This window comes from Paenibacillus sp. GM2, from assembly GCF_900069005.2.
Classification (GTDB): domain Bacteria; phylum Bacillota; class Bacilli; order Paenibacillales; family Paenibacillaceae; genus Fontibacillus.
On sequence record NZ_LN831279.1, the window covers coordinates 1,015,134 to 1,130,476 of the forward strand.

At 48.8% G+C, this 115,343-nt stretch carries 97 protein-coding genes and 1 pseudogene (2 of these 98 cut by a window edge); 64 read left to right on the top strand and 34 right to left on the bottom strand.

Annotated features, from left to right (window positions below):
* Positions 1 to 570, bottom strand: the 5' end (the start) of a protein-coding gene (locus BN1360_RS14420; RefSeq protein ID WP_068780553.1) for a spore germination protein. 876 nt of this gene lie to the left of the window's left edge; the window shows 570 of its 1,446 coding nt (coding positions 1–570); its start codon is at positions 568 to 570; its stop codon lies off the left edge, out of view.
* A gap of 258 nt (positions 571 to 828) precedes the next feature.
* On the opposite strand from BN1360_RS14420, the gene BN1360_RS14425 reads away from it, so the two are divergent.
* From BN1360_RS14425 to BN1360_RS14460, 10 genes are all read left to right on the top strand, one after another.
* Positions 829 to 1,959, top strand: coding sequence for an NAD(P)/FAD-dependent oxidoreductase (locus tag BN1360_RS14425; RefSeq protein WP_068780554.1), 1,131 nt, complete (start codon positions 829 to 831; stop codon positions 1,957 to 1,959).
* On the top strand, positions 1,953 to 3,617 hold the full coding sequence (locus tag BN1360_RS14430; RefSeq protein WP_069188349.1) for a nucleoside recognition domain-containing protein: 1,665 nt from the start codon (positions 1,953 to 1,955) through the stop codon (positions 3,615 to 3,617). Before BN1360_RS14425 ends, BN1360_RS14430 begins: the two co-directional genes overlap by 7 nt.
* A gap of 114 nt (positions 3,618 to 3,731) precedes the next feature.
* On the top strand, positions 3,732 to 4,754 hold the full coding sequence (locus BN1360_RS14435) for an ABC transporter substrate-binding protein (protein WP_068780555.1): 1,023 nt from the start codon (positions 3,732 to 3,734) through the stop codon (positions 4,752 to 4,754).
* Positions 4,744 to 5,259 (top strand): FecCD family ABC transporter permease, encoded by a 516-nt coding sequence (locus BN1360_RS26420; RefSeq protein WP_420707902.1) that lies wholly within the window; start codon positions 4,744 to 4,746, stop codon positions 5,257 to 5,259. The genes BN1360_RS14435 and BN1360_RS26420 overlap by 11 nt, the downstream gene beginning before the upstream one ends.
* A 41-nt stretch (positions 5,260 to 5,300) precedes the next feature.
* A complete protein-coding gene (locus BN1360_RS26425) occupies positions 5,301 to 5,606 on the top strand; it encodes a FecCD family ABC transporter permease (RefSeq protein WP_420707903.1) in 306 nt (101 codons plus the stop codon).
* On the top strand, positions 5,603 to 6,418 hold the full coding sequence (locus tag BN1360_RS14445) for an ABC transporter ATP-binding protein (RefSeq protein WP_068780556.1): 816 nt from the start codon (positions 5,603 to 5,605) through the stop codon (positions 6,416 to 6,418). The genes BN1360_RS26425 and BN1360_RS14445 overlap by 4 nt, the downstream gene beginning before the upstream one ends.
* Positions 6,419 to 6,443: 25 nt before the next feature.
* Positions 6,444 to 7,382 (top strand): magnesium chelatase ATPase subunit I, encoded by a 939-nt coding sequence (locus tag BN1360_RS14450; RefSeq protein ID WP_068780557.1) that lies wholly within the window; start codon positions 6,444 to 6,446, stop codon positions 7,380 to 7,382.
* Positions 7,372 to 8,370, top strand: coding sequence for an AAA family ATPase (locus BN1360_RS14455; RefSeq protein ID WP_068780558.1), 999 nt, complete (start codon positions 7,372 to 7,374; stop codon positions 8,368 to 8,370). Before BN1360_RS14450 ends, BN1360_RS14455 begins: the two co-directional genes overlap by 11 nt.
* Positions 8,371 to 8,835: 465 nt before the next feature.
* Positions 8,836 to 9,468 (top strand): hypothetical protein, encoded by a 633-nt coding sequence (locus BN1360_RS26485; protein ID WP_476445255.1) that lies wholly within the window; start codon positions 8,836 to 8,838, stop codon positions 9,466 to 9,468.
* A gap of 20 nt (positions 9,469 to 9,488) precedes the next feature.
* Positions 9,489 to 12,614, top strand: a complete 3,126-nt coding sequence (locus BN1360_RS14460; RefSeq protein WP_229521129.1) for a cobaltochelatase subunit CobN — start codon at positions 9,489 to 9,491, stop codon at positions 12,612 to 12,614.
* A 114-nt stretch (positions 12,615 to 12,728) separates the two neighbouring features.
* On the opposite strand, the gene BN1360_RS14465 is transcribed toward BN1360_RS14460, so the two are convergent.
* A complete protein-coding gene (locus BN1360_RS14465; RefSeq protein WP_068780561.1) occupies positions 12,729 to 13,691 on the bottom strand; it encodes a TIGR03943 family putative permease subunit in 963 nt (320 codons plus the stop codon).
* Positions 13,692 to 13,706: 15 nt separating this feature from the next.
* Positions 13,707 to 14,717 (bottom strand): permease, encoded by a 1,011-nt coding sequence (locus BN1360_RS14470; RefSeq protein ID WP_068780562.1) that lies wholly within the window; start codon positions 14,715 to 14,717, stop codon positions 13,707 to 13,709.
* A 276-nt stretch (positions 14,718 to 14,993) separates the two neighbouring features.
* Here BN1360_RS14470 and BN1360_RS14475 point away from each other — a divergent pair, with 276 nt between their 5' ends.
* The 5 genes from BN1360_RS14475 (at position 14,994) to BN1360_RS14495 (ending at position 20,274) form a co-directional block, all read left to right on the top strand.
* Positions 14,994 to 15,488: a Fur family transcriptional regulator gene (locus tag BN1360_RS14475; RefSeq protein ID WP_068780563.1), complete on the top strand. Its 495-nt coding sequence runs from the start codon at positions 14,994 to 14,996 to the stop codon at positions 15,486 to 15,488.
* 78 nt (positions 15,489 to 15,566) lie between these two features.
* Positions 15,567 to 15,977, top strand: a complete 411-nt coding sequence (locus BN1360_RS14480; protein WP_068780564.1) for a NusG domain II-containing protein — start codon at positions 15,567 to 15,569, stop codon at positions 15,975 to 15,977.
* A gap of 2,083 nt (positions 15,978 to 18,060) precedes the next feature.
* Positions 18,061 to 18,738: a DNA-binding protein gene (locus BN1360_RS14485; RefSeq protein WP_068780565.1), complete on the top strand. Its 678-nt coding sequence runs from the start codon at positions 18,061 to 18,063 to the stop codon at positions 18,736 to 18,738.
* A 97-nt stretch (positions 18,739 to 18,835) separates the two neighbouring features.
* Positions 18,836 to 19,636, top strand: a complete 801-nt coding sequence (locus tag BN1360_RS14490; protein ID WP_068780692.1) for a patatin-like phospholipase family protein — start codon at positions 18,836 to 18,838, stop codon at positions 19,634 to 19,636.
* Between the two features lie 68 nt (positions 19,637 to 19,704).
* Entirely contained in the window at positions 19,705 to 20,274 is a 570-nt protein-coding gene (locus tag BN1360_RS14495) for a putative ABC transporter permease (protein ID WP_068780566.1), read from the top strand.
* Positions 20,275 to 20,314: 40 nt separating this feature from the next.
* On the opposite strand, the gene BN1360_RS14500 is transcribed toward BN1360_RS14495, so the two are convergent.
* Positions 20,315 to 20,455: a hypothetical protein gene (locus BN1360_RS14500; protein ID WP_195714269.1), complete on the bottom strand. Its 141-nt coding sequence runs from the start codon at positions 20,453 to 20,455 to the stop codon at positions 20,315 to 20,317.
* 169 nt (positions 20,456 to 20,624) lie between these two features.
* On the opposite strand from BN1360_RS14500, the gene BN1360_RS14505 reads away from it, so the two are divergent.
* Positions 20,625 to 21,527, top strand: a complete 903-nt coding sequence (locus BN1360_RS14505) for a COX15/CtaA family protein (protein WP_476445256.1) — start codon at positions 20,625 to 20,627, stop codon at positions 21,525 to 21,527.
* A gap of 73 nt (positions 21,528 to 21,600) precedes the next feature.
* Here BN1360_RS14505 and pdxR read toward each other — a convergent pair.
* A pseudogene (gene pdxR, locus BN1360_RS14510) lies at positions 21,601 to 23,037 on the bottom strand (MocR-like pyridoxine biosynthesis transcription factor PdxR).
* A gap of 865 nt (positions 23,038 to 23,902) precedes the next feature.
* A complete protein-coding gene (csaA, locus tag BN1360_RS14515) occupies positions 23,903 to 24,232 on the bottom strand; it encodes a chaperone CsaA (protein WP_068780568.1) in 330 nt (109 codons plus the stop codon).
* A 571-nt stretch (positions 24,233 to 24,803) separates the two neighbouring features.
* Here csaA and BN1360_RS14520 point away from each other — a divergent pair.
* Together BN1360_RS14520 and BN1360_RS14525 are read left to right on the top strand one after the other, a co-directional pair.
* Entirely contained in the window at positions 24,804 to 25,754 is a 951-nt protein-coding gene (locus tag BN1360_RS14520) for a carbon-nitrogen hydrolase family protein (RefSeq protein WP_068780569.1), read from the top strand.
* 42 nt (positions 25,755 to 25,796) lie between these two features.
* Complete coding sequence (locus tag BN1360_RS14525) at positions 25,797 to 26,369, top strand: HDIG domain-containing metalloprotein (RefSeq protein ID WP_068780570.1); 573 nt, start codon at positions 25,797 to 25,799, stop codon at positions 26,367 to 26,369.
* 273 nt (positions 26,370 to 26,642) lie between these two features.
* Here BN1360_RS14525 and BN1360_RS14530 read toward each other — a convergent pair whose 3' ends face one another.
* A complete protein-coding gene (locus BN1360_RS14530) occupies positions 26,643 to 27,374 on the bottom strand; it encodes a class I SAM-dependent methyltransferase (RefSeq protein WP_068780693.1) in 732 nt (243 codons plus the stop codon).
* 224 nt (positions 27,375 to 27,598) lie between these two features.
* Between BN1360_RS14530 and BN1360_RS14535 the strand changes: the two genes are divergently transcribed.
* Both BN1360_RS14535 and BN1360_RS14540 read left to right on the top strand, forming a co-directional pair.
* The gene (locus BN1360_RS14535) at positions 27,599 to 28,141 is read left to right on the top strand and encodes a helix-turn-helix domain-containing protein (RefSeq protein ID WP_068780571.1); all 543 of its coding nucleotides are present in this window, start codon (positions 27,599 to 27,601) and stop codon (positions 28,139 to 28,141) included.
* A 13-nt stretch (positions 28,142 to 28,154) separates the two neighbouring features.
* Positions 28,155 to 28,514 (top strand): PH domain-containing protein, encoded by a 360-nt coding sequence (locus BN1360_RS14540; RefSeq protein WP_148466580.1) that lies wholly within the window; start codon positions 28,155 to 28,157, stop codon positions 28,512 to 28,514.
* Positions 28,515 to 28,621: 107 nt separating this feature from the next.
* Here BN1360_RS14540 and BN1360_RS14545 read toward each other — a convergent pair whose 3' ends face one another.
* From BN1360_RS14545 to BN1360_RS26230, 4 genes are all read right to left on the bottom strand, one after another.
* Positions 28,622 to 29,284: an aminotransferase-like domain-containing protein gene (locus BN1360_RS14545; protein ID WP_068780573.1), complete on the bottom strand. Its 663-nt coding sequence runs from the start codon at positions 29,282 to 29,284 to the stop codon at positions 28,622 to 28,624.
* Between the two features lie 181 nt (positions 29,285 to 29,465).
* Entirely contained in the window at positions 29,466 to 30,242 is a 777-nt protein-coding gene (locus BN1360_RS14550; protein WP_068780574.1) for an SDR family NAD(P)-dependent oxidoreductase, read from the bottom strand.
* A complete protein-coding gene (locus tag BN1360_RS14555) occupies positions 30,235 to 30,672 on the bottom strand; it encodes a MerR family transcriptional regulator (protein WP_068780575.1) in 438 nt (145 codons plus the stop codon). Before BN1360_RS14555 ends, BN1360_RS14550 begins: the two co-directional genes overlap by 8 nt.
* A 306-nt stretch (positions 30,673 to 30,978) precedes the next feature.
* Positions 30,979 to 31,110: a hypothetical protein gene (locus BN1360_RS26230; RefSeq protein WP_267490887.1), complete on the bottom strand. Its 132-nt coding sequence runs from the start codon at positions 31,108 to 31,110 to the stop codon at positions 30,979 to 30,981.
* 692 nt (positions 31,111 to 31,802) lie between these two features.
* Between BN1360_RS26230 and BN1360_RS14560 the strand changes: the two genes are divergently transcribed.
* On the top strand, positions 31,803 to 32,528 hold the full coding sequence (locus tag BN1360_RS14560) for a ThuA domain-containing protein (protein WP_068780576.1): 726 nt from the start codon (positions 31,803 to 31,805) through the stop codon (positions 32,526 to 32,528).
* 160 nt (positions 32,529 to 32,688) lie between these two features.
* Positions 32,689 to 33,558 (top strand): AraC family transcriptional regulator, encoded by an 870-nt coding sequence (locus BN1360_RS14565; protein ID WP_068780577.1) that lies wholly within the window; start codon positions 32,689 to 32,691, stop codon positions 33,556 to 33,558.
* A gap of 1,856 nt (positions 33,559 to 35,414) precedes the next feature.
* Here BN1360_RS14565 and BN1360_RS14570 read toward each other — a convergent pair.
* Entirely contained in the window at positions 35,415 to 37,604 is a 2,190-nt protein-coding gene (locus BN1360_RS14570) for a GH92 family glycosyl hydrolase (RefSeq protein WP_068780578.1), read from the bottom strand.
* A gap of 35 nt (positions 37,605 to 37,639) precedes the next feature.
* The gene (locus BN1360_RS14575; RefSeq protein ID WP_068780579.1) at positions 37,640 to 38,731 is read right to left on the bottom strand and encodes a GntR family transcriptional regulator; all 1,092 of its coding nucleotides are present in this window, start codon (positions 38,729 to 38,731) and stop codon (positions 37,640 to 37,642) included.
* Between the two features lie 300 nt (positions 38,732 to 39,031).
* Here BN1360_RS14575 and BN1360_RS14580 point away from each other — a divergent pair, with 300 nt between their 5' ends.
* The 5 genes from BN1360_RS14580 (at position 39,032) to BN1360_RS14600 (ending at position 45,779) form a co-directional block, all read left to right on the top strand.
* Positions 39,032 to 40,321, top strand: coding sequence for a glycoside hydrolase family 125 protein (locus BN1360_RS14580; protein WP_068780580.1), 1,290 nt, complete (start codon positions 39,032 to 39,034; stop codon positions 40,319 to 40,321).
* A gap of 153 nt (positions 40,322 to 40,474) precedes the next feature.
* A complete protein-coding gene (locus BN1360_RS14585; protein ID WP_068780581.1) occupies positions 40,475 to 43,159 on the top strand; it encodes an alpha-mannosidase in 2,685 nt (894 codons plus the stop codon).
* Between the two features lie 163 nt (positions 43,160 to 43,322).
* Positions 43,323 to 44,198, top strand: a complete 876-nt coding sequence (locus BN1360_RS14590; protein WP_068780582.1) for an ROK family protein — start codon at positions 43,323 to 43,325, stop codon at positions 44,196 to 44,198.
* 168 nt (positions 44,199 to 44,366) lie between these two features.
* Complete coding sequence (locus tag BN1360_RS14595) at positions 44,367 to 44,885, top strand: putative ABC transporter permease (protein ID WP_068780583.1); 519 nt, start codon at positions 44,367 to 44,369, stop codon at positions 44,883 to 44,885.
* Between the two features lie 27 nt (positions 44,886 to 44,912).
* Entirely contained in the window at positions 44,913 to 45,779 is an 867-nt protein-coding gene (locus BN1360_RS14600; RefSeq protein WP_068780584.1) for a divergent polysaccharide deacetylase family protein, read from the top strand.
* Here the strand turns inward: BN1360_RS14600 and BN1360_RS14605 are convergent.
* Positions 45,766 to 46,455 carry an N-acetylmuramoyl-L-alanine amidase family protein gene (locus BN1360_RS14605; RefSeq protein WP_068780585.1) on the bottom strand — a complete coding sequence of 230 codons (690 nt, stop codon included), beginning with the start codon at positions 46,453 to 46,455 and terminating at the stop codon, positions 45,766 to 45,768. The two genes, BN1360_RS14600 and BN1360_RS14605, sit on opposite strands and share 14 nt — an antisense overlap.
* A 558-nt stretch (positions 46,456 to 47,013) precedes the next feature.
* Between BN1360_RS14605 and BN1360_RS14610 the strand changes: the two genes are divergently transcribed.
* Positions 47,014 to 47,256 (top strand): YqzE family protein, encoded by a 243-nt coding sequence (locus BN1360_RS14610; protein WP_068780586.1) that lies wholly within the window; start codon positions 47,014 to 47,016, stop codon positions 47,254 to 47,256.
* Between the two features lie 100 nt (positions 47,257 to 47,356).
* Here the strand turns inward: BN1360_RS14610 and BN1360_RS14615 are convergent, their stop codons facing one another.
* The 3 genes from BN1360_RS14615 to BN1360_RS14625 form a co-directional block, all read right to left on the bottom strand.
* Complete coding sequence (locus BN1360_RS14615) at positions 47,357 to 48,364, bottom strand: hypothetical protein (RefSeq protein WP_068780587.1); 1,008 nt, start codon at positions 48,362 to 48,364, stop codon at positions 47,357 to 47,359.
* Positions 48,365 to 48,523: 159 nt separating this feature from the next.
* On the bottom strand, positions 48,524 to 49,531 hold the full coding sequence (locus BN1360_RS14620) for a YqhG family protein (protein ID WP_068780588.1): 1,008 nt from the start codon (positions 49,529 to 49,531) through the stop codon (positions 48,524 to 48,526).
* A gap of 7 nt (positions 49,532 to 49,538) precedes the next feature.
* Positions 49,539 to 51,302: a DEAD/DEAH box helicase gene (locus BN1360_RS14625; RefSeq protein WP_068780589.1), complete on the bottom strand. Its 1,764-nt coding sequence runs from the start codon at positions 51,300 to 51,302 to the stop codon at positions 49,539 to 49,541.
* Positions 51,303 to 51,802: 500 nt separating this feature from the next.
* Here BN1360_RS14625 and BN1360_RS14630 point away from each other — a divergent pair, with 500 nt between their 5' ends.
* The 4 genes from BN1360_RS14630 (at position 51,803) to BN1360_RS14645 (ending at position 57,856) form a co-directional block, all read left to right on the top strand.
* Positions 51,803 to 54,397 carry an adenosylcobalamin-dependent ribonucleoside-diphosphate reductase gene (locus BN1360_RS14630; protein ID WP_068780590.1) on the top strand — a complete coding sequence of 865 codons (2,595 nt, stop codon included), beginning with the start codon at positions 51,803 to 51,805 and terminating at the stop codon, positions 54,395 to 54,397.
* A gap of 258 nt (positions 54,398 to 54,655) precedes the next feature.
* On the top strand, positions 54,656 to 56,035 hold the full coding sequence (locus BN1360_RS14635) for an ABC transporter substrate-binding protein (protein WP_195714317.1): 1,380 nt from the start codon (positions 54,656 to 54,658) through the stop codon (positions 56,033 to 56,035).
* Positions 56,036 to 56,119: 84 nt separating this feature from the next.
* Complete coding sequence (locus tag BN1360_RS14640) at positions 56,120 to 57,010, top strand: carbohydrate ABC transporter permease (RefSeq protein WP_068780592.1); 891 nt, start codon at positions 56,120 to 56,122, stop codon at positions 57,008 to 57,010.
* 12 nt (positions 57,011 to 57,022) lie between these two features.
* The gene (locus BN1360_RS14645; RefSeq protein ID WP_068780593.1) at positions 57,023 to 57,856 is read left to right on the top strand and encodes a carbohydrate ABC transporter permease; all 834 of its coding nucleotides are present in this window, start codon (positions 57,023 to 57,025) and stop codon (positions 57,854 to 57,856) included.
* A gap of 219 nt (positions 57,857 to 58,075) precedes the next feature.
* Here BN1360_RS14645 and BN1360_RS14650 read toward each other — a convergent pair whose 3' ends face one another.
* Positions 58,076 to 59,512, bottom strand: coding sequence for an MDR family MFS transporter (locus BN1360_RS14650; protein WP_068780594.1), 1,437 nt, complete (start codon positions 59,510 to 59,512; stop codon positions 58,076 to 58,078).
* Positions 59,513 to 59,649: 137 nt separating this feature from the next.
* On the opposite strand from BN1360_RS14650, the gene BN1360_RS14655 reads away from it, so the two are divergent.
* The 9 genes from BN1360_RS14655 (at position 59,650) to BN1360_RS14695 (ending at position 68,301) form a co-directional block, all read left to right on the top strand.
* Positions 59,650 to 60,249, top strand: coding sequence for a TetR/AcrR family transcriptional regulator (locus BN1360_RS14655; protein WP_068780595.1), 600 nt, complete (start codon positions 59,650 to 59,652; stop codon positions 60,247 to 60,249).
* Positions 60,250 to 60,683: 434 nt separating this feature from the next.
* Positions 60,684 to 61,109, top strand: a complete 426-nt coding sequence (locus tag BN1360_RS14660) for a DMT family transporter (protein ID WP_068780596.1) — start codon at positions 60,684 to 60,686, stop codon at positions 61,107 to 61,109.
* A 26-nt stretch (positions 61,110 to 61,135) separates the two neighbouring features.
* Positions 61,136 to 61,837: a Crp/Fnr family transcriptional regulator gene (locus tag BN1360_RS14665; protein ID WP_068780597.1), complete on the top strand. Its 702-nt coding sequence runs from the start codon at positions 61,136 to 61,138 to the stop codon at positions 61,835 to 61,837.
* Between the two features lie 12 nt (positions 61,838 to 61,849).
* Positions 61,850 to 62,329 carry a DMT family transporter gene (locus tag BN1360_RS14670; protein WP_068780598.1) on the top strand — a complete coding sequence of 160 codons (480 nt, stop codon included), beginning with the start codon at positions 61,850 to 61,852 and terminating at the stop codon, positions 62,327 to 62,329.
* 53 nt (positions 62,330 to 62,382) lie between these two features.
* Entirely contained in the window at positions 62,383 to 63,084 is a 702-nt protein-coding gene (locus BN1360_RS14675; RefSeq protein WP_068780599.1) for a YjjG family noncanonical pyrimidine nucleotidase, read from the top strand.
* A 210-nt stretch (positions 63,085 to 63,294) separates the two neighbouring features.
* Positions 63,295 to 63,924 (top strand): TetR/AcrR family transcriptional regulator, encoded by a 630-nt coding sequence (locus tag BN1360_RS14680; protein WP_068780600.1) that lies wholly within the window; start codon positions 63,295 to 63,297, stop codon positions 63,922 to 63,924.
* 12 nt (positions 63,925 to 63,936) lie between these two features.
* Positions 63,937 to 65,229 carry an MFS transporter gene (locus BN1360_RS14685; protein ID WP_068780601.1) on the top strand — a complete coding sequence of 431 codons (1,293 nt, stop codon included), beginning with the start codon at positions 63,937 to 63,939 and terminating at the stop codon, positions 65,227 to 65,229.
* Entirely contained in the window at positions 65,220 to 67,538 is a 2,319-nt protein-coding gene (locus BN1360_RS14690) for an ABC transporter permease (protein ID WP_068780602.1), read from the top strand. Before BN1360_RS14685 ends, BN1360_RS14690 begins: the two co-directional genes overlap by 10 nt.
* A gap of 4 nt (positions 67,539 to 67,542) precedes the next feature.
* Positions 67,543 to 68,301 carry an ABC transporter ATP-binding protein gene (locus BN1360_RS14695; protein WP_068780603.1) on the top strand — a complete coding sequence of 253 codons (759 nt, stop codon included), beginning with the start codon at positions 67,543 to 67,545 and terminating at the stop codon, positions 68,299 to 68,301.
* Positions 68,302 to 68,561: 260 nt separating this feature from the next.
* On the opposite strand, the gene BN1360_RS14700 is transcribed toward BN1360_RS14695, so the two are convergent.
* The 4 genes from BN1360_RS14700 to BN1360_RS14715 form a co-directional block, all read right to left on the bottom strand.
* Positions 68,562 to 69,590, bottom strand: a complete 1,029-nt coding sequence (locus BN1360_RS14700; RefSeq protein WP_068780604.1) for a Gfo/Idh/MocA family protein — start codon at positions 69,588 to 69,590, stop codon at positions 68,562 to 68,564.
* The gene (locus BN1360_RS14705; RefSeq protein ID WP_068780605.1) at positions 69,591 to 70,352 is read right to left on the bottom strand and encodes a sugar phosphate isomerase/epimerase family protein; all 762 of its coding nucleotides are present in this window, start codon (positions 70,350 to 70,352) and stop codon (positions 69,591 to 69,593) included.
* A 15-nt stretch (positions 70,353 to 70,367) separates the two neighbouring features.
* On the bottom strand, positions 70,368 to 71,531 hold the full coding sequence (locus tag BN1360_RS14710; protein WP_068780606.1) for a Gfo/Idh/MocA family protein: 1,164 nt from the start codon (positions 71,529 to 71,531) through the stop codon (positions 70,368 to 70,370).
* A 64-nt stretch (positions 71,532 to 71,595) separates the two neighbouring features.
* On the bottom strand, positions 71,596 to 72,453 hold the full coding sequence (locus BN1360_RS14715; RefSeq protein ID WP_068780607.1) for a sugar phosphate isomerase/epimerase family protein: 858 nt from the start codon (positions 72,451 to 72,453) through the stop codon (positions 71,596 to 71,598).
* 127 nt (positions 72,454 to 72,580) lie between these two features.
* On the opposite strand from BN1360_RS14715, the gene BN1360_RS14720 reads away from it, so the two are divergent.
* Positions 72,581 to 73,420, top strand: coding sequence for an AraC family transcriptional regulator (locus BN1360_RS14720; RefSeq protein WP_229521013.1), 840 nt, complete (start codon positions 72,581 to 72,583; stop codon positions 73,418 to 73,420).
* 92 nt (positions 73,421 to 73,512) lie between these two features.
* Entirely contained in the window at positions 73,513 to 74,529 is a 1,017-nt protein-coding gene (locus BN1360_RS14725; RefSeq protein ID WP_068780609.1) for a S66 family peptidase, read from the top strand.
* Positions 74,530 to 74,772: 243 nt separating this feature from the next.
* Here BN1360_RS14725 and BN1360_RS14730 read toward each other — a convergent pair whose 3' ends face one another.
* Positions 74,773 to 75,408, bottom strand: a complete 636-nt coding sequence (locus BN1360_RS14730) for a nitroreductase family protein (RefSeq protein WP_068780610.1) — start codon at positions 75,406 to 75,408, stop codon at positions 74,773 to 74,775.
* Positions 75,409 to 75,617: 209 nt separating this feature from the next.
* Between BN1360_RS14730 and BN1360_RS14735 the strand changes: the two genes are divergently transcribed.
* The 8 genes from BN1360_RS14735 to BN1360_RS14770 all read left to right on the top strand — a co-directional run bounded on the left by BN1360_RS14735 (position 75,618) and on the right by BN1360_RS14770 (position 82,140).
* Positions 75,618 to 76,082, top strand: a complete 465-nt coding sequence (locus tag BN1360_RS14735) for a GNAT family N-acetyltransferase (protein WP_068780611.1) — start codon at positions 75,618 to 75,620, stop codon at positions 76,080 to 76,082.
* A gap of 21 nt (positions 76,083 to 76,103) precedes the next feature.
* A complete protein-coding gene (locus BN1360_RS14740) occupies positions 76,104 to 76,283 on the top strand; it encodes a hypothetical protein (protein WP_068780612.1) in 180 nt (59 codons plus the stop codon).
* Positions 76,284 to 76,477: 194 nt separating this feature from the next.
* Complete coding sequence (locus BN1360_RS14745) at positions 76,478 to 77,590, top strand: glycosyltransferase family 2 protein (RefSeq protein ID WP_324254270.1); 1,113 nt, start codon at positions 76,478 to 76,480, stop codon at positions 77,588 to 77,590.
* A gap of 166 nt (positions 77,591 to 77,756) precedes the next feature.
* Positions 77,757 to 79,673: a beta-N-acetylhexosaminidase gene (locus tag BN1360_RS14750; RefSeq protein WP_068780614.1), complete on the top strand. Its 1,917-nt coding sequence runs from the start codon at positions 77,757 to 77,759 to the stop codon at positions 79,671 to 79,673.
* Between the two features lie 208 nt (positions 79,674 to 79,881).
* Positions 79,882 to 80,037, top strand: coding sequence for a hypothetical protein (locus BN1360_RS14755; protein ID WP_157259351.1), 156 nt, complete (start codon positions 79,882 to 79,884; stop codon positions 80,035 to 80,037).
* Positions 80,027 to 80,818, top strand: coding sequence for a lipid II flippase Amj family protein (locus tag BN1360_RS14760; protein WP_068780615.1), 792 nt, complete (start codon positions 80,027 to 80,029; stop codon positions 80,816 to 80,818). The genes BN1360_RS14755 and BN1360_RS14760 overlap by 11 nt, the downstream gene beginning before the upstream one ends.
* Before the next feature lie 105 nt (positions 80,819 to 80,923).
* Positions 80,924 to 81,574, top strand: a complete 651-nt coding sequence (locus BN1360_RS14765) for an HAD family hydrolase (protein ID WP_068780616.1) — start codon at positions 80,924 to 80,926, stop codon at positions 81,572 to 81,574.
* A gap of 29 nt (positions 81,575 to 81,603) precedes the next feature.
* Complete coding sequence (locus BN1360_RS14770) at positions 81,604 to 82,140, top strand: GNAT family N-acetyltransferase (protein ID WP_068780617.1); 537 nt, start codon at positions 81,604 to 81,606, stop codon at positions 82,138 to 82,140.
* A 188-nt stretch (positions 82,141 to 82,328) separates the two neighbouring features.
* Here BN1360_RS14770 and BN1360_RS14775 read toward each other — a convergent pair whose 3' ends face one another.
* Both BN1360_RS14775 and BN1360_RS14780 read right to left on the bottom strand, forming a co-directional pair.
* Positions 82,329 to 82,565, bottom strand: coding sequence for a cysteine-rich CWC family protein (locus BN1360_RS14775; protein WP_218652994.1), 237 nt, complete (start codon positions 82,563 to 82,565; stop codon positions 82,329 to 82,331).
* 1 nt (position 82,566) lies between these two features.
* Positions 82,567 to 83,493 carry a helix-turn-helix domain-containing protein gene (locus tag BN1360_RS14780; RefSeq protein WP_068780618.1) on the bottom strand — a complete coding sequence of 309 codons (927 nt, stop codon included), beginning with the start codon at positions 83,491 to 83,493 and terminating at the stop codon, positions 82,567 to 82,569.
* A 171-nt stretch (positions 83,494 to 83,664) separates the two neighbouring features.
* Between BN1360_RS14780 and BN1360_RS14785 the strand changes: the two genes are divergently transcribed.
* The 7 genes from BN1360_RS14785 (at position 83,665) to BN1360_RS14815 (ending at position 93,427) form a co-directional block, all read left to right on the top strand.
* Entirely contained in the window at positions 83,665 to 85,443 is a 1,779-nt protein-coding gene (locus BN1360_RS14785) for an ABC transporter ATP-binding protein (protein WP_068780619.1), read from the top strand.
* 82 nt (positions 85,444 to 85,525) lie between these two features.
* Positions 85,526 to 86,755 carry a DUF4349 domain-containing protein gene (locus tag BN1360_RS14790; protein WP_068780620.1) on the top strand — a complete coding sequence of 410 codons (1,230 nt, stop codon included), beginning with the start codon at positions 85,526 to 85,528 and terminating at the stop codon, positions 86,753 to 86,755.
* A 417-nt stretch (positions 86,756 to 87,172) separates the two neighbouring features.
* Entirely contained in the window at positions 87,173 to 87,817 is a 645-nt protein-coding gene (locus tag BN1360_RS14795) for a class D sortase (protein ID WP_068780621.1), read from the top strand.
* Between the two features lie 185 nt (positions 87,818 to 88,002).
* Positions 88,003 to 89,139 (top strand): response regulator, encoded by a 1,137-nt coding sequence (locus BN1360_RS14800; protein WP_068780622.1) that lies wholly within the window; start codon positions 88,003 to 88,005, stop codon positions 89,137 to 89,139.
* Between the two features lie 173 nt (positions 89,140 to 89,312).
* Positions 89,313 to 89,888, top strand: coding sequence for a hypothetical protein (locus BN1360_RS14805; protein ID WP_068780623.1), 576 nt, complete (start codon positions 89,313 to 89,315; stop codon positions 89,886 to 89,888).
* Positions 89,889 to 90,396: 508 nt separating this feature from the next.
* Positions 90,397 to 91,059, top strand: coding sequence for a GGDEF domain-containing protein (locus BN1360_RS14810; protein WP_068780624.1), 663 nt, complete (start codon positions 90,397 to 90,399; stop codon positions 91,057 to 91,059).
* Between the two features lie 184 nt (positions 91,060 to 91,243).
* Positions 91,244 to 93,427 (top strand): alpha-galactosidase, encoded by a 2,184-nt coding sequence (locus BN1360_RS14815; RefSeq protein WP_068780625.1) that lies wholly within the window; start codon positions 91,244 to 91,246, stop codon positions 93,425 to 93,427.
* 52 nt (positions 93,428 to 93,479) lie between these two features.
* On the opposite strand, the gene BN1360_RS14820 is transcribed toward BN1360_RS14815, so the two are convergent.
* Positions 93,480 to 94,730 (bottom strand): methyl-accepting chemotaxis protein, encoded by a 1,251-nt coding sequence (locus BN1360_RS14820; protein ID WP_068780626.1) that lies wholly within the window; start codon positions 94,728 to 94,730, stop codon positions 93,480 to 93,482.
* Positions 94,731 to 95,133: 403 nt separating this feature from the next.
* Between BN1360_RS14820 and BN1360_RS14825 the strand changes: the two genes are divergently transcribed.
* On the top strand, positions 95,134 to 96,645 hold the full coding sequence (locus BN1360_RS14825; RefSeq protein ID WP_068780627.1) for a DHA2 family efflux MFS transporter permease subunit: 1,512 nt from the start codon (positions 95,134 to 95,136) through the stop codon (positions 96,643 to 96,645).
* A gap of 63 nt (positions 96,646 to 96,708) precedes the next feature.
* Here the strand turns inward: BN1360_RS14825 and BN1360_RS14830 are convergent, their stop codons facing one another.
* The 5 genes from BN1360_RS14830 to BN1360_RS14850 all read right to left on the bottom strand — a co-directional run bounded on the left by BN1360_RS14830 (position 96,709) and on the right by BN1360_RS14850 (position 107,231).
* The gene (locus tag BN1360_RS14830) at positions 96,709 to 101,106 is read right to left on the bottom strand and encodes a family 10 glycosylhydrolase (RefSeq protein WP_068780628.1); all 4,398 of its coding nucleotides are present in this window, start codon (positions 101,104 to 101,106) and stop codon (positions 96,709 to 96,711) included.
* A 353-nt stretch (positions 101,107 to 101,459) separates the two neighbouring features.
* Positions 101,460 to 103,913 (bottom strand): glycoside hydrolase family 94 protein, encoded by a 2,454-nt coding sequence (locus BN1360_RS14835; protein WP_068780629.1) that lies wholly within the window; start codon positions 103,911 to 103,913, stop codon positions 101,460 to 101,462.
* Positions 103,914 to 104,046: 133 nt separating this feature from the next.
* On the bottom strand, positions 104,047 to 105,099 hold the full coding sequence (locus tag BN1360_RS14840) for a LacI family DNA-binding transcriptional regulator (RefSeq protein WP_068780630.1): 1,053 nt from the start codon (positions 105,097 to 105,099) through the stop codon (positions 104,047 to 104,049).
* A 142-nt stretch (positions 105,100 to 105,241) separates the two neighbouring features.
* Positions 105,242 to 106,135, bottom strand: a complete 894-nt coding sequence (locus BN1360_RS14845; protein WP_068780631.1) for a molecular chaperone DnaJ — start codon at positions 106,133 to 106,135, stop codon at positions 105,242 to 105,244.
* Positions 106,136 to 106,313: 178 nt separating this feature from the next.
* Complete coding sequence (locus BN1360_RS14850; protein WP_068780632.1) at positions 106,314 to 107,231, bottom strand: C40 family peptidase; 918 nt, start codon at positions 107,229 to 107,231, stop codon at positions 106,314 to 106,316.
* Positions 107,232 to 107,424: 193 nt separating this feature from the next.
* Here BN1360_RS14850 and BN1360_RS14855 point away from each other — a divergent pair, with 193 nt between their 5' ends.
* Entirely contained in the window at positions 107,425 to 108,426 is a 1,002-nt protein-coding gene (locus tag BN1360_RS14855) for an aldose 1-epimerase (RefSeq protein WP_068780694.1), read from the top strand.
* A 122-nt stretch (positions 108,427 to 108,548) separates the two neighbouring features.
* Here BN1360_RS14855 and BN1360_RS14860 read toward each other — a convergent pair whose 3' ends face one another.
* The gene (locus BN1360_RS14860; RefSeq protein WP_068780633.1) at positions 108,549 to 108,914 is read right to left on the bottom strand and encodes a LytTR family transcriptional regulator DNA-binding domain-containing protein; all 366 of its coding nucleotides are present in this window, start codon (positions 108,912 to 108,914) and stop codon (positions 108,549 to 108,551) included.
* Between the two features lie 270 nt (positions 108,915 to 109,184).
* Here BN1360_RS14860 and BN1360_RS14865 point away from each other — a divergent pair, with 270 nt between their 5' ends.
* Positions 109,185 to 110,258, top strand: coding sequence for a lactonase family protein (locus BN1360_RS14865; RefSeq protein ID WP_068780634.1), 1,074 nt, complete (start codon positions 109,185 to 109,187; stop codon positions 110,256 to 110,258).
* Positions 110,259 to 110,489: 231 nt separating this feature from the next.
* On the opposite strand, the gene BN1360_RS14870 is transcribed toward BN1360_RS14865, so the two are convergent.
* The gene (locus BN1360_RS14870) at positions 110,490 to 111,563 is read right to left on the bottom strand and encodes a bifunctional 3-deoxy-7-phosphoheptulonate synthase/chorismate mutase (RefSeq protein ID WP_068780635.1); all 1,074 of its coding nucleotides are present in this window, start codon (positions 111,561 to 111,563) and stop codon (positions 110,490 to 110,492) included.
* A gap of 543 nt (positions 111,564 to 112,106) precedes the next feature.
* Between BN1360_RS14870 and BN1360_RS14875 the strand changes: the two genes are divergently transcribed.
* Positions 112,107 to 113,174, top strand: coding sequence for an AI-2E family transporter (locus BN1360_RS14875; protein WP_068780636.1), 1,068 nt, complete (start codon positions 112,107 to 112,109; stop codon positions 113,172 to 113,174).
* Between the two features lie 79 nt (positions 113,175 to 113,253).
* Here BN1360_RS14875 and BN1360_RS14880 read toward each other — a convergent pair whose 3' ends face one another.
* Positions 113,254 to 113,763, bottom strand: a complete 510-nt coding sequence (locus BN1360_RS14880) for a hypothetical protein (RefSeq protein WP_068780637.1) — start codon at positions 113,761 to 113,763, stop codon at positions 113,254 to 113,256.
* Between the two features lie 194 nt (positions 113,764 to 113,957).
* On the opposite strand from BN1360_RS14880, the gene BN1360_RS14885 reads away from it, so the two are divergent.
* Both BN1360_RS14885 and BN1360_RS14890 read left to right on the top strand, forming a co-directional pair.
* The gene (locus BN1360_RS14885) at positions 113,958 to 114,989 is read left to right on the top strand and encodes an FUSC family protein (RefSeq protein WP_068780638.1); all 1,032 of its coding nucleotides are present in this window, start codon (positions 113,958 to 113,960) and stop codon (positions 114,987 to 114,989) included.
* Between the two features lie 175 nt (positions 114,990 to 115,164).
* Positions 115,165 to 115,343: the start of a hypothetical protein gene (locus BN1360_RS14890; RefSeq protein ID WP_068780639.1), read on the top strand. 772 nt of this gene lie beyond the right edge of the window; 179 of the gene's 951 nt are visible here — the first part of the coding sequence; its start codon is at positions 115,165 to 115,167; its stop codon lies off the right edge, out of view.

Sequence of the window (115,343 nt, forward strand, 5' to 3'; positions counted from 1 at the left end):
TTCGATATCCTCTACCATTTCCTTGTCTGCCAAGCCTTCAATATAAATTACGCAAGTTGTGGATTTGGTAAATTTTCCAATCATCATTTTTTTTACCTTGAGTGCGGGATGTTTCAGTTTGTGGCGCAGCAGGGACAAATTGCTATCGATATCCTCGATAAACGCTTCTTGGGGACCTACGATCACCATCTCGTGCTGCGATTCTGTAACCGATCTTTTCTTATATTGAGTCACTTCAAAACAATAAAAAACGGGATGGCCTTCAATGCAGAGCACCGCTTGACCAAGTACGATACATTCCACCGCTTCTTCCGGGGTGGACACCTGAGTATAAGGGACAGGGACGGCGGTCCCGGCGGACAGTTCGGCTTTGAAATCCGCCCAGGTTGCTCCAGGTTGCGCTCCTCCTTGCAGTGAGGGGACGATATATTCCTGAATCGCAAGACTGTCTGTGATAGAGGAAATATAGATTAAAGTCCCGTGCCGTCCGTATATCCATTGCGGTTTATAGACGATGTCTGCGCAGTCGGACAGCAGCTTGGTAATGGTATGCAGTTGGTTGTCGTCCATATCCAGCTCCTAAATAAGTTTGATATTTATAGCTTAGGATGCAAAAAAAAGCAGAAAATATGCCCCTTTTTCATAGTTGTGTTTTATTTTAAAAGATCGACAAAGGATTTGAGATTTCCTGTTGACAAGGAAAAGAAGAGATTATTATACTACCTATATCGTAATTTTTACGATTAAGCAGATTTTATGCTGGGCGTTTAGAAGAAAAGTTATCGCTATTAATAGTAAAAATTACGATTTTAAAACAGGGAGGTGCTGATGTTGGAAATACTCGATTGCATCATTATTGGCGGAGGAGCCGCGGGAATCGGTTTGGGCAGTCTGCTGCAAGAACTGAAGCTGGAACATTTCCGTATTCTTGAAAGGAGCGACATTGGCGCTTCCTTTCGCATGTGGCCCAAAGAGATGCGAATGATCACCCCATCCTTTACGGGCAACGCCTATGGCATGCTGGATTTAAACTCTATTACGCTGGATACCTCGCCAGCCTATACGCTGGGAACGGAGCACCCTTCGGGAGAGGAGTATGCGGATTACTTGCAGGCGGTAGCCGAGTATAAGGAGCTGCCTGTTCAAACCGGGGTAGATGTGACAGGCATACATGCTCAACCGGACGGGGGCTTTGAGCTTGATACATCAGCAGGCATTCTGCGCAGCAAATTTGTGATCTGGGCCGCTGGAGAGTTCCAGTATCCGCGATTGGACAGCTTTCCCGGCGCGGAATACGGCATTCATAACAGTCTGGTCGCAGAGTGGAAAGAGATCGCAGGCGAGGAGCATATCGTGATCGGAGGTTATGAGAGCGGGGCTGACGCTGCAATCCATCTGGCAGGATTAGGTAGGAAGGTCACGATTATCGGGCGCAATATCCGCTGGGTGGAAAAAGGCAGCAGCGATCCGAGTATGGAAATATCGCCTTTTACCAAGGACCGTCTGAGGAATGTAGCGGATGGTCGGGTGGAATTGTTGGATGGGTATGAGGCTCAGCGGATTGAACCGGCTGATGGCGGGGGGTATCACGTGTATTGTGAAGATGCTTCGGGCAGCCTCCATATCCTTAAGACAAGTTCTGCTCCTATTCTGGCTACCGGCTTTCGAGGCAGTCTGGAGCTTATCGGGCCTTTATTTGATCGGGACGATCATGGTTCAGCGCTGCTTAACAAATTTGATGAGTCCGTGCGGACGCCAGGGCTTTTCGTGTCCGGGCCAAGCGTAAGCCACGAGCATTTGGTATTTTGCTTTATTTATAAATTCAGACAGCGCTTTGGTGTCGTGGCCGGAGAGATCGCCAGACGGTTGGGACTGGATACGGCTGTGCTGGAGAAATATCGCAAACAGGGGATGTTGTTGAGCGACCTGAGCTGCTGCGAAGAGGATTGCCAATGCTGACAAAAGCGGAAGTCGGACGGCAAAGCGTAGTTATGATCGGCTTTGAGTCCTCCGGCAAGTCAGCTCTTTTCCGTGGACTAACGGGGCAGGAGACAGGGGAGGAAGCCAATTTTCGCGGCTCCACTGTGATAACGCGCCGAGGAGCTGTGACAGCTTCTATAGATTTGGACGATGTTCCCGGCATCCGGGCGGGCGATGATAGCGACACCACAACTATAGCTCTAAAAGCCGCCGCGGATGCGGATATTGTAATGCTGGTCGTCAGAGCCACGCATGTGGCAAAGGAGCTTCCGCTGCTGCTGCGATCGGTAAATACGGACGGCAAGCGGGCGACACTGGTGCTAACCTTCGCCGACAAGCTTCCGGCGGGACTGTCCGAGCTTCAGCAATATTTCTCTGACTGGCTGGGCATTCCCGTCTACTTGCTGAACGCCCGCAGATTGATGCTGGAGGACAGGACAGCGTTGATCCGGCTTTTAAAGGGAGCGGGTCCAATCCGCTCCGGAGCCGCCCATTTAATGCCTTCCCACTTTCCTGTCGTGCAGCCGCAGGCTACCTGGTTTGAGCATCCGCTCTGGGGGCGCCCTTTGTCGCTTGCGCTCACACTTTTGCTGTTTGCGGTACCGGTGTGGTTGGCCTATCTGTTCTCAGCCTGGATACAGCCCGTCGTTGATCAGAATGTGCTTGATCCGATCAAGCAGGGGCTTAGCGGCTGGCCTTTCCTGCTTCGTTCTTTCTTTATAGGCGATTATGGATTGTTGACCCTCGGCTGCTATTCCTTTCTGTGGGCGTTTCCGGTCGTTCTGCTGCTGGGCCTTAGCGTGGCATTGGCGGAAGAGAGCGGCGTCAAGGACCGAATTACCGATTCCCTGGACGGCTGGCTACGCGTTATCGGGTTAAGCGGCCGCGATTTGATCCCCGTGCTGTCGGGATTTGGCTGCAATGTTGTTGCGGTCTTCCAAAGCCGGGCCTGCAGCGCTTGCACCCGAAAATCCTGTATATCGCTGATCACTTTTGGTTCCGCCTGCAGCTATCAGATCGGCGCTTCCTTGTCCGTGTTCGGCTCGGCTGGGCATCCTTGGCTGTTTTTGCCCTACATAGCAGCACTTGGGCTTGTTGGAGCGCTGCATACCCGGATTTGGAACCGGAAGCCAGGACATATCTCCGCCCCGTCCTACGAAGCTAAAAGCTTCCTGCAAAAACCGGGAGTTCGCGCTGTACAATGGCGGCTTCGCACGGTAATCAAGCAGTTCTTGCTCCAGGCTATGCCCATTTTTCTTATCATTTGTGTGATCGCTGCCGCTTTGCAATGGGCCGGGGTGATGACCTGGTTTTCGGCTCTAGCGGAGCCTGTTCTCAGATTGTTTCATCTCCCGCCCGATGCCGCGAGCGGCATTGTTTTTTCCGTAATACGTAAAGACGGATTACTGGTGTTAAACCAGGGAGAAGGGGAACTGTTGCGTTCTATGCCTGCCAATCAGGTTTTTCTGTTGGTCTATCTCGCTTCTACACTAACAGCCTGCCTGGTTACCTTGTGGACGGTGAAAAAGGAAATGGGCTGGCCCTTTGCCGCCAAGCTGGCCGGGAAGCAAGCAGCAACCTCGCTGGTATCTTCGGGAATGATCATGCTTATTGGGGAAGCAGTAATGCTGAAGTAAAGCGCAGCAGGAACCAGGGCAAGAACAGACAACGGAAGTTCATTAGAGATAAAACAAACATTATTCTGTGCTTAAATAGTAAAAATTACGCTTTTAATTGGGAGGAAGAGATCTATGTATCCATTCAAGCATTTTACACTTACCCTATTGGCAGCTCTACTGCTGATATTGGCCGCCGGCTGCGGGAAGCCGCCAGCAGCTGACAATGCGGTGGAATCATCGGAAGCTGGCTCTGCGGCTCCAGCCGTTCAGTTATCTGAGCCTGCAGATGCCCCTTTTCTAACGTTTACGGACGATGCCGGCCGTGAGGTAGAGCTTCCAGCACAGCCGCAAAGAATTGTTGTATTGTCCCCGCAGCTTCTCGATTTATGGTATGCGGTAGATGGTACAGCGATCGCCCGGGCTACTTCAACGGGAGGAAGCGTGCCGGACAAAGCCAAGGAAATTGAGGATGTTGGAGGCATGACAACGGTCAACACAGAAAAACTGCTGTCTCTCAAGCCCGATCTGGTGCTCGGGTCGACCTCGTTTCATAGCGAACTGGCAGGCATTTTGGAAGAAAGCAAGGTTCCGTTCGCTCTTTTTACACTCAGTACCTACACGGATTTGAAGGAGAAGGCGCAATTGTTCGGCAAGCTGGCTGGTACAGAAGCAAAAGCCGCTGAGGCGTTATCCACGCTGGAGAGCCAAATCACCAACTTGACGGCAAAAGCGCCTGCTGATCAGGCTCCCACTTTTATTATGCTAAACGTTACGCCAAGCAGTATTTCCGTGCAGCGTGAGCACACCGTAGGGTTGGAAGTAGCTGAGATGCTGCATATGAAGAATGTAGCGGCTACACTGGAAGCTTCGCAAAAAAGTCCATCGACGGCACCGTTCAGTCTGGAGAAAATCGTGGAGCTGGATCCGGATTATGTCTTTATCTTGATCCACGGGGCTCGCGAGGACGGAGAGAAGAAGATCGAGTCGGATCTGGCAGGACAACCGGCTTGGGCTTCGTTGCGTGCGATCAAGGAAAAGCGGATGGCGATTTTGCCTTCCGATCTGCTGCTGTCGAATCCGGGCTTCCGATTGAACGAGTCGGTTGAATATTTGGCCAAACTTGTATATCCCGATGCTTATACCGATGGCAACTAATCTTAAACGCGAACCGGCTCGCAAAGGTGTTCTTGTCCTCGCTGTTTTGGCGGTTGCAGCACTTGCAGGGATTTCGCTCAGCATTGGCACCGGAGCCGTCTCGATTTCACTGGGGGATATTTGGCGGTATCTGTTTCACGGCTTCGATGGTCCTATGAGGGAAGTGATCTGGAATATTCGCCTGCCTCGCACATTGGTTGCAGCGCTGGTGGGCGTAAATCTTGCCTTATCCGGGGCGATTCTGCAGGGAGTCATGCGCAATCCGCTGGCTGATCCGCATATCATCGGGGTCTCCTCGGGAGCCGGATTGCTTGGCATCATCATTCTAATTTTGTTTCCGCAGGCCTGGTCGCTGCTGACGCCGGCAGCCTTTATCGGTGCTGCAGGGGCGGCGGCAATCATTTATTTATTGGCCTGGAAGCAGGGCGTTCAGCCGGTACGCATCATTCTCGCGGGAGTGGCGGTCTCCGCTTTTTTTTGCTCCNCTCCGGCTCGGTATACCTGAACCTGCTTGCGCTGGGGGATTCGAATGCACGCGGCCTGGGAATGAGAGTGGAGGCCGCCCGGCTGCTGCTGACAGTTATCGCTACGCTGCTGGCGGCCAGTGCGGTCAGCGTTGTTGGCCTGCTTGGCTTTGTCGGCCTGATCGTGCCACACTCCGCCCGGCTGCTGATCGGCAGCGATTACCGATTGCTGCTGCCCGCTTCCGCTCTGCTCGGCGCAGCCGTTGTCACCGTCTGCGATACGTTGGCTCGTCTGATGTTCGCGCCGATTGAGCTTCCGGTTGGCATTATCCTGGGGGCTCTTGGTGCGCCGTTTTTTCTGTATTTGTTAAGGAGGGAGAGAGAATGACAGCATTGCAGCTGGATAATATAGCTGTCCTATACAATAACCGCTCCGTGATTGAGCGTCTGAACTGGAGCGCTGACGAAGGCAAAATCTATAGCATTATCGGTCCGAACGGCTGCGGCAAGAGCACCTTGCTTAAGGTGATTGCCGGGCAGCTAAAGCCGGCCGGGGGTTCAGTCCTGCTTGACGGCGAGCCCATCGGCAGCTATACGAGGCGTCGTCTTGCCAGATATCTGTCCATGCTGCAGCAAAGCCAGGATAAACCGCCGGACATGACGGTGCGCACTCTGGTTGGCTATGGGCGATTCCCCCACAAGCCGGCCTGGGCAGGCATGAGCAAGGAGGATGAGGACATCGTTGATTGGGCTTTGACGCAGACCGGAACTTTGCAGTTTGCGGATCGCAAGCTGTCCGCCTTGTCCGGCGGAGAGCGGCAACGGGTCTGGATCGCCTTGGCGCTGGCGCAGCAGCCGCGCCTTCTGCTGCTTGACGAGCCGACAACCTATCTGGATGTCAGCCATCAATGGGAGATCATGGACCTCATATCCGATATAAACCGCAAGTACGGCATGACGATCCTGATGGTGCTGCACGATATGAATCATGCCGCTACCTATTCCCACGAGATTATGGTGATGGACAAAGGACAGGTGTATGCCAGCGGCTCCCCCGCGGACACGATTACTGAGCGAACGCTCGGCGAGGTGTTCGGCGTGAGGGGGCGCATCGAGCCCAACGCTGTAGACGCGCGACTGACCTGTCTTGTGACAGGCCTTCTCGCGGACAGCGGAGCGGACGGGACAGAGATGAAATAGATATCAGAATGGGAGAGAAAAGAAAATGAATGTAAAACCGGATATATTTCCGTTTACGGCGATCGTCGGACAAGAGGAGATGAAGAAGGGGCTGCTGCTGAACCTCGTGGATCCGCGGCTCGGCGGGGTGCTGATCCGGGGAGAGAAGGGCACGGCGAAATCAACGGCGGTCCGCGCTCTGGCTGATCTGATGCCCGGGCTTCAGGTTGTGAACCTGCCGGTTAGCGCCACCGAGGACCGCGTCGTTGGCACCCTCGATATCGAGCATGCGATCCGCGCAGGGGAGAAGCGCTTCGAACCGGGGCTGCTGGCCGCGGCGCATGGAAATATTTTGTATGTGGATGAAATTAATTTACTGGATGATGCGATCGTGGATGCGCTGCTGGATGCGGCCGCTATGGGAATTAACACGGTTGAACGGGAGGGAGTGTCGCATTCGCACCCTGCCCGCTTTATTCTGATCGGAACGATGAATCCGGAGGAAGGGGAGCTTCGCCCGCAACTGCTGGACCGGTTTGCGCTCTCACTGGAGGTGTCCGGTGAACGGGAAATTGTGGAGCGGATGGAGGTCATCCAGCGCCGTCTCGCCTTTGATGCGAATCCCGAGGCATTCCGTGAGCGCTATGGGCAGGAGCAGTCGCGATTATGCCAACAAATCTTGCACGCTCGCGAGCAGCTGGCGCAAATCGAGCCCTCCGCGCAGCTGCTGGAATGGACAGCCAAGGTCGGAATCCGCCTGGAGGTCGACGGTCACCGGGCGGATATTACGCTGATGAAGACGGCGATGGCGCTCGCCGCTTTGGCGGGAAGAATCCGCGTTCTGCCGGCGGATATGGTCGAGGCGGCGATGCTGGTCATGCCGCATCGGATGCGGAGAAGACCGTTTGAAGACGGAGGAGCCGGGACGGGGAACATTCAGGAATTGCTCGGTGATCTGCTGCAGGAGGTGGCTGATGTACTCTGAAGCTGCGGTTTATCCTTTTTGCGCCGTGGTAGGTCAGGAGCGCGCCAAAAAAGCGTTATTGCTGCATGCTGCGAATCCGTTGCTAAAGGGGGTTCTGCTGGCCGGTGAATCAGGAACGTCAAAGACGACGCTGATTCGCGGTCTTGCCGCTCTCCTTCAGGAGCGAAGGCGGATCAATATCCCGCTTCATGTCGATAATGAGCGGCTTTTTGGCGGCGTCGATACGGCAGCTGCCCTCCGCTATGGTATAAGAAAAATCTTACCCGGCTTGCTTGCTGGCGCCGATGGTCAGATAGTAATGGTGGATGATTTGAACCTGATGAGCGAAAGGACACTGCACGCCATTTTGGCAGTGGTTGAGCAGGCCGGTTATGAATATGAAAGGAAAGATGGGGAGGAAGCTTGCTGGCAATCCTCTTCCTTTATGTTGTTGGGGACGATGAACCCGGAGGAAGCCGGGCTGAAGCCCGGCCAGCTTGACCGCTTGGGGTTGTATGTTCGTGTCGAAACATCGCTTGATCCGGTTGAGCGGGCGGAAATTACGCGCCGCCGGCTGGCTTTCGAGCGGAACCCGAATGATTTCGCGCGCTCCTTTGAGCCGGCATCCGCGGCGCTGCAGGAGCAGCTCGTGCAGACGCGGCGGCGGCTGTCCTCCGTCAGCATCGCTAAGCCGATGCTGCGNAAAGGAAGCGGGCTCATTCCGGCCATGATCGTCATCACCGATGGCAAAGCGAACGCAGGCATGGCTCCAGGGCTTGACCTGTGGCCGGAAATCCGCCGCATTGGCCATCGTATTTCGGCGGGGGGAATACAGACCCTGGTCATCGATACGGAGCAGGGGTTCGTCCGGCTTGGTTACGCCAGCAAGCTGGCGGACTGCCTGCAGGCGCAATATTTCCGGCTGGATGAATTAGATGCCGGGCGGATCGAACGCGCCGTCAGAAATCTGGTACAGGAGCAGAACCGGGCCGTTCCTGGTTTATTTTAATGGATGCAGGGAGATGAGAGCTTGAAGATCATAGTATTGACGAATAGCGAGGCCTCGCAGGCCCATTTGTCGGTGGCGTACCGCATGTTGGATGAAGGGCAGCGAGCCCAGCTTCAGCTTGCTGTTGTCGACCCTGGTGAGAACGGGTCCGCCGCACCCTTGTCGGGTCTGCCAACACAGCTTGTATCGCTCGACCCCGACTTTGTCGTCTTTGACGCGCATGGTGTCCACAAGGAAATTGTGGATCAAATCAAAGAGGTCCTTTGTAAAGGAACGGCCCAATTGGTTCCGGTTGGCGGGGATGCCGCCCAAATTCGCTCCTTGCTGCGGCTTGGCCAATTGACTGCTGCACCTCTGGCAGGGCCGGGCGGGAACAGAGGGGTAACGTTGCCGGATGAGTTGAAACAGGATTATGACCGCTATGTCAAAATAACAGAATATTGGCGGGGAGGCGGGGCGCAGAATATGTTTGGCTTGCTTTGTCTTGTGGGGCGGGAATANCTTCTGGCAGAGCTGGCCCGTACTTTGGCTGCCTGGGAAGGTCGCTTGGAGGTTGATTCCGCACATTTACAAGAGGCGGCCGAATTTATTCTGCCGCATCGCATGCGCGCGGCTGATAGAACTGCGGAGGAAACGGCGGACAGAGAGCAACCGGGGAGACCTGAGCAGCCTTCGGAGTTAGCTGGGCAGGAGCCTGCTCAAACGTCACCTCAGGAACAGGAGAAGTATTCCGGACATGGACAAGATAGCGGGCAGCCGCTTGATGGGACATCGCTGGCGGCCGGCGGTGAGGAAGAGGCATCGCTCGCTCCGCAGCGACTGTCAGGCAGCAACACAGACACCTCTGCGTCTGAGGAAGATAGCAATACGGGTACCGCTGCGCGCGTTGTCGTTGAGGCGATAGGGCGGAACTTTGACGTTTGTCGCATCGCCTTTACTCCGCCACGTACCGGGTTCCAGGGCAAAGCGGGCAAACGCAATCCAGCCCAGGAGGGCGGGCGTACCGGGCGTTATGTCCATGCGGAGATACCGCGCGGGGCGATATCCGATCTGGCTCTGGATGCCACGCTGCGGGCNTGTGCCTGTTCGACCCCGTAAGGGGAACCCGCTTCTCCAGCCTGGCGGACTACCGGCAAAGCCGAGGATTCATGGGCCGGCAACCGGCGGTAGCCCTGCTGTTTCTCGGCAACGGCAACCCGCTGGACATCGCGGATTGCGTCGGGGAGCTTATGGACCGTATTGAAGAGTTTGCCGAGGTTTGGCCAATCGCCTTTCCTTCCGTCATGCATGTTTCGATGGAGCGTCTGCGTGAGCTTCTGGTCGGGGAAGACAAGACGGTGGATTTGATCATCAATCTGCTTCCTTTTCGACTGGGAATCGGCCCGGGTGGAGCGGGACCAGCATCCGGGACCGGGGATACGGTGGATATGCTCGATGCCTTGGGGGCCCCGATGCTGCATCCCTTTTTCCTCTCCGGCACAACGGAAGGCGAATGGAGAAAATCGGTCAGGGGGGTTAATCCTTCGCAGCTGATGGTTCAGGTTGTGCTGCCGGAGTTGGATGGAAGCATCGAGACGTTTCCGATCGCAGCTTTGCGCCGCGAAGGGGACGATCCGGTATTGGACGTTGCCCTGAACCGGCTAGTGCTCATTCCCGAACGGGTTAACAAGCTGGTTGGGCGTGTGGAACGCTGGCTTGAGCTGAGAAGAAAAGCAAACCACGAAAAAAAGCTGGCTCTGATTGGCTACAATTATCCGCCCGGAGAAGCCAATGTGTTCGGGGGAACTTTTCTCGATACCTTTGCCTCGCTATCCAGACTGCTTACCCGTCTGAAGAGAGAAGGATATCATGTCGCTGAGATGTCTGCGGAGGAACTGCGCTGCCGGTTCGTGGAAGGCGGGCTGGTCAATTCCGGAAAGTGGGCTGGCGAGGAGACGACGGACGGGATGATTCGTTACAACGATCCCGAGTTTGCGGCCAGAATGTCCGCCCGTTCCTGGGGCAAAGAGGCTGAAGCGCGTTGGGGACCTCCACCTGGTGAAATAATGACGGAGCAGGATGCTTTCCTGATTCCTGGCATCGTCAACGGCCATGTTTTTATCGGTTTGCAGCCTGCGCGCGGCATTCACGAGGATTCCGAGAAATCGGTCCACGATCGCTCGCTGCTCCCGACCCACCAATACACCGCATTTTATCAATGGATTCGTGAGGAATGGGAAGCGGACGCGGTTGTTCATATTGGGACCCACGGGACACTGGAATTTCAACAGGGCAAGGAATGCGGCATGTCCGGCGACTGTGTGCCGGATGATTTTATCGGCGAGCTTCCTCACCTTTATTATTATTACGTAGGCAATCCCTCGGAGGCGATGATCGCCAAGCGTCGCAGCCATGCGCTGCTGATCGGCTATCAGGCGCCGCCTTTTGCAGAGGCGGAGCTGTACGGAAGGTGGGCCGGTCTCGAATCGCTGCTGCATGAATACCGGGAGGCGCAGCAGCTTGATTCCAACCGCTGCGAGGATATTCTCTGCAAGCTGAAGGCCGCCGCCCGAGAACTGCATTTTGCGGCGGAGTCGCCGGAGGAAATGGAGGAGGAGCTGTACCGAATGCAGCGGTCGCTTATTCCGAGCGGACTGCATGTGCTTGGCGATGGTTACTCGCCCGAGGCTGCCGCAGCCTATATGCGGTTTGTGCTTCGTCATGAACGGGGAACAGTCCGTTCATTGCGGGGATTGCTGGCGGAACGGGAGGGTCTAAAGGTAGAGGAGCTTGCCGGAGAAGGGCTAACCGCTGAACTCCGAAGGCTGGACCGTGAGTCGGAAGAGCTGATTGCTGCCTATCTTGCTGGCGGAACGCTTCCGTCCTCCTGCAACAAGGAGGCAGCGGGGTGGCAGGATGCCTTGTCGCGTACGCTGGAATACGGGTATCATGCCTATACAAGCTCGATGAACAACGAGGAGATGGAAGGGTTGTTGAAGGCGTTGGAAGGCCGATATCTCCCGGCCAAGCTGGCCGGGGATGCGATGCGTTCCCCCGAGGTGCTGCCTTCCGGACGCAATCTGTATCAATTTGATCCACGGGCCGTTCCCAGTCTTAGCGCCGCGGAACGGGGAGCCCGCACCGCCGAGAATTCAATTCGCCAGTATTATGAACTCCATGGCGAATATCCGGGTACGACCGCCATCGTGTTATGGGGGCTGGAGACATCGCGGACGCAAGGGGAAACGATAGGGCAGATCCTTCATTATTTAGGCGTACGCGTCAGCAGCGGGATCGGAACGTTCCGGACGGGATACGATATCATCCCTTTATCCGAGTTGGGTCGCCCGCGTCTGAATATTGTCGTGCATATGACCGGATTGTTCCGGGATATGTTCCCGAATCTGCTGGATGATTTAAACCGGATTTTCCACCGGGTCTCTGAACTTGAGGAGCCTGAAGATATGAATCTGTTCAAAGCCCACACTCGGCATGCGGAAGCGCGGATGCTGACTGCCGGATATCAGCCGGGGCAGGCCCGGGATCTGGCGAATGCCCGGATATTTGGCCCGGCGCAAGGGCAGTACGGGACGAGCATGACCAAATTAATCGAGACGAAGCAATGGAGTCAGGAGGCCGAGCTTGGACAGGCATATGCGGACAGTCAGCAGCATGTGTATAGCCTGGAGGAGCGCGGCCGCGCCGAACCGGAGCTGTACCGAACTCATTTGCTTGCGGTCGATGTTGTGTCGCAAATCCGCAGCAGTCACGAGTGGGAGGTCACGGATTCCGATCATTATTATGAATATTTTGGCGGCTTGTCCAAGTCGGTGGAGATGGTGAAAGGAAGACCTGCGGAAATTCATATTACGGATACAACCGGAGAGCGCCCTCTGACCGAAGCGGCAGAATATGCGATTGCCCGGGGCGTGCGGACCCGGCTGACCAATCCGAAATGGATCGATGCGCTGCTTGAGCATCCTTATCACGGAGCCGAGCAAATTGCCAAGCGGTTTGAGTATGTATTGGGTTTGGCCGCGACCACCGGCAAGGTGGAGGCTTGGGTGTTCGATCAGATGCATGACGTATATATTGCAGATGAGGAGCGGAACCGGCAAATGCGGGATAATAACCGCTGGGCATATCACGCATTAATGGAAACGCTGCTGGAAAGCCATCAACGGGGGTATTGGCAACCGGACGAAGAACGCTTGGAACAACTACGGCAGAAGTACGTTGAACTGGAGGGGGATTTGGAGGCATAAATGAAGCGATAATGAGGGGCAGCGCCGTCAAGGCGCTGCGGCGTTCTACCCCACGATAGCGCCATTTCCGGATGGCGCTATTTAGTTTGGGAATAGGAGGGAAATGGTTCGTAATTACTGGTTGTATTTCTCATTTGCATGCAGTTTATCAAATTCGGCCACGGAATCAGGATTGGTAAAAATATAAGGGGAAACCGGCTGCTCAATCGTTTTGATCTGCCCGGCTTTTATTTGCAATGTCTCCTTGCCGTCAATTGTCGTGGCTTGAATGGTTCCCTTAATTTCGACCCAGGTATCTTTGGTGAACGTGGAGGCGTTGTCACTTTGAACAAGCACGCCAAATGGAATAGCATCGGCTGGACAACACATCATGAGAAAGCGGCTCAAGGCAAACGTATCCGGCTTCATGTCTTCCTCCCGATAAACAAAGCCTTGAAGGGTTATATTTTTATGCAGGAACGGCTGTTTATACATATCGATGGCACCGATGGTTTCCGAGAAAATCGAAGAATTCACTTCTATCACTGGTTGAAGGTACAACCGCTTGGCGAGCTCGGCGAACTCCGTGCTGTATTTATCCTTTGCTATGAATAACTCATCTAAAGTGCCTTGCACAGGGCTTGAGGCCCGGGGCGGCACGCCTGTGGGATTTTCAGCGATTGGGGAGGACAGCTTTACATCTGCCAACTTATCCCGAATGTCCGGATCAGGGGCGGAGTATATGATGCCTTTTTTGGCGGCCATATCGCTTCCAAGCGCCTGATCAGGCAGAAGCAATCCGAGTATTAGGGGAACCGCGAACAGCCCGTAGACATTCACATTTTTTAAAAAGCCCAATGGCAGGGGATGATCACAGTCGCATATTTTGTCCGAATTGCCTGTAACGGAATGCCATGCCATCCCGAATGCGATGAAGAGAAGAGGAACCGGACATAGCAGCAATAGCTTCTGCATGGAAGGGGCCAAGTAATAATGTAAGGAGTTCGTATCATTCAGATGTATGATATATAACGATAAAACGGCGAGTAAAAAGGCTCGGAAGAGATAATGGACCCGCAATCTTAAGGTGAGAACCATCCCTGTTCAACTCCTTCATACAAATTGCATCCGAATCAGAAAATCGACAGCTACAGAACCGATAAATATTAGAACAATCAGCAAAAGACTAAGCAAGATAACAAATTTGAGCTTGAAAGTAGCCAGCAGCATGAGCAAGCCTTTGAAATCCAGCATAGGTCCCAGTACTAGGAAGGAAACGAGTGGACCTACGGAAAAGGCATGTGTGAAGGCGGAGGCGACAAAAGCGTCGGAGGTGGAGCATAGCGATAATACAAAAGCAAACCCCATCATAAATAAATAGGAGGAAATAGAGCCATTTCCAAGAGCAAACAGTTCGGCACGGGGAACTAAAGACTGGATACAAGCTGTTACGAAAGCGCCCAGCACCAAATATTTGCTCATTTCTATCAATTCATTCCCGGCATGGACGAAGAAGCTTTCCCATGTTTTGGGATGCTGATGCAAGCCCGCGCTGCCCGATTCCAGCTGGAACCTTTGCAGAGATTGCTTTAACGGCTGTTTGGGGGACAGCATGTATACAATTAATCCTACCGATATCGACACAGCAAAAGCCAGTCCCATTCGGGCCAGGATCACTTCGGGATGTGAGCGAAACGCGACCATGGTTGCCACCAACACGACCGGATTCAGAATAGGGCCGCTGAGAATGAAAGTTACTGCGATGTATACCGGCATCCCTTTCAAGATCAATCTGCGAACGACGGGAATCATTCCACATTCGCAGATAGGCAATATGATTCCCAGCATGGAACCAAGGAGTACGCCGACTACCGGATTTTTCGGATTTAAGCGGCGAATCCACTCTTCCTTTATGACGATTTGAAGTAGAGACGAGAGCAGCACGCCCAAAATAATGAACGGCAGGGCCTCCAGAAAAACACCGATAAAGAGCGTCTTAATTTGCTGCAGCTGCGGGTGTGCGAGGAGGCTGACGTTGTTCTGGTACGAGACGGTCAGGACTGGTATAAGAAAGATGACGACAAAGAATAGGGGCATCATTTTATAGAAGTTTGAAACTTTCATTAAAAGCCTCCTGCGATAGAATGATATATATATTCATTTTATGCTTGGGTTTCTAGCAAATAACCTTTTATGCGAAATTAATCAGAAAATTTACGAATAAACCGGAACAGAGCATGTTGGCAGAATTCACAGTATATTCGCGATGTAAGGCCAGGGATGCTTAATCGATCATATGACAATGCCCCCCTTTCTTGATAAAATACAAGGACAGGTTTTTACGGATTCATTATCAATAGGCTCGTCGCTTTGTATAAAAGGGAAGGGAAAGTGCGGATTATGAAAGAAAGCCACTCAAAAGTAAAAGAGATGCTTGATACGATGGCACGGAACGGATGGAGGGTGACTGAACAGCGCAGAACGCTGGCGCAAATTTTTGCGGATTATGATGGTTACCTATCGCCGAAGGATGTATATAATCAAATGTCGGTCCGCTATCCGGGCATGAGTCTGGACACGGTATACCGCAATCTTCGAATTCTAAGCGAGATGGGGGTTTTGGAGCACTTTTATTTCATGGAGGGCGGCTTGAAGTTTAAAGGAAGCTGTACAGCTCATCACCATCATCATTTGATTTGCGTAAGTTGTGAAAAAACACTTCCTTTTGATTACTGCCCTATGGATCAAGGGCCCGGTCTGCCAGGGAACTATAAGGTGCTGCGCCATCGCTTTGAGGTTTATGGGATTTGCGAGGAATGCCAGACTCTTGGGGACGCAGAATCCTTAGAGCAGGGATCAGAGGATGCCGGTCAATCTAATCATGAAGCTCATTGACAAAGCGTCGATGGGCTTTTATGATGTATTTATTCGTAATTTTTACGTTTAAATACGAAGGAATGGAAGGATAGATGGATGCTGAAGCTCAGACGCGGCGATGTTCTGTTGATCGTGATTTTGTTAGTGCTGGGATCGGCATGGCTCCTGTTTCGCCAGGCTATGGAGAGCCAGCAATCGTATGATCCGGGCACACTTGTGGCCGAAATTAATGTGGATGGAGAGCACTATAAAAGCGTGCCTTTAGATAGCGCAGAGCAGAGCATCGATATACGGACAGAGTACGGTCACAATATTCTGAAGGTATTTGACCACGGAATCCAGATGATCTATGCGGATTGTCCGAAGAAGATTTCCATGCAGATGGGCTTTATTTCCCGTCCGAACGAAACGATCATTTGCGTGCCAAACCGGATTTATGTGGAGATCGTCCATACTGGCGGCGCACCTGCCCCTGCGGAGGACGGAATCGACGCATATGTTCGTTAGACGCCGCTGCCGTACCGGGGCGGTGGTGAGCTTTCGTTATCGTTAGTACCATGGGACATCCTTGACGATGTATGGGGTACGCGTGGAAAAGGGCGATTTACTTGGTCATACGCGTTGAACCGAGGCTACCTCCCAGCCACCTCCTACCTGATGTGTGGAGTGGAACGGATAGGCTGAGTAGGGTGAGGCGGGAGAGTAATGCGGAGTGGAATAGGTAAACCAAGTAGAGTGAGGCGGGAGCTAATGCGGAGTGGTATGGAGGACTGAGTAAAGTGGGTCGGGAGAGTAGTGTGGAGTGGGAACTAAGTAGAGGTGGGTCGGGAGAGTAGTGTAGAGTGGTTTGGAAGGCTGAGTAGAGATGGATCGGAAGAGTAATGTGGAGTGAAATGGGTAGGCCAAGTAGAGTGAGGCGGGAGCTAATGCAGAGTGGAATGGAAGACTGAGTAGAGTGGATCGGGAGAGTAATATGGAGTGAAATGGGTAGGCCAAGTAGGGTGAGGCGGGGAGTAATGCGGAGTGGAATAGGTAGACCAAGTAGAGTGAGGCTGGAGCTAATGCGGAGTAGTATGGAGGACTGAGTAAAGTGGATCGGGAGAGTAATGTGGAGTGGAAGGCCAAGTAGGGTAGATCGGGAACTAATGCAGAGTGGAATGGGAGACTGAGTAGAGGTGGATGGGAAGAGTAATGTGGAGTGGGGGGAAGACTAATACGAAAGCAAGCCCGAGAAGGTAAGAAGGTGTAAAATTGGCCAGCTGCCCTATTCCGGATTGTTGAACAGCCAGTTGACAAACCTATACAACCTTTAACGAAACACCGTATCGTTATTTCAACCCAAACGACCGAATTATAATTCTAACGAAACTCCATATCGTTATTTAAGAGAAAAGCAAGCTTTTGGCCTCGATTTGCCTTCAATAGCGATACCCTGTTTCGTTAAAAATTGAGAGAGCCCATTTTGGGTCGAATAGCGATACCCTGTTTCGTTAGAGTTGGCTTTGTTCATTTATCCAACTGTAAAGCCGTCAAATGGGCGCGACAGAGGTCATCTGAATGAGTCTAGATGACTTCTTTTTTTGTCTATTGGAGAGGCGGGTCGGGAGAGTAATGTGGATTGGAATGGAAGATTGAGTAGGGTGGATCGGGAGAGTAATGCAGAGTAGTTTGGAAGGCTGGGTAGAGGTGGGTCGGGAGAGTAGTGTAGAGTGGTTTGGAAGGCTGAGTAGAGGTGGATCGGAAGAGTAATGTAGAGTGGAGTGGAAGGCCAAGTAGGGTAGATCGGGAGCTAATGCAGAGTGGAATGGGAGACTGAGTAGAGTGGACCAAAAAGCTAAGATGGGAGCAAGCCCAAGAAGGTAATAAGGTGTAAAATTGGCCAGCTCCCCTATTCCTCCGGATTGTTGAACAGCCGGTTGACAAACCTATACAACTTTTAACGAAACACCGTATCGTTATTTCAACCCAAACGACCGAACAATAATTCTAACGAAACTCCATATCGTTATTTAGGAGAAAAGCAAGCTTTTGGCCTCGATTTGCCTTCAATAGCGATACCCTGTTTCGTTAGAAATCGAGAGAGTCCTTTTTGGGCCGAATAGCGATACCAGGTTTCGTTAGAGTTGGCTTTGTTCATTTATCCAACTGTAAAGCCGTCAAATGGGCGCGACAGAAGTTATCTGGATGAGTCTAGATGACTTCTTTTTTGTCTATTATAGAGGCTGGTCGTTAGAGTTATGTGGAGTGGTATAGAAGGCCAAGTAGAGTGAGCGGGAGCTAATGCAGAGTGGAATGGAAGACTGAGTAGAGTGGATCGGGAGAGTAATGTGGAGTGAAATGGGTAGGCCAAGTAGGGTGAGGCGGGGAGTAATGCGGAGTGGAATGGAGGACTGAGTAAAGTGGATCGGGAGAGTAATGCAGAGTGGACTGAAAGCCTGAGTAAAGCTCCGGCCGATATTTAACCATGACTTGCATAAGCTAGTTCCCAATGAAGTTGACGATCTATTTTTATCATGCTACCATATACACAAAAGACCCAAGAACGGAATCCAGTTCGTTCAATAACGCTCAAACCATCGAGGTGAACTTCATGCAGCTTACTAAACGTCGACTGCAATTTCTGGACAAATTAATTGAATTATATCAGCGCACAAGACTGCCTATTCATTATGAGACATTAGCGACCTCCTTAGGTGTGAGCAAATGGACCGCCTATGACATGATGAAGGAAATGGAGAAGCAGGGGTTCGTAAGCCGCAGCTATGAGGTGAACGCCAAGGAAACCGGGAGATCGCAGGTGGTATTCGCTCCTACCGAGCAGGCTAACGATCTATTTAAGCAGAGCCGGGAGGATAACTTCGATTCGTCCGATTGGGAGCATACGACAGCGCATATCCGGAAGCTGCTAGGCAGTGTCAAGGACAGCAATGCGAATGAGGTTATTCGCAAAGTCATGAGCGAAATCTCGTCCAAAGCGTCAAATCTGGAATTCTGCGGTTATATCCTTGGTCTGTTTTTGATCTATATCAAGAAACTTGGAACCAAGACAGAGCGTTTGGTCACTGGACTGGTCAGCAAGAGACTCCATAGCGAGAGCGGAATTCAACTGTTTGTCGGTACCGTTCTGGGAACGATTATTCAGACGATTAACGATGAAATGGGAAATGAACTGACGGAGCTGGTCTCCAAGTTTCTGGACACTTTGAACAGACTGTCCAACAACGAGCAGCGAATGCTGTCCGATTTGCTGCATGAAGCTTTAGCTTAAAGGCTTTAGCTTTTCGATAGTTTTTTGGTCTTTTGTGTATTTGGTGTAGTGAAGAATTATTTTAGATGAGTGAAGGAATTAAAGGTGGAGCGTGATGATTATGAAAACCGGCTTAGTATTGGGCGGAGGAGCCGTGCGGGGTCTGGCGCATATCGGTGTGCTAAAAGTATTCGAGAGGAACGGGATTAAAATCGATCGGATAGCGGGCACTAGCATGGGCGGTGTGATCGGCGGCTTGTATGCAGCCGGAGTGCCTGCCGAGGCGATTGAGGATAAGATTCTGAACACTCCGAAATATCGTCTGCTTGATATGGGAATTCGCCATCGCGGCCTGCTGGCGGGTAAAGCCGTTCATCAGGTCATTAATGAATTGCTGCAACAGCACAGCACGCAAGGAGTGCTTATCGAGCAACTCCCGATGGAGTTTAAAGCGATCGCGGTTGATCTGATGTGCGGACAGCAGGTTGTTCTGGATCATGGAGATTTGGGAACCGCTCTGAGGGCGACAACCGCATTTCCCGGCGTGTTTGCTCCGTTAATGGATGGCGACCGGATGCTTGTTGATGGCGGAGTGCTTAACAATTTGCCCGTGGAGGAAGCGCTGGATGATGGGGAAGCATGTTATATTATTGCCGTGGACGTCGCCAGAGAGCATGAGAAAAAACCGCCGCGCAATATGATCGAGGTAGTCTATCGCTCCTACGGCTTGATGGCAGCGGGGCGAAGGCATGTCAGTCTCAAACAGGCCGATTATGTGATCCGTCCGGAGGTAGGGTATTACGCGTCATTTGATTTTACCAAAGCGGAAGAATGCATTAAGGCGGGGGAAGAGGCTGCAGAAAGATGTCTGGCGGAAATCCGGCAGCGTATTGAACTTGAGCAGTCAAGGGTGGTTTAGGGGTCTGGCACCCTGTTTTTTGGTCTTTTGTGTATTCATTATTTATAGCGATCAAGGAGTGAAAACTCATGAGCAGCGCATTGGCACAAAGAATGGTACTGTTTGCGATTTACGCTTTCGCCGGCTGGCTTCTGGAAACATCCTATGCAAGCATTCGAGAGCGGCGTTTTGTAAATCGGGGCTTTTTGTGCGGGCCCTTTTGCCCCATTTATGGCTTTGCAGCGTTATTGATCCTTGCCGTTACAGCACGGGCAGGGGCAAGGCTGGATGATCCTTGGGCACGCGGCCTGGCTATCATCTTGGTGTCCGCTCTGTTGGTCACCTGGCTGGAATATGCTACAGGTTGGCTACTGGACAGGGTTTTTCATCGAAAATGGTGGAATTACCAGGGCCGAAAAATGAATATCGGTGGTTACGTCTGTGTAGAATACTCCCTGCTTTGGGGAGCCTTGGCTTTTGTGCTGGCAGAGTTGATCCATCCGGCTATCCTGCAGCTGCTCACGCCTTTACCGGCCTGGTTCAATATTACAGCGGCCTGGATCATCCTGTTCTATTTCGCCATAGATACAGGCGTCTCAGTCAGTAAGGAATGGCAGCGCAAGCATTCAGCCGGTTTGCATAGGCTTAAACTGCGCTAGTTTAATAGGGAGCCGGAAGGCGTTATGAGGAGAGAATCCCTCAGCGCAGCTCGGCTCCTATTTTCTTACCTTCACTGCTAATATTCGTCAACGGGAGGCGCAGGCGGTGGGAGCGGATATGTCCGCGTTCAGCCAGCAGCCATTTCAGCGGGGCCGAATTCGGCTCCGAGAGCCAAGGCATAACAGATTGGATGGTATAGAAAGGTGGCAAATGGAGGGTTACGGACTTGCTTCGATTCGCTAAGATCGGGTTGACTCAGGGTTCGCTGTGAAGTTAGCTTCACAGGGCCATTCGAAAACAGCGAAAGAAGTGATAGAAGTGGCAAGCATGGATTTACGAAAATGGCCTGCTGAGCTGGGGGACGTTCATTGGAATGTTCCTTGTACTGCTTGCAGGGGCATTAGTAACGAAGACGGGCTCTGGACGAGGCTGTGGGAGCGATTGGCCATTATGTAATGGCAAATTTATTCCCGCTTATACGCTGGAGTCGATGATCGAATATTCGCATCGCATGGTAACGGGAGTAGTAGGTTTGCTCGTGCTCCTGACATTTATTTATACATGGCGTTATTTAAGGCATCCTGAAGCGTTACTGTATGCAGGCGGCACACTACTGTTCACGATTATCCAGGCCTTGATGGGGGCAGCAGCCGTTATATGGCCACAGCAACCGGCTGTTATGGCGCTTCATTTTGGAATTTCATTGTTAGCGGTCGCCTGCAGCATGCTGCTTGTGTTATGGAGCCATCGGATGAAGAGAATCGAGAAGCAGAGCTACGCACGGCAACTCCCTGCGATGGGTTATTTCATGGCTTGCGGAATCTGGCTATTTTGTTACGGTGTAGTGTATCTCGGGGCTTATATACGCCATAAGCAGGCTGGGGGAGGCTGCAAGGGCTGGCCGCTTTGCAATGGTCAACTGATCCCGGATTTATCCGGTTCGGCAGGACCCGTGTTTGCGCATCGGGCTGCTGCACTGATCCTGCTTCTGCTTATCATTGGATTCTATGCTCTTGTCCGTAGTGCCAGATGGAAAAAACAGGCTGCAATGGCTGGGCTTCGACCGGTTACGCTTTGGGCTCTTATTCTGGTCATTGCTCAAATCGGCAGCGGCGCCCTTCTTGGAGTAGCAGCAGGCCATCCGGATTTATTTCTGTTCGCGAGTCTTCTTCACAATGTACTGGCTACGATATTGTTCTGCATTTTATCGGACCAAGCGATCCTGTCCTATAAGTACCATAGCTCGACATAAAACAACCGCCAAGCTCAATCCATCCATTGAGTCTGGTGATTGTTTTATGCAAGCCTGCGGTGATTGCAACTGCTTAGTCTATCAGACTATGCAGCGCCTCGGCGAATTTAGCGATGCCGCTCTCGATCTCCTCCGTCTTTGCCCTGGCATATGTGAAGCGGACGAAGCCGGAATCCGAACCATAGACACCGCCGGGCACGAAGACGACGCCTCTTCGGATCGCTTCATCCAGCAGCTTGCCGTCAGGCACCTTGGGATGAAGCATGCACCATAAATGCAGGCCGCCTTGCGGAGTGACGAATGAGATCTGCTCGCCTAGCTCCCTTCGCAAAGACTCGATGAGCAGATCCCGCTTGAATTGGAGCTGGATTTGCAGACGATCCAGATGAGGCTGGAAAGCGTCCGATTTGATAAATTGAGCGGCAACCTGCTGCGGAATGACGCTCAAGCCGAAGTCCATCTGCTGTCTGGCATCGGCCAAGCGCTGCACGATCGAATTCGGGGCTACCATCCAGCCGATCCTTAGGCCGGAGGCGGCAATTTTGGAGAAAGAGCCGATGTAGAGAATGTTACCGTTGGCATCCATCGATTTGAGCGGGGCAGGGGCTGCTCCTTCAAAGGCTGTTAGGCTGAACGGATCATCCTCAACGATCGGAAGCCCGAGTTCACTGGCGACAGAGAACAATTGCTCACGACGTTCGCTGCTGATAACCGCCCCCGTCGGATTCTGAAAGTTCGGATTCAGAAACACCATTTTAATCCGATGCTTCTTGTATAACTCTTTTATGTCTTCGGGGTGGACGCCGTATTAGTCGACAGGCAGTCGGAACAGGCGGAGTCCGGCCGATTGGAACATCGGCAGCGAGTAGCAGTAGGACGGATCTTCAACCGCCACCGCGTCCCCGGGGGAGAGCAGGCATTGCGTAATCAGATATAGCGATTGCTGAGAACCCGAGGTTATCATGATCGACGATTCCGTAGTCTGGATTCCCCGGTACTTCTGCAAATGCTCGACCAGGGCTTGTCTTAGCGGTATATAGCCCTGCGGGTTGTCATAGCCCAGATATGTGGTGTAGTGATGCTCACGCATCAGGGCGGCAATTTCATCAAGCGGGGCTAAATCTGCAGCTAATTCACCGCTTGCAAAGTCGATCAGCGAAGGATCTTGACTAAGCGCATCCCTTATTTTGCGCAAAAAAGGCAGATTGGGCAGGAAGCTTCCGCCCTCAGCATATCGGTTCCAATTTGGCGTATGTTTTGGTGTGGCGCCCCATTTGGTCCGGCTTACCCGTGTTCCACTGCCCGTGCGGCTTTCGATGATCCCCATCGATCGCAGCTCGGCGAACGCAAGGATCACGGTGCTGCGATTTACACCGAGCTGCTCGGCCAGCTTTCGTTCCGACGGGAGCAGGCTGCCTGGGGGGAACTCGCTGTAGGCGATTCTCTTCTCCAGATGATCGGCAATTTGTTCATAGAGCGGTTTCTTGCTATGACGGTCGGGTTTCCACATGTTCATCACCTTCAGTTGTGAATCTGGCTTATTGTGACTTTTATCATACCACTGATCCTTAGGATTGCAGGGGCTGTTTTCATCACAACCTTGACAATTTTTTTGCGATCCATTGAACATGACGGGTTCTGACGTGATAAATTGATTGGGGCGCTCAGGCAATCCAGTCTGATCCCCCGCCTTAGACTTAGAACGTCGAAATGGTGGGAATAGATAAAGTCACTTCTAACGAAACCTGGTATCGCTATTGGGCCTCAAAAGGACTCTCGATTTCTAACGAAACAGGGTATCGTTACTGAAGGAAAATCGGGGCCTAAAGCTTGTTTCGTTTCTATATGACGGGTTTTACAGTTCGAGAGATGAACAAAGCCAACTCTAACGAAACCTAGTATCGCTATTGGGCCTCAAAAGGACTCTCGATTTCTAACGAAACAGGGTATCGTTATTGAAGGCAAATCGGGGCCTAAAGCTTGTTTTTCTCCCAAATAACGATATGAGGTTTCGTTAGAATAATAATTTGGTTATTTGGGTTGAAATAGCGATACGGTGTTTCGTTAAAAGTTGTATAGGCTAGTCAACAAGCTGTTCAACAGTTCGGAATAGGGGGCAGGCCGATTTTACACCTTTAGCCCTCAGGCTCGTTTCCGTATTAGGTTTCCAATCCGCTCTGCATTAGCTCTCAAGCCACACCACATAATCCAACCTACTTAGCCTATGAACAATTTCTACGTAAACCCGGTTTTTGATACGCAGATGAACATTTCGTTTGGCCGGGTAATAAAGCCCGTCTGGATGAAAATTTTGTTTGGACCCTCCGCATAGAGTATCTTCTCCAAAAAGGCTCGCCAATGAGGGGGAAATGTTCTTATGAAACAGGGGTTCCGTTTGGAACAGCGTGGTCAGGTTTGAGCAGGATCACATCGCCAGCCTCCGGAACGCCACCTATAACAAGCACCTCCGATTTAAATCCCGCGACCCTCCTTGGCGGGAAGTTGACGACAGCTGCGACTTGGCGGCCAATGATAGATTCAGGTGCATATCTCTTTGTAATTTGGGCGCTTGAGCTTTTGATGCCGAGCTCTCCAAAATCAATTTTCATTTTAATGGCTGGTTGGCGCGCTTCCGGGAAGGGCTCTGCTTCCACAATGGTACCGATTCGGATATCAAGTTTTAAAAAGTCTTCAATGGTGGCCATAAATAATCTCCTTCTGGTAAACGATTTGTCCTAAATAGAGGAGTTCAAAAAGTCTACTATTGATCTAAAGTGAGCCGAAGTGAGTCAAAGCAGCAGTTCAACTCGGGGCATCGAATCATGAATTCACACGGATCTAGCGAATGCTTACGAAGTCATGTTACCAGCAGAGCAGCACATGGTGATGACTTTTCCCACTTCAAGCAACTGCCTTCCGAGGTCTTTTTTTTCAAAAACGTGTAGTTCTGCCCCTCAACCCCTGGCTTCAACCAAGCAGAGCGTTTGAAAAAACGCACCTAGCAAAGCATAAGCTTCGATACTGAAACAGAACTTTTTGAACACATATTAAATAGGTTAGTAGTATCACTATAACATTTTGATCGAATAGACCAAATAAATAAGTGCTTTTCGATATATAAACAAATGGATGGCTGCACAAACATAAAAGTGGATGGTTACAATTTATGGTCTATTGGATGGTTTAATTTAGTCCACTCTCTTTTATGATAGGGTTCAGGGTTCGATAAGATACCTCCATGTATTGCCGGAATCGATCATAGAGAGGGATGATAAAGTGAGAAATCGGCAGGTGAAAGTAGCAGTCGTTCAAGCCGCCCCCATCTTGTTCAATAAGCAGTCGGCCTTGGACAAGATCGCTGTGGTGATGAAGGAAGCAGCTGAACAGGGAGCGGAGCTGATCGTCTTCCCTGAAGTGTTCCTGCCGGGATACCCGCGCGGTCTGAGCTTCGGAGCACGCGTCGGAAGCCGTACACCCGAGGGGCGAAAAGATTGGGAACGCTATTGGTCCAGCGCCATCGATGTTCCTGGTAATGAGACGAAGCAGATTGGGGATTTGGCCAGGGAATTGGGGGTTCATCTTGTTATCGGTGTTGTGGAGCGCGATCAGGAGTTCAGTACGGGCACTTTATTTAATACGATGATCTATATCGGGCCTGACGGGGAACTGCTGGGCAAGCATCGCAAGCTGGTTCCTACCGGCTCCGAACGGCTGCTATGGGGGCAAGGCGACGGCAGCACATTAACCGTGATCGATACCCCCTTTGGCAGGGTAGGTGGGTTGATCTGCTGGGAGAATTATATGCCGCTAGCCCGAACAGCGATGTATGCGCAGGGGATCGATATCTATGTAGCCCCGACGGCGGATGCACGGGATTCATGGCAGTCGACAATTCGCCATATTGCTTGCGAAGGCCGCTGCTTTGTCCTCTCCTGTAATCAGTTCGCAACCAGGGAATCCTACCCCGCGGACCTGGCCTGTTATCCGGATATCGAGCAGGATCCCGAAGTGCTTAGTAGAGGGGGGAGCGCAATTGTGGGACCGTTAGGGGAATATGTTGCGGAGCCGCTCTATAACCAGGAGGGCATGCTCGTGGCAACGCTGGATCTCTCCGAGGTCGTACAGAGCCGGTTTGACTTCGATCCGGTGGGGCATTATAGCCGTCCGGATGTTTTTCAGTTGATTGTGAATGAGACGAAGCAGGACATTGTACAGAGAAAACAATAGACAACTATAAATTTTTTATAGCATAAAAAGGGGTTGGAGAGATTGGAAAAAAGCTTGAGAGAACGGTTAGAGACCATTCTGCTAACGAATGAGGACGTAGCCTCAGCGGAAGAGGAATTGCTGTCGATCCTTCCAGAACTTATCGTCTGCAAAGATTGTGAGCAGCATATGCCGGCGCATCGACTGTCTGTGCTTCTTCATACTTACGAGGTAGTGGATGGAGTGAGGAAGGATCTTGCTCTGAAGCTAGCGGCATTATTCCATGATATCGGCAAGCCGTATACCAAGGTTACACGGGATGGAGTGGACAGCTTCAAGGGGCATGAAGAGATTAGCGTTATTCTGGGGGATTTCATCCTGCAGCGTCTGGACTTCGACGATACGATTCGGCGGGAGGTTGGTATGCTGGTCAAATACCATGATACTGAATTGTTCCCGATCCAGGAGAGCATAGACGATATTACCGGAAAAATAGGTATAGATCTGGTACTTCCGTTGCTGGAGCTGCAGCTCTCTGATCTGCTGGCCCATTCCGAGCAGAAGGTGAAGGCCCTCTTGCCGCAAAGAGAGGATACGCTGAAGTTTTTCTTGAGCAGTGTAGGCAGCAAGTTGTAGTGATCCACTTGGTTCTGTAGTTCTAACGAAACTCCATATCGTTATTTTCGCAAAAACAGCATTAAATTAAATCTAACGAAACACCATAACGTTATTTGTGTTCCATTTGATCAAAAAACCATGAAAGTGGCAAAATAACGATCCACCGTTTCGTTAAAATTCCCAACAGCACTTTTTGGTGCAAATAGCGATCTCCTGTTTCGTTAGAAAACGGGATCAAAGGTTAAGAAGGAAGCCCTGGTTCGGGCCTCCCTTTGTGTATAGTGCGGCAGCTTATTTCTCAGCCAAAATCATCAGGAACATCGGTCTGCGGAGTTCATCCTTCATATCGGGAATGCTGCTGAGCATTTCTTCGGATGGAACGGGTTCCTGGACCTCCCGCAACATAAACCCGGCATGAATCAAGTCGTTCATATAAGTCGAAACCGTTCGATGATATTTGATAACATCTTCATTAAGAAATGTAGTGTTCCGCAGCCCCTCAAATTGGTACCGATCCACGGGCCAATGAAGACGATTCCCGCGGTCATCGTAATACCAGTCCTGCTCGTTGCGAGAAGTGAAGATAGGATGTTCTACGGAAAACAAAAAAGAACCTCCCGGTTTGAGACAGGCATAAACTTTGCTGCAGAGTGCATCAAAAGACTGGATGTAGTGAAAAGCCAAAGAGCTAAGGACAACATCAAATTGCGAAGCGGAGAAGCGGATATCCTCTATAGGCATTTTCATATAAGAAATTGCAGGGTCATCCGTCATTTCATCGGCTTTTCGCAGCATTTTCGCAGATATATCTACTCCGGTCACAGAGCTTGCTTGTTGTTCGCGAGCATAACGGCAATGCCAACCGAAGCCGCAACCTAAGTCAAGCACCGTTTTATTTTGCAGCTCAGGCAGCATTTCTTTAAATACATGCCATTCGCCGGCCCCTTCAAGCCCTTTTTCGGAACGAAGCATTTTACCGTAAGCCGAAAAGAAATTTACGTCATCATATTTATTTTGTCTCATCATACATACATCTCCTATAAATTAAGATAGCCTCCTAAAACCGTAAACCAATCATCTCAGGAGGCTACCTATCTCCGTCTGACCATTTCTCTCACCCCAATGTACATAGGTTATGATCATTATTACATAAATGGCGGATGAACTAAAACTGTTCTATTTACGATTACGGAAAACAATGTTATTATCATTTTATAAAATGATAATGATTAATAAGGGGCATAGCGATGACTAAAAAGGCCGATGTACTGCTTCATCCCGTGCGTATGCGCATTGTACAACAATTGCTGTTAGGTAAACCGTTAACGATAGCCCAACTGACCGAAGCGCTTGGCGATGTTCCTCAGGCTACTTTATACCGGCATGTCAATCTTCTGCTCAAGGCGGAGTTAATCGAGATTGCTGACACGCAAAAGGTGAAGGGGACGGAGGAGCGTCTATTTTCAGTAAGAGAAGGTAACCTGAAGGTTCCCGAAGGGGAAATCGAATCGACCTCAATTGAGGATCACATTCGTTATTTTTCCGTATTTCACAGTAATTTGCTGCAGCTGGCTACCACGTATCTGGCGAATACGTCACCTGAGAAATACAAAGAAGAAGGGTTTGGATACTGGTCCACACCGATTCATGTGAGCGACGAAGAATTTATAGAGCTGGTTCAATCCGTTAACCAATGCCTTGAGAAGGTATTGGATAACAAGCCTTCGTCGGAGCGGAAGACACGTCTCTTTGCCGGCATGTTCATTCCGCAAAAATCCGAGCAATCATAAAGAGGAGGAGATCATGATGAGTGTGCAAGTTGTTTTGGGTGACCGTGAATTAATCGTAAATATTTCAGGTCTGGAAGTGGCAGCTATTTTGAAAAAAGAGATTAAAATCCCTTATGCTTCAATCGTGGATGTACAACCGGGCAGCTTCGAGTTCCCATGGACTGCGGTAAAAAGAACAGGGATTACGACAAATAATTATAAAGCCGGAAGCTTTGTGATCCAGAGGGAGAAATATTTTCTGGCCTATCATGATGCGCATAAAGTTGTTATTCTCAACCTCGACGGAGCTGAATTCGATAAAATCGTCTTGGGGAGCGAAGCTCCTGAACAGCTGGCGAACGATATTAGGTCACACTGCAGCCTACTTCAATAGACATTGGTTTGGCATAGGCCCGCTTAAATAGCACTGCAACATCCAAGGGGGAGCGTCTGAAGATGCATTGTAAAGAATACGGTGAATCGTTAGGCGCTTCCCTGCGGTTATTTTCCTTCCACAATCGCTTCATATAAAAGGTTCAGACCTGTCTCCAACTGTTCGAAGCTGGCGTATGCATAAGAAAGCCGGATATAGTTCCCCTTATCGAGGGAGATGATCCTCATTCCAGCAGACTGAAAAGGACGAACTGAATTCAAATAAGAAGGGGATTCTTGAAAAACGGTTGAGCCCGGCTCTAGCAAACCTAGTGAAATCAACTGCAGAGCCTGTAGCGCGCCCGACACGCTCATGATACTGTCTGGGGTGACTTGAATTCCTCTCTTGATGGCATATCGGCTGAGAGCATGACGAAGCTGTCTGCTCCCCTTTGGTTCGGAGTAACCGAGATCCCGGGAGGTAAGCGGGATGTTCTGCAAAGAGCGCTGTAAGGCGGCCGTTGGCAGCAGTTCCGGGGACTGCTCACCGGTTCCTAGCCGGATGATATCCTCCCGCTGCTCATATTCATTAATAAGCTGGATTGTCCGGAAATTCGGTTCATAAATGCTGCAGGAGATGTGCTTCTCCCAATCCGGATGATTGTTCTTGATTAGAACATTCCAGCTATTGTTCGATACATAGGTTCCATCGCCGACCCTTGCAGAGTTCCCCGCCGTACCCCATTCGATTTTAGCAACCCGAACCCCTAAAAATCGAATGGAGGAAGTCATATGACAACAATTAATTTGCCGGCAGCGCTTACCGCGGCGGTAATACGTTTTTTATGGCATAGCTATCCACCCACCGAATAACGGTTTTTTCTTTTCCGCATAAGCGGTGAGTGTTTTTGTCATATTTCATTATGGTGGACTTCAAGCCAAGTTGGCCCGAAGTCAGTTACAAACCATGTATCTAAGATTTCGTTAGCATTTTTTGTGTCAGTGAATTTAGAATGGTAGAGGGTGTTATTTTTGATGTAAACACCAGTAGTTTATTATACAAGCCCACAATTATAGAAGTGCGGCCTTTGAGCATAGCACGATAACCAATGTCCGCTACGGTCTCCGGTTCCATGACAAAAAGTGTAAACAGTAAAGTACTCTCCATCCCTGCTTTGGATGCAAAAGCGGTTTTGGTAGAGCCGGGGCAAAGCGTTGTGACTACAACGCCAGTTCCTTTGAGTTCTGCATTAATACCTTTTGACATTTGTAAAATATAGGCTTTAGTGGCTGCATATACAGCATCATTGGGACAAGCCATATAAGAGCCGGTTGAGCCTAAATTGATAATACGACCATATTTCTTTTCTACCATAGACGGTAAGAAAAACTTCATCAATTCAGTGGTACATATTGAATGAAGCTGAATCATAGCCACTTCCTTTTCAATGTCAGTTTCAAGAAATGTACCACACTCGTTAAAGCCCGCATTGTTTATTAATATCTCCACCACAAGCCTGCGCTGTGTAACCTCCGTATATACCCTTTTGGCTGCACCCCGTTCCGTAAGGTCAATGGCGATAGTATACACTACGACATCATATTCTTTGGATATCATCGTTTGCTGATTCAACAGTTTACTCTCATCTCGGGATACAAGAATAAGATTGTATTTTTCTTTTGCCAGTTTTTCGGCAAAGGCTTTGCCAATGCCACTGGTGGCACCTGTTACTACTGCATATTTAGTCATGCTTAATACCTCCCAAAACCTCCCTAAAATGGTTCCATTCTTCTGCATAATCAACACATTTTGCATTAGAATTATTAAGAGCTTCATCATAAAAGGCGATTTTTTTATCAATCAACCGTGCAAGCATTTGATATATGCTAATCTTTTCTTCGATATATTTTTGATGGTCTTTGAGTATTGCCCTACGCTCTGGAATAGAATTATTCTCTCCTTGCATAAGAAGAGATACATATTGTTTGATTTTGAATATGGGCATATCTGTGTCTCGCAAACAACGAATAAGGAATATCCATTCAACATCTGCCTCACTGTAAGAACGATAGCCAGAAGCATCTCTCTTAATTGGGGGCAGTAGACCTTCTTTTTCATAATATCGAAGGCCATCCTTTGAAAGCCCTAATTTTTTTGCCACTTCACCAGCAGAATACATCGTCACACCACCTTTCCTACTATTTAACATATCCCAATGGAGTGCACTCCATGTCAAGGCTTTTTTTGAAGATCATAAGAGTTTTGCTAAATCAGCAAGCAGGGCAAGTGTGCACACACTTGCACATTTTGAGGCTTTTCCCTTCCGGTCAAATCTCAAAATTGCTTGTTGGGGTAGCCACCCCAAACCCGGCCTAAGTTGCGTCATTTCGCTGTCGCTCATTCCTTATTTGACTTCGGGCCGACTTGGCTCGAAGTCCTAAAGTACAACCAACTTTGCAAAGTGGTCTAAGAGCCCTGAATACTGTTAAAGGGCCAACTTGCGGATAAAGGCACTCTGATTTTGACTGTTCACCTCTACCATACGTTCCCGTATGGCGGCTAATTCTTCATGTGTTACCATGATATGAAGCCGTAAATTCCGTTCTCTTTTCGGCATAATATTTGCCCTCCAATTCAAATATATCTGTTGTTCAATTTTCCTTTATTTCTTAGGACTATACATTGTCTGTTGGCTATCTATCTCGTTATTTTAGTGTTCGGTAGCTGCTTCCTTATGGACACTGCCCATTGGAACAGTAAATATTTGGAAGACAAAATTCAGGAATAATAGAACAAACCGTAGGAAGAAAACAGCCTGGTCGTTAGGTATGATAGACATATAAATGGAGTTCAAAAAGGTCGATTTTCAGCACCGAAGCTGAGACTTCCGATGTGCGTTTTTGCAGAACAGTTCTGTTGTTGGATGAAGCCAGGGTCTAGGGAGCGAAGCTACCCGTTTTCGAAGAAAACGACCTCGACAGGCAGTTGCTGGTAGAGGGTACGTGAGTACCTGAGATGTTACCGTAGGCAATATGCCTTCGAAAGCATCTGCTTAGGCCCGGTTGAATTTAAGGATCAATGCCGAGTTGCCGCCTGGTAAATCTTCGTGTTAGAGTATGGAATTTATTCGTTATCAGCGGGAGCTGATGAAATTCTATATCGCAAGAAAACGTACCTTAGGATCGCGGTCGCTAAGCCTTGAATAACTTCGATTGGCTTATTAACAGAAACGGGCTTTTTGAACAATCTCTCTAAACATATAAAAAGACATTCTGGGCTAAATGAGCAGGAAGCGGGAGGAATACGAATATGACAAGAGTAACGGTATGGAATGAATATCGTCATGAGCAGACGGACGCTAAGGTTCGCGAGGTATACCCGGAAGGAATTCACGGGCAACTGGCCAGCTTCTTGAAGGAAGCGGGTATGGACGTGAAGACAGCAATACTGGATGAGCCGGAGCACGGCCTGACGGAGGAAGTGCTTAACGATACTGACGTATTGATCTGGTGGGGACATGTCGCCCACCAAGAAGTAAGCGATGAGGTTGTAGAACGGGTGCATCGCCATGTCCTGCGCGGAATGGGACTTGTCGTACTGCATTCGGCGCATATGTCGAAAATCTTCATGAAGCTGATGGGTACGAGCTGCGACTTGAAATGGCGCGAGGCGAATGAGCGTGAGCGTCTGTGGGTTATGGATCCGAGCCATCCGATTGCGGAAGGCATTGGCGAATATATCGAGCTGGAGCAGGAAGAAATGTATGGTACTCATTTCGATGTGCCGGCGCCAGATGAGCTGATCTTTGTCGGCTGGTTTGAAGGCGGCAATGTATTCCCGAGCGGTTCGACTTATCGCCGCGGCAACGGGAAGATTTTCTACTTCCAGCCTGGCCATGAGACGTATCCGACGTATTACCACCCGGATATTCAGCAGGTCATCATTAACGGAGTCCGCTGGTGCGAACCTGTGAAGCGCGCTTATCCGGTCTACGGTCATTCCGAGGCGTTGGAGCAGGTAAGCAAGAAGAATTAGTGAGTGAGTAGTATCAAATCTCTATAACAAAAGAAAATGAAGGACGGGCCTCGTACGAATAACGGAGGCGCCGTCCTTTTTTGCGCAGGTTTACAACCTATATCAGATTGTCTAATATAGTCAGTGAGTACAAGACAACCGAAGACTACGAGGGATGAATGTGAGCATTTATTTGGAACTCCCGGAGTTGAATAAGGACTTTTCCTTCAGGAGCTTTGTTAACTCTGGGGCAGGGTTATGTTATCCACATTGGCACAAAGAAATAGAAATTATATATGTGACGAAGGGCAGCCTGGAGCTGGGAATTAACGATGTTCCGATCCGGATGCATGCTGGACAGATTCAGTTCATTGCCGGCGGGGACGTCCATTATTTTCTGGCTGCACCGGAGGGGGAACGGATCGTCATTCAATTTGATCTGAGCTTGTTCTATGATTCCTCCACCGATGCGGAGCGGAAGAAATCGATTAGCGATTCCTTTATGAAGATGGAGCATTCGAGCTGGAAATGGCCCGACCCTGTAATGGAGCGGATACGCGTCCTGGTGGAGGATATGCACGAGGAGAATATCTCGCGCCGGGAAGGCTATATGTATATGGTTAAGGCGCGGTTATTTGAGATGCTGCCGATGATTTTCAGGGATATCCCCCGTAATGAAATGGCCAAGTACGCCAGCAACGGAAATATCCGGTCCCGTGAGACACTGGAGCAGCTGGAGCGGGTCTTCTCCTATGTGGAGGAGCATTATCAGGAATCGGTGACGCTGAAGGAAGTGGCAGAATATATGGGCTTTGATCCGTTCTATTTCAGCAGGCTGTTCAAGAAAAATACCGGGAAGAATTTCATTACATTTCTGAATGAGTACCGCCTGAATAAGGCGAAATGGCTGCTTTTAACCGAGGAGGGATCGATGGCTGACGTCGCGGAAGCTTCGGGCTTCGGCAGTGTGAAGACGTTCCATCATCTATTCAAAGAGGCAACAGGGCTCTCACCGCTAAAATATAGGAAGACGCTCTCGGGCAAAGAGTAACCGTCGGTTGGTTATCAGGTTTCCTGTAGTCGTCCCCGTCCCTATGGTTATTATTGTTATGCGAAACCACGATTGGTGGCATATTGGGGGATGGTGCGGAGCGTTTGCGAGGCTAGCGGCCAATATTTTCGCTTGATTTGCTAGCTAACGAAACTGGGACACGTTATTTAGGAGGAAAAGAGGCTGCTGAAAATGTAACGAAACACCATACCGTTATTTGGGCGAAAAAGGGGTCAATCTGCGGGTTTGGCGGCAAATAGCGATACCACGTTTCGTTAGAGAATTATGAGGCGGTATTTTGGGCAAATAGCGATTGTCAGTTTCTTTAGAATTGGTTAAGACATATTGGAGACTTGGAGACGTGCGGGGCGTTTACGTGGTGCGGCTAGCGGCCAATATTTTCGCTTGATTTGCTAGCTAACGAAACTGGGACACGTTATTTACGAGGAAAAGAGGCTGCTGGAAATGTAACGAAACACCATATCGTTATTTGAGCGAAAAAGGGGTCAATCTGCGGGATTGGCGGTAAATAGCGATACCACGTTTCGTTAGAAAATTATGAGGCGGTATTTTGAGCAAATAGCGATTGTCAGTTTCGTTAGAATTAGTTAAGACATATTGGAGACGTGCGGGGGCATTTGCGTGGCGAGGCTAGCGGCCAATATTTTCGCTTGATTTGCTAGCTAACGAAACTGGGACACGTTATTTAGGCGAAAAAGAGGCTGCTGAAAATGTAACGAAACACCATACCGTTATTTGGGCGAAAAAGGGGTCAATCTGCGGGATTGGCGGCAAATAGCGATACCACGTTTCGTTAGAAAATTATGAGGCGGTATTTTGAGCAAATAGCGATTGTCAGTTTCGTTAGAATTGGTTAAGACATATTGGAGACTTGGAGACGTGCGGGGCGTTTACGTGGTGCGGCTAGCGGCCAATATTTTCGCTTGATTTTGCTAGCTAACGAAACTGGGACACGTTATTTACGAGGAAAAGATGCTGCTGGAAATGTAACGAAACACCATATCGTTATTTGAGCGAAAAAGGGGTCAAGCTGCGGGATTGGCGGCAAATAGCGATACCACGTTTCGTTAGAAAATTATGAGGCGGTATTTTGAGCAAATAACGATTGTCAGTTTCGTTAGAATTGGTTAAGACATATTGGAGACTTGGAGACGTGCGGGGCGTTTACGTGGTGCGGCTAGCGGCCAATATTTTCGCTTGATTTGCTAGCTAACGAAACTGGGACACGTTATTTAGGCGGAAAAGAGGCTGCTGGAAATGTAACGAAACACCATATCGTTATTTGAGCGAAAAAGGGGTCAATCTGCGGGATTGGAGGCAAATAGCGATACCACGTTTCGTTAGAGAACTTTCAGGCGGTATTTTGAGCAAATAACGATTGTCAGTTTCGTTAGAATTGGGATAGGTTGCTCTGGGACCTCACAGATGCTCAGAACCCCAGAAACCAGAACTTTGGGATCTTCGGAGTTCATATCTCAGAACCTCACAACTTCGGACTTTAGAGGCTCAGACCCAACGAACTCGTCGGGAGGGAGTTACGCAGATGCGCCCGAAGGCGGAAGAGCGCCGAAGAGCGCCGAAGAGCGCAGCAGGTAACGCCGCTGAACGCCAAAGGTAACGCTACAGAACGCAGCAGAACACCAGAAAACGCAGCAGAACACCAGAAAAGGCAACACAACGCAACACAACGCAGCAGAACGCAGCAGAACGCAACAAAACGCTGCCGAGCGTAGCAGAACGGCAGCGATTGCTCACAGATTGCCGCAGGTAACGCTGCAAAATCGCCTTAATAAAACAGGGACAGGCCGAGAGAAGCGGCCTGTCCCTGTGTGGTTTTATTTTGAGATCGAGAAAGGAAGCTCTTCCGGCTTGTAGTCGCGGTAAGTTGGAGCTAAGCCGAGACGGAAGTCGAGCGTCTTGCCTTCCATAATATCTTCGTGGGTAATAAATAGCTTGGTGTAATCCTGACCCGCCAGCTTGACGCCGGATACGAAGTTGGACTGCGGATTATTGTTATCCGTGCGGATTTGCATTTGCTTGCCGTTCGGCAGCTCAATCGTTACCTGATCGAATAATGGAATGCCAAGCACATACTCGTTGCTGCCAGGGGATACCGGATAGAAGCCCATGGAGCTGAATACATACCAGCCGGCCATACTGCCGTTATCCTCGTCGCCAGGATATCCATTAAAGCCGCTGTTGAACAGATTCGTTACGATCTGTTTGATTACAACCTGCGATGAGGCCGGCTGTCCGACATAGTTGAACAGATATGGAATGTGGAAGCTTGGCTGATTGGAGATTGCTACTTGCCCAAAATCGATAGCGGCCATTTCACTCATCTCGTGAATCTCGAAGCCGTAGCCGAGCACATCAAAATCCGGCGCTTTATTACATAGTTCTGTGAGCTTAGCGAAGAAGCGTTCTTTTGAGCCATAGGCATCGATTAGCCCTTGGAAATCCTGGAATACAGCGAAGCCGTTCTGCCAGGCGCTTCCCTCGGCATAGTCCCGTCCCCAGCTCGTGTCGTTGAAGTCGGGACGGAATTGTCCGTTCTGATCTTTGGCCCGCATAAAGCCGAGCTCGGAATCAAAGATATTGCGGTAATTCAGCGCGCTCTCGCGGTATTTGTCGGCGATATCCGACTTGCCCAGTATATCGGCGACACGGCTGATGCAATAATCGCTATAAGCGTAGTCCAGCGTATGGTTAACGCTCTCATGATAGTTGCTCGGAACATAACCGTATTTTATATAGTCCAGTGTGCCTTGGCGTCCGTAGCAAGTTTGCTCGCTCTGGGTCGTCGCCGCTTTCAGCATCGCTTCCAGCAGCTCAGGCATCATGTTCAATCCGATTCCCTTGGCTGCGGCATCTGCGATAACCGCGTCGATCAAGGTGCCCGGCATCAGTCCGCGCTCATCCGGGGACAACCATTTCGGCAGGAATCCGGCTTCCCGGTAAGAGTTCAGATAGCCTTCCAGCATCTCTTCATATTCCTGCGGCGCTAGGATGGAGTAGAGTGGATAGACGGTCTTATAAGTATCCCAGAAGCCGTTATTCGTATAGAGGACACCCTTCTTGACCGTTCTTGCTGTGGTATCATAATGAACCGGCTCCATATTGGCATCCAGCTCGTAAAACTTCTGCGGGAACAAGAACATGCGATACAGGCAAGTGTAGAAGGTGCGCAAATACTCTTCATTGGAGTGCGATACCTGAATTTTGCTCAAATATCGGTTCCAGGCCTGGGCGCTTTGCTCTTTCAACTCATCGATCGACAAATTCAGTTCTCGCTCCAGGTTAAAATTAGCTTGCTCACCGCTAATAAAAGAAGTCGCCAGCTTGACATTAAGGGAATCAGTCTCACAGTCCTTGAAGCGGATAACAAAATGACGGTCCTTACCGCTGACCGATGCTTCGCTATAGAGCTTGCCTTCTTCGTCGTAATAGCCGGAGGTGTCCGGATCGATCTTTTTATTGAAGCTCATCGTTACGTGCATGCGGAATTGATCGTCATGGCAGCCGGCAAAATTGCTGACATAGCCGTTGAGTCTGCGGTTAGCGGCATCCAAATGCCATTCGCTGATGTTCTTCACGTTCAGCACAAGCCCGGCCTGATGGCGAGAATGATACTGAATGCGCAGTGCAGCTCCGTAACATGTTGGAACCAGTTCGCTGGTAATGTTGTAGCGCTGTTGTTTCACCCTGACGTAGTTCGGCTTAAATACCGCTTCTTCCGGCCGGTATGAGCTCTGGCAGGTGAAGACGGTGCCCCTAATCTTATCATCTGCAATAGGTGTCATTAGAAAATGGGCGAAGTCCCCCATCCATGGACTTGGTTGGTGGGTGAGACGGAAGCCCTGGAAGACGCGGTCCAGCGGGTTAAAGAACCAGCTTCCCTCATCGTTAGTTTGAACCGCAAAGTGATTCATGCCGAACGGGACGGATGTATATGGAAGTGTGTTCCCATTCGAATAAGAGTGCTTGTTGTTGGTGCCTTGTCTGGTATCAATATAATGCAGCATATAGACACTCCTTCAAATTTGAATGATGTAGGCGTTTATAGATGCTTCACGGTCTGACGCCGGATCAGTTGAACCGGAACGATCACATTGTCCTGTGGCCGCTGCGGGTCTTCGAGCATCCCGATCAGATTCTTGGCAGCCATATAGCCCATTTGTGCAAAATCCTGAGAAATGGTCGTGAGCTTAGGTTCTACGAAGCTGGATAGATGAATATTGTCGAAGCCTACAATTGAGAAGTCATCCGGTATCGATAGCCCGGTATCCTTGGCGATTTGCATGATCTCAATTGCGATCAGGTCATTCTCCGCTACAATCCCGGTAATCCCGTTGTCCATAACCGCTTGAATGAACGCCCTGTAGTACTCCTTGCCGTCACCACCCTCATGGGATAAATAACGTTCTGTCAGATCGTTCACGCTATAATCGATCAGTCCGTTGTCGTAGAGCGCTTGCAAATAACCGAAGTAACGCTCCCGGATGGACGAAGACTTCTCGATTCGGGAAGGGGTGAGAAAGGCGATTCTTTTATGATTGTTCTCAATCAGGTGCTTGCAGGCTTGGTATCCGCCATCAAAATTGTCGGAGACAACGTAAGGGAACGAAATACCATCGATGATCTTATCCATCGTAACCAGCGGAAACTTCGACTGATAATATTGGTACAAAATGCCGAGATCCTCGCTGCTGCTCACCGGATAGATGATCAGACCTGAATGGTTGTTATGAAGCGCCGTCTCCAGCAGCCTGCGTTGTCCGATCACAGTGTTGGATTGAATATTTAACGTATAATCGGTCGTCGCTAAATATTCATTAATCCCTTTCTCATAATCACCAAGTCCCGGGTTATGGCTGAATGGCAGAATGAACAAAATCTCTTTGCCAATCCGGGGCAGAGGGCGGAGAGGAGGTAGATCAGCATGGACGAAGCTGCCTTTACCCTGTACCCGGTAGATCAAATTGGCATTTTCCAGCTCGGTCAATGCCCGCTTGGATGTAATCCGGCTCACTTTGAACTCTTTAGAGAGCTCCGCTTCGGTAGGGAGCTGGTCCCCGGGCTGAAGCTCTCCGGAAGCAATCCTTGCTTTCAATGTGTTGACGATATGTTGATATAGTGGAATCTGTTCCATATTTTTCTCCTCACTAAATTTGGTATATCATTTATTTGCTTGATATGTCAATTAGGAATATGTTAACGCTACAAAATTGAAGTTATTATGTAGAATATACGATAGAACAGGCTTTTCAGCAATACATAGGCTGATGTTATAGTAGTATAACCATTTTTAATGGCAATAAATAAGGGATGTACACGCTAGACAAATGATATGGTATATCATAAAATAAGAAATGAAGATGATTTGGTATATCAACCACTCGTATCAGGGATATGAAATGATGATTTGATAGAGACTAAGGAGGCCAATATTTTGGGATACAATGAAATTCCTGCATCGGTCAAAAGCTTTATGGATCAAATTACAGAGCTATGCGGCCAGGAGCATGCCCGTTGGGCCGAGAACTTTAACGCCTGCTTCGCCAATACGCTGTTGACGACGGTTAAGCGTCAGCCAGACGGTACGACCTTCCTATTGACCGGGGATATTCCGGCAATGTGGCTGCGCGACTCGACTGCCCAGGTACGACCATATCTTGTCATTGCCAAGCAGGATGCCGATCTTGGAGAGATGATCGCCGGCCTGGTCGAGCGTCAGCTCCAATATATTAACATGGACCCGTATGCCAATGCTTTTAATGAAGAAGGAAATAATGCCGGGCATCAGACAGACCATACAGCAATGACGCCGTGGATCTGGGAGCGCAAGTATGAGATCGACTCGCTTTGTTACCCGCTCCAGCTTAGCTATCTGCTATGGAAGTCAACCGGGCGTACAGCGCAGTTCAATGATACATTCCAACAAGCGGTACGCAACGTCCTAGAGGTATGGGAGACTGAGCAGGATCATAACCGCTCGCCATACACTTTTGTGCGTGATACAACTCGCCTTGAGGATACGCTTGTCAGAGACGGCAAGGGATCGCCAGTTGCCCCTACCGGCATGACCTGGTCCGGCTTCCGCCCGAGCGATGATGCTTGCCGTTACGGCTATCTCGTTCCATCCAACATGTTTGCAGTTGTTGTTCTCGATTATTTACGGGAAATTTACCAGGATATCCTGAAGGACAACTCCTTGATCGCACGGATCACCAAACTGCGTGAGGATATTGAACAAGGCTTGCAGAAGCATGCCAAGGTTTCCAATGCGAGCGGCGAGACGGTATACGCTTATGAAGTTGACGGTCTAGGAAATTATAGCATTATGGATGATTCGAATGTTCCGAATCTGTTGTCCGCTCCTTACTTGGGCTACTGCGACAGCAATGATCCTATGTATCTTTCTACACGCAAGACCTTGCTGAGTGCCGAGAATCCGTTCTTCTATGAAGGAAGTTATGCGAAGGGAATCGGCAGCTCGCATACGCCGGAGAATTACGTATGGCCTATCGCGCTGGCGATGGAAGGAATGACAACTGACGATAAGGCGGAGAAGGAGCGCATCCTCAATCTGCTGGTGGAGTGTGATGCCGGCACTAAGCTGATGCATGAAGGTTTTGATGTGAATGATCCGACGAAATATACGAGGGAATGGTTCTCTTGGGCGAATATGATGTTCTGCGAGTTGGTCATGGATTATTTCGACATCAGCATCAACAAATAAGAGGATAATGAATAAGCCCAACCTTCTCATATTGAGAATAGGACTTTTTGAACCTTGATTAGACTAAGGACTAGTTCAACTAAGAACTGGTTCAACTAAGAAGTAATTCTTGAACAAATATGAGGTTGTACAAACAAGGGAGACGATCAGAAGATGAAAAAAGTATACATTGTATCTCACAGCCACTGGGACCGTGAATGGTATTTGCCTTATGAGCAGCACCATATGCGCTTGATTCAGCTTGTGGATGATCTGCTGGAACTGTTCGAGACGGATCCGGAATTCAAGAGCTTCCATCTTGACGGTCAGACGATTATTCTCGACGACTATGTGCAGGTTCGTCCGGAGAAGAAGCCGCTGCTGGAGAAGTATATCCGTGAAGGACGCTTTAAAATCGGACCGTTCTATATTTTGCAGGATGACTTCCTGATCAGCAGCGAAGCTAACACGCGCAATATGCTGATCGGTTTTGAAGAGAGCAAGAAATGGGGCTCCCCAGTCAAGCTTGGTTATTTCCCGGATACGTTCGGAAATATGGGACAGACACCGCAAATTATGCGCGAGGCTGGACTGGATGTCGCAGCCTTCGGCCGCGGCGTGAAGCCGACAGGCTTCAACAATGTCGTGATCAATGATGAGAAATATGCCTCGCAATATTCTGAAATGTGGTGGGAAGGTCCGGACGGCTCGAAAATTCTCGGCCTCTTATTCGCTAACTGGTACAGCAACGGCAACGAGATTCCGGTAGACAAGGAAGAAGCCAAGCTGTTCTGGGACCGCAAGCTTGCGGATGCCTCACAATATGCTTCCACCGGTCATTTGCTGATGATGAATGGCTGTGACCATCAGCCTGTACAGAAGGATTTGTCTGCTGCGATTCGCGTTGCAAATGAGCTGTATCCGGAGATTGAGTTCGTTCATAGCAGCTTCGAGGAATATATCGCAGCGTTGAAAGCGGACTTGCCGCAAGAATTGAGCACCGTTTCCGGCGAGTTGACGAGCCAAGAGACCGATGGCTGGTATACGCTGGCTAATACGTCTTCGGCCCGTGTCTATCTGAAGCAGATGAACACCGAAGTAGAACGCCAGCTGGAAAATATCGCAGAGCCGCTGGCAACGATGGCTTATACCACTGCTGAGCAGTATCCGCATGACACTTTGCGTTATGCATGGAAGACGCTGATGCAGAACCATCCGCATGATAGCATCTGTGGCTGCAGCATCGATGAAGTTCACCAGGAGATGGTCACTCGCTTCCAAAAAGCGAAGGAAGTGGGCAAATTCGTAGCTGATGAAGCCGCTGAGGCGTTGATGGCTCAGATCGATACCAGCGCTTTCCCAGAAGGCTCGAAGCCTTTCGTTATTTTCAATACGGCGGGTTCAGCAAAGACGGACGTAGCAGAAGTAACGATCGAATGGACGAGAAAGCCGTTCTCACAAGGGAAGCCTTCCAATCTCTATTATGAGCTGAAGGAGACCAAGCTTCCGGAGCTTGCCGTTGTAAACGCCCAAGGCAAGACCGTTGCAGCTGAAATTATCGACGAAGGTGTTACTTTTGGCTATGATCTCCCTAAGGATAAATTCCGCCAGCCTTATATGGGACGTTATGTGAAGGTACGGATGTTTATGGAGCAAATGCCTGCTATGGCTTGGGAGTCCTTCGCGCTGGTAGAAGGTGCAGCCGCAGATTTGCAAGCGGACGAGGCTATCGTCAAGGAGCAAGGGCGTCTGCTGGAAAATGAATTCCTGAAGGTGATCATTCAAGAGGACGGTTCGTTGGATGTACAGAATAAAGAGACGGGCAAGGAATATACTGGTTTGATGGTATTTGAGAATGTTGGTGATATCGCCAATGAGTATATTTTCAAGCAGCCAGTCGGAGATCAAGCGATTCTCTCCTCGGGCAAAAAAGCAAAAATTACCGTTCAATCGGCAAATGCCTTCGCCGCAGAAGTGCTGGTCGAGCAGGAGCTGGAAATTCCAGTATCGGCCGATGAACGTTTGGAAGAAGAAATGAAAGCTGTAATCGAGTTCCGTGATCGCAAAGCTCAGCGCTCCAAAGAGACGGCTATTTTCAAAATTTCAACCAAGATCAAGTTGCAAAAAGGCAGCAAGCAATTGCAATTCGAGACTTCATATAACAACCAAATGAAGGATCACCGCCTGCGCGTCTTGTTCCCGACTGGAATCGAGGCGGCGTATCATGAAGCCGAGAGCATCTATGAAGTGGTACAGCGTCCTAACAAGGTAGATCGGGCTTGGGAAAATCCAACGAATCCGCAGCATCAGCATTCCTTCGTTAATATTCATAACGATGAGCACGGCGTTACAGTTGCGAACTTCGGACTAAATGAGTACGAAGTGTTGTCGGATCGAGGGACGATTGCAGTGACCCTGCTTCGCGCAGTAGGTGAGCTTGGCGACTGGGGTTACTTCCCGACACCTGAAGCACAATGCCTTGGCGAACATACCGTTAGATTTGCTGTTGCATTCCATGGCGATGAAGCGGATAAGCTGAGAACTTACCATGAAGCGATGAACTTCCAGGTTCCGTTCAGCGCTTACCAGACCACGAAGCATGTCGGACAATATGCCGCCGATCATCAATACATGAAGATCGAAGGCGACGCTTTCGCACTGACTGCATTCAAGCGCAAAGAGCATTCGGTCGAGATCGTAACGAGAGGCTTCAATATGACCGGTACCGAGCAGCCGCTTCGCCTGTCGATCGCCGAGCTTGCTCCACAGCGCTGCAATCTGCTGGAAGAGCCCGTTGATGTTAAGGTCACTGATCAGATCAAACCGGCTGAGATTGTAAGCTATAGCTGGAGCAAATAAGTAAATAAATACGGTTAGTTTCCGAGTATCATCTGAACAGGTTCCTTATTTGCCGTTACAGCGGCTAAGGAGCCTGTTTTGTTTAATATAAGCTATAATGGTATTTGCTAAAATACAAATATCTGAACATGCACAAGCCATGGATTAAGAACGGGGGAAAACCATGCGATTAGGATCTATTGAAGGTGGAGGAACGAAGTTTGTATGCGGAATCGGAAATGAGGAAGGGGAGATTGCAGAACGAATATCTTTTCCGACGACAACGCCTATGGAGACGCTGGACAAAGCGGTCGAGTTCTTCAAGGATAAAGGAATTCAAGCGCTTGGGTTTGGCAGCTTCGGCCCGGTTGATGTGAATAAACAGAGCGATACCTACGGCTCCGTGATGAAGACGCCCAAGCCGAATTGGGGCGGCTACCGAGTGGTGGACCATATTAAGCGCAGCTTGAACGTACCGGTCGGTTTTGATACGGATGTGAATGCCGCGGCGCTGGGAGAAGCCACCTGGGGAGCGGCCAGAGGATTGGATAGCTGTCTATATATTACCGTTGGCACCGGTATCGGAGCGGGAGCCGTCGCCGAAGGCAATCTGATTCATGGATTGATGCATCCTGAAATGGGCCATATTCTAATCAGACGCCATCCAGATGACCACTATGCAGGCCATTGTCCGTTTCATCGGGATTGTCTGGAAGGACTTGCGGCAGGTCCAGCGATTGAAGCAAGATGGGGCAGACAAGGTCATGAGCTCGATGAGAATCATTTGGCCTGGAAGATAGAGAGCTACTATCTTGCCCAAGCGCTAATGAACTATATCCTTATCCTCTCGCCGAAGAAGATTGTAATGGGCGGGGGCGTTATGGGCCAAGAGCAATTGTTTCCTTTGATTCGTGAGCAGCTAAGTCAGCTCCTAAATGGATATATACATCATTCCGCCCTGAGTTCCGGCATAGACGATTACATCGTTCCGCCGGGATTAGGCAGCAATGCAGGCCTGTGTGGTGGCTTGGCATTGGCCAAGCAGACCCTTGTAGAATAGAGCAGGATGGAGCAATAGCAAATATGAAAGGAAAATAACCCAGAAGCCCGGCAGAGATGCCGGGCTTTTTTGTCGAACGCATAAATGAGCGATGGACAGTCATAATAGGAAGGATAGCCCTGGGGCTGTCCCATTTCGGATAAGGACATCTTAGAAAGGCTGATTAATTTGGAGCTTAATGAGTGGCTGTTCTATTTCTTTGTATATTCTCTTTGCGGATTTCTGCTTGAGAATGTGTACAGCTGGTTCACGGCGGGAGTGTTCTGGAAGGAAGGTTTTCTAAAGGGGCCCTTTAAACCGATGTACGGATTTGCACCGTTATTTTTGCTAATGCTGTCCGAAGTTGTACAGAGCAAGCCGATCCTGTGGCTCGCCTGCCTGCTAATACCTACTGCCGTTGAATATGTCAGCGGTCTGCTGCTGCATAAGCTATTCGGCCGAAGATGGTGGGATTATTCAGACTATCACATTCAGCTGGACGGGTACATATGCCTGCGCTTCTCATTGTATTGGGGAGGGTTGTCATATGTTTTTCTACAGTTTATTCATCCGGTTGTACAGGGGATTTATGACGGAATGGCGGGGTTATGGACGATTGCCGGTCCAATTCTTCTGCTGTTATTCATGATCGATATGCTGTTGACTTATTGGGTCCGGCGCAAAGCCTGGAAGCAAGAGCTGATTTGACAAATTTTATTGTGGAGGCGCAGGAAAATGAAGTTCAACAAGGCAAGATGGAGTATCGTTATGGCTCTCACTTTGGTAGTGATGATGAGTTCTGTACCCGCAAGTTACGCATCCGGAATTGATGGGGAGTCAGGGAACGGAGTTGCTCCATCCGAATCGAAGACGAATACAGGTGCCGAGCAGAGGCTCGCGATCATTATCGATGACTTTGGCAACGATATGAAAGGAACGGAAGAGATCCTCAGTCTTCCGGTGAAGCTTACCGTAGCGGTTATGCCATTTCTTAGAACGAGTGAAAAAGATGCCCGCATGGCTCATGAGAAGGGACATGATGTGATCATTCATTTGCCGATGGAGCCGAAGCAAGGGAAGCCGGAGTGGCTGGGTCCAGGTGCGATTCTGTCCAATATGAGCGATGCGGAGGTTAGGGAGAAGGTGGAGGCGGCCATTAAAAATATCCCTTACGCTGTTGGAATCAATAATCATATGGGCTCCAAAATAACCGGTGACAAGCGGATTATGGGTGTCATTCTGGAGGTATGCAAGGAACATGGCCTCTTCTTCGTGGACAGCAAGACGAATTATCGTTCGATCGTAGGTGAAATATGTGATGAGAAAGGGCTGCCGCGGCTTCAAAATGACATTTTCCTCGATGATGTTCATTCGGTCAGCCATGTGACAGGACAGCTCAGGAAGGTACAAGAGCGGCTGCAACAGCAAAAACTATGTGTGACCATTGGTCATGTCGGGGTTGGCGGACTTATGACGGCAGAGGCGTTGAAGCGAACGATTCCGGAAATGAAGCAGCGGGGAATTCATTTTGTAGGTATGCTGGATGTGGCCCAGGCAAAAGAAAATCCCGGGAATCCGGGACTTGGGGTTACATTACCGTAAAATATTGAACTATACCGGCGTAAATCGCCTCGGCAATCTTTTGTTGACCGCGTTTGCTAGTAAGCATGGCGCGGTCTTCGTTATTGCTGATAAAACCCGTCTCTACAATGACTGCAGGCGAATCGACATGTCTTAGCAAATAGAAAGGTTCACCAACTTCAGGCAAGCGATGGCTGTCATACAGCGTATCAAGCGAATTCTGAATCGAAGTAGCCAGGAACGCGCTTCGACCGTCATTCTGATGAAGCACTAGCGGGCCGCGCCGCGCTTTGTTGCGTCCCCAATTGACATGCATGCTGACGACGATGGAAGCGGGCACCTCTTCACTAAGCTCCTTGCGTTGGGCCAGGTCCCGAATATGACGGGAACGGCTCTTCAACCAGCGGTTCTCATCACTCAGGGCATAGTCGCCTGTCCGGTTCAATATAGTGCGATACCCATGGCTTCGAAGAAGCATATACAATCTGCGGCTGATGTCAAGATTGATGTCCTTCTCAAGGATGTCTCCAAAGGAAGTCCCACCATCAATTCCGCCGTGTCCGACATCGATTAGGATCACCGGTTCGGGAAAGGCGTATTTTAAATTATCAACATCTGCCGAGACCGGGGTGCTGTCGGCCCATAAATTGAAGAGCATGAGAGCAGCAGCAAGCAGAACAGGTAGTTTTCTTCTCATGACCTCACCTTTCAGGATTTCCGTTTTTATCTTCCAGTCTGTGTTCAAAAAGTTTGTTTTTGCCCGAAGCTTATGCTTCCGTGAACCTCTCCTTGAAACGCTTCAGTTGGATGAAACTGCCATTCTGAGGTGTGGAGCTCCATGTTTTCGCAGAAAAAGACTTCGTAAACATATGCATGTAGCGAGTTCGTGGCACCTGAGAGGTTTCCGCAGGAAACATGACTTCGTAAGCATTCGTATAGAAAATCGACTGAATGCAAGCTTCGATACGAGCGTTTCTTGATTCATTTCGTGTTAGATATAGAATGGATTTGTTGTTATCTCGGCTGATGAAATTCTATATCCCAAGAAAACCTTCCTTTGGATTGGCGGTCAATCATTCTTGGATGACACCGATTGGTATTCTTAGCTAAAGCGGAATTTGAACTACCTCTTCATCTATATTGAGCGAAAATAAGCGAAAACATGCATCTCCCTCAGATTCGATTCCAAGTTTATTTGACTGGATTATGGAGCAAACTACGTTTAGATAGCTATAACCAAAAGGAGGTGGAATATATGTCCAGCAAGGGTGATGAGCTGGTGAAATACATTACGGAGCGGGTTGTTGATTATGTGGAGACACCAAGAGACGTCAGACGTGAACGTTCCCGAGGCAGGCAGAGCTGGTCGCAGACCTGGTTTGGAATGATCCCATTCTCAATCTCGCTCTGGGTACGGCAAATTCCGTTCCATCGGATACGCATCAAAAGCAAGGAATACCGCATCAAAGGAAGGGACCCATCTTCACGTAATGTGTAAATGATAAAAAGCGAAACAAGCTGCCGAATCAATCGGACAGCTTGTTTGTGTTTTGCCCCTCCCCTACCGGTCGAAAGTACGGCAGGGGAGAGGGGATCGGTCAGTAAGCTACGAATTTGCCTGCGTCAAGCATGGCCTCGAGGGCGATCCATCGGGGTGAGGATGTCGTTCCGCTCTGAACATAAATGGATGCCTCCGAGGATGAATAAGCATCAGCATCGGCTGAAGATGGCTGCCACAGCTGATATCCGGATACAGGCAACGGTACGGAATAAGTGCGGTCCCCGCTGGAGGAGACAAATATGAGACGTTTAGCGGCAGTAATAATCCGTTCAAATGATTGCGGGTTAATATCCAGAGCCTTGCTGGTCATCCACATGATATTATCATATGGATCAAACTGGACTGCGGTTTGTACGGTCTGGGGGGCTGGGATCAAATCTGAATTATGATGACTCCCGGCGGCGGAACCGGGAGGTGTATAATGGGCAGCCTGCTTGGCAAAGCTCTGCAGAGTCTCCGGTAAATCTTCACCATTCAGCGCATTTAGAAAATGGGAGAAACCTTCCTTGCTGCGAATTCCAATGCCCCACTCTGCAAGCGTAGGTCCAGCATAGAGCGGAACGATCTTGCGGTTGGTATTGGAGTCGAGCTTAATGCCGATATTGTCCAGACCCGATTGAAGTGCAGATGGCGAGAATAGGGAGTCTTCACCTGTTCCATATTCGATCAGCTTGTATTCGCCCCGGTCGGTCGCGGAGATGATCAAATAACCATTTGAAGTCGAGGGGCTTTCAGCAGATTTACTTTGTTCATCAGTACAAATGGTGACCAGCCAGCTGTGAGTCCCTGGTCCCAGCGGCTCGATGACCGTCTCGGCATTCTTCCAGTGGGCGAGCGGCTTTGTCGCTGAGAGACGAAGGATTGTATCTTCGGCAAATTGCGTGAGCCCAACAGGCGCCACCGTTTGAATAGAGGAAGTTTGATTTGGCGCGGCCAGCGTTCGCGCAATAAATACCTGGGCTTCAAATCCGGTCGGGAGGAGAAAGCCTGTACATAGCAATATTTTCAACACCAGTGAGATCGGTTTACGGAAATTTACATGCATCAGACGCGAGTCACCCCTGTCATTAATTTATATCGCTTGTCCCATTGTACAAAAGCTGTCGCAAAAAGAGTGTTGCAACCTGTCAGACGGGTATGAGACAGGTTGCTTCTTTTTTTGTGACCTTTTAGCGAGAAGCGTCAATTTCTGGCCCCGGCGTCATCAACGCGGCGAACGCAGGTGAAAGATGCCGTAGTTGATGACGGATGCGACAATTCTCGGCTCGTACTGCCAGCGGATTTCACTGCGCCTTGCTTCATATTGCCCGGCGATCTCTTGCTTGCGTTCTTCATCAGAATCGTTTAATAGAGGTTGATAATAGGCATCAATGAGCTCAAGCTCCTCCCTCAGCCTGATGGCCGCTGCATCTGCCCAGGACATATCATAGGTAGACAGCTTATCGCGAAGCCTCTGTTCGAGGGCATCCCTGCCCTCCGCAGGGGACAGCTCGGATGGCTCGATACTGACATTCTCAGGCAAGCGGGGAACTAGCTGTATGCCTGCCAGCCGGTTGGAGAACAGCTCATCAATTCGGCCGTTTAATAGAGAGATGCCGATAAAATGCATCTCCTCCCGCTTGATATCGCAGCAAAATTCCAGCTTGAAGCAAACTCCAAGCCACGGCTCATAAGAGGCCGGAAAGAGGGTCATACGCTGCCGTTGTCCGGGGTCCTCAAACAAATAGACACAGCGACCTCCTTGTCTGGCGGCCGTGAAGATTTGCTTGAGCCGTGGGCTGCCGAACGTGAGCACTTCCTTCTGAATTCGTCCGGGTCCCAGGATCGGAAGAGGACGGATGGGTCCGAAATAGCGGCCAAGTACGCTGTCATCCGCCGCTCCGGGTGCTTGCGGCTGCCCCGCAGTTTGCGTGGAGCCAAGCTGGGGCGCTCCTGAGCCAACGCCAGGCTTCGCGCTGCTTGTGTTATCGCTCCGCTCCTGCAGCGCCTCATACCCCTCGGCATCAAATACAAACGAGAAGCTCATCGTCTCCGGCTCCACGCCGGTACGCTCTACGAATCCCCAGTAGTAAGGGCGATTCGTCAGATCGCGATCCGCCTGCGGCGAAAGCTTGACGGTCACATGATACGGGGATTTCTCAAGGATTTGGCATTCTGTAGCGTCCAGATATGTCATGACATACTGTTGTATTTGATCTTGTGTCATCGTCATATGTCAATCATCCTCCAAGCAGCTGCTCAAAATTTCCATCCTGCTCCCGTTCAGAAATTTCACGGTCCAGTTCGGATTTGATCGTGTTCAGTGAGTTGCCGAGGGAATCCACACCCTTGGCAATCTCCTCATCGCTGCTCGATTCCAGCAAAATCTTGTAGATGCTCTTTTCGAGCGAGCCTTTTTTCTCGAACCGCTCAAGGATGACATCAAGCTGGCCAATGACCGATTCGAACAAATTGATTTTCTCATGCAGCAGGTTCACGATATGCTCTTCAATTGTGCCTTTGGTCGATAAATTGTATATATTCACATCGTTTTGCTGACCTAGCCGATGTACCCGTCCAATTCGCTGCTCGACCCGCATCGGATTCCAGGGCAGATCGAAGTTGATCATATTGTGGCAGAATTGCAGGTTGATCCCTTCTCCCCCAGCTTCGGTGGCGATCATCACCTGGGCCTTACCGCGGAACAGATCCATCATCCAGTCCTTTTTGCCCCGGTTCATACCGCCACGGTAAGGAACGCAGACAAGATTGCGCTCGCTGAAATATTTCAATAAATATTCCTGGGTCGCCCGATATTCCGTAAATACGATCACTTTCTCATTCATCTCACGGATCAGTTCCATCGTCTTCTCCGCTTTGCTGTTCGCTTGAATCGTCTTAATAATTCCGACCAGATCCCAGATATCGTCACGCAGTGGAGAATCCGGGGCCAGCTTCTTGGACAGATTGACCAGCGTGACGAAGACGGCATCGCGGCTGCTGCATACTTCCCTCTGCAGAGTAACCAGAGAGAACATACTGCCCATATCACCGCCTGCTGCCCGATATTGGTTCTTAATAAAGGAAGTTACGCCATTGTAGAGGTTCTTCTCCTCGGGAGAGAGCTCAACATGCACATTGCGCACGATTCTCTTCTTGAAGTCCAATTGGCCTTCACCGCGACGATTTCGGATCAATACTTTTGACAGCTCGCCCTTGAGGGCTTGCTCGTTCTTGGCAATGCGTTTGTCGAGAACAAAATTAGCCGCAAAATCGCTTTGCCCCCCAAGCTGACCTGGCTTAAGCAAGGTAATCAGGTTGAACAGTTCGCTCAAGTCGTTCTGGATCGGGGTTGCGGTCAGGAGCAGGCAGTATTTTTTGCGCAATTGCAGCATGAACTGATAGTTGGTTGATTTTTTGTTTTTTAGTTTATGCGCTTCATCGACAATGACCATATCATACTCATAATCAGTCAGAATTTTCTTGTGAGGGTCGCGCTTGGCCGTATCCATCGAAGCCACGACGATATCGTTATGCCAGGAATGCTCTTTCTTCTGGGCTACCGCAGAGATACCGAACTTCTGATTTAATTCTCTCACCCATTGCAGAACCAGCGAGGCTGGAACGAGAATGAGAACCTTCTTGACAAGTCCGCGAATGATATATTCTTTCAGAATCAGTCCAGCTTCGATCGTCTTGCCCAGCCCAACCTCATCGGCAAGAATAGCTCTGCCGCGCATCTCGAACATCACCTTCTGTGCCGTATCAATCTGATGGGGCAGCGGGTCAAATTGCTGAAGATGGCCGAGGCATAACATCTCTTCAAAACTGGTAACGAGCAGGGAAGCTTCGGCCTGGGTACCCAGATTGAACAATCTCCAATCATCCCAGGGGCCGCCTTTTTTCAATCTCATATCAAGATCTTCATACCAATTCCGTTCAAATTCGATGGGAACACCGGCTAACATAGGCTTCATGTCCGGATTTGGGGGATGAGGGTTCATTGATAATATAACCTCCCTTTTGTCTAACGACTCGTTGTCTAGTTGCTGTAGGTAGTATGGACGAAAAACAAAAAGGATATAACTTGGGCCCAAATAGATAGCAATTTGGAGCATTTAGAAGTTTGGACAGGAAGGGGTAGCTATAATAGTCTGAATTAAACTAATGATCGTTGTGACAACCATATGTAGTGTAGTATAATGGACTAAGCACACTACATATTGAGATTTGTACATATTATTGTAACAATTCCAGGTGTGCAAATGCATAACAGGAACCATGTTTGAAGGGTTCAATCTCGTAATTACTGCTTGATTCCGGTTATATTCCTGTCAGCGGCAGCTCCGCTAAGCGGTATTACTTTTTTGAGCTTGTTTTTTTGTGTTTTTGTTGAAATTTGCTAACACTATATCAGTTGTTATTATTTATGATTCGGATGGAATCGGACAAGAATCGGCTGAAAGGTGCAGAACAGTTTTGATAAATTAGGAGGGTGTTTTCTTTGAAAACGAAGCAAAATCAGCGCCTGGAAGGGCTAAGCGAGAAAATCTTCTTGGATAGGTACGCTTGGAAGAATCCTGATCCGAGCCATGCCAAGGTTGGAGACGTTGTTCTTGTCCTGACCAAGGATGACCCTAAATTCCCGACGAAGGAAGTTGGCGAAGTGATCGCTCGCGACGGCCAGTCGGTTACTGTCAAGACACGCAGCGGTGCGCTGGTAGAAGCAGATGTCGAGAAGCTGACGTTGAATATTGAGAAGACACCGGAAGAAATGTGGGATCGATTGGCTCATGCGATGGCTTCGGTGGAGGAAACGCCAGAGAAGCAAGCGGAGTGGTCGGATAAATTTCGTGGTATATTGGAAGATTGGAAGCTTGTTCCAGGCGGGCGGATTGCCGCAGGGGCAGGAGCCAGCGATGAGCTCACCTTGTTCAACTGCTACGTCATTCCTTCTGCGAAGGATAGCCGTGGCGGTATTATGGAGACTTTGAGTGAAATGACGGAGATTATGGCCCGCGGCGGCGGTGTCGGAATCAATCTCAGTTCGCTTCGTCCGCGTCGTGCGGTGGTTAAAGGCGTTAACGGTTCATCGAGCGGTGCGGTATCCTGGGGCGGATTGTTCAGCTATACGACAGGACTGATCGAGCAAGGGGGCAGCCGTCGCGGCGCTTTGATGCTTATGATCAACGACTGGCATCCGGATGTGCTTGATTTCATTACGGTTAAGCAGACAATGGGACAAGTCACGAACGCGAACCTGTCGGTATGCGTAAGCAACGCCTTTATGAAGGCTGTCAAAGAGGATTTGGATTGGGAATTGGTCTTCCCGGACACCACTGATGACGATTACACTGAAGTCTGGGATGGCGATCTTGATAAATGGAAAGCTGCCGGACGTAAAGTTGTCCATTACCGGACAGTGAAGGCTCGGAAAATCTGGCATACGATCATCGAATCGGCTTGGAAATCGGCTGAGCCTGGGGTTGTATTCATGGAATACTACAATCAAATGTCGAACAGCTGGTATTTTAACCCGATCATCTGCACGAACCCGTGCGGAGAGCAAGGTTTGCCTGGCTGGGGCGTATGCAATCTGTCGGCGATTAATTTGTCCAAATTTTATGATGAAGAGAACCATGAAGTGGATTGGGACGAACTGGCGGTTACGACGCGTTATTCTGTGCGTTTTCTGGATAATGTGATCACCAGGACGCCCTATCACTTTGAAGAAAATGAGCAGAATCAGAAGAAGGAACGCCGCGTAGGTTTGGGAACGATGGGACTGGCCGAGCTTATGATCAAGCTTCGTATCCGTTACGGCAGTCCGGAATCGCTGGAATTCCTTGATAAATTGTACGGTTTTATCGCCAAGGAAGCCTATCTTGCATCTGCCGAGATTGCTGCTGAGAAAGGATCTTTCCCTGCATTTGAAGCGGACAAATATTTGCAAAGCGGCTTTATGAAGGTGATGACGGAGGTATATCCGGAGGTGGAAGAGGCGATTCGTGAGCAAGGGGTTCGCAATGTAACCCTGATTACACAGGCTCCGACCGGAAGTACAGGTACGATGGTGGGTACATCGACAGGCATTGAACCTTATTTTGCTTTCAAATATTATCGTCAAAGCCGGCTTGGCTTCGACGAGCAATTTGTACCAATCGCTCAGGAATGGATGGATGCGCATCCGGGTGAAGAACTGCCCGATTATTACGTGACGGCGATGAGCTTGTCTGCAGAGGATCACATCCGCGTGCAAGCGGCGATCCAACGCTGGGTAGACAGCTCGATCTCCAAGACGGCGAACTGCCCGTCCGATTTCACAGTTGAAGATACGAAGCGTTTGTATGAGCTTGCCTTCGATCTCGGGTGCAAAGGGGTTACGATCTACCGCGATGGCAGCCGTGATGTGCAAGTTCTGCAGACCGAGAAGAAGGAAGACAAGGAGGCCAAGGCCACTGCTGTGAGTGAAGCTGCATCGACTGGCGGATCGGCAGAGGACAACAATCCTAGTATCGCTGTTGGTAAGAAAGCGGTGGAGGATAAGCAATATAAGAAACGTCCCCAAGTGCTTCGCGGTGCTACGTACAAGATCAACACGCCGTTTGGCATGGCCTACATTACGATTAACGATCTGAACGGAATTCCGGGCGAGATCTTCCTGAATGTCGGCAAGGCGGGTTCTGACGTATTCGCGATGGCCGAAGCGCTGGGCCGTGTCTGCTCCTTGTTCCTCCGTTATGGGGATCATGGGGAGAAGGTAGAATTGCTGATCAAGCATCTGAAGGGAATCGGCGGCTCCGGTGCGATCGGTTTCGGTCCGAACCGCGTTGAATCCATTGCTGACGCCGTTGCCAAGGCGTTGGAAATTCATGTGCAAAGCGACCATTTCGGCGGAGACCATGATCCGGCTCCGGTTGCTGCGACGTTAGCTCATCAGCATGACGAGCAGACCCAGGACCATAATCACGATAACGACCAACGGTATAATGCGCCAGCCGCCTCGCGCGACCTGTGCCCATCCTGCGGCTCGGCCTCGCTGATCAATATCGAGGGCTGCAAGACCTGCAGCAGCTGCGGATATAGCAAGTGCGGATAAGAAAAGTAAAACTAAAGCAAAAAGAAACCAGGCCTATTCTATTTGATAGGCCTGGTTTCTTTTTTATTTATCCAAAAGTGATTATACCCTGGTACAGAGCTACAGCGTTAGTTTGCAAAAAGAATCACTTACTGTTTGTCTGAATATTTGCGGAAGAAGCGAATAAGTTTATATGGAAACGCTTTCTATGGAGGAGGGATACAGATGGGGAAAGCAACTCGTAAATGGGGACTCCTATCACTAACGCTTTTGTTAGCGATGACGGTTGGCTGTTCCGGTTCAAGTCCGGGTTCAGGCACAACGTCAAATGACAAGGGCAATGCAGAGGCTCCGGTGAAGGAAGGCAGCGACAAAGGGACAACGGCGACTGCCAAGAAGACGATTACGATTACCTATCGCGACGATGGTATTGGTGAAAAAGGAGTTTTGTACCAATGGATTAAAGATGTGGCTTCAAGGTATCCAAATCAGGAGGTAGAGATCAAACCTACACCGATTCAGGCATCGGAAGGGGACTATTTTGCTAAAATCGCCCTGGCCCTCAAATCGAAAGATACGGCCCCGGATATCGTCACAGAGGATACGTTTATGCTGAATTCGGATGCTAGCGCGGGGTTCCTCGAACCGCTCGATGAGCGATTGAAAGGCTGGGAGGATTGGAGCAACGGTTCGTTTATCGAAGCTATGAAGAAGGGCGTTACCGCTAGCGATGGAAAAATATATGGTGTTCCTTACAATACGGATTCAAGGGGACTTTGGTATAACAAGGAGATCTTTAAGTCGGTGGGACTTCCAGAAGATTGGAACCCCAAAACATGGGAAGAAGTTCTGTCGGCTGCCAGAGTCATCAAAGAAAAAGCGGGCAGCGATGTCGTGCCTATCTGGATGAACATGGGGAAAGCGACGGGGGAAGCAACCTCGATGCAAACCTACGAAATGCTGCTGTATGGAACAGGGGAACGACTATATGATGAAGCAAGCGGTAAATGGATCGTGAAAAGTGAAGGAATCACCGAAGCGTTATCTTTTATTGAGACGATTATAAAGGAAAAGCTGGGACCGCCGCTATCCAAAGTATTGAACGGGCAGGCCGGCAATACAGCAACTCGGGAATACTTGCCAAAAGGCAAGCTTGGCATATTGTTGGACGGATCGTGGATTACAGGCAACTATCTGGATAATGGAGCGGCTCCGTGGCCGGAATACAAAGATGTCCTTGGATTTGCGCCGATGCCTACGAACAACGGGCAGGCTCCAGGTTCGATTACGCTCGCAGGAGGCTGGGCTCTGTCCATTCCAGCCAACGCACAGCATAAGGATGAAGCCTGGGACTTTATCCAATTTGCTCTAAATAAGGAGAACACTCAAAAGCTGGTTATAGCGTCCGGGAATATAACGGTGCGGGCTGATGTGGGCAAAGATGCTGAATATACGAAAATGCCATTTAACGAAATTGCAACGGAATATTTGAAAAACGCAGAATTCAGACCAGCCCAGGATAAATATCCGGAAGTGTCGACACAAATTCAAACGATGGTTGAATCGGTTGCCTCGGGTACTTCCGCTGCAGATGCTGCTCAAAAGTATACGCAAGACGTCACCCGAATTGTCGGTCAGGATCATATCCTGGAAAAATAAATAGCTCCGCATGCCTGCGCTTAGCTGTAATTTGCGAAGTGCGGGCATGTGGTGTCTCATTCATCCGAGAAAGGAGAAACATTCATGAGCGTCGTCTCTATCCCGTCCCGGACATTACGAAGAAAAAATTGGACATGGCTTTATTTTCTGCTGCCATCCATTGCGATAATGCTGCTGTTTTTTATCTATCCGATCCTGCTGACGTTTTTTTATTCTTTCACGAATCTGGCATTAACCGGAGAGGCAGCCAAAGAGCTGAAATTTGTTGGACTTGCTAATTACACCCGAATGTTTCATGACCCTACGGTCAGAATCAGTATTTGGAATACATTGGTTTTCTTGATCGGCTCTGCGGTGATTGGTCAGCAGGTGCTTGGTTTTCTAATCGCTTTGCTCATGAAACATAAAAATAAGACGTTTCGGCGTTTTATAGGTACGATTGTGTTGGCCGGGTGGGTTACGCCTGAAATTGTGTGCGCCCTTTGTTTGTATAGTTTTTTTGGCGATGAAGGGACACTGAATATGATTTTATCCCTTTTTGCTATTCCTCAGGTTACCTGGCTGTTTACCGTTCCGATGTTAGCTATTGTTTTGGGGAATATCTGGCATGGAACCGCCTTTTCTATGATTGTCTTTCAGGCGGCGCTTGATAATGTGCCAAGCGAGATCGAAGAGGCTGCGGTCGTGGACGGTGCATCGAAACTGCAAATATTATTTCGGATTACAATTCCTTATATCAAGCAGACGATCACCACCAATATGATGCTTGTTACGCTGCAGACGCTGGGCGTGTTTGGACTCATCTATGCTATGACAGGGGGCGGCCCGGGAACCAAAACGACGACATTGCCGATTTTTATGTACAACCAGGCTTTTGTGAATTATCAGCTTGGTTATGGCACGGCGATTTCACTCCTTCTACTGCTCCTGGGGATCGTGCTCAGTCTGTTCTATATCCGTTCGTTAAAAGAGTAAAGGGGACTTCGCATGAATACGATACAGCGCAAGCTTATATATCGCATCCTTCCGTATGCCATTTTATCGTTGATAGGGATTTGTTTTCTGCTGCCGCTTCTATGGGTGCTGGTGGCATCCGTTGATCTCAATGCGATGCAATCTCTAAAAATGCCCAAGCAGTTAACGATGATAAATTATGTAGATGTGCTTACCAGCCCTGAGAATCAACGTTCTTTTGTCATTGGTCTCTTGATGTCTTTGGGTCAAGCCGCTATCGTGGTTGTGCTGGCGCTATTGGCGGCTTATCCGTTGTCTCGTTACCAGCTGAAGTTTAAGAAGCCGTTTATGCTCACCATTCTCTTTATGACCTCGCTGCCTATTACGGCTGTGATGGTACCGGTGTATCAGCTGTTTCTGAGCCTCAAACTGTATGACAATGTTTTTGGGGTTGTGCTCTTTTATGTAGCTTCTTCTATGCCTTATGGCATCTGGATGACTAAAAATTTTATGGATTCCGTTCCCGAAGATTTGGAGGAAGCGGCGTGGGTAGATGGCGCATCCGTGTTCACTAGTATACGAAAAATCATCGCCCCCCTGATGGTGCCCGGGATTTGTACAGTAGCCATCTTTACGTTCTCTGGGAGCTGGGGCAATTTCTTCGTTCCATACATTTTGCTGCAAACTCCGGAGAATTTCCCTGCCTCCTTGAAACTGTACCAGTTTTTTGGCCAATACGGCATGGTCGATTACGGACGATTAGCTTCATTTTCTGTGCTTTACGCGATCCCGTCGATCGTGCTGTACATCCTTTCTCAGCGATTTATGTCCAAAGGGTTCAGCATGCAGGGGGGGACGAAGGGGTGAAGAATGGTTTAGCACAAAGTTGAACTTTACACCATCAAATAGACGATACCCAAATAGAAATGTTGGGCCTTTGTCCGGAACTCCATGGGCAGCGGCCTTTTTGTATTGCTTGCAATACATCATCTTTGAAACAGAATATAACCAGCCCTGCCGCTTTCTAGCTTCGTCTTTCTTATGTTCTGGGCGATTTCCAATTCAGGAAACCGCCCCAAAGTGTATCTAAGACTTATTGTTTATTGTTAGTATCTTCGCTTTCCTGGTCACCTTATTGGTTAAGAAGAGGGAAGGAATGAACATGACCAATGTCAAGGCACTGGAAACCAAAAAGGCAGCATGATAAGCGGACGTTAGATTAGAAAGACTGGGTTCCAAATGATTCATTTGCTGGGCTACAATGGTCGCTAATAATGCTGAACCAAACGCCCCGCCAATATTTTGGATAATACGCGTCGCAATACTGGCTTGAGGTATTTGATTTTTGGAAAGACCGGTATAAGAATCCGTCATGATTGGAATCGTGATTCCGCCCACACCCATTCCGCGAATAAATAGAACAACCGCCATGACCCCGTAGTTTGTGTTTTGTGTGAACCAAAGGAACGGTATTGTTCCAATCAAAGTAATGACGATCGCGATCATCACCACGATTTTTGCTCCAAATTTATCTATCATTTTTCCGATCACCGGCCTCGCCACCAGCATGCCCAGTCCCTGCGGAATGAGGGAAAGGCCTGTGAGAACTACGGAGTCATTTCTAATATTTTGGAAGAATAAAGGCAGAAGCAGCATAGCTCCGTTCGTTCCAATTCCGGCTAAGACCAATGAGATAATAGATGCAGAGAAGCTTCTATATTTAAACAGGTTTAAAGGAACCACGACCTTCTTCGGTTTTGAAAATGCGTAAATGACATAAACTACCGTCAAAATTACACCTATGATAATAAACGCAATGGCTTTCGCATTGCCGAATCCAGAGCCCGATGCTGCTTGGGTAATTCCATAAATATAGCTGACTGAAAGAGCACCTAACACGATGATGCCGAACCCATCAAGCTTGGCTTGTTTATTGGCAGCAGGAAAGCTGGGCAGCTTTTTATAAATAAAGTATAATGCAATCACTCCAAACGGAATGTTTACAAAGAAAATCCAGCGCCAAGAGAAATATTCGACAATGCCCCCACCGATGACTGGCCCTAATATAGGTCCAAGAATAATAGGCAAACCAACAATAGACATCAATTTCCCCATGTTTTCTTGTCCGGCTGCTTTAACTAGTAATGTGGTTAATAACGGGATAATCAGTCCGGCACTAAAACCTTGAATCAGACGGAAAGCAATTAGGCTTTCGATACTCCAGGAAATACCTGAAAGGATGGAGCTTATTAAAAATAGCAATTCAGCCGCTAAATAAATATGTTTTCCATCAAACCTGTTGATGAGCCATCCGGAAAAGGGAACGGCAATCGCTGTTGCCAGGACATAACCGGTAATGACCCATTGAATAGTATCAAGCGAGCTATGAAAGTCATAAGCAAATTGATTGACTGCAATGTTTACCATCGTTGTATCGAGCATGGGTGCAACGGCACCAAGAACAAGAATCAGCGCCATGCGGATCAGTTCTTTTGGCAGCTTCTCTTCCATTTTTGTTGTCATCCAGGTTTGCACACTCCTTCAAAATAAGATGCAATTTGTATCTTGCTTTAGGAGTATACACCCGAATTAAATAAAGTACAATATGTACCTTAAAATATGTTAAAATAATGGATAGTAATGAAGCGGGAGGATCTACCATGGTAAATGAACGAAGACGCGGCGAAGAGTTAGAAGAGGCCATTCTCGAGGCGGCCTACGAAATTATTCATAAATCAGGTTATGAAAGTATGACATTTCAAAATGTGGCAAAACAGGCGGAAACCAGTCGTACAGTTATCTATCGTCGTTATGAGACGCAGGTCGATCTGCTGCATGCTTTGGTAAGTTATAAATCCAGACAGGTGATTGGCGGAGATATGATTGATCTGGTCCGGGATCAAGGAAGTTTGCGTCAGGATTTATTAAGTGTTGTCGAAATTTATCAGCAATTTTTTGAAACCATAAGTTCAGAGGTTCTTAGTGCGACTTTATTGGTGTTAAGTCAGAAGAATGAGAGTGTCAGAGAATGGTTAAGAGGTGCGCGTAACAGCAATATGCAGGTCATGAAGAAGGTCGAAGGTTTTGCCAAAAAACGAGGAGAGATACAACATGATTTTACAACCATGCAAATGAGTTTGCCCTTTGATTTTTTACGGGTTGAAAATATAATTCGTGGTGGAGCTGTAACGAAGGAGTATCAGATCCAATTGGTCGATGAGGTCCTTTTACCGATTTTCTCGGGACAAGCCCAATTATAATAGAGGTTGTTCCAAGGTCCGTTTTTGAAGTATCCAGGCATCAAATTTTGAATTCAGCCGGGCCTAGGCAAATGGAATACCAAGTTATGTTTCTTGCGGACACATCTCAGGGCTCGTGCTTCAAAACAAGCTATGCCAAATGCCAAATACAGATGCCATATGCATATGCACATGCTTCCGTGGTTGTTTTCTATGAAAACGTGTAGCTCCATCCTCGACCCCTGGCTCTATCCTACTGGGTATTTTGGAAAAACGAACATCAGAAGCATAAGCTTCGGTGCTGCACACGGGAGTTTCTGTACATGTACTAATAAAGGGCTGGCGGTCAGTTTTTCTTTTTTGATCACTTGGGACATATGTCCTTCCCCGGATGCTCCAATCTGATTTTAAATAATAACATAGTGAATCGATAATTAGGGTTGGGGGAGCGAGAGATGGCAGGAATCATATTTGCATTGTTAGGCGGAGCGCTTATTACGCTGCAAGGCGTGGCGAACTCCCGGATCAGTCAAGATATCGGCACTTGGCAAGCGGCGACGATTACCCAGTTCACCGGATTTTTGCTGGCTTTTCTTCTTCTGCTTATCGTCCGGGACGGACTGTGGAGAAGGGTGAGGCAAGTGAAGCCGCTCTATTTGACTAGTGGAGCCTTGGCGGCAATCATCATTTCCGGCAATATCACGTCCATTCATCACATCGGCGTTACATTGACAATAGCCGTCGTATTGATTGCTCAGCTAGGTATAACCTTTATAATCGACAGCAGGGGATGGTTCGGGGTAGTGAAGCAAAAGATGAAGCTATCGCACTTCATAGGCATCGCGATGATGGTCGCCGGTGTGATCATCATGAAGATGTAATTTTGCAGTAGAGGGGAGGGCATGTGATGAAAGAGATTAAGGATCGTGAGCAACTGGCTCACTATATGCAGATACATCAGATTGCCTCGACATTTAACGCGAATATCATGCCGCATTTGACCCTTTACAGCTATGATCAGGGGGAACACATCTGCTCGCAGGGCGATCCTGCCGAGTACTTGTACGTTCTAGTAAAAGGGAAGGTGAAGGTTCATAACACCTCAGCGGAAGGAAAGGCGCTGATCATATCGTTCAAAACAGCGCTGGAGGTGATTGGGGATATTGAATATGTGCAAGGGATCGACTTTATGAATTCGGTCGAGGCTGTATCGTCTATTCATTTGATTGCTGTTCACAATCGCTGGCTGCATCAATACGGAGCCAATGACGCAGAGCTGCTTCGTTTTCTGCTCAAGATCATTACGACGAAGTTTTGCACGAAATCCGATTCATTAAACTTTAATCTGATGTATCCGGTGGAGGCGCGCTTGGCCAGTTATCTCTTATCCATGTCGTATGACGATTCAGATCCGCGATTTAATGGTCAGCTCAGTACGGTCAGCTTGCGGGATGTAGCCAACTTTCTCGGGACCAGCTATAGACACCTAAACCGGGTTATCCATAAATTTTGCGAAGAGGGCTTGGTTGAACGCAATCGCGGATTTATTTATGTGAAGGATCGGGAACGATTGCGTGCATTGGCAGGTCATAATATATATGAGACATGAGAGGAGAAGCTTATGATTGCAGGCTTGATATTGGCACTTCTTGCTGGCTCGCTTGTGGGGATTCAAAATGTATTTAACAGCAAAGTGAATGAGGGCGTGGGCATATGGACGACAACGGTGATCGTGCTTGCCATGGGATTTTTCGCTTCCTTCAGTATTGGCCTGGCTGTGGAAGGCAGGCAGTTGTTCGATTGGTCTAATATGAAGACGTGGTACTGGTTCAGCGGCATTATTGGGGTAGGTGTGGTTCTTTCGGTGGTACAGGGAGTGAAGCGGCTTGGTCCGACGTTTGCGATCTCGATCGTGATGGCGTCCCAGATCGGTATTGCTTTGTTGTTCGACTCACTGGGACTGCTTGGCTTGGATAAGGTTCTTTTTACGGGGAAACAAGCTATCGGGGTGCTGGTCATCGTTGGCGGCATTATCATATTTAAGACAGGTGACCGGCGCAGAGATAACCGCAATACGGTTCGGAGCCGGCGGGCTGCTTAAGAAGATATATAATAATAACCTAGGTAGAGAATTTGGGATTGGAGAGAATCATGATGAAGGCTTATCGGACATTATTATTTGACGTAGATGATACATTATTGGACTTTAAGGCAGCGGAAAGACTGGCATTGCGCTTATTATTCGAGGAACAGCAGATGGAGCTTACGGAAGAAATCGAAGCGCATTATGAACACGTGAATCAGGGGTTATGGAGGGCCTTTGAAGAGGGGCGTATCGATCGCCATGAAGTCGTAAACACTCGATTTGCTCTGCTATTGAAGGAGTATGGGCATGAAGTGGATGGCGTTCTGCTAGAGCAGCGATATCGCAGTTATCTGGAGCAGGGGCATCAGCTTATCGACGGGGCCCTGGAATTAATTTCGGCACTGCAAGGCGGGTATGACCTGCACATCGTGACGAACGGCGTGTCGAAGACACAGGATCGCCGGCTTCGTGATTCAGGTCTGCATCCGATGTTTACGAATATTTTTGTATCGGAGGATACGGGTTATCAGAAACCGATGAAAGAGTTCTTTGATTATGTGTTCGCCCGCATTCCTGATTTTAACCCGCAGCGGGCATTAATTATCGGAGATTCGTTAAGCTCGGATATTAAGGGCGGACAGCTGGCAGGTATGGATACATGCTGGTACAATCCCATAGGAAAAGAGAATAATACGGATATCGTTCCAACCTATGAAATTCGTACACTTCAGGAGTTATATCAGATATTAGGGATACAGAGAGCTAGATAAAATTACGAATACTTTTGTGAAAATAAAAGAGAGCGCGATAAGGAACGATTCCAATCGCGCTCTTTTTGCCGATCTGTTGGAGAGGCAGATCGAGTCAGGGCTTGGATAACTCATAGAGAAGTCACCTCTTTCCTCCACGCATAATTTGTGTTATTATATTACCGACAGACAGTCGGTCTACAAGCTTTTTTAATCAAGGAGGTGCAGCAAATGAGGGTCGTCAAAGATGCTGAAGAGCGCAGAAATGAAATTCTTGATGCAGCGGATGAGCTGTTTGCGCAGAAGGGCTTTGATGGCACAAGTACAAACGACATTCTCGAAAAGGTCGGGATTGCGCGGGGAACGCTGTATTATCATTTCAAGTCCAAGGAAGATATTATGGACGCGCTTATTGATCGATATAGTGTACGGCTATTGGGGACGGCGCAAGGAATTGCCGTGGACAGGGGCATCCCCGTTGTCGAGCGTATAATCCGTGTGATCATGGCACTGAATATCAGCGGTGATGAAAGCAGTCAGGAGATTATGGAGCATATTCATAAGCCACAGAACGCGCTGATGCATCACAAAATACAGAAGATGCTGATTAACGGTGTTACACCCATCCTGGCGGATATGATTCGTGAAGGCATCACGCTGGGACTGTTCAATACGCCGTTTCCGTATGAGTGCATGGAGATGGTCATGATTTATGCCAATACGATTTTTGATAAGGATATGGTTCCAATGACGAACGAGGAGCTCACTCAGCGGGCGCAGGCGCTCGTATATAACATTGAGAGGCTGCTGGGCGCTGAGAGCGGAAGCCTTGTGCAGGCCATGCAGATGTTCGGCAGCTAAATGGAGGCAGTGATGGATCATTCAAACAAGCTTTTTGGAAAATTTCTTATGCTGTGGTCAGGACAATTTATTTCTGCCATCGGCAACGGACTCACTTCGTTCGGGCTGGGAATATATGTGTTTCAGCTGACGGGAAAGGCCTCTGCAATGGGGCTGGTCACCTTGCTGGCGTTCATGCCCTCGCTGCTTCTAAGCGCCTTTGCCGGTGTGCTCGCCGATCGTTATGACCGCAGACTGCTGATGGTGTTAGGCGATAGTCTCTCTGCGATAGGCCTAGTGTTCATCTTGATATGCATGCTTCGTGGAGAAGTGTTGCTCTGGCAGATTTGCGTGGGGGTAACGATAAGCTCGGTATTCTCCTCGCTGCTTGATCCGGCTTATAAGGCTACAGTTACAGATTTGCTAACGAAGGAGCAGTACACGAAGGCAAGCGGCCTTGTCCAGATCGCGAGCACGTCCAAATTTTTGATCTCACCGATCATTGCCGGATACTTGCTTGTGATCTCGGACATTAAGCTGCTGCTGATCATCGATATTTGCACTTTTTTTGTTACGGTCACGACAACGCTTGTAGTTCGCAGCGGTCTTGCTGCCAAGACCTATGAGCAGGCGAATTCGTTCATTCGGGACTTTAAGGATGGTTGGAGCGCTATATCCGGGAATAGAGGGGTGCTTGTCCTAATCTTCATGACCACATTGCTGACCTTTTTGCTGGGAATCATTGAGACGCTTTCCATTCCGATGCTGTTGGCATTTTCGAACAGCTCTGTAATCGGAACGGTCGAGACTATCGTGGCTTCAGGCATGCTCGTAACGAGTGTGGTCATCGGGTTTCTTCCAATTAAGAAGGATTATGTGAAAATATTATCGTTCTCCATGTTCCTGGTAGGCATATTTATGGCTATGTTCGGATTGCGTGAAAACCTTATGCTGATATGTGTTGCGGGATTTCTCTTTTTTGCCATGATTCCATTTGCTAATGTAAGTATGGATTATCTGATCCGTACTAATATTGATAATTCCGCGCAAGGAAGGGCATGGGCGCTGATCGGTGTGATTACTCAGTTCGGTTATGTGGCCGCATATGCGCTTGCCGGACTGATGGCGGATTATCTATTCACTCCGTTATTAGTGGAAGGGGGAGCGCTTGCTGGCAGTGTTGGAAGGATTATAGGCACGGGCAGCGGCAGAGGAACAGGCTTCCTCATCATTGTGGCCGGAGTCGTGTTAAGTGTCGTTTCGATAGTTCTATATAACATGAAATCCGTAAGAAAGCTGGAACATAAGGGGGACTTATGTATTTAAGAATAGTCCGCAATGACATGTCGAAGAGCAGGCTGGTTACACTGACGACCACGATATTTATTGCCGCGGCGGCGATGCTCGTCTCACTGGCGGCAATTCTCATCGTCAATCTGACGGGGGCGCTGGATGCCATGATGACCCAGGCCAGAACTCCGCATTTTATGCAGATGCACTCCGGGGAGATCGATTCTGCCCGTTTGGAGTTATTTGCGAACCGGAATGAACATGTTGATCAATTTCAAGTGCTGGAATTTTTGAATATGGACGGCTCGCAATTTCGCTTCGGTGATCACTCGCTAACGGACAGTATTCAGGATAATGGCCTCAGCGTACAGAGCGAGAAGTTCGATTATCTGCTCGACCTTAACGGCAAAGTCATTAACGTATCCGACGGAGAGATTTATGTTCCCGTCACCTATATGAAGGAACAGACCATTAAGATGGGCGATAAGGCTGTTATAGGTGGCAAGGAATTTCAGGTTGCCGGTTTTCTGCGGGACTCCCAGATGAATTCCATGCTGGCCTCTTCCAAAAGATATTTAATCAGCAGGTCTGATTTTGAACAGCTAAAGGACCTGGGCAGTATCGAGTATTTGATTGAGTTCAGATTGAAGGATTTGGCGAAGCTGGGGGAATTCGAGACGGCATATGCCTCCGCAGGCTTGGAAGCGAATGGACCGGCGATTACATATCCGCTTTTTAAAATGATTAACGCCCTCTCCGACGGAATGATGATTGGTGTCATTCTTCTGGTGAGCATACTTGTCGTTGCTATAGCTTTAATGTGTATCCGCTTCACCTTGCTTGCCAAAATGGAGGACGACTACCGGGAAATCGGCGTGATGAAGGCGATAGGACTGCGTGTCTCGGACATTAAGAAAATCTATCTGGCAAAATATGCGGTCCTAGCGGCGGCAGGCAGTATAATCGGCTATGCTTTGTCCTTGATCTTCAAAGGCGTGCTGCTTGAGAACATCCGGCTATATATGGGGGAAAGTGAGAACTCTTCTGTTGCTGCCGCCTTAGGGATTTTTGGTGTATTACTCGTCTTCCTGGCAATTATCGGTTATGTTAATGGCGTACTCAGACGCTTCCGGAAGATCTCGGCAGCAGAAGCAATCCGCCAGGGGACTCCCCAGGACAAGGCGCCCGGTTCCAAGCATTTTCATTTAAGTGGGAACAAGCTGCTGAACACGAATATTTTTCTCGGGATCAAGGATGTTCTCGCCCGAAAAAAACTGTATACCACGATGCTTGTCGTACTGATCATATCCGTGTTCATCATGGTAGTTCCACAGAACTTGTACAACACAATTTCCTCCAAAAGCTTCATTCAATATATGGGGATTGGAAACTACGATATGCGCATCGACATTCAGCAGACGGATCATATGCCTGAGAGAGCCGCTGAAATGATAGGCGCGCTGCGCAATGACCGCGCTATCGCCAAGTATGCTGTGTTAGCCACAAAAACCTTCAAAGTAAAAAGGGAAGGCGGATCGGAGGAAAATATAAAAGTTGAGCTTGGGGATCATACGATCTTCCCCATTCAATATGCTCAGGGCAAAGCGCCTGCGGCTGATGATGAAATTGCTCTATCCGTTTTGAATGCGGATGAATTGGACAAGAAGCTGGGCGACCCGATCACGCTGGTGATAGAGGGACGGGAGAGGAGCCTTACGATCAGCGGAATCTACTCCGATATTACTAACGGCGGCAAAACCGCTAAAGCTGGCTTTGCGGATCAATCGGCCGGGGTCATGTGGTACGTTATCTGCGCAGAGTTATCGAACCCCTCGTTGATCGAAGAGACAACCTTACAATATGCAGACAGGTATAGCTATGCCAAGGTCTCAGATATTGATGCATTTGTTGCTCAAACCTTCGGGTCGACGATTGGCTCCGTCAAGAAGGCTTCCCATGCTTCAATTCTTGTTGCTCTGATTATTGTGGTATTGGTGGCTTTGCTATTTATGAAAATGCTTGTGGCAAAAGACAGATACACCATTGCTGTCATGAAAGTGTTCGGATATACAACTACGGATATCAGGACACAGTATCTTGCGCGTTCCGGATTCGTTCTGATCGTTGGAATTGTGCTTGGCACGCTGCTGGCCAATACCCTTGGAGGGGGGCTTGCGGGTGTGGCGATCTCTTCCTTTGGAGTGGCGAAATTTCAGTTTGCGATTTATCCGCTGTCTGCGTATCTGCTTAGCCCGCTGCTGTTGATCGGCTCGGTACTCATCGCCACAATGATCGGTACAGCGGGTGCGAGACGAATACAAATTTCCGAGAGTATAAAGGAGTAGGCAGATGAAGAAGATCATAGTTGGCGAATGTATCGTAAAATCCTTTGGTGAGGGCGAGGAGAAACGCAATGTTCTTGATGGTGTGTCCGTGGAAATTGCGGAGGGCGAGTTCGCTTCGGTTATGGGCCCCTCGGGTTCGGGAAAATCAACGTTGCTGTTCGCCCTAAGCGGAACGGACGGGATTGATAGCGGCAAGGTTATTTTCGATAACAAGGATTTAGCAGCGGCCTCCGAGAATGAACTCTCGGATTTGCGCAGGACAACGATGGGGTTTGTGTTCCAGCAGCCAACGATGCTGAAAAATCTGAATATGCTCGATAACATTATTCTTCCAGCGATGCGCGGTCATCGAAAAAGTACGGTAGAAATTGCGGAGCAGGCGCGTGCGCTTATGAAAAGGGTAGGTATCGCCGAGCTGGAAAAGCGCGACATCACACAGGTCTCGGGTGGCCAGCTCCAGCGTGCAGGGATCTGCCGCGCCCTGATCAATAGTCCGAGGATCATCTTTGGCGACGAACCCACGGGGGCGCTGAACTCAAAATCCGCACAGGAGATTATGGATCTTCTGGCCGAGATCAACGCGGAGGGAACTGCCGTAATGCTGGTTACTCATGATGTTATGGTTGCGGCGCGTACCGAACGCGTTATGTTTATGCGCGATGGCAAAATCGTCAGTGAGCTGAGGCTCCCCAAGTTGGACGGGACAGATATGGCGGATAGAGTCGAGAAGGTTACCGCGAAAATGCGGGAGATCGGGATATGATTTATGTTCGGTGAACTCATGACTCCTAAGAGGATGCAGGCGGCCGGATGAAATATTCCCCCAATCTCTGTTGCTCGTGGATTTCTCTGCTAACCTAATTCAAGAAGGAGAGAAGTCCCCCCACAAAGGCGACGCTCCGCTTCTCCAGAATTATGTCTCCCTCTTCCGCAATCTTCATTTTAGTTCAACTAATATAGTAGTAGAGTAAGCAATAAAAGGCTGACCTAAGTCTGTTGACTTTAAGGCAGCCTTTTATTGGATTAGAACAACTCGATCATTTCCCTTCGATCATTCCTGGATGAAGCATAGATGGCATCGAGAATGCCCATGGAGTAGGACGCATCCTGCAAGGTGGAGTAGCTTGCAGGAGGGCCGGCCAAACTCTGATAGAACTGATCGATCAGCCGGGCGTGACCGCTGCCCCAATATGCTTTGCCGACCATAGATTTGCTGCTATGCAGGTCATCCGCCAGTAACTGTTCCTCTCCGTGGCTCTTAAGGATGAGCTTATTATCGATATAGCGCAGTACACCATGCTCAAGATGTATCTCTAAGAAGAAGGGACTGTCTTCGGAATAGCCATTTGTGGCGTAAAACCATCCGCGTTTGCCATCCCTATAATAGAAGGTGGCTTCCGCCGTATCTTCCACTTCAATCACTTCCTGCAGCGCTCTGGTATCGATATGGCCTTTTACGGCCATGACTTCACCGCCGAGATAATATAGCAGGTCGAGCATATGCACCGCCTGATTAATCAACAGGCCGCCGCCTTCAGTGGCCCATTTGCCGCGCCAGTCGGCGGAACCGTAATATTCCGCTGTGCGCCTCCAGGTCAGAAAGCCTTTAATTCCTAACAGTTCGCCATAGGTTCTTTCATCGATCAGGCTCTTAGCCGCTTCAATACAAGGATTTAAGCGATTCTGCAAAATGGCGCAGCAGCTCACCCCAGCGGTGCGGACCGCATCGTTTACGACGCGAGCCTCCGGGACATTCATCGCGACCGGCTTCTCCAGCACGATCTGCTTGCCGTGCGAGGCAGCTTGCACGGCCATTTCGGCGTGCAAGTGATGAGGGGTGCAGATGTGGACACTATGCACGGCTTCATCGGCCAACACCTGAGCGTAGCTGGTAAAAACCCGGCAGCCGTAACGCTGGGCCAGCGCTTCAGCGCGCTCAGAAAGGATATCGCATATCCCATATAGATGAGCTGCGTCTGAATTTTTCACCGCTTCGGCATGGACCGGGCCAATAGCACCGCAGCCGATAATAACCGCATTGATCTGGCTCATTTATTCATACCCCAGCTTTCTCAGATGATCATAACTGATCTTCAAGCTGTCAAAGGCATCGGTTGGACCGTCATCACGCTCGATCAGATACCATTTCACTTCCGCTTCCTCACAAGCCTGCAGGATCTCCGGCCAGTCCAGATTGCCTTCCATGACTTCCGCCATAATCTGCTGGGAATCAATAATCGCCAAATCTTTCAGGTGGATGGCTTCGATTCGATTCTTCAGCTTGCGGATCCAATGGCTTGGATTGCCGCCGCCGACCTGTACCCAGTACGTATCAAGCGTGAACAGGAAGTGATCCGGATTCGTCTGCTCGATAAGAATATCCAGACCAAGCTGCCCATCATACTTCTGAAATTCAAAATGATGGTTGTGGTAACTGAATTTCAATCCGTTCTGCGCCAATTCATCGGCGATGGCCGAGAATTTCTTGGCGAAGGCATAATATCCATCCTTGCGCTGGTATTCCTTCGGCAGACCGCCCAATCCGGCCAAGCCACAGCCAAGCTTGTGGTGATCGCGGATCACGCCGTCAAGATCATCGATGAAGCGTTCATACGGAGTATGGGTGATGACAATCTGCAGCCCATGGCTGGCGGCGATCGCTGCTATCTCGTCGACAGACAGATGCCACATGGCCGATACCTGAACCGTCCGGTACCCCATCGCTTTGATCCTGCTCAAGGATCGGTCGAGCTCCTCGGGAGTAGCGGCGAAATTCCGGATCGTATACAGCTGTGCGCCTAATATTTTGGACATGGATCTGGCCTCCTCTTAATGTGAACCTTTAACATCGCTAACCTTCTGACTGACATTCTTCTGTATAGTAGAGTGATTAATCCGCTCTTGCAGCAATTCATAGAAATGATCGTGATCAAAGCTGTCTAGCAGGGCCCAGCTATCCGTCCAAGTGGAGTAATGAATGGCATTCGAGATCAACAGGCCGTAGATGCCTTCCTCGCCGGGAGCAAGCAGCTTTTCTCCATGCAAAATAGCGTTAGTAAAGTTCTTTAAAATTCCAATATGCTGCTCTCCTCCGTCTCCGGAAACCGGAATTTCCACATGCCAGCATTCGGGTGCCTGGAACGGTTCAGTATTGACGCGGTTATGCTCCCGCTCCGAGATCCGGTTGCGGTCGAAGCTGATCCGGTTATTCTCCACGACAATCCGGCCCATATCCCCGGAAACCTCCAGCCTGTTTGTTCCCGGGGCTTCGCCAGTAGAGGTGATGTATACTCCGCTTGCTCCGTTGGGGTATTCCAGATAGGCGGTAACATCATCCTCGACCTCGATATCGTAATATTTGCCGAAGCTGCAGAAGGAGCGAATGCGGCTTGGCATTCCCAGCATCCACTGCAACAGGTCTAGATTATGCGGGTTCTGGTTAATAAGCGTGCCGCCACCTTCCCCCTTCCAGGTGGAACGCCAGGAGCCCGAATCATGATATGCCTGCGGCCGATACCAGTTGGTAATGATCCAGACGACGCGCTTGAGCGATCCGAGTTCACCGCTTTGGATCAGCTCTCTGACTTTCTGATAGACAGGATTCGTGCGCTGATTGTACATGATGCCGAATACTTTGCCTGCTTCATCCGCGGCGGTATTCATCTCCAATACTTGCTTGGTGTACACGCCAGCCGGCTTCTCGACGAGCACATGCAGCCCGTTAGCAAACGCGAGGGCAGCGAGGGCGGGATGATTGTAGTGAGGAACCGCGATCAGCACCGCATCGATCAGACCGCTTTGATACATATCTGAAGCCTGCTCATACACGGCCACGCCCGGCAAATACTCATTGGCCCAAGCCCGCCGCTCCTGGCTTATGTCGCAGACCGCAGTCAGCACCATCCCCGGTACTTTATGATCCGCATGGATATGCAGGCTATGGGCCGTACCCATATTGCCGATCCCGATAATCCCTAAGCGAACGTTTTCCATTGGGTTATAACCTCCCTATTAGATACAGTAAATACAGGTTCAAAAGGATCGCTTTCCAGCAGTACTAGATACGATCTAATATTTGCAGCAGGGAAGAATGCGCCAGCCTGAAGCTATGCAATCCGCCAGTCTCAAGCGTATCCGGCAATGAGGCATGCTCCAGTTCATGCAACCCAGTGAAGCTGCCCAGATGAGGCTCCAGAGACAGGAAGCCGTTATATCCGTTCGCCTTTAAGTCCTGCAGTACTTCTTCAATTCGTCCAGCTCCCATGCCGGCGGGCACATTTCGTCCATCTTCGGCCAAGGCATCCTTAATATGCACATATTTGATATAGGGCTTCAGCATCTCATAGGCTGCCGGATAGGCTTCGCTGTTGCATTGCACGAAGTTGGCCGGGTCAAAGGCACAGGCAAAATGAGGAGAGCCAAACGTCTCCAGTAGATCAAGACAACGCTCCGGAATATCGCCGTAGATTTCTTTTTCGTTCTCGTGCAAGATCGTTAGTCCGCTGCCTTTGGCGGCATCCACAATGGCGCCCATACGCTCCATCACCTCATTCCGGTATACGGCTGCATCGCTGCCTTGCGGAATGTAAAAGCTGAATATGCGAACGAAGGGACTATTTAAAGTATGGGCGGTTTCAAAAATACGCTTGGCCATATCCAAATGGATGGCAAAGTCGTCTTGAAGCGTTATTTTGCCAATGGGAGAGCCGATAGAAGATACTTTGATCCCGTACTCATCAAGCCTGTTCTGAACCTCGCGGATCTCCGGCGGGGTCAGTGTGGAAATGTTCTTGCCATTTACGCCTCGTATCTCTATAAATCGAAGGTTAAGACTGCTAAGTCCTTTCAACTGGGTCATAAAGTTTTCGTCGATCTCATCTGCAAAACCTGTAAGAGTAAATTCGGATGCTGGCATGGGCAGATCACCTCTTTTTATATTGTTATCCCCTTGAATGTAGCATTAATATTGTCATAGTTCTTCGCTCAAATTGTTTGAAACTATGCCAATCTTGCTGTATGTTGAAATAGAGGTGAATGCTAGGGTGGAACATAGAACGGTAAATTTTCATTACAGGGCGGAGGATGATTCTTTTTGGTATCACCATGTCCGGGACGAGCAACCGAATCCGCTGCATTATAAGCCGCATTATGAGAAGGGCTATGAGATTTTCATGTTTATCAGCGGTTCGGGCAGCTTCACCATCGAAGGCAGTAAATATGAGCTGGAGCCTTATTCGCTCTTGATGATAAATTCCAATGAGCTTCATGTCGTCAACATTTCCGAGGATCAGCCATATGAGCGGGCGGTCCTTACACTGGATGGCAACTTTATGGCTCCGTTTATGTCCAGCGGGGTCGATCTGTTTCGGACGATTAAATACCGCAGGTTGGGTCAAGATAACCAGCTAAGCGCCAAAACGGTGAAGGAGAGCGGATTGCTCGAACTGTTCAATAAGCTTCAACGGGCGTTAGAGCAGGGGAGTGCCGAACATGAGGTTGTCGCCAAATGCATCATTGTGCAAATCGCCTCCCTGATTAATGATCTGGCCCGGAATGATCCGCCAAGCAGCAAACGCGGAGAGCCCAAGGTCGCGGCGGTACTCGAATATATCAACAAACATCTTGAAGAATCGCTTTCGCTGGACCATCTTGCTGAACAATTTTATATAACAAAATATTATTTATGCCATATTTTCAAAGAAACGACCGGTTATACGATTAATCAATATATTACTTATAAAAGGATTCTGAAAGCCGATGAACTGATGAGGCAGGGTTTCACCGCTACCCAGGCCTGCTTCGCTGCCGGCTTTACCAGCTATTCCAGCTTCTACAAATCGTACCGCAAGCTAACGGGCAGAACGCCGAGGAACGGGAAATAGGGGAAGTTCATAATAAGATTGTTCTAAGGCAATAAATTGATTTAGAATGGATGAATAATCAAAGTGAAGTTATAGTCGTGAGGTGAATGTTGATGATTAAATATCCATCTTTAACTTTGGGAGCTACGATTGGCGTGACAGCTCCTTCGTCAGGCGTTCCTGTAGAATTGCATGAATTACTCAGACAGGCCAGCAGCCGAATGGAAGCGAAGGGATATGCTGTAGTTTTTGGCGATACGGCCTGGACGCAGGATAAGGCGAAGTCGGCTCCGGCCCGGGTACGTGCTGATGAGCTTAACAAGATGATAGGCGATGCGCAAATCGATTTGATCATTCCACCCTGGGGTGGAGAGTTGTTAATCGAGATACTGGAGCTTATAAATTTCGAGCAGATTCAGAATAAATGGATTCTGGGCTATTCAGACATCAGCGTTCTGCTGCTGGCAGTGACTTTGACAACAGGAGTCGCTACTGCGCATGGAACGAATCTGGTTGATTTTCGCGGAGAGTACTCCGATGAGACAACAGCGATGTGGGAGACCGTCCTGAGGACGAAGCCGGGAGAAGAGGTGCTGCAGCATTCTTCACCGTATTATCAGAAGGAATGGAAGCATGATGCCCCTTCACCTTGTGTCTATCATTTGACGGAACCGACCTGCTGGAAGACGGTCTCCGGACAGAAGGTGAGGTTGGAAGGCAGACTGCTGGGCGGCTGTGTCGATGTGATCAGGCATCTGATCGGTACCCCGTTCGGGGACATCCGTCATTTCCAGGAATCTTACATCCATAATGAGCCAATACTCTGGTATTTGGAGAATTGCGAGCTGAATACGGCTGATCTGCGCAGATCATTGGTTCATATGAAGTTAGCGGGCTGGTTCGATCACTGTACCGGAATTATGTTTGGTCGCAGCGGTGCTAATCAGCCCATCGATCATTATACGGCCGAAAATTTATATCAGGAGCTTGCTGCTGAATTAGAGCTGCCGATTATTTATGATATGGACTTTGGCCATGTTCCGCCGCAGGTCACGCTGATTAACGGAGCCTATGCGGAAGTGGAGACGGAGAACGGGAAGGGAACCATCAAGCAAATTTTCAAGGCGTAGAAAGATAAATAGAAAGGATTCTATCTGAAGTGATTCAAGGATAGCAATGGTATCTATTAAAAAAAGCGGTGCAAGGCAGCCGTCGGGCCGTCTTTACACCGCTTTTCTACTATAAAGAAGTGTGTGTTCAAAAAGACCGGTTTTCAGCGTCGAAGTATATAACTACGAGAGCGCTTTTTCAAAACATTTCGCTGGATGATCTGGTTTTCTGATCCCAAGCGATTTATTGAATAACCACTACAATTATTGCCTGCCAAACTCGTTATAGCTCACAAACTCTCCCACTGGCTTGCGGTAGCCGCGCGGACGCTGGCTGGAAGGATCGGCCTTGCCGATCGTAATCATCATCGTAGGAATATAATTGTCGGGAATGTTCAGCAGCTCTTGCACCGCATCCGGATCAAAGCCGATCATCGGGCAAGTATCCCAGCCTCTATCTTTGGCCACGTACATGAACAACTGTGCCGACAGACTGGAATTGCGAATCGCCTCATCGCGCATAAATTGCTTTCCGCCGCCTTCATAGAAGCCAGTGACAGAGTCAATCTCCATGTCATACTCCTGTTTGCTAAGGACTCCCAGATTCAAAAAGCCTTCATTGATCCGGGCGACATCCTTATAAGCGTCCAAATTGCCCAGAACGAGAACCACCGCAGAAGCGGTAAGCACCTTGTATTGTTTATTGGCTGCAACGTACAGCTTCTCAATCATGTCACGGTCATTGACAACCACGTAATGCGCATGCTGTAGATTGAACGCAGATGGAGCCAATTTGACCAGCTTGAATATTTCTTCCAACTCTTCGACCGGGAGTTGAACCCCTTTAATAAACTTATTCGCCGAACGACGATTTTCAATAATTGAGACAAAGTCACCCATGAGTAGCACTCCTTATGTAAATAATAATGAACAAATGGATCATTTCTTTAATTCATAATATTATTATATGTTATTTGCTTACTTTTTGAAAGTGAAATTTCTATGAATAAGTATGATTATTTCTAATTTTGTTTTTGGCCCACGCGGGAAACATGATAAGATGAAAATAATGCTTCAGACAGGATTATTTTGGAATAGGGGATTGCAGAATGGAAATCGTATATAAACTGCTGGATTTGCAAGCCGGGCAAGAGGTTCCGTATGAGCTGCTGCTGCTCGCTGATCCTTCCAAGTCGCTGGTAGAGGAATACATAGCAAGGGGAAAATGCTATCTCGCTTATATCAATGATGAGCTGGTAGGTGAATTTGTGCTGATTCCAACACACCCGGGAACCCTGGAAATTGTGAATATTGCTGTTGCAGAGCAGCAGCAGGGACGTGGAATCGGTAAGAGGCTGGTACTTCAGGCCATCGAGGAAGCCCGGCGCTTAAAAGCGCGTTCTGTGGAAATAGGCACAGGTAATTCCAGTCTGCTTCAACTGAGGTTATATCAAAGATGCGGTTTTCGGATGACGGGGGTGGACCGCGATTTCTTCGTTAGACATTATGAGGAAGAGATCATAGAGGATGGGCTTCCCTGTCGTGATATGATCCGGCTTCGCCTGGATTTGTAGTGAACTTAAGGAGGGGACGCTATGAATCAGTTGATTGAATGCCCTTGGTGCCATCACGAGATTCAGATCGTCCGCGGACGTTGTCCTGAATGCCATAACCCAGGGGAAGAAAGCCGGGATGCTGGGATCGGTGCTGGATCTGCTATTCGGCAGGTAATGGTTGTGCAAGCCTGCGAACCGGAGTTTGAAAAGATGAAATAAAGCATAAAACGACCCAAAGGTCCTGCGATGGAGATGATCCATGCGGGACTTTTTGACTTGTTCGCAGCTGGCTGATCATTTCTCATTCCATGGGAATATGCTGGTTCCGATTCATACCGAGAAATCTCGACTCATATGTTGATACAAATTTCGGTATGGGGGTTCCGTTGCTAATGATGACTATAAGCTTATGTATGATCGTAAAAGATGAGGAAGACACCCTGGAAGCATGTTTATCGCCGCTCTGCCCCATCGTTGATGAGATTGTCATCGTGGATACAGGGTCAACGGATTGCACGAAGGAGGTTGCTGCCAGGTTCGGGGCTTGCATTTATGATTTCGAGTGGATCGATGACTTTGCCGCAGCGCGCAATTATGCCTTTGAACAGGCGACGAAGGAATATATGATGTGGCTGGATGCGGACGATGTCCTGGGGCCCGAGGACTGTGTGAAATTGCTAGAGCTGAAGGAAAGGACGGAATTTGCATATGACAGTGTGACGATGTCCTACCAATTGACTTTTGATGAAGCGGGGAAGGCGGTTTATTCCTTAAGGCGAAACCGTCTGGTCCGCCGAGCTTGCGGATTCAAATGGATCGGGGCTGTTCATGAGTATTTAGCGGTGTCGGGAAATATTTATCACAGCGATATTGCTGTCAAGCATAACAAGCGGAAGGAATATTCTGATCGTAATTTACGCATTTATATAAACCGGCGAGCGAAAGGGGAGCTGTTTACACCGCGGGATCAATATTATTTTGCAAATGAGCTGTACGATCATCAACGTTATTATGAGGCTGCTGTGCAATATGAGAAATTTTTGCAGGATGGGCTGGGTTGGATAGAAGACAGGATTGCGGCCTGCCATAAGCTGGAGGAATGCTACAGACAGCTTGGGGAGACGGAGAAATCGCTGGAAGCGCTGCTTCGGACCTTGCTGATCGATGCTCCACGTGCAGAGCTATGCTGTAAATTAGGCGCTTATTTTGTAGAGCAAGAGCGGTTTGACACGGCGATCTACTGGTACCGACAGGCGCTTTTAATCGGTTTGCCGCAGAACCCCATGGCTGTACAGGAAACGTATACTTCAACGCTGCTCCCGCATATTCAACTATGCTATTGCTACGACCGTCTCGGGGATCGAGTTAACGCCAAAATACATCATGAGGCTGCCAGGATGTACAATCCTGATCATCCCAGCGTTGTTTATAATGAGCGGTATTTCCGCGAGCTGGCCCAGGGACAGTTGTTGAATATGAATGACCGGCAGTCGGTTCGACCAGCTGACGAACCGTCGGATTCATAAGTTAACTATACGATTTCTAAGGACAGCACATTCCTAAATGATATACGGTTGAAGATGTGTTATTTCCTATCACAAAAATTGTTCCCCATCGGGAGCATTTTTCACATATAATAGGGCCAGAGCAATGAACGTAACGATAATATTACTAGTGTGGGAGGAATTATTCGTGAAACTTCATTTTGAAGGGGATATGGCTGACCTATTGCCAGGGATTGAAGCATTATCTCAGGAGCTTTCATTTACTTTGTCTGATGATGGAGGAAAAGTTCAAGTGGGGCCTTCGACAGCCGAAGATGTGCTTGAGGTTGGACTGGAGGAAGGGAATGCTTACATCCGCTACGGTCAGAAGCATCAGTTCTACCGCGGACTTGGCTTGCTGATTCAGCAGGGGCAAACGGGAAGACCCTTTCATATTAAGGAGAATCAACAATTTGGCACGATCGGTCCCATGTTTGATCTGTCGCGCAATGGTGTGCTTACGCTGGACAGCTTCAAATTTCTACTCCGCAAGATGGCGCTAATGGGCCTGAACACCGTGATGCTGTATATGGAGGATACTTACGAAATCTCCGGAGAGCCGTACTTCGGTTATATGCGCGGCCGCTATAGCGCAGCCGAGCTGAAGGAAATCGATGACTATGCGGATCAGTTCGGGATCGAGGCTTTCCCAAGCATTCAGACCTTAGCTCACTTGGAAGAGTTCCTGAAGTGGGAATCGGTAGCTGCCTACAAAGATACCAAGGGAGCTCTACTGGTGGGGGATGAGAAGGTAGACCGATTAGTAGAAAATATGCTGGAAAGCGTAAGCGCCCCTTTTAGAAGCAAACGAATCCACATTGGCATGGATGAAGCCGAAGAGCTTGGACGCGGTAAATATTTGGATCGGAATGGTTATGAGTCGCGGTTCGATATCATGATCGGTCATTTGGAGAAGATCTTGAAGGTAACCTCCCGACTAGGTCTGGAGCCGATGATGTGGAGTGATATGTTCCTGAAGCTGGCTTCCGAGGATGGCCGGGATTATTACAACTCCGAAGCGGGAATTCCGGAAGAAATGGCTAAGCGTATTCCGAAAAATGTGGAAATGGTGTATTGGGATTACTATCACACCGAGATGGAGGATTACGAGAAGCAGATTGCCAAGCATCGTCCGCTTGGATGCAATCTGGCATTTGCGGGGGCCGTCTGGGTGTTTAACACATTTGGCGTCAATTATGGCTTGTCCTTGCGCGCTACAGATTCTGCGCTGAAGGTATGCAAGCGGGAAGGCATTCGTGACATCTACGCCACGATGTGGGGGGATGACGGGAATGAGAGCAACCCGGTTGCTGCTTTGCTGGGTCTTCAGCTATATGCCGAGCATGCATATACAGAAGGCAGCCTGGCGTGGGAACAAGTGACGGAAAGGGTGAAATTCTGCACGGGGATCGAGGCGGAGGCCTTCCTCAAGTTCAAGGATTTGGACGAGGTTCCGGGCTCCGAGCCCAATAATGCGAGGCAGAGCAATCCATCGAAATTCCTGTTGTATCAGGACGTATTGCTGGGCTTGTTTGATAAACAGATCGAAGGACTGGAGCTTAACGAGCATTATGCGGCCCTGGAGCAGGCATTGCGTGAGATCCGTGACCCTAAGGCAGAGCTTGACTATATCTTTGAGGTGCCGGAGAAATTATCCGGCGTACTGAAACAGAAGAGCGAGATCGGCATTCAGCTCAAGCAGGCGTATGATTCAGGAAATACCGAGGTATTGCGGCATATCGCAGCCGAGGTGCTTCCGGCAATCTCCGCTTCCGTTCAGGAACTGCGCCGTGCTCATCGTAGACAGTGGATGCGCATCTTCAAGCCGTTTGGCTGGGAAGTAATCGATATTCGCTACGGTGGTGTGATCAGCCGACTCGATACCGCTTCCGAAAGGCTGCTTGACTATGTTGAAGGTCGTCTGGAGCGAATTGAGGAGCTGGAGCAAGAGCGTCTCATTTACAGCTTCAATAACCGTTTCAATCATATGGGCGTCGGCTGGTGCAGCTATTATTACCGGATGGCTTCTCCGAACGTATTTTTCCATGTATTGAATCCACTATAAACTACTTATTGCGGCTCCGCCTCGACCTTGAGGATGGGGCCGTTTCTATTTCCCCATGAACAGAGGGAATGAAGGGGAAATGGGGTTGTCTTTTTTAATAAATCCAACTATGATTATGGTTATATTTCCCATCAAAGAATACATATACTAGCTCGTTAATAACTATGAATACGAAAATACAATAGTAGATTAAAGGGGCTGACGCCGGATGAGCGAGGTCGTTAGAGGTTATTGTTATTATGATGAGTATGCTCTGCAGGAAGGGTTCGATGGGTGGGTCCGTGGTTCCCACAAAGTTTGGCAACAATATCGCATTGCGACAAAATATTATGTGATTGTGGCGGTAAAACGGTATGGCGATTAATTTAACGATTGTGTTCGTGCTGACGATGATTATCCATACGTCTGAGACGTTGTCCTACTCGATTCGCTATGCCGGGGTGAAATTGAATAAAATCGCGGTCGCGCTCTCGCTGACGGGCATGATTGTGCTGGTATCGAGAACGGCGAACATGATTCAGGCTCCGCTTACGGCTAAATTTATCGATTATGCGAGGGTGGATGCTTCCTTTGATGTATTGTGGTGTCTGCGGATTATTCTGTTCGCGGCTTCTGTCGGTACACTGGTCGCCTTATTTTTGTTCCCGACTTTTGTGAACGTCTTTGAGCGGATTATTGCCAAGTTTGAGGTCGTAGGATCGCTGCCCCGTTTAATCGCCAGCGTCACGATCGGACAGATCAAAAACTCCCGGCATTATTTGCAAAAGCCACGGTTCAGTTTTCGCCATTTTCGAATTTTAGGCATCCCGAAACGCTTCATGCTGCTAAATACTATCGTCACGGGAATATATACGGTGGGAGTATTGTCATCGCTCTACGCGGCTTATCTCTCGCCGACATTTAGTACGACGGCCTCTCAAGCTTCAGGAATCATCAACGGGGTAGCGACGATCATTTTGACCATTTTTATTGATCCGCAGCTTGGTTTAATCACTGATCGGGCCATTCATGATGAAGGCTCCAAGCACCAGCTTGGCAAAATATATGTTATGCTGATGTTATCCAGGTTTCTGGGGACATTATTGGCACAGCTATTTATTGTTCCGGCGGCCTATCTCATAGCTTGGCTAGTTCAAGTGATTTAATAGAATCCAGGCAGATCGAGAGAGAGTGGGCGATTAGTAAATATATTCGGGCATGATCAGAGCTGTATATAATGCGCTGGAAATCTAGCATCAGGAGGGAAAACGATGAGCAAGCAAGCCTTTATATTCGACATGGATGGAGTCATTATTGATAGCGAGCCGCTTCATTTTGCCGTAGATATAGAGACGGTGGAGCATTTTGGACATCCTCTTAGCAAGGAACAATTTGAGAAGTATGTGGGCATGACCAACCCTGAAATGTGGGCGGATATTAAGCGGGAATACGGAATTGCCCAGACTGTGGAAGCGCTGATCGAGTATCAGCTGGCACAGAAGATTCAGGCGATTCAAAATATGGATGCGGAGCCGATGGATGGAATCAGGCCGTTTATTGCTGAACTCAAGCGTCGCGGAATTGCGATTGGACTTGCCTCTTCCTCACCAAGAGTGTTTATCGAGGCCGTTCTATCCCGGTTTGAGATGCTAAATGATTTTGGCAGTATCGTAAGCGGTGAAGAGGTTCCTCAGGGCAAGCCGGCCCCCGACGTCTACCTGGAAGCAGCCAGGCAATTGGGAGTCGAACCCGAACGCTGCGTTGTCCTTGAGGATGCGAGACATGGGGTTACAGCGGCCAAAGCGGCGGGGATGAAGTGTATCGGCTTTTTGAATCCGAACTCCGGAGCACAGGATTTGTCACAGGCGGATCTAATTATTGATCGCGTTGGAGCAATTCAATTGGATGATTTTTTTACATAGTTTAGCTAGGAATAGGGAGGAAGTCTATTATGCCGCATCTTATTGGGGATCGTATTGTGTTAAGAGAATATCGGAAGGAAGATCTGCCCAGCATTCGTAATTGGGTGAATGATCCGGATATTACGGATACACTGAGTACGGTCTTTACCTTTCCGCAGTCCGAATATGATAGCGAGTCTTTTTTGAATATGATGATGGAAGGCAAATCCAACAGTATGCGAGGGTTCGTGATTGCGGATAAAGCTGCGCTCGACTATATTGGCCAGATTGATCTGATCAGAATCGATTGGCAGAACCGTTCTGCCTCGCTTGGTATCGTGATTGGCCGCAAGGATTTGCTAGGGCAAGGAATTGGCCGTGAAGCTATTCATTTGCTCAAGCAATTTGTATTCCAGTCCCTCAATTTGAATCGGCTAGAGCTGGAAGTATACGATTATAATGAGAGAGCTTATCGCTGCTACCGCAGCTGCGGCTTTCAGGAAGAAGGCAGGCTGCGGAAGAAAATATTTAAAAATGGCAGCTATCACGATGTCATTATGATGAGCGTATTGGCTGATGAGAATTAAGTTAACGTAATAAGACGGCCTAACAAAATCGAGTTGCGGATAGAAAAAATTCCTGCCCTATGGCAGGGATTTTTCTTTTGCAGGAATTCTCGCTATATAAAGCTAAACGCATTAAAAGCCTGCAGAAATGCAGGTTTTTCTGATCATATAAGCTTATCAGCCTATCGCTTCTATATCATACATACAGATTAATGCACACCGTGCTTGGCAATATACGTTCTGACGCAGTTTTCGCAGACACAGGCTTTGCGGCGGAACCGATCGGGAATCTGCTCAAGCAGTGGCTTGGGAACGGATAAATGATTGCACCAGCAGGTCGTATGTGGTTGTCCGGCAGCATAGGCGCAATGATTAGGCTGCCCGCATAACGGACAACGCAATGGGTTAATCTCCGCAATTTTGGGGTCGGAATGGTGTGAACTCAATTTAATGCACCTGCTCTTGTAAGTTGATAGGGACCAAATGATGACGCTCGTTCAGATTATTCTTGCGAAAAGTGCTGGGAGTACAGCCCGCCCAGGCTGTGAACTGCCGACTGAAGCTCTGGACGTTCTCATATCCGATTTTGTGGGCAATACGTTCGATCGAATCGTTGCTGGTCACAAGCATCTGCATCGCTTCCTGCTGCTTGAGCACCATCAAATATTCGCGCGGGGGAATTCCAAAGGCTTGCCTGAACAACCGATGGCAATGCCGCCTGCTCACCCCAAGCTTGCGCGATATCTCTTCAAGCCAGTCACTATTGGCATCCTTATCTGTCGTTACCCCTGCTGCAGCCTCCTCGTTATTTCGCAGAACGAGCGCTTGAATCTCCTTCGCTACCCGATTAGACAATTCCGCATCGAAGGACAGCGGTCCTATATCATGGGTTACGGAGAAATATCGCTGCATCTCGTCGAGAATGGTATAAACCTCACGCATCAAAGACATCTTAGCCCCGCTATGATGGAACAAGGTGTCGATAATACGCTCAACGGAAGACTTCACCTGCTGGTTCAACGGATGACCCGACGGATAGAAGCCCTGATTGTTGGCGCCGATGAGATGGAGAGTTTCGGTGTCCTCGATATGGATGTGCATGGTAAAGAACGATACTCTCTCCGACAGCCTGACCTGAAAATCATGCACCATCATAGGCGAGACAATGATAATATCTCCGGCCTGCTGGCTGAATTCGTTGCAGCCGAGAATCGTAGTCAAAGTGCCTTCCACGACGAGGAGTATCTCAAGCATAGTATGGTGAACATGCCGTCCGCAGACCCAGCCGTTCTCAACAGTTCTCGTATGAGGGGAGAATAAGCAGGCCTCCGAACGGCAATGGGGGAAATATATTTCCGGGTAATCGGGGGTCATGTTAGATCCACTCCTTGATGTCCGATTTAGTTAAACAATCCATAAAAAACAGACCGATCATGTTATAGAGATCAGGTAACAGGAGTTCTATACTAGTCACTGATGTTATCCCTGGTTTAAATGATCCGAATCCATCACTCACTATCATAATCTAAAAAGCAGGTGAATCCTATGGCAAGACCAGAGATTTCTCTGGATTATTCAAAAGTATTCGAAAATGAACAAGGAACTAAAATCAAACCGTTTAGTTTACTTGCGCGTCTATATCGTAATCATGTGGGGAAGGTCGCCTTATCGGCATTTTTCTATACAATTAAAAACTCCCCAACCTGGGTGCTGTCGATCGTCACAGCGAACATCATTAACATTGTAAGTTATCCTGAGCGTCATTCGATCCGTGAGTTCTGGATCAATATGATTCTGGTCATCATCGTTATTGCGCAAAATATCCCGACGCATACCCTTCATGTCAGTTATATCAGCAAGGCGGTTCGTCATGTGGAAGCAGGGCTGCGCAGTACGCTCGTTCGCAAAATGCAACAGCTATCTTTAAGCTATCATGGGGATATGAATGCGGGGAAGCTGCAGTCCAAAGTGCTGCGTGACGTTGAAGCGGTCGACTTCCTGTCTAGGCAAATGCTTATGACAATCATCCCGGCCGCGATCAATCTGGCGATTGTCGTTGTGCTCACGTTATATAACAGCTGGATCGTTGCTCTATTTTTCCTGCTTATGGGACCAACGGCGATTTATCTGGTTCGCTTCTTCAACACTAAAATGTCGCAGCGCAATCGCGAAGTCCGGAAGAACATCGAGGAGATGTCAGGAAAAGTATCCGAGACCGTCGAAATGATTCCGGTAACCCGGGCTCACGGGCTCGAAGAAGTGGAAATCCGCAAGGTAGACGCCGCGCTGGAGAATATCCGGGATCGTGGACATCGCCTGGACGTATTGGAAGCTTATTTCGGCTCCTCCAGCTGGGTTATTTTTCAATTGTTCCAGGTGGGCTGCTTGTTCTTTACAGCTTATCTCTCCTACCAGGGTTATATGGAGATCGGCGACATCGTAATGTACCAGAGCTTTTTCAATATGATGATCGGTTCGGTGACATCGATCCTTAACGTATATCCGAACCTGGTCAAGGGCTTCGAATCGCTTCATTCCGTCACCGAGGTCCTGTTGTCTGATGAGACGGAGGAGTACAAAGGGAAGGTTAAACCCGAAAAATTCAGCGGCGGCTACCAGTTCAAAGGAGTCAGCTTCAGCTATAAGGATTCGGACCGGCATGTGCTGGATAATTTCAGTCTGGATGTGAAGCCCGGGGAGACGATTGCCTTTGTCGGCGAATCAGGTTCAGGTAAATCTACCATTCTGAATTTAATTATCGGCTTCTACAAGCCGCAATCCGGCAGCATTCTAATCGATGGAATGCCGATGAATGAGCTCAGCATGTCGCGTTATCGCCAATCGCTAGCCATTGTACTCCAGAACAACATCCTGTTCTCCGGTACGATTCGGGAGAATATTACTTACGGTCTGCCTCATATTTCGGAAGAGAAATTACAGCGGGCGGTATGGATGGCTAATTTGCAGGATGTAATTGACAGTCTGCCGGAGGGCCTGGATACATCGGTTGGCGAGCATGGCGGCAGACTATCCGGTGGGCAAAGACAGAGAATCGCCATTGCCCGCGCGTTAGTTCGTGATCCGAAGATTATTATTCTTGATGAGGCTACTTCTGCGCTTGACAATGCTTCTGAACGACATGTTCAAAATGCGATGGAGCAGCTGATGCAAGGACGAACAACGTTTATCGTGGCCCACCGCCTCTCGACCGTCAAGAACGCCGATCGTATTATCGTGCTTAAGAAAGGCAAGATTGTCGAAACAGGCACTTACGAACAATTGCTGGATAGAAAAGGCGAGTTCTATAAGCTGAAAAATATGTAAAACTTATCATTCCTCTAGCCCCGGTTCATACATTGGACTGGGGCTTATTCTATTGAAGGGAACTTAAGCGGGCCAGGCATATTTGCGCAACATTCCATATTCTACCTCCGTCAAGATTGATAAGGTCGGCCTTCATGAAGCTGACAGAGAATTGGCCGGACCGAACTATATCAAAGAGCATGGGGGCATGATGATGAGCAAATGGAGGAATTGGAAAACGGCAGTCTTGCTTGTGCTAACGCTATTATTAAGCGGATGCGGAAGCGCCGGCGTTTCGCACAACGAGTCAAAGACGGGCAGTGATGCCGACTTCGCTGCAGCGGATAAGGCGACCGGCATGGACGCTGCCGCCACAGAGTCAGTCTCAAAGCATCAGAGCGGCGACCCGCAGTTTGCTCCGGATGGTTCTGGGAATCCAGGCAGCTCCGGGTTTCAAGGCGCAGATATGCGGGCGGGCATGAACAAGAAATTGATTTACACGGCGAATGTCGTCATGCAAGTAGATGACTATAGCAAGGCGCAATCGGAGATCCGCAATCAGGTTGCTTTGGCTGGCGGATATATCGTTGATTTTTCAGAGAATCGCTCTCTCGAAGAGCAGGGGGGAACTATTACGATCAAGGTTCCTTCCACGGGCTTCTCCTCCTTCTTGGAACAACTAGAGAAGCTGGAGCATACCTCTTTACAGCGCAGCATTCAAGGGCAGGATGTATCCGAGGAATACGTAGACCTGGAATCGCGCCTGAAGGTGAAGGAAGCGATGGAAGCCAGGTATCTCAAGTTCATTGATGAGGCAACGAAGACCAGCCAGCTTGTAGAGTATGTCAATGCACTTGAACGAATTCAGACTGAGATTGAACAGATTAAAGGGCGGATGCGGTATCTTGATAGCAATGTCTCTTTCTCCACCGTCGAAATCCGATTGTATCAGCCGGATGTAAAGGCCTTGCAAAATGCAGGTCAAGAGAGATCTCCCTTGCTGGAGAGAGCGGGCAAATCGCTGCAAGGCAGCATTCAAGTGGTTTCGGCCCTGTTCGAATGGCTGGTTGTTATTCTTGCAGGAGCGATTCCTGTCATTGTGATCGCCGGGATTATTTTTGCCATTGTATGGTTGTTGCAAAGAGCGATAAGAACTAGAGCGAGGCGCCACAGAAACTACGAGTATCAAGCGATTCCAGCTTCTGAAGAGAAGCAGGCCCATCACCCGGAAGCAGCGGAGTCTTTGACGGAAAGTCAACCATCTTCAGCTGCCGAAAAAAATGATTCTGTTACGCAAATCGCTGAGCCTGATGCAGATAAAGAGTCAAAGTAAATCTCTGTGTTGAGAATTTGTATAGCTGCTCTAAGTAATATTAGGATGTCGCCGCAAGATCAGCGTGGTACCGGAAGTAGTGCAGCTATTGAGAGCAAATAGTTGACGAGGTCGAAGGCGCTATTGCTAGAAAAAGGTTAGAACTAGGGACTCGGCAAGCGGACGCCGGAGCACTCATGCTGTGAACCAATCTGATGGGAGGACTGTAGGGTTCGTTGCTTCGTTAAGGCAGCTGGTTTTCAGCATTGGAATTTGGGGATCGCCTTAGGTGGAGTCAACGAAGCGAATCGTCCTGCTGATCCAGGCGAACACAGAGGCAATGGGATATTTGACCTCAGCGTTATACCTTTTCTTCTATTTACTCCCAAGGTAGATGAGAAGGTATAACCATTCCACCAACCAGATTCGAGCAGGGGGGTGAAGGGAATTCGCAAGCTATGGTGGTTGTGTATTGTGCTTGGCGTAATAGTGATTGCGGCGCCGAGGGTTATAGAGCGGTATGCCGACCGTGAACAGGAGCGCCTGCTGCAGGCCGCGGAGCAGCGGGAAGCCCGGCTCGATCCGGGTCTGATGGCCAGCTATGAACAGCTGTCAGGCTACTTACAGGAAGGAGCTGCATCAGAGGACGATGACTCGGAAGGCGGTGCGCTTTCCGTTCCTGATGAGGAAGGATTGCTTGGAATTATCGAGATTGCGTCAATCGATGTAAAGCTGCCGATTCTGGAAGGAGCGACAAAGGAGAATATGCGAGCTTCTGCCGTACATTTATCGGACACGGCTTCGCTCGGTTCATTCGGCAATGCTGCGATCGCAGCTCATCGCGCCAGGACAACCGGTCGTTTGTTCAACCGGCTTGATGAGGTTCAGCTTGGAGATAAGATCATCATTCATACCAGGGACCAGATATATACTTATGAGGTTATCAATATATTGGTTGTTGAACCAACCGATGTATCTGTATTAAGCAGCGATGGGAAAGACAGCCTATTAACTCTGATCACATGCACTCCGTTAAATGTATCAACCCATCGGCTTATCATACAAGCCAAATTAATATCATGAAGTGAACATGTTGCTGCGGGAAACGCCTAACCAGGCGTTTTTTTGTCTTTGTTGTGCAACTTTCAGACACATTTAGCGTTAATATGATGTAATTCATGCATCTCGATATAAGCGATTCCGCTTCATATGATATACTTTTTGATAGAATACCGTTAATTCAACCCAGTAAGGAGCATGATCCTACCATGAGAATGATCCTCGTGGATGATGAGAAGCTGGCCCTGGAATTTCTCGAGCGGCAATTATCTAAGGTTGGCGATATTGAAATCGTTGGCAAATACACGGATCCATTGATCGCCCGTGACGAGATTTTGCATCGGGAGGTGGATGCCGTATTTTTGGATATTAGTCTCCCGGAGCTCGATGGGATTCGATTGGCCGACCAGCTGCTAGAGAAGAAACCGAATTTAAATATTATTTTTGTGACCGCATATAATGAATATGCCGTACAAGCCTTTGATTTGAATGCGCTTGATTATATCGTGAAGCCGGTACAGACGGAGAGATTGATCAAGACGCTGGACAGAATCAGGCAACGGATGAACCTCCGGGCAAAATTGCATGTGATACATAACGGAGATATTCATCTGAATGTCTTCCGACAGGTTACCGTGGGCGAGATCGGCAATATGTCATTGTTGCAATGGCGGACCTCCAAGGCACAGGAATTATTTCTTTATTTATTGCAGCATCGTGAACAACTGGTCCGCAAGTCGGTACTGATTGATCTTCTGTGGCAGGATCACGATTCTGAGAAAATCTATTCTCAGCTGTATACTACGGTATATCATATACGTAAAGCGCTGGAGCCCTATAAAGATCGGTTCCAAATTGCGAATACTACCGATGGTTATGTCCTGCACTTGAATCAAATCGTTCTGGACATTAACGAGTGGGATCGCGGGATAAGTACGCTTCCGTCATTAACCGCGGATTCGATAGATGCTTATCAAGAGCTGATTAAGCTGTATACCGGAGATTACTTGCAAGAATACGATTACTGGTGGGCGGAGAGCGAACGGCAACGCTATAAGAGCCAATGGCTTAAACTTAGCTATGATATGGGGGATTGGTACTATCAGAATAACGATTTGGAACAAGCGGCTGCCAGCTATCTGAACATTATCTACCATGATATTCTGGAAGAAAGGGCGTATTATCAACTGATGGTTATCTATTCCGAGCAGCAGCCGGCGATGGTGCATCGCCAATATCAATTGCTGGAATCAGTGCTGGAGGAAGAGCTTGGTGAGGCGCCGAGCGATTACATTACGGAATGGTATAAGATGTGGCAGGAGAGCAATCAAATAGTGAAGCAATAGGCGGGTCAGGCTGCCAGAACAACAGCGAGGTTCCTATCATGAAGGATGAGTCTCGCTGTTTTTTTTATCCGCTCCACAGGTGTTCAGAAATTGTATAGGCGTAGATTATATACTTCTGACAGTGGGGCTCGCAAGAATGAATAATTGCTATTTGAGGAGGAGAGTCCACGAGTATGAATATCATCAGAAATTTCAGAGACGAGTCTATAGGCCTTGATCTTGACTCTCTGACAGAAATTAAATTGTACAAAAGCATGAGCAGAACTACCATTCATTACTGCAGAGGGTTCTATATCAATTGTCAAGGCAATCTGGTTGGGGTTGTTGCCACTCCGGGAGGGCCCGCCTTTTTTTATAATCTGGATATTTATTTTTTGCGTGAAAGGCCATTTCGCTTTACCCTGGAGTCCGATCAATTCAATAACACGGTACATTTCTCGCAGGACGGGCGGCAAAAGATGCAAATCACTTATATGCGGGAGATCAGCCTGCAAGAAGGAGACTGGGCCGATGATGAACTGCATGACTTCTTCCACTGGTTAATCAAGGCGGTAAATAATCGCAAATTCTATGGATTCTACACGTTAAATAAAGGGCAGCCGCTGGCTTGCAGCCTGGCTGATCGTGATGGCCGTGAGGGAGCAAGTATGTCTACTGCTGAATATAACTCTCAAGATTCAGTTGATCTTGATAATGCGATCAGACGAGCGGATGAAATCCTCGACAATCTGGATGAGGCGACAAATTAGCAGATTGAACAAGTGTGCGAGCCGTTGACAGCCTTTGTAAAGAAGGGTCAGCATGGATAAGGAAAAGGGCCTGAGCTGCTTGCTGTAGGTTCGTAAATAGGTAGTAGGGGCCGAAGGGCAAAGTGGACGCTTTTTCCGGGCTTTGATCGAAGATCAGACTGCTTGGCGGTCTGGAAGGATCAGGGACGGGGCAGGCGTCTTTTCTATCCGTAGAGAAATTGTAGAGCCGTATTGTGTACGCTAAAGATTATGGTTTATCCTACTGATGTCTTACGTCTTTAAGATTATGAACCAGGCTTATATAACTACATGAAAAAGTTCTGATTCTATAAAAAAATGGAAAAAAACAAACTTTGTTGCAAACAACTTATAAAAACTGGTTAATAAACATCTTTTGCAACTATTGCTTGAGTTGGATCGTTCTTACTTGTATATTTAGAAAGTGCAGTCCGGAAGTACGGTTATTACATAACATGAGTGGAAAATAGATTTGGTTGGTGGTGAACGAATGAGTAGATTAGTAGATAGTATTCCAAGCTGGGCGTACATCGTTAACATTGTCGTCTTAATCCTAATAGGCATCGCCTTACATGCTACCTTTAGCGAACGCTCCAGGTTGAAACGTCTTGCTTATCGTGATACGGTCACCGGTCTATATAATCGCAATGGGTTGGATCGCTTCTGGAAGAAATATAATGGCAAGGGAAATCTGGCGATCATGAGCCTTGATCTTGACTACTTCAAGGAAGTCAATGATACCTTCGGGCATCATATGGGGGATATGCTGCTACGCGCGGTCGGCAAAGATTTGAGACGGGTAACGAACAAGCATCAACAGGCCTACCGGGTCGGCGGCGATGAATTTCTAATCATTCTTAAAAATTGTGAGCAGGATACGGTCGAAATTCTCGCTGAGTTAATCTTAGGGAAAATATGCCGGCCCTACTATATTGAAGGGCGGGATATCGCGATTACCGGAAGCATCGGCATCAGCATGGCGGATGGACAACATGCCGAGCAGCGCCGTATGCAAGAGGAAGCGGATATTGCCATGTACCGGGCCAAGCGTCTCGGCAAAAATCGTTATACTGTCTATAGCAGCGGTAAGATCAGAGAAATAAGCAAGGTAGAGCCAGTCCGCTTGCCTAAGAAGAAGAGCAGCGTGAATTGAACGGATGATATGAGAGAATAAACTCCAAAGCCAGGCGGGACTTTCCAGGTTCTGTCTTTATTTTTGTAAAATAACACAAAAGTCCATATACCAGATCACTTTATTATCGTTACGGCAGCAAGGTGGCATAGTAGAATAAAGGGAGTGCGCACAGTATTTTGAACGATGCTTAGGAGGAGCCGACATGCCTGTTTTTTTTGATGAAGCAAAGGGAATCTTTCATTTACAGACGCTGGGTTCAAGTTATGTAATTCAATTGGTGCGGGGATATGCAGCACATGTCTACTATGGGAAGAAGCTGCGTCAGAACAGTAATCTGGACGGGATGTTAGTACATACTGGACGGGCTTCCTTCAGCCCGAGCCTTCCGGGGGACCCGTCGTTGTCGCTGGATGCTCTTCCCCAGGAATACCCTCAGTATGGAACCGGGGATTTCCGCTATCCTGCTTATCAGGTCACACTGTCTGATGGTACGCGGATTACTGAACTGCTGTACAGATCACATCGGATTATCCAGGGCAAGCCGGCTCTTAAGGGACTGCCTGCCGTCTATGTGGAACAGCAGGATGAGGCGGAGACGCTGGAGCTGGAGCTGTATGACAATTATTCGGGTCTTGTTGTCACATTGAGCTACAGCGTATTTACGAATCTCGATGTCATTGCAAGATCCGCCAAATTTGTGAATACCGGACAGGAAGAGATCCAATTGGGGCAGATGATGAGCGTATCGCTTGATTTCCCGGATCATCAATTCGACAGCTTGTATTTGCCTGGTGCTTGGGCTAGAGAACGCCATGTCGTCAGGAAGCCGCTTGCTCCAGGAATTACCGCGATCGGCAGTCGCAGAGGGGCCAGCTCGCACAATATGAATCCCTTTTTCGCTTTGCTCCGACCGGATGCAAGTGAACGTCAAGGTGAGGTATACGGATTCAGTCTGGTATATAGCGGAAATTTCCTGGCTCAGGCGGAAGTAGATCAATATGGAACTACACGGTTCTCCATGGGCATCCAACCGTTTGATTTTGGCTGGAAATTGCAGCAGGGCGAGAGCTTCCAGTCTCCGGAAGTGGTCATGGTCTATTCGGCGGAGGGGATCGGCGGGATGTCACGGACGTACCACAAATTGTACCGAACCCGATTATGCCGAGGACAACATCGCGATGCGGAGCGTCCTGTACTCGTCAACAATTGGGAGGCTACCTATTTTCATTTCAATGCTGATAAGATCGAGGATATTGCAAGCGCGGGCGCGGAGCTTGGTATCGAGCTGTTTGTATTGGACGACGGCTGGTTTGGACATCGGGATTCGGACAATAGTTCCTTAGGGGACTGGTATGAGGATCGGCGCAAGCTGCCGCAAGGTTTAGGCGACCTGGCAGCCCGTGTTCAGGGCTACGGCCTGCAATTCGGCCTATGGTTCGAGCCTGAGATGGTCTCGCCGGACAGCGAGTTATACCGGGCCCATCCTGATTGGTGTCTGCATGTTCCCGGCCGACGCCGCACCGAGGCCAGACAGCAGCTGATCCTCGATCTGTCCAGACCGGAAGTCCAACACTATCTGTATGACAGACTAAGCGATCTATTATCAAATGTACCCATCTCCTACGTTAAATGGGATATGAATCGCAATATGACCGAGATAGGTTCCGCAGCGCTTTTGCCAGAGCGGCAAGCGGAAACTGCTCATCGATATATGCTGGGACTTTATGCATTGCTGGAACGGATAACGAGCCAATTCCCGCAGGTATTGTTCGAGAGCTGTTCCGGTGGCGGCGGACGATTTGATCCCGGTATGCTCTACTATATGCCGCAGACCTGGACCAGCGATGATACAGATGCCGCGGAACGCTTGAAGATCCAGTATGGTACCAGCCTTGTATACCCGGTCTCTGCGATGGGGGCCCATGTGTCGGCCGTGCCAAACCATCAGGTGGGCCGGATTACCTCCTTGGCTTTCCGCGGAGATGTCGCGATGTCAGGAAACTTCGGGTATGAGCTGGATTTGAGCAAATTCACAGCTGAGGAGAAGGAGATTGCAAAAGCGCAGATCGCTGCTTATAAGCGTAGGCGTTCTCTTGTTCAGACAGGGGATATGTTCCGCCTAAAAAGCCCGTTTGAAGGTCAAATGACAGGATGGATGTTTGTGAGCGAAGATCAGTCGGAAGCGCTGTTGTTCTATTATCAAGTATTGGCAGAGCCTAATGCTCCGATCCATTATATCAAACTTGAGGGGCTTGATCCGCAGCGGAATTATCGACTGGAAGGATGCGAGGCGCTTTATGGGGGAGATCGATTGATGTCAGCTGGACTCCCCTTGCAGCTGGAAGGGGATTTCTCAAGTCGAGTAATCCATTTGCACGGATGTTAACCAATAGAAAGGGCTTCATTCCCAGCGGGAGTGAGGCCCTTATTTTTTGCTATTAAAATTTGAAAATATGTATTGTCTTTTGTAGCTGGAATACGGAATTTTTCATCTCTTCAATATCCTTCGCCAGAGCTTGAACGGAATTGATCTGTTCATTCATCGAAGCAGATACTTGCTCTGTCCCTGCTGCAGACTGCTGAGTAATAGCCGAGATATTCTGAATCGAGGATGAGATATTGTGAGCACTTTCCAGCATGGATTCGCTCTCTTGGGTGAAAGCAGCGATCTGTTCCGAAATGTATTGAACACTTTGTACGATCTGCTGGAAGATCTGCTCTGCTTCACGGATCATCTCGCTTTGCTGATGGACGACTTCCTCGTTGATCTTGATATTCTGGCTTGCGCGCTGAACGTCTTGCTCAATGCTTCTAACGAGGTTGAATACTTCCTTTGTAGAAGTGGTTGATTCTTCCGCCAGCTTGCGTACTTCCTGGGCAACTACGGCAAAGCCTGCACCATGTTCCCCGGCTCTCGCTGCTTCTATAGAGGCATTAAGTGAGAGAAGGTTCGTCTGCTCGGCGATCTCAGAGATCGTTGCCGTAATCTTGGTGATGCCTTTGGCATTGCGGGCCAGCGCATCAATGGATTCAGCAACCTTTTCGGTAGCATCGATGTTCTTCTTCATCCCTTTGGCCTGCATAGCGACGGAATCACGGCCTTTCTCCACAAGCTTCAGCATATCAGAGGAACGCTCATTCATTACGTGGGTTGACTCCGCGTAGTTGCTTACCTTTGTTTCGATTTCACCGATAGAGTCCTTCATACCGCCTACGTCTTCGGAAATTTCGTTCGCCCCAAGGGCAAGCTCATTAGACGAAAGAGCGACCTGGCTCATTACCTCAACAAGTTCCTCATTCCGGTCCGAGATGGATCGGCTGGAGTCCATAACCTTGCGGGTGATGTCCGAGGTTTCCTGGAGGATCTTGCGCAGCTTGTCCACCATACTGTTAAAGGAACGATTAAGGTTCTCCATTCCCCCCGATTCCATGATTCGGCTCGTGAAATCACCTTTGGCAATCTTTGCCGAAGCATTCGAAATATCGTCAAAGGAACTCGTAAGCGCAGTCTGCAAATAGCGAGTAAATGGATAGGTAAGTCCCGCCAAGACAGCGATTACACAAATTCCGACTACAATTTTGCCAACCAAAATAAAGGCTATAAGCGTTGGAACGGCAAAAAGTGCGGCCACAAGATAACATGCTGCTGTAATCTTCTGATTAAGGGGTAGTCTGTTGAACCATGACATAGGGATAATGACCTCCTTGTAAATTAGGATAATCCTACCACAATTATATCATCGAGTTGTGAAAGGGGATACAACGAATTATATGATTTCTCCTAAACTTTGAAACGTTCGGGTTATTATGGAACATCGCAGTAGAACCAAAGCCGCATAGATTATTTTTTTGTATAGCTAATAACAGAAGGATGATTTGGGCTTCAATCCGCGCAACATAATATATAGGAGGTTTGAAAGGGAAGCAAAGTGGAGTAGAGTGGAGTAATTTAGCAGAGCTGAAATATACAAGGGCGGTTTCCGGCATTATAGATATATTAGGCGGATTAGGCGAGAATGAATTGCGGCCGATATTGGGCACCATACGAAGAATTATAAGGGATTTTTGACAACGTGAGAGAAGGAGCTACCGATGAGCAATAAAGGACAAACAGCAGCATTGCCATTCAAAAGATGGCCGATTGTGATGGCGCTGATGATCGGGGCGTTTGTCGCTATTTTAAATCAAACCTTAATGAATGTAGCCTTGCCAAAGATGATGGCCGATCTTAATGTAACGACGACAACCATTCAATGGCTGACGACAGGATTTATGCTGGTTAACGGGGTTCTGATTCCGGTGAGTGCTTATTTAATGGAGCGATTCAGCACAAGATCCCTGTTTATTTCGGCGATGAGTCTATTTGCGTTAGGGACGGTCGTCTGCGGAATAGGCTCAAGTTTTGCCATGGTATTAGTCGGACGACTTGTTCAGGCTGCCGGTGCAGGTATTTTAATGCCAATGATGGTTGTCGTGTTCCTGACGATATTCCCGATTGAAAAGCGCGGACAGGCCATGGGAACGATGGGGATCGCTATGAACTTCGCTCCGGCCTTTGGACCGACGTTGTCCGGGTGGGTGATTCAGCATCAATCCTGGCATACCTTATTCTGGATCATTTTACCGTTTGCCCTGTTGTCCATTATTTTGGGTATTATATTCATGAAAAATGTGACGGAGGTCTCACGGCCCAAGCTGGATAAGCTGTCGGTCATATTGTCAACGATCGGCTTTGGCGGCGTATTGTATGGCTTCAGTGAAGCGGGCAGCAAGGGCTGGGGGTCCAGTGTGGTAATTGCCACTTTGGCCGTTGGTGTTGTGGCTCTGGCCTTGTTTATGACACGTCAGCTTCGCAGCGAGCATCCTATGCTTGAATTCAGAGTTTTTAAATACGATATGTTCGCCTTGACGACTGTTATCAACGTGGTGGTGACGATGGCGCTATATGCAGCGATGATATTGCTGCCGATATACCTGCAGAACATTCGCGGCTTTACACCGCTGCAGGCGGGACTATTGCTCATGCCTGGAGCGCTGCTGATGGGAATTATGTCACCGATCACGGGGATGATCTTTGACAGGATCGGAGCGAGGTTACTGGCTGTCGTCGGTTTAGGAATCACGATCGTAACCACCTGGGAATTCAGTCATTTGACCGATAGTACAAGCTATGTTCATCTGCTGCTGATGTATACGGTGCGGATGTTCGGGATGTCGCTGCTGATGATGCCGATTCAGACGGCCGGCTTGAATCAGCTTCCTGCCAAGCTTAACGCCCATGGTACGGCAATGTCCAACACCTTGCGGACGATTGCGGGGGCCTTGGGTACAGCACTGCTTGTGTCGGTGATGACGACGCGAACCAAAAGCCAGGTGACAGCGCAAATTATCGCCGCCGGCATTAATCCGAAGGATCCGGCCAATGCTCAGCAACTGGCGCATATTACGAAGGAAGCGACGATTAATGGCATCGATTATGCCTTCGTCATTGCTACAGGGATTACGGCCGTTGCCTTCGTCTTGTCTTTCTTCATTCGCAAGGTGAAGATAGATCAAGGAGAGAAGGGCGCCGGGGAAATTGCCGCCAAACCGGTAAAGGCATAAACGATCAGACCAAGCAAAGCCCCTGGTTGATTAATACAACCAGGGGCTATCTTTAGCTCTGCGTTACTCCATATATTTCAGCAATCTCAGGATCATCAGGACGGCTTCCGCCCGGGTCGCATTTTCCTTGGGAGCAAATGTCTGATTGCTCCTGCCCTGAATGATGCCTGCATGATAGGCTGCGGCCACATACGGACTGGCCCATGCTGGAATCAGGTTCGCATCGGAGAAGGGCAGATTTTCCTTCAAATCAGCTTCTGCTCCTAATGCCCTTACGATCATAGCGGCCATTTCCGCCCGGGTAATCTGTTGATTCGGTCTGAAGGTATGATCCTGATACCCGTTGATGATGCTGGATTCGAGCACTCTGGCGATGTGCGGTCTTGCCCAGGCTGCGATTTCGTCGGCATCTGCAAAGGAGATATCTGTTCCATTGCCTTCCAGCTTCAATGCCCGGCTAAGCATTACGGCAAATTGTTCGCGATCCACGGGTTGATTTGGCCTGAACGTCCCATCGTTGTAACCATTAATCCATTTTTGCCGAACCGCCAGTTGAATGGATATCTCGGCCCAGTGGCCGGAAATATCGGATAAGGTGATGCTGGAGGGCTCTTCAGAGCTATCCTCGCCTGAATTTTGGTTATTGTCCGTATCCTCACCTGTTGGATCTGTTGGTTGACTTGTGGATGGCGGTGTTGACGGAGTGCTGCCTGAATCTCCACCTGATCCGCCTCCCCCAGTACCGCCGCCCGGATTATCGCCGCCACCTGTGCTGCTTAAGACCGTCAGTTCATATTCGGCGGATAGCGATTGATATTTTACAGTAAGTTTTGTTTTGCCCGCGGCAAGGGTTTTGACGAGTCCGTGATCATCAATCGTTGCTATTCCTGGGTTGCTGCTTGTGAATTCCATCTGATCGTTGATCGCCAGCTGCTCTGTTCTGTCTTTATAGATCGCTTTAATTGACACTTGATGGCTCTTGCCTGTGTATAGTGCCGGTATTTTATCAAATTCAATGGTTCGGATCGGTTCCGGTTCCTTTGCTTCGACAGTCACCTGCTGAGTGGAGTCGCTTTCCTGATGTGCGCGGTTGAACGCTGTAATCATATAGGTGTAAGTTTTACCTTGCTCTACAAGATGATCGATATATTGTTGATGATGGCTGGAGAGCTTTCGAACTTGATCATAAATATTAGCGGGATTATTGATGTCTGGAGCCTGATTCCCAATACTCCGGTAAACTGCATAATAGGCGACTTCCTCCTGTGGATCCTGCCAATCGAGCTGGATTCCTGATGCCGCAGCAGTTCCGGTCATCTCTGCAGGTGCAGCGGGCTTGCTCTGTCCAAGCCAGTTCATCTCTGGAACGAGAGCCGAATAAGCGTATAAATCTTGCTGCAGCCGGTCGTTGAAGCCTAAAGGATTGTCGCGAAGACTTTGGGTAGAGAAGAAAATACTTCCCTTAACGTTGTCAAAATTGCGGTTAAACTGAATCTGGTTCGGCATCTGATCGGGATCAAGCCAGTTCGGATCATCCGATCCGATCCGATAAGCGCCGTGCCCGATGTACAAGTGCACGTTCCTGCCCTCGACTTGCTTCGCCCACCAATCAATCAGATTCTCGTAAGCAGCCGGACCGTAATTGAAGTACCAGTAAATCTGCGGGGCGATGTAATCAATCCATTCTTCCTGTACCCACTTACGGGTATCCGCATAGATAGCGTTGTAGCTCTCGGTACCTCTAGTATCCGAACCTTCCGGGTCGGAATCGACGTTTTTCCAGATGCCGAAGGGGCTAATGCCAAATTGAACATAAGGTTTCTCGTCCTTGATTGCTGTGGATAGCTTTTGAATCAAGGTATCCACGTTGTGCCTGCGCCAATCCTCCCGGTTCATCCCGTTCCCATATTTGCTATAGGAGGCATCGTCGGGGAAATTTACGCCTGCGACCGGATACGGATAGAAGTAGTCGTCAAAGTGTACCGCATCGATATCATAATTTTGTACGACCTCCATAATGCTGTCGATAATATATTGTTGCGTACCGGGGATGCCCGGGTCCATGATTAGCCTGCCGCCATAGGTAAGCAGCCAATCCTCATGCTGGCGCAGCGGATGCTCGGGAATCAGGCTGTTGACATCCGGCTCCATACTTGCGCGATAAGGATTGAACCAGGCATGGAACTCCAGATTTCGCTTATGCGCCTCCTCAATCATGAAGGCGAGAGGATCATAACCTGGATCTTTGCCTTGCTCTCCGGTCAGCCATTTGGACCATGGGGCGAATTTTGAAGGATAAAAAGCGTCGGCCGTCGGCTTAACTTGCATGACGATTGCGTTCATTCCAGCCTCTTTCAATTCATCAAGAATAGCGATGAAATCGGCTTTTTGCTGTTCGGCATTAAAAGTTCCTTTGGCCGGCCAGTCGATATTTTCCACTGTGGCAATCCAGGCGGCTCGAAGTTCCCGCTTAGGTATCCTTTCCTCTCCATTCACGTTCACGACGAGTACGTAGCTATGTGACTTTCCTTGATAGGTTGCAGTTATCATGGTCGCTCCTATACTTTTTGCCGTAACAATTCCTTCGGCATTAATGTCCGCAACCGCCGGTTTACTGCTTTTGTAGGTGGAATCTGCAGTTATATCCTTGTCTAAATCCTCGCGGTATTGATCAAGGATATTGTACTTGGCTGTTACCTTGGCCTGCTGCTGCTCGCCCAACTTCATCGCTTTCAGCCCGGACAATACGATCTTGTCAAGCACAGGCCGCGCCTCGATGATGTCCAAGGAATATTGCGCTTGTTGTCCCTTGTACTCGGCGGTAATGGTTACCGTACCTGTGTCATGTCCTGTGATTTCTCCGCCCCCAGCTATACTGGCAATGGAAGAATCTGAACTGGTGAACAACGCCGCATTTGTCACATCGATTGTGTCAGGGTAGTTGGCATACCGGGCGAGGACTTTGACGTTATCGGTTCGACCTTGCTCAATGCTCTCCGGTCCGTAAATCCCGATCGATTCCAGCGGCGGTTCGTCTTCGCTGACGGTAAGCTTGAACAGTGCCGGTTGCCCGGTACCATACAGCGCAACAATAGCGGTCTGACCCGTACGGTGGGCCTGAACCATTCCATGGCTATCAACGGAGGCCACCTCCGGATGACTGCTCAGGAAGGTTACTCCGTTCTGAACAGGTTCCGGTGCAGTACTGTTATTTTTCGTGACATAGACTTCGGCCTGCTTGGTCTCGTGTACTTTCATAGGGGTTAGACCCTCCAGATCAATGCCGAGTATATCTGTATTGGAATAGAAGGCACTAAGTCGGTCAAAATACAGAATACCTGCATTCTTATTCTCATTTTTCGTCTCCACGAGGTAAAGATCGCTGATCTTGAGCGGACCGGCAAGATCCGTCGGGAGTGTCGCTGTGACATACTTCCATCCCGACCAGGTAAAGTTGGCAGATGTGGTGAAATCAATCGTTTTTAGAACGTTCGCTCCATCACGGAGCCTGGCCCGGAACCAATGGCCACCCTGATCTCCATATACCCAGACTCCCAGCTTGGTCGGATAGCCTTCGAGCGGCCTGTAGTAATCTCCGGTATCCAGATTGTGCAGGTTGACAAAGGCAGCGGAAGTTCCTGAGGTGCCTGACATGTCGTATGTGAACTTCGCGGCATGCTCCCCATACATAACCGGCTCAGGGCGGCTGGACAACTCGACTCCGGACGACGTACTATTGATCAGGCCTGCTGACAATACTGTGGTTCCGTTATGCTGCATGGACTCAAAATCCTCAATGATGACCGCAATCTTTCCAACAAGGACGAGCGCTTGTGCAGATAAAGCGCCATAGCTTACGGTCACGTAACCGTATTGGACCTCGCCTACCATGCTGTTCGCGGTAAATAGACCGTTGCTGTCGATTCGGCCGATAGTCGGATCGGCGGACCATTCGAGTCCATCGGCTACACTTACTTCCTGACCGTTCTCGTCGTAGAAACTTACGGTAAATTGCTGGCTTGTTCCTGATTCCATCATGAGATGATCCGACTGGATTTCCAGCCTGCTTACTTCGGCCAGGAGTTCAGCAGGGACATGGAGTTTGTTCTCATTCTCAGCGGTCTCGGTATCTGTGGGCTGGGAGGGGACCTGCGGTGTTTCTATCTCCGGAGCTGGGCTATCTATGCCGGAGTCTGAGTCATCAGGACTTGTTCCCGTATCCGGCTCCTCTATAGCGGGAGGCCCATTATTTGTGTCTTCAGGGGGGATCACTTGATCGGCGGGCTCTGTTTGATCTGGATCGGAAGGTTCGCCATTAGATACTGTGGAGGCATAGGTTAATACAGCAGAATTCGACTTGTTTTGTGAAGCGCTTACAAAAGTGTTCGTGCATAAACTCAGCAGCAGCAAAAGAACGAGGACTGTGGCCAACATACGTTTCACACTTGGATAATTGGTCAATTAACTCTCTCCTTCAAATGATCAGATAACTGAAACCAAGCACTGTGAGCCAGAGATCACCTCCTTGCCATAGTGATAGTTGTTCAATCCAAACAGAGGAGAAGCAAATCGATAGATAAATCAATATTCTGTAAGTTAATTTCATTTAGAAATATTATGTCAAAAATATATTGTATAATGAAATTTCATTTCAGATTATAGCAGATGGATAATTTCTCTTCAATATGAATTTCAAATTTTATGGGAAAATAAAAAACCTGCATGTCCGGTATTCCCCCGGTCTGATTAAAGGGGATAATACCATCTGCAGGTTTCTCTACCTCGCCCGAAAATGGACGAATTAGAAGTACAAATTAATCGTTATGGCTGCCTATCACGACGCTAACCTTGTGTACAGCGCCATCTCCGGCAGGGGGGATGACATTTCCTTTAATAGACTGGCCGTCTATGGAAATGCTCTTCACCCCTTTGGATACATGCTCAGGGTTGTGGACCTCGATCTCGTAAGTATCACCGCGGAACGCGCGAGTGATCTTGAAGCTGTCCCAGTCAGCCGGGATACAAGGGTCGATCTTCAAGCCGGTGAAATCCGCCTGAATCCCGAGAATCGCTTGCGTAATTGCCACGTAGTTCCAGGCGGCTGTCCCTGTGAGCCAGGAGTTTTTTGCTTCACCATGGCGAACGGCATCTTTGCCGGCGATCATTTGCGAATAGACATAAGGCTCGGTCCGGTGGATGTCGCTGATATCCTCCAGATATGCCGGAGCGATCTTGGAATAGACCTCGAAGGCTCGATCTCCATGGCCCAGCACAGTCTCTGCGATCATAATCCATGGATTGTTATGGCAGAAAATACCGGCATTCTCCTTATAGCCTGGAGGATAGCTGGATATTTCTCCAAGATTGATGTAGTACTTGGAATAAGGCGGCTGCTGCAATACGATGCCATATTTCGTATCGAGCCGTTGTTCCACCGCACGTAGCGCCTTCTCCGCCTGGCCGCCTTCAACACCAATTCTGGCCATGACGCACATGCCTTGCGGCTCGATAAAGATTTGGCCTTCCTGATTATCTTTGCTGCCGACTTTATCACCGTAGTGATCATAGGCACGCAGGAACCAGTCCCCATCAAAACCATGCTCCAGCGTGAAGGCGCGCATCGTGTCGATATGCTTCACGGCTTCGTTCGCTTCCTCATCCAGCCCTCGACTGCGGCATAATTCCACGAAATCCGGACCGACGAATACGAATAAACCAGCGATAAAGACGGATTCCGCGACACGGCCTTCAATGTTGGCTGTTGTCTGGAAGGATTCACCAGGTTCGGTGGAGAAGCAGTTCAGGTTAAGGCAATCGTTCCAGTCTGCACGGCCAATGAGCGGCAATTGATGCGGGCCAAGATTGTGGACGACATGATAGAAGGAGCGCTTCAAATGCTCAAACAACGTAGCTGTGTTATCCGGGTTGGAGTCGAACGGCACCTGTTCATCGAGAATGCTGAAATCGCCGGTCTCCTTAATATAAGCGGCTGTTCCTGAGATCAACCAGAGCGGGTCGTCATTAAATCCGCTACCGATCTCATTGTTGCCTTTCTTGGTCAGCGGCTGGTACTGGTGATAGGCGCTGCCATCTTCGAACTGAGTCGCGGCGATATCAAGAATCCGTTCCCTGGCTCTCTCCGGAATCTGATGCACAAAGCCCAGCAGATCCTGGTTGGAGTCACGGAAGCCCATGCCGCGGCCGATGCCGGATTCAAAGTAAGATGCGGAGCGGGACATATTGAAGGTGACCATACACTGATATGGGTTCCAAATATTCACCATCCGGTTCAGCTTATCATCCTGGCTTTCGATCTGGTATTTGCTGAGCAGCCCATCCCAGTATGCAGCCAGGTCAGCCATCGCCTGATCGACAGCGGCATCGGTGGAGAATTGCTTGATCATGGCCTCCGCAGGCTTCTTGTTAATAATGCCAGGCGCTTCCCATTTCTCATTTTCAGCAACCTCAACATAACCGAGAATGAAGATCAGGTTCTGCTCCTCACCAGGAGCCAGCGTCAGCTTGATTTGATGGGAGCCGACCGGGGACCAGCCGCTCGCTATTGAGTTATTCGCTTGACCTGCGATAACCGCTTGCGGTTCATGCAGTCCGTTGTACAGGCCGACAAATGATTCACGGTCCGTATCGAAGCCATCGATGCTGCGGTTGACGGAGTAGAAAGCATAATGGTCGCGACGTTCGCGATACTCGGTCTTATGGTAGATAACGGAATCCTTCACCTCGACTTCACCTGTACTGAAATTGCGCTGGAAGTTCGTCATATCATCCTGTGCATTCCAGAGACAGAATTCGGCAAAAGAGAAGAGAGAGACGGTCTTGGCGCTATCGCTGGTATTGCTGACCGTCAAGCGATGAACCTCGCCGTTATATCCGAGCGGGACGAAAGCGAGCTGATTGACGGAGATGCCGCCGCGTTCACCTGTGATCGACGTATAACCCAGACCATGACGGCATTCGTAGAAATCCAGCTCCCGCTTGACCGGCATCCATCCGGGCGTCCAGAAGTCGCCATTGTCATGATCACGCAGATAATAGTAACGTCCGCCAATATCGACAGGGACGTTATTATAGCGATAACGTGTAATTCTGCGCAGACGGGCATCACGATAGAAGGTATAACCTCCAGCTGTATTGGAGATAAGTCCGAAGAACTGCTCATTCCCCAAGTAATTAATCCATGGGTAAGGCGTTTGCGGCGTGTTGATTACGTATTCTTTGCGGGTATCGTCGAAATGTCCAAATTTCATAACAGATGCTCTCCCTTCAATTTGTGAACGCGCGTTAATAAGAGCTAAAAAATATCTTCCTCTTCATGGCAAGACGCCTATTGCTTTCAACAGGGAAGAGGAAGAACTCTAATGAACAACGAGCTAGCCTGTATTATCTAGCGGCCAGCTTGCAGGAATCCCGAATGACGAGCCTGGTCGGAAAGCTTACATTGCTGAAGCTGGCTTCGTCGTTATTGCAGAGCCCGATGACCTTCTCTACAGCACTCTTGGCCATATCGTCAATAGGCAGGCGGACGGAGGTCAGCTTAGGGCTAATCGTGGAAGCGAGCTGCGTATCGTCGAAGCCGATGATCGAGATATCGTTCGGAACATGGATTCCATGTTTTGCGAACGCTTCCATTGCTGCGATGGCCATATCATCATTGGAACAGAACAAAGCGGTGGGCAGTTTGCCACGCTTGATAAGTTTCTCAGTTTCCTCGTAGGCGGTTTCCTTCAGAAATTCGCCTTCAAGAACGTAATCATGCCGCAGTGTAAGGCCATGGTTGAGCAATGTGGTCTCAAACGCTGCATAGCGCTCCCGTCCGGAGAAGGTACTCATCCTTCCTTTGAGGATTCCAATCTCCTGGTGTCCCAGGCCAATCAGGTACTCGATCGCTTCGACAGTCCCCTCATAGTCCATCGAGTTGATAATTGCCAGATGGTTCTTGTTCAGGCGCTCAGCTATAATCTCTGAGACGTCATAGTCAATCAGAACAAGGGGAGCGTCTTGGCTTACCAGCTCGCGCACAAGCTCGATATCCTTCTGGGTTCCTACCAGGATTCCGCCGTCAATGCGCTTTTGCAAGAATGCCTGCTTGATCTTTTGGAAGTCGCTAGGGGAGTATACCGTATGAATGAGTACGTAGAAGCCGCGTGCGTTGGCGGTATCAACAACCAGATCGACGATCGGAGCAAAATAGCTATTCTGATAAATGCGAGTTGCATTCTCCTTCTCGTTCATACTGATCGCAAATAGTCCAATGGTGTCCGTCCGTTTGCCGGCAAGCGCACGAGCGAAGCTGTTCGGCTCATACTGATATTGCTCAATCACTCTTAGTACCTTGGCTTTGGTTGTCTCCGGAACATTGGGATAGTTGTTGATCACCCGTGATACGGTACTGCGGGAAACCCCAGCTAATTTAGCGATATCTTCGCTGCGCATTAGTAATCCCTACTTTCTATAAACGCGCGTTTATACCATTATTTTAGTTGATGAACGACTGTAAATCAATCTCGTATTTTACCTTAGCATAAAAATATCCCGAAGTCGGAAATTTTTGTGACTTCGGGATGTTAGCAGATGATTATTTGGTTGTGGCTTCCTGTAAATAACGCTCTATGAAATGAATCGCATTATCACGATTTTCCGAGCCTCCCCGGAGGCCAACGATCATCTGCTGTTTGCCGAGCGGAAGCTGATCGGCCAGCTTGCTGTTGGTGATGTCAATCGCATACACATGGTCCTCGGTATCTTCTTCACCGCGACCGATAATTTGGTTTTCTTCATTTAACAACGGTTTGAGAATGCCGTTAGCCTCCTCGTCCAGCTTTTCCAGGACACCGCTGCCGCTGATCCAGTCATAGGAGGACTGATCAAGAATATAGATATCTGGCTTCTCCGTAGCCAAAATGGCCATCGCTTTTTGCTGGTAAGCCATATCCGCTCCACCCATAGACTGATCGGATGAAGGCAGGTAAGTCATCGTCAGCTTGAGACGCTTCCATTCCGGGAATTGCTCCAGCATCGCCTGTTCGAGCCCTTCATCACCGCCTTTATCCATATCGCTCATAAAGTTGCCGAGATACATGATCGACAGGTCGATCGGAGGCAGCGCAGCCAGGCGCTTCTGCTCCTGACGATGATTGACAAAGGTGACAGTAGCAGCGGTAAGAACAATGACAGCTATAATTCCAACGATAACATGGGTTCTGTAGATGCGGAAAAATTCTTCAACCTTCTCTGCAGTGCCGGCAAATCTGCCCCATTTCTGAAACCTTTCGCGGCTTTTCTCTTCAATCTTCTGGCGGTCTTCTGAACCGGTAATCAGCTTATAAGCCTTCAATTTCATATCGAAGTCTTGCTCAGAAGATTTGGAGCGCGATTTCCTCAATTCGATATCAAAGACCCGCTCAACTTCTTCCCGCGAGGCATTTTCGGGGAGACCCAGCAATTCATAGGCTTTCTTCAAATCACTCATGATTATCTCCTCTGATTATGAACTATGATTATGTAAATGCGAGATTAACTCTATTAATTATTATACTGTGTATTGTGCGGGAATGGAAATGCTGGTCATAATATTCATTCTTCCTCCACAAAAGAGCCAGGGGACTCTGATTCCTAAGCCCCCTGGCGCATACTCAAGAAATGATGATTTAGGAAACTCTGCGCATCGACAGTAAATGTTCTTTCCAGTATCCGCTATCAACGGAGCTGATCTGCACCCCGGGATCTCCCCAAGTATGAATCATCTGGCCATTGCCGATATATATGCCTACATGTCCGACGATTTTATCATTTTCGAATCGGCCTGGTACGCTAAAGAAGATAAGATCGCCTTTCTGTAATTCGTCGCGAGTGACGGATGAACCGAGCTGAGCCTGGTCTCTGGCTAGCCTTGGCAGCGATTCTCCAAATTGCTTGAATACGTGCTGGGTGAAGGAGGAGCAGTCGAATTTCTTCGATTCTTCATAGGGCTTCGCCCCAAATTCATAAGGAACCCCCATAAATTTCTTGGCATAAGCAACGAGCTCATCTCTGTTTCCGCCAACGCTAAAAATATTGTAACGGTTGATTTTCTGCGGCTCGTCCGTACCAGTCGCATGGGGAACCGGATTGGCGCTGCCTAAAGCCCCGACCCTTACGTGACGGCCATCCCGCCCATCGGTCTGCACCTTTGTCCCAAGCAGCTTGGATAGCGAGTTTGCTGTAACGTAAATGCTTCCGTTCTGGCGGATAGGCGCATCAGGGAGGATGATCTCTTTGCCGTAAGAGAGAGCTTTGGAGTGATCCGGCATCAGTTCATACATGGCATCTGTATAGCCAAGTTTGACTTTACCATCCTTTTCCTTAATTCGCAGTCCAAGATCCTTGGCAACGGATTGCAGTGGAATCCAATTGATCCCGTTCGTATCCTTGACCAGATCGGCCCGGATCAGATGTTCATGGGCAGCCTGGTTTGGTACAGAGGAGACCTTAGGTCCTGCAGGCTGTCTGGAGCAGCCTATGCAAGCGGTAAGCAGAAGCAATGCCGCTGCACAGAGAAGAGCTTTTTGACTAGCAGGTCTGATCATTAGCGGTGTAACCCTCCATTTCTGATAGTAATGTTGGTAAAAGAACCGTCATTGGGGCGAGGTGATATATCTGTCATTTGAAGTATGTAATTATTAGTGACTTTTATGCGCATTGATGGTGACTTTTATGGATCGATTCTGTATAATCCTTACCAATCAGACAAGTTGGCAGGGAAGGGAGATTTCGTAAATGATGAATCATCAAGCCTTTAAAGGGGAATTTCATGGAGAGCCGGCAGTATGGCTTAGATATGGCAGCTATGAAGCGGCATTATTGCCGGGAATCGGCGGCAACTTAATAGCATTTCGAGATTTAGAAAACGGTTACCGTTTTTTGCGCGAGCCTGAGGAAGCCGAGATGGAGGCGTTTAAGAGCAATCCGGGTGTTCACGGAATTCCGGTGCTTTATCCGCCAAATCGCTATGAGGATGGCAGGTTCCCTTGGCAAGGAAAGGTACACCAGCTTCCGATTAATGAGCCGGCAACCGGCAATCATCTGCATGGATATTTACATACAAGCGCTTGGGAAGTTGTAGACCTGGGTCAGACCCCCGAGGAGAGCTATGTTGTTGTTAAGGCGACGATCGATGAGCAGCATATGATGTATTCGTATTTGCCGTTTAAATTTACGGTTAAACTGAGATATGCATTAAGCGGGGAAGGGCTGTCGCAGCAGTTGTTCGTGAAGAATGACGGGGAGACGGAGATGCCTTGCCTGTTTGCTTTCCATACGGCCATAAACGCGCCATTTGCGCCGGGCAGCACCGAGGCTGATTGCTCCTTGAAGCTGACGATCGGAGAGCGCTGGGAGCTGAATGAACGACAATTGCCAACCGGCCAATATCAGACACTCTCGGACGGCGAGCTGAAGATGAAGAGCAGCGGCGTATCGCCTTATTTTATGTCCATGGATAACCACTATACGGCTGTGCCGCAAAACGGAAGGAACCGGATGGAGCTTACCGATACGAAGCTGGGTACTACGCTGGTATATGATGTAGGCACCTCTTATAAGCAATGGATGATCTGGAATAATGGGGCCTCTGGCAAGTTCTTCTGTCCTGAGCCGCAGATCAATCTGGTGAACGCGCCGAATATGGATCTTCCTGCCGATGAAGTTGGCTTGTTCAGTCTCGCCCCAGGCGAGATTTGGGAAGAGACGGCAAGAATTTATTTGAAGGATATGGTCAAATAAGGACTATATTATCGGCAGGCAATATTGGTGGCAAAATAACAAACAGCCGGAGCGTCATTGCGACGCCTTCCGGCTGTTTGTTATTTTGCGCTTTGCTTCCCGGTGCCTAAGCACAAGAGTCACTATCCAACCCGATGGATCGGATCGATTTGGGTGTCTCTGTTGTGAGGAAGCAAGCGCCGGATTTGTTCCAAATTTCTGCGTGGCACCGTAATGGTCTTGATTCCATGGATTTCATCCCGGAATAAGAGCATGTTGTCTCGAATTTCAGAAATTTTGAACAGGTTCACATAGCAGTTCGTGCTAATCCGATAAAACGAAGTATCCGAGATCATTGTTGAGGTTTGCTCGGCAGAGAGTCTCTTTTTTATACTGTAGTTTCTGCCATGAAAACAAACTAGGCCATGACCCCCAATTTTGAAGAAATACGTGTCATGCGGATCAAGATCCTCATAAACATCCCGTTCCTCTAGTCCGACAGTCATCATTCTAAAACCCCCTTCAGAAGATGTTGTGGAAGCGCTTACAGTATATCATATTTTAATTATTTTGAACAGGGGATTTTTGCTTTTATGGACTTTTAGCTCTAATTTTTTAGGTTTTATCCTGTTGAAGCTGCAATGCTATGAGCATGGATAGCGGACTTTTTGAGCGATCTTGAGGCAAACCGGGAATAGGGCTGGACTTTTTGACTAAAGTAAGAAAAAATAAGAAGACGTATATCAAGACGTTATTTATAGAAGAAGGAGTGTATCTTGATGTCAGAGAAATTAATGTTATTCGTCGGTTCTTATGCCGAGTCAACCGACCCTGGAATATATATGTATGAGCTGGATTTGGCCAATGGTGAAATGAAGTGTCTGGATAGGGCAGCCGGGTTGAAGAACCCCACCTTTGTAAGTGTGGACAAGCAGGGGAAGAAGCTCTATGCAATTGCGGAGACGAAGAATGAGAACGAAGAGAGGATTGGGGAAGTGGTCTGTTATTCCATTGATCCCATGTTGGGCAAGCTGACAGAGCTTAATCGTCGATTTACGATCCAGCCTTCCAGCTCTCATATTCAGTTGGATCATCACAGCAGCTATTTGGCTGTATCAGGCTATCATGGTGGTAATGTAGGCTTGGTGAAGATAGCAGAGGATGGTACGGTGGGCGGCGTGTCCGATGTACAGCAGCATACAGGTCATGGAGCGGATCCAGAACGGCAGGATCGCCCGCATCCGCATTCCGTTCAATTCAGCCCGAATAACCGTTTTGCGCTGGTGGCCGACCTGGGACTCGATCGAATTAAAGTATATGAGCTGGATCAAGCACAGGACAAGCTGGTGTATCGAAATGAAGCTGTGATGCAGCCGGCTAGCGGTCCGCGTCATATGGCGTTCCATCCGAATGGGAAGTGGCTTTATTCTATTAATGAAGTAGGTTCCTCTCTCTCGGCGTTTAGCTTTGATGCGGAAAGCGGAAGCTTGACTGAACTTCATACAGTATCGACATTGCCGGCTGGTTTCCAAGGAGAGAATACGACAGCTGAAGTAGCAATTTCACAGGATGGCCGTTTCTTGTATGGTTCTAACCGCGGTCATGACAGCATCGTTCAATTTGCCATTGATGCGGAGACCGGGAAGTTGACCTTGGTTGAATTCATCTCCTCAGAGGGAGAACATCCGCGTCACTTTGCGATTACGCCGGACGGTGAGCATTTGCTTGCCGCGAATCGGGATTCTAACAATCTGGTGCTGTTTCGAATCGATCGCAGCAGCGGCAAGCTGACGTTCACCGGACATGCGGCTGAAGTATCCAAGCCGGTCTGCGTAAAACCTGTCCAATTTTGATAAGAAAACCGATCGAGCCCTTCAAGCAGCAGCGCGACCCAAAGGCCGATTTTCTGGCGATACAGAATTTCATCAGCACGGCTGAAATGAATGATCCGAAGTGGTCTGTGGACTGCTGCAAAACTTGGAGCTCGCTCCTCAGGCCCTGGCTTCATCCAACTGAGGCGTATAAAACAACGCTTCAGTTGGATGCCATAAGCTTTGGTGCTGACAAGCGGACTTCTTAAATACTTATTCCGTGAACAACCCGGAAGTGCGCATTCCTTCCCACAGCTGCTGGAATTGCGGAATGTCAAGCTGCTGAGCGGCATCGGACAGCGCGGTCTGCGGATCGGGGTGCACCTCGACCATGATCCCGTCTGCACCGGCCGCCAGCGCAGCTTTGGCGCATGGAAGCAGTATGTCCTTGCGTCCTGTGGAGTGAGTCACATCGACGAGCACTGGCAGGTGAGTTTCTTGCTTAAGCAGCGGAACAGCGGAAATGTCCAGGGTGTTGCGAGTCCATTTCTCGTAAGTGCGGATCCCGCGCTCAATCAGCATCACCTGGGTGTTGCCCTTAACTGCGATATATTCGGCTGCATGTACGAATTCTTCCAGCGTAGCCGCGATGCCTCTCTTGAGCAGAACCGGAATTTTTGCTTCGCCAGCTGCTTTCAGCAGTTCGAAGTTCTGCATATTGCGAGCGCCGATCTGAATGACATCGATGTATTGCTCAGCAAGCTCGATGTGTCCGGGATGAACAATTTCACTGATCGTCGCCAGACCGAACTCATCGGCAACCTCTTTCAGCATCTTCAGGCCTTCAACGCCTAAGCCCTGGAAGTCGTAAGGGGAAGTTCTTGGCTTAAACGCGCCGCCCCGCATCACTTTGATGCCAGCTTCCTTTAAAGCTGCGGCAACAGTACGCAATTGCTCGTAAGATTCTACGGAGCAAGGGCCTGCGATCATCACCTGTGCCGAGCCGCCGATCAGATTGCCTTTAACATCGATGATGGTATTCTCCGGCTGTTTCTTACGGCTGACAAGAAGTTGACGCTTGTGTTCTTCCTCTTGTAAATTCAGAGAAGCTTTGAATATCTCCTTGAAAATATGCTTGATCGAGGCATCTCTAAAAGGTCCGGGATTAAGAGCGGTCAGTTCATCCAGCATTTTTCTTTCGCGCACCGGATCGAATTTAGGCACGCCTTGCTTCTCCTTGATCTCTCCGATGGCTTGAACGACTTCTGCACGTTCATTAAGCAGTCTCAGCAGCTCCTTGTTGACCGTATCCAGTTTAGTGCGCAATTCCTCTAAATTAGCATTCATTTTCGACACTCCTCATTTTCTTATTTTGATTAATGTTTTTACTTGCGAGTCCTCTGATAACCCGTGAAACGCTTCTCTAAACAAAAAAAGGCAGTCCATCAAGGGACGGATTTCTCCGCGGTACCACCCTTGTTAGACAACCTTCTTGTTTCTCAGCTCTAGACACAGATAACGGTGTGCGGCCGGAATTCCCTACCTGCCATTGCAAGCGCTCAGGAACCAACTCCGGAGTGAACTTCAGCAGCGCGGCTCCCGCGGGGTGCTCTCAATCTTCGGCACCGCCGTCCCTGTCAGGACGCATCCACTTACTTTTCTCCATCATTGTCATGGTTAACAGTATATTCAAAAGTTATTTACGAAATTATATGCCTGAGATTATAAAATGGCAAGCGTACACGGAGACGCGTTATAACTTTAAAGTGATATAGAATGATGTTAACAAAATGTAAAATTACAGCTTGGTTCTTGCTTTGTAGCAGGCGCTAGCTTAAGATTAATCTATATTTTGCTTTAGTCCATTGATGAAGGAGCAGGTCGCTTATAATGACATTTTTTAAAGAGTTGTTTCAAATGCCCGGATTCCGCAGGGTACTGGCACTAATGGTCGCCATCTTCGTGCTCTACGTATCCCGCAGTATGCTTAACATGATTCTCATTACATTTATTCTCACCTATTTGATTAATCGCCTGCATCGGTTCATAACGAGACATGTGGACAAATTGTTCAAGATTAATCGAAAAATTACCGTATTATTAATATACGTGCTAATGGTCGGCGGGCTGGCGACTACGATCTATTATTACCTGCCTGTTTTTGTTGAGGAGCTTACCGATCTGGTCAACCAGGTGCTCTCTTTTTACAGCAACCCTCCAACTAATCTGCCGGACAATATTATTCTTAACTTCCTGGTGGAATCGATCCAGGACATCGACATTACGAAGTATCTCGGTCAGGGCTTTGATTTCCTGCTCAAGACCGCTACCGATATCGGCCAGTGGAGCCTGAATCTGTTCATCGCGATCATTTTAAGCTTGTTCTTCCTGCTTGAAAAAGAAAAGGTGACGAATTTTACTTCCAAATTCAAAGAGAGCCGTCTGTCTGGTCTTTTCGTGGAATTGGAGTATTTCGGAAAGAAATTTGTTCATTCCTTCGGTAAAGTAATTGAAGTGCAATTTCTGATTGCGTTGGTGAACTCACTGCTTTCGACGATATTTCTATGGATTTTTGGTTTCCCGAATTTGTTCGCCCTCGGCATTATGATCTTCCTGCTCGGTCTTATTCCGGTCATGGGGGTTATTATTTCCTTGATTCCACTATGTGCGATTGCCTTTAAAATTGGCGGGCTGGTCAAGATCATCTATGTGCTGATCATGATTGCTATCGTACACGCGGCGGAGACTTATGTCCTGAATCCGAAGTTTATGTCCAATAAGACGCATTTACCGATCTTCTACACCTTCTTGATCCTGCTTGTATCCGAGCATTTCTTTGGAGTTTGGGGCCTTATCGTTGGCGTACCGGTTTTCATGTTTTTGCTGGACGTGTTAGAGGTTCCTGTAGAGGATATTTCACCGAAGCGGCTTAGAAGCAAGGTTGCCAAGACTAAGTAAATTAGACATGAAATTGAAATAAAATGCACCATTAGAACAGGAGTGCCGATGAGAAGATCGACACTCCTGTTTTTGTTGCTTAAGCCTGTGGCGGGATCCAGTTAATTTTGTTATTCTGATAATCTGTAGTTGGCTGGCTGCGAGGCTTATCTTTCCAGGTACGATTTACGGCTTTCTTCAATTTTTCCGGAAGGCCGGCTTTCAGCTTATCCGCTTTGGCCTGATCAATTTTGCCCTGCGCGAGGGCCTGATCGATATGAAGCGTCGCGGACTCCGTCAATCTCTTGATGAATTCCTGTTCACTCCAGCCTTTATTCGCCTGGGCAATCTGGAGCAATGTCTTACCCTGCTTTAATTGTTGGACAAGGCTTTTGGGCTCTATGCCAAGCAGCTTGGCGGAATCGCCAAGAATATGTCCGCCGCGGCAGCCATGGTGATGGCCATGCTTGCCGTGGTCCTGCGAGATCTGCGTCGCATTCGGATCAGCAGCGCCTTCCGCAGATGCGGCAGATGCCAGAGGTACAAAAGCGCCGAATAACAGCAGCATGCTTGTCACTCCGCTTAACGCTAAGGTAAGCAGTTGTTTCATAGACTTTTCTCATCCCTTCGTATAGAATATTTTGGGTCTTGCTATTGCTCAGTCTTGACAAAAAAACTGAATGATATCTGAAAGAAAGCTTAATATCAGCTAAAAAATTGCCGCAAACTGAATGCAAAGAAGAATGATGTCGATGAAAACGTTTATGATGTAAGTAGATGTTGCCATCGTTGGGAGGAATATAAATGACATTTGGCGCAAGAATGCTCAAGACAGGACTCGCAGTTACGCTCGCGCTATATGCCGTAATGTGGCTGAATTTATCTCCGCCTTTGATGGCCGGGATCGCAGCTATTTTTGCAATGCAGCCGTCGATTTATCGCTCCTGGCGATATCTAATCGATCAGCTGCAGACGAACGTGCTCGGCGCGGTATTAGCGATGCTGGGCGGGATGCTGTTCTCCAATGAACCGATTGCGGTTGGACTCGTATGTATTATCGTGATCATGATCTGTCTCAAACTGAAAATGGGCGAGACCATTGGCGTTACCTTAGTAACGGTCATATCCGTGATGGAGGCCTCGGGACAATGGGTGTTTGCTCTGAATCGTCTGTCGCTCAGCTTGATTGGCATCTTATCGGCGTTTATTATCAATATCCTTATTATTCCGCCGAAACCTAAGGTCCAATATGAAGGGCTGATCAGGAAAGCTTTTGAACAGCTCTCCCTCCTGCTTCGAACAGCCGTCTCGGATGAGATCAAGGAGACCGTAATTCATCAGGAGAAGCGCTCCCTGGAGGATGCGGTCAACTCGCTGAGCGAGAAATACAAGCTGATGGAGGAAGACCAGAAAAGGCTGCGGAAGCCCAAGTTTAGTGAAAGTCGCCAGCTGGTCATTTACAAGCAAATGCTGAAGACGCTCCATAAAGGCTATGAAGTATTGGACGCGATTGAGCAGCATTATTTTCAGGCCGTTCGCTCTGCCGAGTTGAACAAGGCGTTTGATGCGCATCTGGAGCAAATGATTAAATTCCATGAGCATATTATGCTGAAATTTGACAACAAATTGAAGCCTAATTCACTGGAAGCGAAGGAATTCGCCGAGAATAACGATCGGTTCCTATCAGAGATGCTGGAGAGATATGCGGAGCGCATTGACGGGGCATTGCGGTTATCGATTGTATCTGCGGAAATTTACGAATATGGTTACCAGTTGGAGCGGCTGAATCGTCTTGCCGATCACTCGGGTTCCCTGGAGGCTCAGGGAGAAGAGTAGCCAACTTATTTCAGTGTTACCCTCCAGTTATTCGCACAATTGCGAACTGGGGGTATTTTTTTGGTCAAATATGTTTTTCTTCAGTCAAAATAAGCGCTTACATTTGTGGAGCGCCCATTCTATAATATCCAATCAATATGATCAACAAACTTCATCTTACTAGGAGGGTGGGGGAATGGATGTAATCAGACGAAAACCAACCGTAGTTATTTTGCTTATCGCAGTAATGCTAATCGTGCTTGCTATCCTGATGATGCTGTTCACGAACAAAAAAGAGATCTTGCCTGAGAATTGGTTGTTTACGGTAGATGGATATGCTGTGACAGACGAGGAGTTTCAATCCTATCTGAACGA

What these genes read in the sequence shown, in the direction of transcription:
- BN1360_RS14425 (WP_068780554.1), top strand. Translation starts at nt 829, where the DNA reads ATGTTGGAAATACTCGATTGCATCATTATTGGCGGAGGAGCCGCGGGA.
- BN1360_RS14430 (WP_069188349.1), top strand. Translation starts at nt 1,953, where the DNA reads ATGCTGACAAAAGCGGAAGTCGGACGGCAAAGCGTAGTTATGATCGGC.
- BN1360_RS14435 (WP_068780555.1), top strand. Translation starts at nt 3,732, where the DNA reads ATGTATCCATTCAAGCATTTTACACTTACCCTATTGGCAGCTCTACTG.
- BN1360_RS26425 (WP_420707903.1), top strand. Translation starts at nt 5,301, where the DNA reads ATGAGAGTGGAGGCCGCCCGGCTGCTGCTGACAGTTATCGCTACGCTG.
- BN1360_RS14445 (WP_068780556.1), top strand. Translation starts at nt 5,603, where the DNA reads ATGACAGCATTGCAGCTGGATAATATAGCTGTCCTATACAATAACCGC.
- BN1360_RS14450 (WP_068780557.1), top strand. Translation starts at nt 6,444, where the DNA reads ATGAATGTAAAACCGGATATATTTCCGTTTACGGCGATCGTCGGACAA.
- BN1360_RS14465 (WP_068780561.1), bottom strand. Translation starts at nt 13,691, where the DNA reads ATGGTTCTCACCTTAAGATTGCGGGTCCATTATCTCTTCCGAGCCTTT.
- BN1360_RS14470 (WP_068780562.1), bottom strand. Translation starts at nt 14,717, where the DNA reads ATGAAAGTTTCAAACTTCTATAAAATGATGCCCCTATTCTTTGTCGTC.
- BN1360_RS14475 (WP_068780563.1), top strand. Translation starts at nt 14,994, where the DNA reads ATGAAAGAAAGCCACTCAAAAGTAAAAGAGATGCTTGATACGATGGCA.
- BN1360_RS14480 (WP_068780564.1), top strand. Translation starts at nt 15,567, where the DNA reads ATGCTGAAGCTCAGACGCGGCGATGTTCTGTTGATCGTGATTTTGTTA.
- BN1360_RS14485 (WP_068780565.1), top strand. Translation starts at nt 18,061, where the DNA reads ATGCAGCTTACTAAACGTCGACTGCAATTTCTGGACAAATTAATTGAA.
- BN1360_RS14495 (WP_068780566.1), top strand. Translation starts at nt 19,705, where the DNA reads ATGAGCAGCGCATTGGCACAAAGAATGGTACTGTTTGCGATTTACGCT.
- BN1360_RS14500 (WP_195714269.1), bottom strand. Translation starts at nt 20,455, where the DNA reads ATGCCTTGGCTCTCGGAGCCGAATTCGGCCCCGCTGAAATGGCTGCTG.
- csaA (WP_068780568.1), bottom strand. Translation starts at nt 24,232, where the DNA reads ATGGCCACCATTGAAGACTTTTTAAAACTTGATATCCGAATCGGTACC.
- BN1360_RS14530 (WP_068780693.1), bottom strand. Translation starts at nt 27,374, where the DNA reads ATGAGACAAAATAAATATGATGACGTAAATTTCTTTTCGGCTTACGGT.
- BN1360_RS14535 (WP_068780571.1), top strand. Translation starts at nt 27,599, where the DNA reads ATGACTAAAAAGGCCGATGTACTGCTTCATCCCGTGCGTATGCGCATT.
- BN1360_RS14540 (WP_148466580.1), top strand. Translation starts at nt 28,155, where the DNA reads ATGATGAGTGTGCAAGTTGTTTTGGGTGACCGTGAATTAATCGTAAAT.
- BN1360_RS14545 (WP_068780573.1), bottom strand. Translation starts at nt 29,284, where the DNA reads ATGACTTCCTCCATTCGATTTTTAGGGGTTCGGGTTGCTAAAATCGAA.
- BN1360_RS14550 (WP_068780574.1), bottom strand. Translation starts at nt 30,242, where the DNA reads ATGACTAAATATGCAGTAGTAACAGGTGCCACCAGTGGCATTGGCAAA.
- BN1360_RS14555 (WP_068780575.1), bottom strand. Translation starts at nt 30,672, where the DNA reads ATGTATTCTGCTGGTGAAGTGGCAAAAAAATTAGGGCTTTCAAAGGAT.
- BN1360_RS26230 (WP_267490887.1), bottom strand. Translation starts at nt 31,110, where the DNA reads ATGCCGAAAAGAGAACGGAATTTACGGCTTCATATCATGGTAACACAT.
- BN1360_RS14560 (WP_068780576.1), top strand. Translation starts at nt 31,803, where the DNA reads ATGACAAGAGTAACGGTATGGAATGAATATCGTCATGAGCAGACGGAC.
- BN1360_RS14570 (WP_068780578.1), bottom strand. Translation starts at nt 37,604, where the DNA reads ATGCTGCATTATATTGATACCAGACAAGGCACCAACAACAAGCACTCT.
- BN1360_RS14575 (WP_068780579.1), bottom strand. Translation starts at nt 38,731, where the DNA reads ATGGAACAGATTCCACTATATCAACATATCGTCAACACATTGAAAGCA.
- BN1360_RS14585 (WP_068780581.1), top strand. Translation starts at nt 40,475, where the DNA reads ATGAAAAAAGTATACATTGTATCTCACAGCCACTGGGACCGTGAATGG.
- BN1360_RS14590 (WP_068780582.1), top strand. Translation starts at nt 43,323, where the DNA reads ATGCGATTAGGATCTATTGAAGGTGGAGGAACGAAGTTTGTATGCGGA.
- BN1360_RS14600 (WP_068780584.1), top strand. Translation starts at nt 44,913, where the DNA reads ATGAAGTTCAACAAGGCAAGATGGAGTATCGTTATGGCTCTCACTTTG.
- BN1360_RS14605 (WP_068780585.1), bottom strand. Translation starts at nt 46,455, where the DNA reads ATGAGAAGAAAACTACCTGTTCTGCTTGCTGCTGCTCTCATGCTCTTC.
- BN1360_RS14610 (WP_068780586.1), top strand. Translation starts at nt 47,014, where the DNA reads ATGTCCAGCAAGGGTGATGAGCTGGTGAAATACATTACGGAGCGGGTT.
- BN1360_RS14615 (WP_068780587.1), bottom strand. Translation starts at nt 48,364, where the DNA reads ATGCATGTAAATTTCCGTAAACCGATCTCACTGGTGTTGAAAATATTG.
- BN1360_RS14620 (WP_068780588.1), bottom strand. Translation starts at nt 49,531, where the DNA reads ATGACGATGACACAAGATCAAATACAACAGTATGTCATGACATATCTG.
- BN1360_RS14625 (WP_068780589.1), bottom strand. Translation starts at nt 51,302, where the DNA reads ATGAACCCTCATCCCCCAAATCCGGACATGAAGCCTATGTTAGCCGGT.
- BN1360_RS14635 (WP_195714317.1), top strand. Translation starts at nt 54,656, where the DNA reads ATGACGGTTGGCTGTTCCGGTTCAAGTCCGGGTTCAGGCACAACGTCA.
- BN1360_RS14640 (WP_068780592.1), top strand. Translation starts at nt 56,120, where the DNA reads ATGAGCGTCGTCTCTATCCCGTCCCGGACATTACGAAGAAAAAATTGG.
- BN1360_RS14645 (WP_068780593.1), top strand. Translation starts at nt 57,023, where the DNA reads ATGAATACGATACAGCGCAAGCTTATATATCGCATCCTTCCGTATGCC.
- BN1360_RS14650 (WP_068780594.1), bottom strand. Translation starts at nt 59,512, where the DNA reads ATGACAACAAAAATGGAAGAGAAGCTGCCAAAAGAACTGATCCGCATG.
- BN1360_RS14655 (WP_068780595.1), top strand. Translation starts at nt 59,650, where the DNA reads ATGGTAAATGAACGAAGACGCGGCGAAGAGTTAGAAGAGGCCATTCTC.
- BN1360_RS14660 (WP_068780596.1), top strand. Translation starts at nt 60,684, where the DNA reads ATGGCAGGAATCATATTTGCATTGTTAGGCGGAGCGCTTATTACGCTG.
- BN1360_RS14665 (WP_068780597.1), top strand. Translation starts at nt 61,136, where the DNA reads ATGAAAGAGATTAAGGATCGTGAGCAACTGGCTCACTATATGCAGATA.
- BN1360_RS14670 (WP_068780598.1), top strand. Translation starts at nt 61,850, where the DNA reads ATGATTGCAGGCTTGATATTGGCACTTCTTGCTGGCTCGCTTGTGGGG.
- BN1360_RS14675 (WP_068780599.1), top strand. Translation starts at nt 62,383, where the DNA reads ATGAAGGCTTATCGGACATTATTATTTGACGTAGATGATACATTATTG.
- BN1360_RS14680 (WP_068780600.1), top strand. Translation starts at nt 63,295, where the DNA reads ATGAGGGTCGTCAAAGATGCTGAAGAGCGCAGAAATGAAATTCTTGAT.
- BN1360_RS14685 (WP_068780601.1), top strand. Translation starts at nt 63,937, where the DNA reads ATGGATCATTCAAACAAGCTTTTTGGAAAATTTCTTATGCTGTGGTCA.
- BN1360_RS14690 (WP_068780602.1), top strand. Translation starts at nt 65,220, where the DNA reads ATGTATTTAAGAATAGTCCGCAATGACATGTCGAAGAGCAGGCTGGTT.
- BN1360_RS14695 (WP_068780603.1), top strand. Translation starts at nt 67,543, where the DNA reads ATGAAGAAGATCATAGTTGGCGAATGTATCGTAAAATCCTTTGGTGAG.
- BN1360_RS14700 (WP_068780604.1), bottom strand. Translation starts at nt 69,590, where the DNA reads ATGAGCCAGATCAATGCGGTTATTATCGGCTGCGGTGCTATTGGCCCG.
- BN1360_RS14705 (WP_068780605.1), bottom strand. Translation starts at nt 70,352, where the DNA reads ATGTCCAAAATATTAGGCGCACAGCTGTATACGATCCGGAATTTCGCC.
- BN1360_RS14710 (WP_068780606.1), bottom strand. Translation starts at nt 71,531, where the DNA reads ATGGAAAACGTTCGCTTAGGGATTATCGGGATCGGCAATATGGGTACG.
- BN1360_RS14715 (WP_068780607.1), bottom strand. Translation starts at nt 72,453, where the DNA reads ATGCCAGCATCCGAATTTACTCTTACAGGTTTTGCAGATGAGATCGAC.
- BN1360_RS14725 (WP_068780609.1), top strand. Translation starts at nt 73,513, where the DNA reads ATGATTAAATATCCATCTTTAACTTTGGGAGCTACGATTGGCGTGACA.
- BN1360_RS14730 (WP_068780610.1), bottom strand. Translation starts at nt 75,408, where the DNA reads ATGGGTGACTTTGTCTCAATTATTGAAAATCGTCGTTCGGCGAATAAG.
- BN1360_RS14735 (WP_068780611.1), top strand. Translation starts at nt 75,618, where the DNA reads ATGGAAATCGTATATAAACTGCTGGATTTGCAAGCCGGGCAAGAGGTT.
- BN1360_RS14740 (WP_068780612.1), top strand. Translation starts at nt 76,104, where the DNA reads ATGAATCAGTTGATTGAATGCCCTTGGTGCCATCACGAGATTCAGATC.
- BN1360_RS14745 (WP_324254270.1), top strand. Translation starts at nt 76,478, where the DNA reads ATGATCGTAAAAGATGAGGAAGACACCCTGGAAGCATGTTTATCGCCG.
- BN1360_RS14755 (WP_157259351.1), top strand. Translation starts at nt 79,882, where the DNA reads ATGAGCGAGGTCGTTAGAGGTTATTGTTATTATGATGAGTATGCTCTG.
- BN1360_RS14760 (WP_068780615.1), top strand. Translation starts at nt 80,027, where the DNA reads ATGGCGATTAATTTAACGATTGTGTTCGTGCTGACGATGATTATCCAT.
- BN1360_RS14765 (WP_068780616.1), top strand. Translation starts at nt 80,924, where the DNA reads ATGAGCAAGCAAGCCTTTATATTCGACATGGATGGAGTCATTATTGAT.
- BN1360_RS14770 (WP_068780617.1), top strand. Translation starts at nt 81,604, where the DNA reads ATGCCGCATCTTATTGGGGATCGTATTGTGTTAAGAGAATATCGGAAG.
- BN1360_RS14780 (WP_068780618.1), bottom strand. Translation starts at nt 83,493, where the DNA reads ATGACCCCCGATTACCCGGAAATATATTTCCCCCATTGCCGTTCGGAG.
- BN1360_RS14785 (WP_068780619.1), top strand. Translation starts at nt 83,665, where the DNA reads ATGGCAAGACCAGAGATTTCTCTGGATTATTCAAAAGTATTCGAAAAT.
- BN1360_RS14800 (WP_068780622.1), top strand. Translation starts at nt 88,003, where the DNA reads ATGAGAATGATCCTCGTGGATGATGAGAAGCTGGCCCTGGAATTTCTC.
- BN1360_RS14805 (WP_068780623.1), top strand. Translation starts at nt 89,313, where the DNA reads ATGAATATCATCAGAAATTTCAGAGACGAGTCTATAGGCCTTGATCTT.
- BN1360_RS14810 (WP_068780624.1), top strand. Translation starts at nt 90,397, where the DNA reads ATGAGTAGATTAGTAGATAGTATTCCAAGCTGGGCGTACATCGTTAAC.
- BN1360_RS14815 (WP_068780625.1), top strand. Translation starts at nt 91,244, where the DNA reads ATGCCTGTTTTTTTTGATGAAGCAAAGGGAATCTTTCATTTACAGACG.
- BN1360_RS14820 (WP_068780626.1), bottom strand. Translation starts at nt 94,730, where the DNA reads ATGTCATGGTTCAACAGACTACCCCTTAATCAGAAGATTACAGCAGCA.
- BN1360_RS14825 (WP_068780627.1), top strand. Translation starts at nt 95,134, where the DNA reads ATGAGCAATAAAGGACAAACAGCAGCATTGCCATTCAAAAGATGGCCG.
- BN1360_RS14835 (WP_068780629.1), bottom strand. Translation starts at nt 103,913, where the DNA reads ATGAAATTTGGACATTTCGACGATACCCGCAAAGAATACGTAATCAAC.
- BN1360_RS14840 (WP_068780630.1), bottom strand. Translation starts at nt 105,099, where the DNA reads ATGCGCAGCGAAGATATCGCTAAATTAGCTGGGGTTTCCCGCAGTACC.
- BN1360_RS14845 (WP_068780631.1), bottom strand. Translation starts at nt 106,135, where the DNA reads ATGAGTGATTTGAAGAAAGCCTATGAATTGCTGGGTCTCCCCGAAAAT.
- BN1360_RS14850 (WP_068780632.1), bottom strand. Translation starts at nt 107,231, where the DNA reads ATGATCAGACCTGCTAGTCAAAAAGCTCTTCTCTGTGCAGCGGCATTG.
- BN1360_RS14855 (WP_068780694.1), top strand. Translation starts at nt 107,425, where the DNA reads ATGAATCATCAAGCCTTTAAAGGGGAATTTCATGGAGAGCCGGCAGTA.
- BN1360_RS14860 (WP_068780633.1), bottom strand. Translation starts at nt 108,914, where the DNA reads ATGATGACTGTCGGACTAGAGGAACGGGATGTTTATGAGGATCTTGAT.
- BN1360_RS14865 (WP_068780634.1), top strand. Translation starts at nt 109,185, where the DNA reads ATGTCAGAGAAATTAATGTTATTCGTCGGTTCTTATGCCGAGTCAACC.
- BN1360_RS14870 (WP_068780635.1), bottom strand. Translation starts at nt 111,563, where the DNA reads ATGAATGCTAATTTAGAGGAATTGCGCACTAAACTGGATACGGTCAAC.
- BN1360_RS14875 (WP_068780636.1), top strand. Translation starts at nt 112,107, where the DNA reads ATGACATTTTTTAAAGAGTTGTTTCAAATGCCCGGATTCCGCAGGGTA.
- BN1360_RS14880 (WP_068780637.1), bottom strand. Translation starts at nt 113,763, where the DNA reads ATGAAACAACTGCTTACCTTAGCGTTAAGCGGAGTGACAAGCATGCTG.
- BN1360_RS14885 (WP_068780638.1), top strand. Translation starts at nt 113,958, where the DNA reads ATGACATTTGGCGCAAGAATGCTCAAGACAGGACTCGCAGTTACGCTC.